Annotated in this window: 100 protein-coding genes, 1 tRNA gene and 2 pseudogenes (1 of these 103 only partly in view); 69 read left to right on the top strand and 34 right to left on the bottom strand. The window is 68.3% G+C overall.

Annotated features, from left to right (window positions below; translation table 11 throughout):
• The 4 genes in view from CHC02_RS00515 to ubiT are tightly spaced (at most 60 nt apart) and all read left to right on the top strand, a layout consistent with a single transcriptional unit that may run on beyond the window.
• Window positions 1-962 carry the 3' portion of a molybdopterin molybdotransferase MoeA gene (locus CHC02_RS00515; protein ID WP_089389566.1) on the top strand. It extends 274 nt beyond the left edge of the window, so the window shows 962 of its 1,236 coding nt (coding positions 275-1,236); its start codon lies beyond the left edge, outside the window; it ends in the stop codon at window positions 960-962.
• Window positions 963-1,022: 60 nt separating this feature from the next.
• Window positions 1,023-2,018, top strand: a complete 996-nt coding sequence (gene ubiU / locus CHC02_RS00510; protein WP_089389565.1) for a ubiquinone anaerobic biosynthesis protein UbiU — start codon at window positions 1,023-1,025, stop codon at window positions 2,016-2,018.
• Between the two features lie 11 nt (window positions 2,019-2,029).
• Window positions 2,030-2,920, top strand: a complete 891-nt coding sequence (locus tag CHC02_RS00505) for a U32 family peptidase (protein ID WP_089389564.1) — start codon at window positions 2,030-2,032, stop codon at window positions 2,918-2,920.
• Window positions 2,914-3,387 (top strand): ubiquinone anaerobic biosynthesis accessory factor UbiT, encoded by a 474-nt coding sequence (gene ubiT, locus CHC02_RS00500; protein WP_089389563.1) that lies wholly within the window; start codon window positions 2,914-2,916, stop codon window positions 3,385-3,387. Before CHC02_RS00505 ends, ubiT begins: the two co-directional genes overlap by 7 nt.
• Before the next feature lie 8 nt (window positions 3,388-3,395).
• Here the strand turns inward: ubiT and CHC02_RS00495 are convergent, their stop codons facing one another.
• From CHC02_RS00495 to CHC02_RS00485, 3 genes are all read right to left on the bottom strand, one after another.
• The gene (locus CHC02_RS00495; protein WP_089389562.1) at window positions 3,396-3,764 is read right to left on the bottom strand and encodes a putative zinc-binding protein; all 369 of its coding nucleotides are present in this window, start codon (window positions 3,762-3,764) and stop codon (window positions 3,396-3,398) included.
• A 490-nt stretch (window positions 3,765-4,254) separates the two neighbouring features.
• Entirely contained in the window at window positions 4,255-4,911 is a 657-nt protein-coding gene (gene narL, locus CHC02_RS00490; RefSeq protein ID WP_089389561.1) for a two-component system response regulator NarL, read from the bottom strand.
• On the bottom strand, window positions 4,908-6,773 hold the full coding sequence (locus tag CHC02_RS00485) for a histidine kinase (RefSeq protein ID WP_089389560.1): 1,866 nt from the start codon (window positions 6,771-6,773) through the stop codon (window positions 4,908-4,910). Before CHC02_RS00485 ends, narL begins: the two co-directional genes overlap by 4 nt.
• Window positions 6,774-6,946: 173 nt before the next feature.
• Between CHC02_RS00485 and CHC02_RS00480 the strand changes: the two genes are divergently transcribed.
• From CHC02_RS00480 to moaA, 8 genes are all read left to right on the top strand, one after another.
• A complete protein-coding gene (locus tag CHC02_RS00480) occupies window positions 6,947-8,248 on the top strand; it encodes a nitrate/nitrite transporter (protein WP_089389559.1) in 1,302 nt (433 codons plus the stop codon).
• A 12-nt stretch (window positions 8,249-8,260) separates the two neighbouring features.
• Window positions 8,261-9,667: a NarK family nitrate/nitrite MFS transporter gene (locus CHC02_RS00475; RefSeq protein WP_089389558.1), complete on the top strand. Its 1,407-nt coding sequence runs from the start codon at window positions 8,261-8,263 to the stop codon at window positions 9,665-9,667.
• 63 nt (window positions 9,668-9,730) lie between these two features.
• Window positions 9,731-13,510, top strand: a complete 3,780-nt coding sequence (locus CHC02_RS00470; protein ID WP_089389557.1) for a nitrate reductase subunit alpha — start codon at window positions 9,731-9,733, stop codon at window positions 13,508-13,510.
• Between the two features lie 11 nt (window positions 13,511-13,521).
• A complete protein-coding gene (gene narH / locus CHC02_RS00465) occupies window positions 13,522-15,057 on the top strand; it encodes a nitrate reductase subunit beta (RefSeq protein ID WP_089389556.1) in 1,536 nt (511 codons plus the stop codon).
• A gap of 5 nt (window positions 15,058-15,062) precedes the next feature.
• Window positions 15,063-15,800 carry a nitrate reductase molybdenum cofactor assembly chaperone gene (narJ, locus tag CHC02_RS00460; RefSeq protein ID WP_089389555.1) on the top strand — a complete coding sequence of 246 codons (738 nt, stop codon included), beginning with the start codon at window positions 15,063-15,065 and terminating at the stop codon, window positions 15,798-15,800.
• 2 nt (window positions 15,801-15,802) lie between these two features.
• Window positions 15,803-16,489: a respiratory nitrate reductase subunit gamma gene (gene narI, locus CHC02_RS00455; protein ID WP_089389554.1), complete on the top strand. Its 687-nt coding sequence runs from the start codon at window positions 15,803-15,805 to the stop codon at window positions 16,487-16,489.
• A gap of 66 nt (window positions 16,490-16,555) precedes the next feature.
• Window positions 16,556-17,374 carry a peptidylprolyl isomerase gene (locus CHC02_RS00450; RefSeq protein ID WP_089389553.1) on the top strand — a complete coding sequence of 273 codons (819 nt, stop codon included), beginning with the start codon at window positions 16,556-16,558 and terminating at the stop codon, window positions 17,372-17,374.
• A gap of 118 nt (window positions 17,375-17,492) precedes the next feature.
• Entirely contained in the window at window positions 17,493-18,482 is a 990-nt protein-coding gene (moaA, locus tag CHC02_RS00445; protein WP_089389552.1) for a GTP 3',8-cyclase MoaA, read from the top strand.
• A gap of 331 nt (window positions 18,483-18,813) precedes the next feature.
• On the opposite strand, the gene CHC02_RS00440 is transcribed toward moaA, so the two are convergent.
• From CHC02_RS00440 to CHC02_RS00415, 7 genes and pseudogenes are all read right to left on the bottom strand, one after another.
• Window positions 18,814-19,044, bottom strand: coding sequence for a hypothetical protein (locus CHC02_RS00440; protein WP_009616111.1), 231 nt, complete (start codon window positions 19,042-19,044; stop codon window positions 18,814-18,816).
• Window positions 19,045-19,538: 494 nt separating this feature from the next.
• On the bottom strand, window positions 19,539-20,681 hold the full coding sequence (locus tag CHC02_RS00435) for an NAD(P)/FAD-dependent oxidoreductase (protein WP_089389551.1): 1,143 nt from the start codon (window positions 20,679-20,681) through the stop codon (window positions 19,539-19,541).
• Between the two features lie 416 nt (window positions 20,682-21,097).
• Window positions 21,098-21,604 (bottom strand): annotated as a pseudogene (locus CHC02_RS30885) (methyl-accepting chemotaxis protein); the annotation flags it as partial.
• A 612-nt stretch (window positions 21,605-22,216) separates the two neighbouring features.
• Window positions 22,217-22,987: pseudogene (locus CHC02_RS30880) on the bottom strand (cache domain-containing protein); the annotation flags it as partial.
• A 391-nt stretch (window positions 22,988-23,378) separates the two neighbouring features.
• A complete protein-coding gene (gene rhlB / locus CHC02_RS00425) occupies window positions 23,379-24,932 on the bottom strand; it encodes an ATP-dependent RNA helicase RhlB (protein ID WP_089389549.1) in 1,554 nt (517 codons plus the stop codon).
• A 104-nt stretch (window positions 24,933-25,036) separates the two neighbouring features.
• Entirely contained in the window at window positions 25,037-25,975 is a 939-nt protein-coding gene (locus tag CHC02_RS00420) for a GGDEF domain-containing protein (protein ID WP_089389548.1), read from the bottom strand.
• 246 nt (window positions 25,976-26,221) lie between these two features.
• Window positions 26,222-26,875 (bottom strand): alpha/beta hydrolase, encoded by a 654-nt coding sequence (locus tag CHC02_RS00415; RefSeq protein WP_089389547.1) that lies wholly within the window; start codon window positions 26,873-26,875, stop codon window positions 26,222-26,224.
• A gap of 469 nt (window positions 26,876-27,344) precedes the next feature.
• Between CHC02_RS00415 and CHC02_RS00410 the strand changes: the two genes are divergently transcribed.
• From CHC02_RS00410 to CHC02_RS00375, 8 genes are all read left to right on the top strand, one after another.
• Window positions 27,345-28,373, top strand: a complete 1,029-nt coding sequence (locus tag CHC02_RS00410) for an amino acid ABC transporter substrate-binding protein (RefSeq protein ID WP_089389546.1) — start codon at window positions 27,345-27,347, stop codon at window positions 28,371-28,373.
• A gap of 118 nt (window positions 28,374-28,491) precedes the next feature.
• Window positions 28,492-29,676 (top strand): amino acid ABC transporter permease, encoded by a 1,185-nt coding sequence (locus CHC02_RS00405; protein ID WP_089389545.1) that lies wholly within the window; start codon window positions 28,492-28,494, stop codon window positions 29,674-29,676.
• Between the two features lie 9 nt (window positions 29,677-29,685).
• The gene (locus tag CHC02_RS00400; RefSeq protein WP_089389544.1) at window positions 29,686-30,783 is read left to right on the top strand and encodes an amino acid ABC transporter permease; all 1,098 of its coding nucleotides are present in this window, start codon (window positions 29,686-29,688) and stop codon (window positions 30,781-30,783) included.
• A 12-nt stretch (window positions 30,784-30,795) separates the two neighbouring features.
• On the top strand, window positions 30,796-31,569 hold the full coding sequence (locus CHC02_RS00395) for an amino acid ABC transporter ATP-binding protein (protein WP_089389543.1): 774 nt from the start codon (window positions 30,796-30,798) through the stop codon (window positions 31,567-31,569).
• A 261-nt stretch (window positions 31,570-31,830) separates the two neighbouring features.
• A complete protein-coding gene (pcsA, locus tag CHC02_RS00390) occupies window positions 31,831-32,547 on the top strand; it encodes a phosphatidylcholine synthase (protein WP_089389542.1) in 717 nt (238 codons plus the stop codon).
• A gap of 296 nt (window positions 32,548-32,843) precedes the next feature.
• Window positions 32,844-33,542: a glutathione S-transferase family protein gene (locus CHC02_RS00385; protein ID WP_089389541.1), complete on the top strand. Its 699-nt coding sequence runs from the start codon at window positions 32,844-32,846 to the stop codon at window positions 33,540-33,542.
• Window positions 33,539-33,838, top strand: a complete 300-nt coding sequence (locus tag CHC02_RS00380) for a GIY-YIG nuclease family protein (protein WP_089389540.1) — start codon at window positions 33,539-33,541, stop codon at window positions 33,836-33,838. The genes CHC02_RS00385 and CHC02_RS00380 overlap by 4 nt, the downstream gene beginning before the upstream one ends.
• Before the next feature lie 74 nt (window positions 33,839-33,912).
• Window positions 33,913-34,848: a glutathione S-transferase family protein gene (locus tag CHC02_RS00375; RefSeq protein ID WP_089389539.1), complete on the top strand. Its 936-nt coding sequence runs from the start codon at window positions 33,913-33,915 to the stop codon at window positions 34,846-34,848.
• Window positions 34,849-35,071: 223 nt separating this feature from the next.
• Here CHC02_RS00375 and yejK read toward each other — a convergent pair whose 3' ends face one another.
• Entirely contained in the window at window positions 35,072-36,076 is a 1,005-nt protein-coding gene (gene yejK / locus CHC02_RS00370) for a nucleoid-associated protein YejK (protein WP_058487353.1), read from the bottom strand.
• A gap of 64 nt (window positions 36,077-36,140) precedes the next feature.
• Window positions 36,141-37,508, bottom strand: a complete 1,368-nt coding sequence (locus CHC02_RS00365) for a TAXI family TRAP transporter solute-binding subunit (RefSeq protein WP_089389538.1) — start codon at window positions 37,506-37,508, stop codon at window positions 36,141-36,143.
• Window positions 37,509-37,614: 106 nt separating this feature from the next.
• Between CHC02_RS00365 and sbcD the strand changes: the two genes are divergently transcribed.
• From sbcD to CHC02_RS00345, 4 genes are all read left to right on the top strand, one after another.
• On the top strand, window positions 37,615-38,835 hold the full coding sequence (gene sbcD / locus CHC02_RS00360; protein ID WP_089389537.1) for an exonuclease subunit SbcD: 1,221 nt from the start codon (window positions 37,615-37,617) through the stop codon (window positions 38,833-38,835).
• On the top strand, window positions 38,835-42,275 hold the full coding sequence (locus CHC02_RS00355; protein WP_089389536.1) for an AAA family ATPase: 3,441 nt from the start codon (window positions 38,835-38,837) through the stop codon (window positions 42,273-42,275). The genes sbcD and CHC02_RS00355 overlap by 1 nt, the downstream gene beginning before the upstream one ends.
• A gap of 191 nt (window positions 42,276-42,466) precedes the next feature.
• Window positions 42,467-43,150, top strand: a complete 684-nt coding sequence (locus CHC02_RS00350) for a Dps family protein (protein ID WP_176450301.1) — start codon at window positions 42,467-42,469, stop codon at window positions 43,148-43,150.
• Window positions 43,151-43,397: 247 nt separating this feature from the next.
• Window positions 43,398-43,940: a hydrolase gene (locus CHC02_RS00345; protein ID WP_089389535.1), complete on the top strand. Its 543-nt coding sequence runs from the start codon at window positions 43,398-43,400 to the stop codon at window positions 43,938-43,940.
• Here CHC02_RS00345 and rlmF read toward each other — a convergent pair whose 3' ends face one another.
• From rlmF to CHC02_RS00325, 4 genes are all read right to left on the bottom strand, one after another.
• Entirely contained in the window at window positions 43,941-44,930 is a 990-nt protein-coding gene (rlmF, locus tag CHC02_RS00340; RefSeq protein WP_089389534.1) for a 23S rRNA (adenine(1618)-N(6))-methyltransferase RlmF, read from the bottom strand.
• A 431-nt stretch (window positions 44,931-45,361) separates the two neighbouring features.
• Window positions 45,362-45,658, bottom strand: a complete 297-nt coding sequence (locus tag CHC02_RS00335; protein ID WP_089389533.1) for a winged helix-turn-helix domain-containing protein — start codon at window positions 45,656-45,658, stop codon at window positions 45,362-45,364.
• 17 nt (window positions 45,659-45,675) lie between these two features.
• Window positions 45,676-47,508, bottom strand: coding sequence for an SLC13 family permease (locus CHC02_RS00330; RefSeq protein WP_089389532.1), 1,833 nt, complete (start codon window positions 47,506-47,508; stop codon window positions 45,676-45,678).
• Window positions 47,509-47,602: 94 nt separating this feature from the next.
• A complete protein-coding gene (locus tag CHC02_RS00325; RefSeq protein WP_089389531.1) occupies window positions 47,603-49,258 on the bottom strand; it encodes a thiamine pyrophosphate-binding protein in 1,656 nt (551 codons plus the stop codon).
• Window positions 49,259-49,468: 210 nt separating this feature from the next.
• Here CHC02_RS00325 and CHC02_RS00320 point away from each other — a divergent pair, with 210 nt between their 5' ends.
• A complete protein-coding gene (locus tag CHC02_RS00320) occupies window positions 49,469-51,373 on the top strand; it encodes a M14 family metallopeptidase (protein WP_089389530.1) in 1,905 nt (634 codons plus the stop codon).
• Window positions 51,374-51,512: 139 nt separating this feature from the next.
• Here the strand turns inward: CHC02_RS00320 and CHC02_RS00315 are convergent, their stop codons facing one another.
• The 6 genes from CHC02_RS00315 to CHC02_RS00290 form a co-directional block, all read right to left on the bottom strand.
• Window positions 51,513-51,785 (bottom strand): HepT-like ribonuclease domain-containing protein, encoded by a 273-nt coding sequence (locus tag CHC02_RS00315; RefSeq protein ID WP_279615526.1) that lies wholly within the window; start codon window positions 51,783-51,785, stop codon window positions 51,513-51,515.
• A 15-nt stretch (window positions 51,786-51,800) separates the two neighbouring features.
• Entirely contained in the window at window positions 51,801-52,091 is a 291-nt protein-coding gene (locus CHC02_RS00310; RefSeq protein ID WP_089389528.1) for a nucleotidyltransferase family protein, read from the bottom strand.
• A gap of 79 nt (window positions 52,092-52,170) precedes the next feature.
• On the bottom strand, window positions 52,171-55,020 hold the full coding sequence (locus CHC02_RS00305; protein ID WP_089389527.1) for a valine--tRNA ligase: 2,850 nt from the start codon (window positions 55,018-55,020) through the stop codon (window positions 52,171-52,173).
• A gap of 213 nt (window positions 55,021-55,233) precedes the next feature.
• Entirely contained in the window at window positions 55,234-55,599 is a 366-nt protein-coding gene (locus CHC02_RS00300) for a DNA polymerase III subunit chi (protein ID WP_089389526.1), read from the bottom strand.
• 15 nt (window positions 55,600-55,614) lie between these two features.
• Entirely contained in the window at window positions 55,615-56,043 is a 429-nt protein-coding gene (locus CHC02_RS00295; protein ID WP_089389525.1) for a DNA polymerase III subunit chi, read from the bottom strand.
• 34 nt (window positions 56,044-56,077) lie between these two features.
• Complete coding sequence (locus tag CHC02_RS00290) at window positions 56,078-57,565, bottom strand: leucyl aminopeptidase (protein ID WP_089389524.1); 1,488 nt, start codon at window positions 57,563-57,565, stop codon at window positions 56,078-56,080.
• A 200-nt stretch (window positions 57,566-57,765) separates the two neighbouring features.
• Here CHC02_RS00290 and lptF point away from each other — a divergent pair, with 200 nt between their 5' ends.
• Together lptF and lptG are read left to right on the top strand one after the other, a co-directional pair.
• Window positions 57,766-58,890, top strand: coding sequence for an LPS export ABC transporter permease LptF (gene lptF / locus CHC02_RS00285; protein ID WP_089389523.1), 1,125 nt, complete (start codon window positions 57,766-57,768; stop codon window positions 58,888-58,890).
• On the top strand, window positions 58,883-59,950 hold the full coding sequence (gene lptG, locus CHC02_RS00280) for an LPS export ABC transporter permease LptG (RefSeq protein WP_089389522.1): 1,068 nt from the start codon (window positions 58,883-58,885) through the stop codon (window positions 59,948-59,950). The genes lptF and lptG overlap by 8 nt, the downstream gene beginning before the upstream one ends.
• A gap of 401 nt (window positions 59,951-60,351) precedes the next feature.
• On the opposite strand, the gene CHC02_RS00275 is transcribed toward lptG, so the two are convergent.
• Window positions 60,352-60,864: an RDD family protein gene (locus CHC02_RS00275; RefSeq protein ID WP_089389521.1), complete on the bottom strand. Its 513-nt coding sequence runs from the start codon at window positions 60,862-60,864 to the stop codon at window positions 60,352-60,354.
• Window positions 60,865-61,031: 167 nt separating this feature from the next.
• On the opposite strand from CHC02_RS00275, the gene CHC02_RS00270 reads away from it, so the two are divergent.
• On the top strand, window positions 61,032-62,579 hold the full coding sequence (locus CHC02_RS00270) for an EAL domain-containing protein (RefSeq protein ID WP_089389520.1): 1,548 nt from the start codon (window positions 61,032-61,034) through the stop codon (window positions 62,577-62,579).
• A gap of 67 nt (window positions 62,580-62,646) precedes the next feature.
• On the opposite strand, the gene CHC02_RS00265 is transcribed toward CHC02_RS00270, so the two are convergent.
• From CHC02_RS00265 to CHC02_RS00255, 3 genes are all read right to left on the bottom strand, one after another.
• Entirely contained in the window at window positions 62,647-62,973 is a 327-nt protein-coding gene (locus CHC02_RS00265; RefSeq protein WP_089389519.1) for a hypothetical protein, read from the bottom strand.
• A gap of 90 nt (window positions 62,974-63,063) precedes the next feature.
• Window positions 63,064-64,509, bottom strand: a complete 1,446-nt coding sequence (locus CHC02_RS00260) for a SulP family inorganic anion transporter (RefSeq protein WP_089389518.1) — start codon at window positions 64,507-64,509, stop codon at window positions 63,064-63,066.
• Between the two features lie 123 nt (window positions 64,510-64,632).
• Window positions 64,633-64,718, bottom strand: a tRNA-Leu gene (locus CHC02_RS00255).
• Window positions 64,719-64,822: 104 nt separating this feature from the next.
• Here CHC02_RS00255 and queA point away from each other — a divergent pair.
• The 6 genes from queA to CHC02_RS00225 all read left to right on the top strand — a co-directional run bounded on the left by queA (window position 64,823) and on the right by CHC02_RS00225 (window position 70,958).
• Window positions 64,823-65,866, top strand: a complete 1,044-nt coding sequence (gene queA / locus CHC02_RS00250; RefSeq protein ID WP_089389517.1) for a tRNA preQ1(34) S-adenosylmethionine ribosyltransferase-isomerase QueA — start codon at window positions 64,823-64,825, stop codon at window positions 65,864-65,866.
• 13 nt (window positions 65,867-65,879) lie between these two features.
• The gene (tgt, locus tag CHC02_RS00245; RefSeq protein WP_089389834.1) at window positions 65,880-66,998 is read left to right on the top strand and encodes a tRNA guanosine(34) transglycosylase Tgt; all 1,119 of its coding nucleotides are present in this window, start codon (window positions 65,880-65,882) and stop codon (window positions 66,996-66,998) included.
• Between the two features lie 39 nt (window positions 66,999-67,037).
• Window positions 67,038-67,379, top strand: a complete 342-nt coding sequence (gene yajC / locus CHC02_RS00240; protein WP_089389516.1) for a preprotein translocase subunit YajC — start codon at window positions 67,038-67,040, stop codon at window positions 67,377-67,379.
• A 66-nt stretch (window positions 67,380-67,445) separates the two neighbouring features.
• Window positions 67,446-69,308 (top strand): protein translocase subunit SecD, encoded by a 1,863-nt coding sequence (gene secD, locus CHC02_RS00235; RefSeq protein ID WP_089389515.1) that lies wholly within the window; start codon window positions 67,446-67,448, stop codon window positions 69,306-69,308.
• A 13-nt stretch (window positions 69,309-69,321) separates the two neighbouring features.
• The gene (gene secF / locus CHC02_RS00230; RefSeq protein WP_089389514.1) at window positions 69,322-70,239 is read left to right on the top strand and encodes a protein translocase subunit SecF; all 918 of its coding nucleotides are present in this window, start codon (window positions 69,322-69,324) and stop codon (window positions 70,237-70,239) included.
• 182 nt (window positions 70,240-70,421) lie between these two features.
• Entirely contained in the window at window positions 70,422-70,958 is a 537-nt protein-coding gene (locus tag CHC02_RS00225; RefSeq protein ID WP_009616158.1) for a glycine zipper 2TM domain-containing protein, read from the top strand.
• 501 nt (window positions 70,959-71,459) lie between these two features.
• Here the strand turns inward: CHC02_RS00225 and suhB are convergent.
• Window positions 71,460-72,275 carry a type III secretion system regulator SuhB gene (gene suhB, locus CHC02_RS00220; protein WP_089389513.1) on the bottom strand — a complete coding sequence of 272 codons (816 nt, stop codon included), beginning with the start codon at window positions 72,273-72,275 and terminating at the stop codon, window positions 71,460-71,462.
• A 152-nt stretch (window positions 72,276-72,427) separates the two neighbouring features.
• On the opposite strand from suhB, the gene trmJ reads away from it, so the two are divergent.
• The 21 genes from trmJ to CHC02_RS00115 all read left to right on the top strand — a co-directional run bounded on the left by trmJ (window position 72,428) and on the right by CHC02_RS00115 (window position 91,181).
• The gene (gene trmJ, locus CHC02_RS00215; RefSeq protein ID WP_089389512.1) at window positions 72,428-73,207 is read left to right on the top strand and encodes a tRNA (cytosine(32)/uridine(32)-2'-O)-methyltransferase TrmJ; all 780 of its coding nucleotides are present in this window, start codon (window positions 72,428-72,430) and stop codon (window positions 73,205-73,207) included.
• Entirely contained in the window at window positions 73,200-73,976 is a 777-nt protein-coding gene (gene cysE / locus CHC02_RS00210) for a serine O-acetyltransferase (protein ID WP_009616161.1), read from the top strand. Before trmJ ends, cysE begins: the two co-directional genes overlap by 8 nt.
• A gap of 140 nt (window positions 73,977-74,116) precedes the next feature.
• Window positions 74,117-74,614 carry a Fe-S cluster assembly transcriptional regulator IscR gene (gene iscR / locus CHC02_RS00205; protein WP_089389511.1) on the top strand — a complete coding sequence of 166 codons (498 nt, stop codon included), beginning with the start codon at window positions 74,117-74,119 and terminating at the stop codon, window positions 74,612-74,614.
• A 28-nt stretch (window positions 74,615-74,642) separates the two neighbouring features.
• The gene (locus CHC02_RS00200; protein ID WP_089389510.1) at window positions 74,643-75,857 is read left to right on the top strand and encodes an IscS subfamily cysteine desulfurase; all 1,215 of its coding nucleotides are present in this window, start codon (window positions 74,643-74,645) and stop codon (window positions 75,855-75,857) included.
• Between the two features lie 26 nt (window positions 75,858-75,883).
• Entirely contained in the window at window positions 75,884-76,270 is a 387-nt protein-coding gene (gene iscU, locus CHC02_RS00195) for a Fe-S cluster assembly scaffold IscU (protein WP_074978984.1), read from the top strand.
• 26 nt (window positions 76,271-76,296) lie between these two features.
• Complete coding sequence (gene iscA, locus CHC02_RS00190; protein ID WP_009616165.1) at window positions 76,297-76,620, top strand: iron-sulfur cluster assembly protein IscA; 324 nt, start codon at window positions 76,297-76,299, stop codon at window positions 76,618-76,620.
• A gap of 7 nt (window positions 76,621-76,627) precedes the next feature.
• Window positions 76,628-77,149, top strand: a complete 522-nt coding sequence (hscB, locus tag CHC02_RS00185; RefSeq protein WP_089389509.1) for a co-chaperone HscB — start codon at window positions 76,628-76,630, stop codon at window positions 77,147-77,149.
• 45 nt (window positions 77,150-77,194) lie between these two features.
• Window positions 77,195-79,054, top strand: coding sequence for a Fe-S protein assembly chaperone HscA (gene hscA, locus CHC02_RS00180; protein ID WP_089389508.1), 1,860 nt, complete (start codon window positions 77,195-77,197; stop codon window positions 79,052-79,054).
• Between the two features lie 6 nt (window positions 79,055-79,060).
• A complete protein-coding gene (fdx, locus tag CHC02_RS00175) occupies window positions 79,061-79,399 on the top strand; it encodes an ISC system 2Fe-2S type ferredoxin (protein ID WP_089389507.1) in 339 nt (112 codons plus the stop codon).
• A gap of 13 nt (window positions 79,400-79,412) precedes the next feature.
• Window positions 79,413-79,613 (top strand): Fe-S cluster assembly protein IscX, encoded by a 201-nt coding sequence (iscX, locus tag CHC02_RS00170; protein WP_089389506.1) that lies wholly within the window; start codon window positions 79,413-79,415, stop codon window positions 79,611-79,613.
• 324 nt (window positions 79,614-79,937) lie between these two features.
• Entirely contained in the window at window positions 79,938-80,369 is a 432-nt protein-coding gene (ndk, locus tag CHC02_RS00165; protein WP_009616170.1) for a nucleoside-diphosphate kinase, read from the top strand.
• Between the two features lie 27 nt (window positions 80,370-80,396).
• Complete coding sequence (gene rlmN / locus CHC02_RS00160) at window positions 80,397-81,539, top strand: dual-specificity RNA methyltransferase RlmN (RefSeq protein ID WP_089389833.1); 1,143 nt, start codon at window positions 80,397-80,399, stop codon at window positions 81,537-81,539.
• 18 nt (window positions 81,540-81,557) lie between these two features.
• Window positions 81,558-82,313 (top strand): type IV pilus biogenesis/stability protein PilW, encoded by a 756-nt coding sequence (gene pilW / locus CHC02_RS00155; RefSeq protein ID WP_089389505.1) that lies wholly within the window; start codon window positions 81,558-81,560, stop codon window positions 82,311-82,313.
• Complete coding sequence (locus CHC02_RS00150) at window positions 82,310-83,344, top strand: helix-turn-helix domain-containing protein (protein WP_089389504.1); 1,035 nt, start codon at window positions 82,310-82,312, stop codon at window positions 83,342-83,344. Before pilW ends, CHC02_RS00150 begins: the two co-directional genes overlap by 4 nt.
• Window positions 83,345-83,346: 2 nt before the next feature.
• Window positions 83,347-84,459 (top strand): flavodoxin-dependent (E)-4-hydroxy-3-methylbut-2-enyl-diphosphate synthase, encoded by a 1,113-nt coding sequence (ispG, locus tag CHC02_RS00145; RefSeq protein WP_089389503.1) that lies wholly within the window; start codon window positions 83,347-83,349, stop codon window positions 84,457-84,459.
• 18 nt (window positions 84,460-84,477) lie between these two features.
• Window positions 84,478-85,767, top strand: a complete 1,290-nt coding sequence (gene hisS, locus CHC02_RS00140; protein ID WP_089389502.1) for a histidine--tRNA ligase — start codon at window positions 84,478-84,480, stop codon at window positions 85,765-85,767.
• Window positions 85,768-85,793: 26 nt separating this feature from the next.
• Window positions 85,794-86,438 carry a YfgM family protein gene (locus CHC02_RS00135; protein WP_089389501.1) on the top strand — a complete coding sequence of 215 codons (645 nt, stop codon included), beginning with the start codon at window positions 85,794-85,796 and terminating at the stop codon, window positions 86,436-86,438.
• A 1-nt stretch (window position 86,439) separates the two neighbouring features.
• Window positions 86,440-87,582 (top strand): outer membrane protein assembly factor BamB, encoded by a 1,143-nt coding sequence (gene bamB, locus CHC02_RS00130; RefSeq protein WP_089389500.1) that lies wholly within the window; start codon window positions 86,440-86,442, stop codon window positions 87,580-87,582.
• 86 nt (window positions 87,583-87,668) lie between these two features.
• Window positions 87,669-89,156, top strand: a complete 1,488-nt coding sequence (gene der, locus CHC02_RS00125) for a ribosome biogenesis GTPase Der (RefSeq protein ID WP_089389499.1) — start codon at window positions 87,669-87,671, stop codon at window positions 89,154-89,156.
• Between the two features lie 79 nt (window positions 89,157-89,235).
• Entirely contained in the window at window positions 89,236-90,384 is a 1,149-nt protein-coding gene (locus tag CHC02_RS00120) for a pyridoxal phosphate-dependent aminotransferase (protein WP_089389498.1), read from the top strand.
• On the top strand, window positions 90,372-91,181 hold the full coding sequence (locus tag CHC02_RS00115; RefSeq protein WP_089389497.1) for an amidohydrolase: 810 nt from the start codon (window positions 90,372-90,374) through the stop codon (window positions 91,179-91,181). Before CHC02_RS00120 ends, CHC02_RS00115 begins: the two co-directional genes overlap by 13 nt.
• A 365-nt stretch (window positions 91,182-91,546) precedes the next feature.
• Here CHC02_RS00115 and CHC02_RS00110 read toward each other — a convergent pair whose 3' ends face one another.
• Entirely contained in the window at window positions 91,547-92,476 is a 930-nt protein-coding gene (locus CHC02_RS00110; protein ID WP_089389496.1) for a sulfotransferase, read from the bottom strand.
• A 100-nt stretch (window positions 92,477-92,576) separates the two neighbouring features.
• On the bottom strand, window positions 92,577-93,530 hold the full coding sequence (locus CHC02_RS00105) for an aldo/keto reductase (protein WP_089389495.1): 954 nt from the start codon (window positions 93,528-93,530) through the stop codon (window positions 92,577-92,579).
• 342 nt (window positions 93,531-93,872) lie between these two features.
• Here CHC02_RS00105 and dapA point away from each other — a divergent pair, with 342 nt between their 5' ends.
• The 4 genes from dapA (at window position 93,873) to CHC02_RS00080 (ending at window position 95,761) form a co-directional block, all read left to right on the top strand.
• The gene (dapA, locus tag CHC02_RS00095; RefSeq protein ID WP_089389493.1) at window positions 93,873-94,739 is read left to right on the top strand and encodes a 4-hydroxy-tetrahydrodipicolinate synthase; all 867 of its coding nucleotides are present in this window, start codon (window positions 93,873-93,875) and stop codon (window positions 94,737-94,739) included.
• 65 nt (window positions 94,740-94,804) lie between these two features.
• Window positions 94,805-95,140 (top strand): DUF5629 family protein, encoded by a 336-nt coding sequence (locus CHC02_RS00090; protein ID WP_089389492.1) that lies wholly within the window; start codon window positions 94,805-94,807, stop codon window positions 95,138-95,140.
• Between the two features lie 107 nt (window positions 95,141-95,247).
• Window positions 95,248-95,487 (top strand): CopG family ribbon-helix-helix protein, encoded by a 240-nt coding sequence (locus CHC02_RS00085; protein WP_089389491.1) that lies wholly within the window; start codon window positions 95,248-95,250, stop codon window positions 95,485-95,487.
• Window positions 95,477-95,761, top strand: a complete 285-nt coding sequence (locus tag CHC02_RS00080) for a type II toxin-antitoxin system RelE/ParE family toxin (protein ID WP_089389490.1) — start codon at window positions 95,477-95,479, stop codon at window positions 95,759-95,761. The genes CHC02_RS00085 and CHC02_RS00080 overlap by 11 nt, the downstream gene beginning before the upstream one ends.
• Window positions 95,762-95,814: 53 nt before the next feature.
• Here CHC02_RS00080 and leuA read toward each other — a convergent pair whose 3' ends face one another.
• Window positions 95,815-97,485 (bottom strand): 2-isopropylmalate synthase, encoded by a 1,671-nt coding sequence (leuA, locus tag CHC02_RS00075; protein ID WP_089389489.1) that lies wholly within the window; start codon window positions 97,483-97,485, stop codon window positions 95,815-95,817.
• Window positions 97,486-97,889: 404 nt separating this feature from the next.
• Between leuA and CHC02_RS00070 the strand changes: the two genes are divergently transcribed.
• From CHC02_RS00070 to CHC02_RS00055, 4 genes are all read left to right on the top strand, one after another.
• Window positions 97,890-98,300, top strand: coding sequence for a DUF2946 domain-containing protein (locus CHC02_RS00070; protein ID WP_279615523.1), 411 nt, complete (start codon window positions 97,890-97,892; stop codon window positions 98,298-98,300).
• Window positions 98,301-98,398: 98 nt separating this feature from the next.
• Complete coding sequence (locus tag CHC02_RS00065) at window positions 98,399-100,522, top strand: TonB-dependent copper receptor (RefSeq protein ID WP_425262389.1); 2,124 nt, start codon at window positions 98,399-98,401, stop codon at window positions 100,520-100,522.
• Window positions 100,523-100,629: 107 nt separating this feature from the next.
• Window positions 100,630-101,142: a copper chaperone PCu(A)C gene (locus CHC02_RS00060; protein ID WP_089389486.1), complete on the top strand. Its 513-nt coding sequence runs from the start codon at window positions 100,630-100,632 to the stop codon at window positions 101,140-101,142.
• 101 nt (window positions 101,143-101,243) lie between these two features.
• Window positions 101,244-101,651 (top strand): DUF6491 family protein, encoded by a 408-nt coding sequence (locus CHC02_RS00055; protein ID WP_089389485.1) that lies wholly within the window; start codon window positions 101,244-101,246, stop codon window positions 101,649-101,651.
• A 3-nt stretch (window positions 101,652-101,654) separates the two neighbouring features.
• On the opposite strand, the gene CHC02_RS00050 is transcribed toward CHC02_RS00055, so the two are convergent.
• The 3 genes from CHC02_RS00050 to xseA all read right to left on the bottom strand — a co-directional run bounded on the left by CHC02_RS00050 (window position 101,655) and on the right by xseA (window position 105,167).
• Window positions 101,655-102,491 (bottom strand): M23 family metallopeptidase, encoded by an 837-nt coding sequence (locus tag CHC02_RS00050; protein ID WP_089389484.1) that lies wholly within the window; start codon window positions 102,489-102,491, stop codon window positions 101,655-101,657.
• Between the two features lie 535 nt (window positions 102,492-103,026).
• Window positions 103,027-103,782: a M15 family metallopeptidase gene (locus CHC02_RS00045; protein ID WP_176450300.1), complete on the bottom strand. Its 756-nt coding sequence runs from the start codon at window positions 103,780-103,782 to the stop codon at window positions 103,027-103,029.
• Between the two features lie 5 nt (window positions 103,783-103,787).
• The gene (gene xseA / locus CHC02_RS00040) at window positions 103,788-105,167 is read right to left on the bottom strand and encodes an exodeoxyribonuclease VII large subunit (protein WP_089389483.1); all 1,380 of its coding nucleotides are present in this window, start codon (window positions 105,165-105,167) and stop codon (window positions 103,788-103,790) included.
• 137 nt (window positions 105,168-105,304) lie between these two features.
• Here xseA and guaB point away from each other — a divergent pair, with 137 nt between their 5' ends.
• From guaB to CHC02_RS00020, 4 genes are all read left to right on the top strand, one after another.
• Window positions 105,305-106,774 carry an IMP dehydrogenase gene (gene guaB / locus CHC02_RS00035; protein ID WP_089389482.1) on the top strand — a complete coding sequence of 490 codons (1,470 nt, stop codon included), beginning with the start codon at window positions 105,305-105,307 and terminating at the stop codon, window positions 106,772-106,774.
• A gap of 118 nt (window positions 106,775-106,892) precedes the next feature.
• Window positions 106,893-108,470 (top strand): glutamine-hydrolyzing GMP synthase, encoded by a 1,578-nt coding sequence (gene guaA, locus CHC02_RS00030; protein ID WP_089389481.1) that lies wholly within the window; start codon window positions 106,893-106,895, stop codon window positions 108,468-108,470.
• 496 nt (window positions 108,471-108,966) lie between these two features.
• Window positions 108,967-109,797, top strand: a complete 831-nt coding sequence (locus CHC02_RS00025; protein ID WP_208604336.1) for a type IV toxin-antitoxin system AbiEi family antitoxin domain-containing protein — start codon at window positions 108,967-108,969, stop codon at window positions 109,795-109,797.
• Complete coding sequence (locus CHC02_RS00020) at window positions 109,781-110,728, top strand: nucleotidyl transferase AbiEii/AbiGii toxin family protein (RefSeq protein ID WP_089389480.1); 948 nt, start codon at window positions 109,781-109,783, stop codon at window positions 110,726-110,728. Before CHC02_RS00025 ends, CHC02_RS00020 begins: the two co-directional genes overlap by 17 nt.
• 252 nt (window positions 110,729-110,980) lie before the next feature.
• Here CHC02_RS00020 and CHC02_RS00015 read toward each other — a convergent pair whose 3' ends face one another.
• A complete protein-coding gene (locus tag CHC02_RS00015; RefSeq protein ID WP_089389479.1) occupies window positions 110,981-111,766 on the bottom strand; it encodes a crotonase/enoyl-CoA hydratase family protein in 786 nt (261 codons plus the stop codon).
• Window positions 111,767-111,964: 198 nt separating this feature from the next.
• Between CHC02_RS00015 and CHC02_RS00010 the strand changes: the two genes are divergently transcribed.
• Window positions 111,965-113,356, top strand: a complete 1,392-nt coding sequence (locus CHC02_RS00010; protein ID WP_089389478.1) for a multicopper oxidase family protein — start codon at window positions 111,965-111,967, stop codon at window positions 113,354-113,356.
• Window positions 113,344-113,862 (top strand): tRNA adenosine(34) deaminase TadA, encoded by a 519-nt coding sequence (gene tadA / locus CHC02_RS00005; RefSeq protein ID WP_089389477.1) that lies wholly within the window; start codon window positions 113,344-113,346, stop codon window positions 113,860-113,862. Before CHC02_RS00010 ends, tadA begins: the two co-directional genes overlap by 13 nt.
• Window positions 113,863-114,126: the final 264 nt, after the last annotated feature.

The following is a 114,126-nucleotide window of genomic DNA, read 5'->3' as shown; positions in this document are numbered from 1 at the left end:
ACCAGGCGCTGCCGGCGGGTTGCGCCGTGCGCATCTTCACCGGCGCGCCGGTGCCGCCGGGGGCCGACAGCGTGGTGGCCCAGGAAGACTGCCGCATCGAGGGCGACCGCGTGTGGCTGCCGCCGGTGACGGTGGGCAGCCACGTGCGCCGCCGTGGCGAGGAACTGCGCCAGGGCGCGCCGCTGTTGCGCGCCGGGTGCCGCCTGCGGCCCCAGGAGCTGGGCTTGCTGGCCGCCGTGGGCCTGGCCCGGGTGCCGGTGTACCGGCGCCTGCGCGTGTGCCTGCTGAGCAGCGGCGACGAGCTGCGCGAACCGGGCCAGGCGCTGGCGCCGGGGCAGATCTACAACGCCAACCGTTTCAGCCTGGGCGCCCTGCTGCGCCAGTGGGGCCTGGACGTACAGGAATACGAAGTGCTGGTCGACACCCTGGCCGCCAGCCGCGACGCCCTGGAGCTGGCCGCCGCCGAGTGCGACGTGCTGATCAGCAGCGGCGGCGTCTCGGTGGGCGAGCGCGACCACCTCAAGCAGGCGGTCGGCGCCCTCGGCGAGCTGCACCTGTGGCGCCTGGCGATGCAGCCGGGCAAGCCGCTGGCCTTCGGCAGCGTGGCCGGCAAGCCCTGGCTGGGCCTGCCGGGCAACCCGGCGGCGGCGCTGGTCACCGCCCTGGTGGCGGCGCGGCCCTTCCTGCGCCGGGCCCAGGGGCTGGCCGATACCGCGGTGACGCCGCTGAACCTGCCGGCGGCCTTCGCCTGGCCGCAGCCGAACAAGCGCCGCCAGTACCTGCGGGCGCGCCTGGCCACCGACGCCAGCGGCGCCAGCCGGGTGGAAATCCACCCGCAGCAGGGCTCGGCCATGCTGCTGGCCGCCAGCTGGGCCGACGGCCTGGCGGTGGTGGAGGCGGGGCGTACCCTCGCCGCCGGCGAGCCCGTGGCCTACCTGCCGTTCAGCGAACTGTACAGCTGACGTCAGCCCTGGCCGCCGGCCTCGCCGAGGCGCGGCGGCCGTTCCATGCAAGGGGGAAGCATGCAACTGGTATGTCCGGCGGGCAGCCTGCCCGCCCTCAAGTCGGCGCTGCGCGAAGGCGCCGACGCCATCTACGTGGGTTTCCGCGACGACACCAACGCCCGCCACTTCGCCGGGCTGAACCTCGACGACCGGCAACTGCAGGAGGGCCTGGGGCTGATCCGCGCGGCCGGCCGGCAGCTCTACCTGGCGGTCAACACCTACCCCGGCGCCACCGGCTGGCCGCGCTGGCAGCGCGCCGTGGACCACGCCGCCGAACTGGGCGTGGACGCGCTGATCGCCGCCGACTGCGCGGTGCTCGGCTATGCCGCGCGGCGCCATCCGCAACTCGCCCTGCACCTGTCGGTGCAGGGTTCGGCCACCAACGTGGCGGCGCTGGCCTTCTACCACGAACGCTACGGCATCCGCCGCGCGGTGCTGCCGCGGGTGCTGTCGCTGGCCCAGGTGCGCCAGGTGGCGGCGAACAGCCCGGTGCCGGTGGAAGTCTTCGCCTTCGGCAGCCTGTGCATCATGGCCGAGGGCCGCTGCCACCTGTCGTCCTATGTCACCGGCGAGTCGCCGAACCTCTGTGGCGTCTGCTCGCCGGCCAAGGCGGTGCGCTGGAGCGAGGAGCCCGAGGGGCTGACCTCGCGCCTGAACGACGTGCTGATCGACCGCTACGCGCCGGGGGAGCCGGCCGGCTACCCGACCCTGTGCAAGGGCCGCTTCGTGGTCGACGGCCAGCGCTTCCACGCCCTGGAAGAGCCCACCAGCCTCAACACCATCGACCTCATCCCGCAGCTGGCGCAGATCGGCGTGGCGGCGGTGAAGATCGAGGGCCGCCAGCGCAGCCCGGCCTACGTCGAGCAGGTCACCCGCGTCTGGCGCCAGGCCCTGGACAGCTGGCGCCGCGCACCGGAGCGCTACCAGCCGCAGGCGCAGTGGCAGGCCGCGCTGGAGAAACTTTCCGAAGGGCACCAGACCACCCTGGGCGCCTACCATCGTTCCTGGCAGTGAGGTAACGCCTGATGAAACTCAGCCTGGGGCCGGTGCTGTTCTACTGGGACCGCCGGACACTCCTGGACTTCTACGCGCAGATGGCCGAACAGCCGCTGGACGCCATCTATATCGGCGAGACCGTGTGCTCCAAGCGCCGCGCCCTGTCGCTGGACGACTGGCTGGGCCTGGGCCGCGAGCTGGCGCAGCAGAGCGGGGCGGAAATCCTCCTCTCGGGGCTGGCGCTGATCGAGGCGGCCTCCGAGCTGTCGGCGCTGCGCCGGCTGTGCGCCAACGGCGAGTTGCGGGTGGAGGCCAACGACATGGGCGCGGTGCAGATACTGCACGGCCTGGGCGTGGAATTCGTCGGCGGCCCGGCGCTGAACCTGTACAACGGTCACGCCCTGGCCGAATTGCACGGCTGCGGCCTGCGCCGCTGGGTGCCGCCGGTGGAGTGCTCCGGCGAGCAGGTGCTGGCGGTGCTGGAACAGGCCCGGGAGCTGGGCCTGGCGGGCCTGGAAACCGAGGTGTTCGCCTACGGCCACCTGCCCCTGGCGTACTCCGCGCGCTGCTTCACCGCCCGCGCGGAGAACCGGCCCAAGGACGACTGCCAGTTCTGTTGCCAGAACTACCCGGAGGGGATGTCGATGCTCAGCCAGGAAGGCGCGCAGCTGTTCACCCTCAACGGCATCCAGACGATGTCCGGCGAGCCTGGCAACCTGCTGGCCGACTATGCCTCGCTGCGCGCCTGCGGTGCCGACCTGCTGCGCCTGAGCCCACGGGCGAAGGGCATGGTGGAGGTCATCCAGGCCTTCGACCAGGTGCGCCGTGGCGCCGCGCCGCCGCTGGCGGTGGAAGGTTGCAACGGCTATTGGCATGGCCGCCCCGGCATGCTGCGCAGCGATGAGGTGAACCTGTGCTGAATCTCGAAACCGGCGCCCTGCGCGCCGCCGAACGCCTGCTGCCGCTGGCCGCGCGGGTGCCCGCGCCGCTGCAGCGGGCGGTGCTGCAACGCGCCGCCAACCGCCTGTTCGCCGCGCCGCTGGCGGCCGGCGACTTCGACCTGCTCGAAGGCCATTGGCTACGCCTGGAAGTCAGCGACCTGGGCCTGGGCTGGAACCTCACCCGTGGCCGCGACGGCCTGCAACTGGCGGAAGGCCCCGTGCCCAGCGTGACCATCCGCGGCGGCTGGCGCGACTTCCTGCTGCTGGCCGGGCGCCAGGAGGACCCCGACACCCTGTTCTTCCGCCGCCGCCTGGTGATCGAGGGCGACACCGAGCTGGGCCTGGCGCTGAAGAACCTGATCGACAGCCTCGACCCCGAGAGCCTCCCGGCCTGGCTGTGGAGCGGCCTGCAGCGCGCCGCGCGCAGCGTGCAGGCGCAGGCCTGAGGCGGCGCTCAGGCTTCGCTGTGGAGGAGGAACTGGAGTTCCTCGTAGAGCATCTGGAAATCGTCGAGCGAACTGCTTTCGCCGTAGCGCTTGCGCAACCCGTACTCGGTGAGGGTGAGCGCGTGCGCCGGGATCACCCCATGGCGCGCCAGGCAGCCGCGCACGCAGTGCAGGTGGCAGCCGTCCAGGGCGAGGATCGGCCGCCCGGAACAGGCCTTCTTCACCAGCGCCGGCACGTCGCCGCCGACGCCGGCGATGCAGGACATCTCGGCCAGGCCGTCACGGTCCAGGCGCAGGGCCAGGTCGTTGGCCAGCTGGGCCAGGTTGGAACAGCCGGAACAGGAATACACGAGGGGCAACTGGGACTTCGGGTGCATGGCGACCTCCGCGCGATGAATGCGCAGTGTCGGGCGGCGGCCAGGCGCGGCGACATGACCTGCGTCAATTCGTGCTGACGGCTACTCCTGTGGAGGTATAAGGGTTTTCTGTAGGGCCCTGCCCGCGATTCGCGCGCAGGGCGCGCTCCTACAGGGGCGCGGCGTATGGGCGACCTGTCGCGGGGGCAACGGCGGATAACGCCGTAGGCGTTATGCGCCCTACGGGATGGCGTGGGGCGAGTAACCGTTAGCCGGTCTGGCGTGGCCGGTGAATCCAATCGCGGACAAGGTCCGCTCCGGTTCCAGGGAGGCACATTTGTAGGAGCGGGCCCTGCCCGCGATTCGCGCGCAGGGCGCGCTCCTACAATGGCGCGGCGTGTCGCGGGGGCAACGGCGGATAACGCCGTAGGCGTTATGCGCCCTACGGGAATGGCGTAGGGCGAATAACCGTTCGCGGTTATCCGCCGTTGGCCGGGCGCGGGGGCGCGCCTCAACCCAGCCGGTTCTCCACCGCCCAGACCGCCGCTTCCACCCGCGAGCGCATGCCCAGCTTGTGCAGCACGCGCTTGACGTGGACCTTCACCGTGCCCTCGGTGATGTCCAGCTTGCGGGCGATCATCTTGTTGCTGAAGCCCTGGGCCAGTTGGCGCAGGATCTGCCGCTCGCGGTCGGTCAGGTCCTCCAGGCGCTTGGGCTGCTCGTCGCCGCCGCGCAGGGCCTGGGCCAGCACCTGGGCCAGCTGCGGGCTGATGCTGAGCTGGCCGGTGGCGGCCTGGCGGATGTGCTCCAGCAGGCGCTCGGGCTCCATGTCCTTGAGCAGGTAGCCGTCGGCGCCGGCGCGCAGCACGCTGATCACGTCGCCGCGGTCGTCGGACACGGTGAACACCACGATGCGCGCGTCCACCCCCCGCTCGCGCAGGGCGCGCAGGGTTTCCAGGCCGTTCATGCCCTTCATGTTCAGGTCCAGCAGGATCATGTCCGGGTCCAGCTCGGCGGCCAGCTGCAGGGCTTCCTCGCCGCTGCCGGCCTCGCCGACCACGCACAGGTCGTCCTCGAACTCCAGCAGCTGGATCATCCCGCGGCGCATCATCGGGTGGTCGTCCACCAGCAGGATGCGGGCTCGATCGTCGGTGGGGCTGGCGGTCATGGGGCGGATTCCTCGCGCTGGCGGTGGGACAGGGGTTGCGGCTGGAAGCTCAGGCTGACGCAGGTGCCGCGCGGCTCGCGCGGGGCGATGCGCAACTCGGCGCCGAGGGTCTGGCTGCGCTCGCGCATGATACTAAGCCCATAGTGGCCGCTGCGGTTCTGCGTTGGGTCAAGGCCCACGCCGTCGTCCTCGATGCTGACCAGCACCTGGCCGTCGTCGCGCTCGGCCAGCACCACCCGCGCGCAGTCGGCATGGGCGTGGCGGACCACGTTGGACAGCGCCTCGCGGACGATCTGCAGCAGGTGGATCTCGTCGTTGGGGTTGAGCGGGATGTGCGCCAGGCGGTTGTCCAGCTCGATGGTCAGTTCGCCGCGCTCGGCGAACTCGCTCACCGTATCCTCCAGCGCCACCGCCAGGCTGGAGCGTTCCAGGCTGAGGCGGAAGGTGGTGAGCAGCTCGCGCAACTGGCGGTAGGCGCTGTTGAGGCCCTCGCGCAGCTCGTCCAGTGTCTCGTCGATCTTCTGCGCCGGCGCCTCGCGCTTGAGCAGGGTGCCCAGGCGGCTGACCTGGATCTTCAGGTAGGACAGCGACTGCGCCAGCGAGTCGTGCAGTTCGCGGGCGATGGTGCTGCGCTCGGCGAACAGCGCCAGGCGGCTTTCCTGTTCCTGCTGCAGGGTCAGGGCGAAGGTCCGCGCGATGTTGTCGCAGAAGGCCTCGATGCACTGCGCCTGCCAGTCCTCCAGGCGCCCGGTGGCTTCCACGAACAGCTCGCCGAAGCGGTGTTCGCCGCTGGCCAGGGGGAACATCAGCAGCGGCTGCAGGCCGCCGCCCTCGCCACAGCTGTTGTCGGCCCGGGTGCGGCAGGTGCCGCAGTCGCCCTGCAGGCAGAAGTCGGCGATGGCGCCGCTGGCGGTCAGCGAGTTGTAGGCGCGCTCGACGCCGTCCTTGTTCAGGCAGAGGGTCACCTTGCCGGCCTGCAGCACCTGCTCCAGCTGGCCCAGCAGCGGCCGCAGGCTGCGCTCGTCGTAGGGGTCCTGGCCGAGGCGGCGGGCGCTGGCGTAGAGCAGCTCCAGGCGCTGGTGGCTGTGAGAGAGGGCGCGGGTCTTGTCCGCCACCCGCGCTTCCAGCTCGCCGTAGATGCCCTGCAGTTCCTCGGCCATCTGGTTGAAGCGCTCGCCCAACTGGCTCAGCTCGTCCTCGCCGCTGTAGCTGACGCGCGCTTCCAGTTGGCCGCGGCCCAGGCGGCGGGCGGTCTGCGTCAGCTCGCGCAGGGGGCCGACCACGTGGTAGCTGAGGTCGTAGAGGCTGACGAACACCACCAGCAGGCTGAGGAACAGGCACAGGCCCTGCACCGTGCTGAGCATCTGCGAGCGCTGCTCGGCGTTGCGCTGCAGGGTGCCGACGAAGGCGTCGATGTGCCCGACCAGGGTGTCCAGGGTCGCCACGGCCGGGGTCCGGGCGACGTCCAGGCCGGCCAGCTCCTGGCGCAGCAGCTGGTGCTGGTGGCGCAGCGGGTCGTCGCTGTCGGCGCGTTGCAGCAGGCGCCCGATCTCGCTGCTTTCCAGGCGTTCGCCGAGGGTGCGGCGCAGCGCCTGGCGGCCTTCGGCCGACGGCTCCAGGGCCAGGCGGTAGCTGAGCATGCGCAGCGAGCCGGCCTGGTTGATCACCGCCGCGTCCTGGTGCGAGTAGTCGGCGAACAGCAGGGCGCTGAACATGCCCGCCAGGGCCAGGGAGACCAGCAGGGTGAGGTAGCAGCCGAAGCGCAGGACGATGGACCGGCGCAGGGTCTGGCGGCCGGCAGGGGCCGTACCTCCAAAGAGCCGGTCGGCCGCGGCGGGCTCCGGCCGCATGTCTGTGTTCATTAAAAATGCCTTTTAAATCAAAAGGTTGCTCATGTTTTTCAGCGATACCTCCTTGGAGGTAGCGGCGCACATCTGCCCATGAAACGCCCTCGGGGCCATTGATCGCGATCAACGGAAGCGAAATGGGCTCTGCCTAACGTGCGGCCAACGGCATCGGCAAATGAGTGGTGGCCATGGCTTCGCATCGACAGAAACAGTACTCCGTACTCGGCATGAGCACACTGGCGTTCGCCGTGAATTTCGCGGTCTGGACGATGTTCTCGATCATCGGTATCCGCATCAAGGCGGAGCTGGGCCTGTCCGAGGCGCAGTTCGGCCTGCTGGTGGCGCTGCCGATCCTCACCGGCTCGCTGGTGCGCCTGCCCCTGGGGCTGATCACCGACCGCTTCGGCGGGCGTATCGTGTTCTTCATCCACATGCTGCTGGTGGCCATCCCCATCTACGGCCTGGCCTTCGCCGACCAGTACTGGCAGTACCTGGTGCTGGGCCTGTTCGTCGGCCTGGCCGGCGGCTCCTTCGCGGTGGGCATCGCCTACACCTCGGCCTGGTTCGAGAAGGAGCGCCAGGGCACCGCCATGGGCATCTTCGGCGCCGGCAACGCGGGCGCCGCCATCACCAACCTGGTGGCGCCGCTGATCGTGGTCGCCTTCGGCTGGCGCATGGTGCCGCAGGTGTACTCGGTGGCCATGCTGGTGACCGCGGTGCTGTTCTGGTGCTGCACCTGGAACGACCCGGCCCACGCCAGGGGCGGCGACGCCGACCCCGCCCGCGCGCGGCCGAGCCTGGCCCAGCAGCTGGCGCCGCTGGCCGAGCTGCGGGTGTGGCGCTTCGGCCTGTACTACTTCTTCGTCTTCGGCGGCTTCGTCGCCCTGGCCCTGTGGCTGCCCAAGTACTACATCGCCGAGTACGGCCTGGACCTGAAGACCGCCTCCTTCATCACCATGCTGTTCACCCTGCCGTCGGGCCTGATCCGCGCCCTGGGCGGCTGGTTCAGCGACAGCTACGGCGCCCGCGCGGTGAACTGGGGCGTGTTCTGGGTGTGCCTGGTGTGCCTGTTCTTCCTCTCCTACCCGCAGACCACCATGACCGTCCACGGCATCAACGGCGACCTGAGCCTGGGCATCGGCCTGAACGTCTGGCTGTTCACCTTCCTGGTGTTCGTGGTGGGCATCGCCCAGGGCTTCGGCAAGGCCAGCGTGTACCGCATCATCCACGACTACTACCCGCAGAACATGGGCACCGTCGGCGGCATGGTCGGCGTCATCGGCGGCCTCGGCGGCTTCTGCCTGCCCATCCTGTTCGGCTACGCCGCCGACCACGTCGGCGTGCGTTCCTCCTGCTTCATGCTGCTGTTCGGCCTGACCATCGTCTGCATGGTCTGGATGCACTACGCGATCAAGCAGCAGCGCCGCCTCGACGGCCGGGCCCAGGCGGCCGACGTCGACCTTTCCCCTCTGACTTCCAGCCAACCCTGACGGAGTGCCGACATGGGCATGATCGCCAATTCCCAACTCAAAGCCGCGCGGGGGCCCTTGCTGGTCGACTGGCGCCCCGAGGACTCGCAGTTCTGGGCGCAGTCCGGCAAGCGCATCGCCACGCGCAACCTGTGGATTTCCATCCCCGCGCTGCTGCTGGCGTTCTCCGTGTGGATGATCTGGAGCACCGTCACCGTGCGCCTGAACGCCGTGGGCTTCGCCTTCAGCAACGACCAGCTGTTCCTGCTGGCCGCGCTGCCGTCGATCTCCGGCGCCACCCTGCGGGTGTTCTACTCCTTCATGGTGCCGGTGTTCGGCGGCCGCCGCTGGACCGCGCTGTCCACCGCCTCGCTGCTGATCCCGTGCATCTGGCTGGGCTTCGCCGTGCAGGATGCGCAGACGCCCTACTGGGTGTTCGCCACCATCGCGCTGCTGTGCGGCTTCGGCGGCGGCAACTTCGCCTCCAGCATGTCCAACATCAGCTTCTTCTATCCCAAGAGCCAGCAGGGCACGGCCCTGGGACTGAACGCCGGGCTGGGCAACCTGGGCGTCTCGGTGATGCAGTTCGCCGTGCCCCTGGCGGTGGCCGGCGGGCTGTTCGGCAGCTTTGGCGGCGAGCCGCAGCCGCTCTCCGACGGCGGCCGCCTGTGGCTGCAGAACGCCGGCTGGATCTGGGTGCCGTTCATCGCCGTGGTGGCCATCGCCGCCTGGTTCGGAATGAACGACATCGCCGACGCCAAGGCCTCGTTCCGCGAGCAGTCGGTGATCTTCAAGCGCAAGCACAACTGGCTGATGTGCTGGCTGTACGTGGCCACCTTCGGCAGCTTCATCGGCTTCTCGGCCGGCTTCGCCATGCTCAGCAAGACGCAGTTCCCGGACATCAACCCGCTGCAGTACGCCTTCCTCGGCCCGCTGGTGGGCGCCCTGAGCCGGCCCCTGGGCGGCTGGCTGGCGGACAAGTTCGGCGGCGCGCGCATCACCCTGTGGAACTACGCGGCGATGATCGCCGGGGTGTTCGCGGTGATCGCCTTCCTCCCCGGCGACGGTGGCGCGGGCAGCTTCTTCGGCTTCCTCGGCGCCTTCATCGGCCTGTTCTTCTTCGCCGGCATCGGCAACGGCTCCACCTTCCGCATGATCCCGGTGATCTTCCGCAACGAGTGGGCCGCGCGCTTCAAGCGCGGCGGCTACAGCGAGGCCGAGGCGGCCCGGAACGCGAGCATGGAGTCGGCCGCGGTGATCGGCTTCTCCGCCGCCATCGGCGCCTTCGGCGGCTTCTTCATCCCCAAGGCCTTCGGCACCTCGCTGCACATGACCGGCAGCGCCGAGGGCGCCCTCTACGTCTTCGTCGCCTACTACCTCAGCTGCATAGTCGCGACCTGGTGGTGGTATGCGCGCAAGGGTGCGGAAAGCCCTTGTTGAGACCCGTTTCGCGAGCCTGATTAGCGTTTGAACGCCCGGCGTAGACCGGGTGAGGAGATACAGATGAGTTACCTGCTCGACCGCCTGCAGTTCTTCAAGAAGAAACAGGGCGAATTCGCCGACGGCCATGGCGAGGTCTCCAACGAGAGCCGCGCCTGGGAGAACGGTTACCGCCAGCGCTGGCAGCACGACAAGATCGTGCGTTCCACCCACGGGGTGAACTGCACCGGTTCCTGCTCCTGGAAGATCTACGTGAAGAACGGCCTGATCACCTGGGAGACCCAGCAGACCGACTACCCGCGCACCCGCCCGGACCTGCCCAACCACGAGCCGCGCGGCTGCCCGCGCGGGGCCAGCTACTCCTGGTACATCTACAGCGCCAACCGCCTGAAGTACCCCAAGGTGCGCAAGCCGCTGCTCAAGCTGTGGCGCGAGGCGCGCGCCGCGCACAAGGACGCGGTGGACGCCTGGGCCAGCATCGTCGAGGACGCGCAGAAGGCGAAGAGCTACAAGAGCGAGCGCGGCCTGGGCGGCTTCGTGCGCTCCAGCTGGGACGAGGTCACCGAGATCATCGCCGCGGCCAACGTCTACACGGTGAAGACCTACGGCCCCGACCGCGTCATCGGCTTCTCGCCGATCCCGGCCATGTCCATGGTCAGCTACGCCGCCGGCGCCCGCTACCTGTCGCTGATCGGCGGGGTGTGCCTGTCCTTCTACGACTGGTACTGCGACCTTCCTCCCGCGTCGCCACAAATATGGGGCGAGCAGACCGACGTGCCGGAGTCGGCCGACTGGTACAACTCCAGCTACATCATCGCCTGGGGCTCCAACGTCCCGCAGACGCGCACCCCGGATGCGCACTTCTTCACCGAGGTGCGCTACAAGGGCACCAAGACCGTGGCCGTCACCCCGGACTACTCCGAGGTGGCCAAGCTCACCGACCTCTGGCTCAACCCCAAGCAGGGCACCGACGCCGCCCTGGGCATGGCCTTCGGCCACGTCATCCTCAAGGAATTCCACCTCGACAAGCCGCGCGCCTACTTCGTCGACTACTGCCGGCAGTACACCGACATGCCCATGCTGGTGCTGCTGGAGCCGCACGGCGAGGGCGCCTTCAAGCCGACCCGCTACCTGCGCGCCGCCGACCTCGACGGCCGGCTGGGCCAGGACAACAACTCCGAGTGGAAGACCATCGCCTTCGATGAAAGCAGCGGCCAGCTGGTCTCGCCCACCGGTTCCATCGGCTACCGCTGGGGCGAGTCGGGCAAGTGGAACATCGAGGAGAAGGAAGGCGGCGAGGGCCGCGAGACGCGCCTGAGCCTGAGCCTGATCGACGGCCCGGAGCACGCCTGCGAGGTGGGCTTCCCGTACTTCGCCGGCCAGCTGCACCCACACTTCAAGGGCGTGGACAACGACGAGGTGCTGCTGCGCCGCGTGCCCTTCCGCGACATCCAGGGCGCCGACGGCAAGACCCTGCGCGTGGCCACCGTCTACGACCTGCAGATGGCCAACTACAGCGTCGACCGCGGCCTGGGCGGGGCCAACGTGGCCCGCGGCTTCGACGACGCCGACACTCCCTACACCCCGGCCTGGCAGGAACGCATCACCGGCGTGCCGGCCGCCCGCGCCATCCAGGTGGCCCGCGAGTTCGCCGACAGCGCCGACAAGACCCACGGCAAGGCCATGGTGATCATCGGCGCGGCGATGAACCACTGGTACCACATGGACATGAACTACCGCGCGGTCATCAACATGCTGATGATGTGCGGCTGCATCGGCCAGAGCGGCGGCGGCTGGGCCCACTACGTCGGCCAGGAGAAGCTGCGCCCGCAGACCGGCTGGGTGCCCCTGGCCTTCGGCACCGACTGGAGCCGCCCGCCGCGGCAGATGAACGGCACCAGCTTCTTCTACCTGCACAGCTCGCAGTGGCGGCATGAAAAGCTGTCGATGCACGAGGTGCTCTCGCCCCTGGCCGACAGCAAGCAGTTCCCCGAGCACGCCGTGGACTACAACATCCGCGCCGAGCGCATGGGCTGGCTGCCCTCCGCGCCGCAGCTGGACCGCAACCCGCTGCGCATCGCCGCCGACGCCGAGAAGGCCGGGCTGCCGGTGCAGGACTACGTGGTGCGCGAGCTCAAGGCCGGCACCCTGCGCTTCGCCAGCGAGAAGCCGGACGATGCGCAGAACTTCCCGCGCAACCTGTTCGTCTGGCGCTCCAACCTGCTGGGCAGCTCGGGCAAGGGCCACGAGTACATGCTCAAGTACCTGCTGGGCGCCAAGAACGGCGTGATGAACGAGGACCTGGGCAAGGCCGGCGGCCCGCGCCCCACCGAGGTGGACTGGGTGGAGCAGGGCGCCGAGGGCAAGCTCGACCTGGTCACCACCCTGGACTTCCGCATGTCCTCCACCTGCATGTACTCGGACATCGTCCTGCCCACCGCCACCTGGTACGAGAAGGACGACCTCAACACCTCCGACATGCACCCCTTCATCCACCCGCTGTCGGCCGCCACCGACCCGGCCTGGGAAGCGAAAAGCGACTGGGAGATCTACAAGGCCATCGCCAGGAAGTTCTCCGAGGTCTCGGTCGGCCACCTGGGCGTGGAGAAGGACCTGGTCACCGTGCCGCTGCTGCACGACACCGCCAACGAACTGGCCCAGCCCTTCGGCGGCACTGACTGGAAGAAGGGCGAGTGCGAGCCGCTGCCGGGGCGCACCATGCCCACCCTGCACCTGGTGGAGCGCGACTACCCCAACACCTACAGGAAGTTCACCTCCCTCGGCCCGCTGCTGGACAAGCTGGGCAACGGCGGCAAGGGCATCGGCTGGAACACCGAGAAGGAAATCAAGCTGATCGGCGAGCTCAACCACCGCGTGCTGGAGCCGGGCGTCAGCCAGGGCCGGCCGCGCATCGAGAGCGCCATCGACGCCGCCGAGGTGATCCTCGCCCTGGCCCCGGAAACCAACGGCCAGGTGGCGGTCAAGGCGTGGAACGCGCTGGCGAAGATCACCGGGCGCGAGCACGAGCACCTGGCGCTGCCCAAGGAAGAGGAGAAGATCCGCTTCCGCGACATCCAGGCGCAGCCGCGCAAGATCATCTCCAGCCCCACCTGGTCGGGCCTGGAAGACGAGCACGTGAGCTACAACGCCTGCTACACCAACGTCCACGAGCTGATCCCGTGGCGCACCATCACCGGCCGCCAGCAGTTCTACCAGGACCACCCGTGGATGCAGGCCTTCGGCGAGGGCTTCGTCAGCTACCGGCCGCCGGTCAACACCCGCAGCACCGACAAGCTGTTCAACAAGAAGCCCAACGGCAACACCGAGATCACCCTGAACTGGATCACCCCGCACCAGAAGTGGGGCATCCACTCCACCTACAGCGACAACCTGCTGATGCTCACCCTGTCGCGCGGCGGGCCGATCATCTGGCTCAGCGAGCATGACGCCAAGCGCGCCGGCATCGAGGACAACGACTGGGTGGAAGTCTTCAACGCCAACGGCGCCGCCACCTGCCGCGCGGTGGTCAGCCAGCGGGTGAAGGACGGCATGGTGCTGATGTACCACGCCCAGGAACGCATCGTGAACGTGCCCGGCAGCGAGACCACCAAGACCCGCGGCGGCCACCACAACTCGGTGACCCGCGTGGTGCTCAAGCCCACCCACATGATCGGCGGCTACGCCCAGCAGGCCTGGGGCTTCAACTACTACGGCACCGTGGGCTGCAACCGCGACGAGTTCGTGGTGGTGCGCAAGATGAACAAGGTCGACTGGCTCGACGAGCCGGAACACGGTGGCCTGGGCGGCGACGCCCTGCCGCAGCCGCTGCCCCGGGACATTTGAGGAGAAACGCCATGAAAATTCGTTCGCAAGTCGGCATGGTGCTGAACCTCGACAAATGCATCGGCTGCCACACCTGCTCCATCACCTGCAAGAACGTCTGGACCAGCCGCGAAGGCATGGAATACGCCTGGTTCAACAACGTCGAGACCAAGCCCGGCATCGGCTACCCCAAGGAGTGGGAGAACCAGCAGAAGTGGAAGGGCGGCTGGGTGCGCAACGCCGACGGCTCCATCGTCCCGCGCATCGGCGGCAAGTTCCGGGTGCTGGCGAACATCTTCGCCAACCCCGACCTGCCGGAGATCGACGACTACTACGAACCCTTCGACTTCGACTACCAGCACCTGCACACCGCGCCCAAGGCGCAGCACCAGCCGGTGGCGCGGCCGCGCTCGCTGATCAGCGGGCAGCGCATGCAGAAGATCGAGTGGGGCCCCAACTGGGAGGAAATCCTCGGCACCGAATTCGCCAAGCGCCGCCACGACAAGAACTTCGACCAGGTCCAGGCGGACATCTACGGCGAGTACGAAAACACCTTCATGATGTACCTGCCGCGCCTGTGCGAGCACTGCCTGAACCCGGCGTGCGTGGCTTCGTGCCCGAGCGGGGCGATCTACAAGCGCGAGGAGGACGGCATCGTCCTGATCGACCAGGACAAGTGCCGCGGCTGGCGCATGTGCATCAGCGGCTGCCCGTACAAGAAGATCTACTTCAACTGGAAGAGCGGCAAGTCCGAGAAGTGCATCTTCTGCTACCCGCGCATCGAGGCCGGCCAGCCGACCGTGTGCTCGGAAACCTGCGTGGGCCGCATCCGCTACCTGGGCGTGCTGCTCTACGACGCCGACCGCATCCATGAAGTGGCCAGCTGCGCCGACGAGCGCGAGCTGTACCAGAAGCAGCTGGAGATCTTCCTCGACCCCTTCGACCCGAAGATCATCGCCCAGGCCCGCAAGGACGGGGTGCCGGACAGCGTCATCGAGGCCGCGCAGAAGTCGCCGGTGTACAAGCTGGCCATGGACTGGCAGCTGGCCCTGCCGCTGCACCCGGAATACCGCACCCTGCCCATGGTCTGGTACGTGCCGCCGCTGTCGCCGATCCAGAACGCCGCCGCCGAGGGCCATATCGGCAGCGACGGGGTGATCCCGGACGTCGAGTCCCTGCGCATCCCCGTGCAGTACCTGGCCAACCTGCTCACCGCCGGCGACACCGCGCCGGTGCTGCGCGCCCTCAAGCGCCTGCTGGCGATGCGCGCCTACAAGCGCGCCGAACACGTGGAAGGCCGGCAGGACCTGGAGGTGCTGGCCAAGGTCGGGCTCTCGGTGCAGCAGGTGGAAGAGATGTACCGCTACCTGGCCATCGCCAACTACGAGGACCGCTTCGTCATCCCCACCGCGCACCGCGAGGAGGCGCTCTCCGACGCCTTCGCCGAGCGCAGCGGCTGCGGTTTCAGCTTCGGCAGCGGCTGCTCGGGCAACTCCGGCGTGAACCTGTTCGGCGGCAAGCCGGTGGACCGCCGCGACGTCATCCAGACCGTACAGATCCAGGAGTGACGACCATGAACAGCCACAGCCATAGCCAACTGCTCAAGCTCTGCGCACTGCTGCTGGACTACCCGCGGCCGGAAGTGCGCGAGGAAAACCTGGCGCTGCACGCGCTGATCCGCACCTGCGACCTGCCCGAGGCGCAGCGCGACGGCCTCGCCGCGCTGCTCAACGAACTGTGCCAGGGCGACCTGCTGGACGTGCAGGCGCGCTACGACGGCCTGTTCGAACGCGGCCGCTCGGTCTCGCTGCTGCTCTTCGAGCACGTCCACGGCGAGTCCCGCGACCGCGGCCAGGCCATGGTCGACCTGCTGCACCGCTACAACGCCGCGGGCCTGGCCATCCACGTCAACGAGCTGCCGGACTACCTGCCGCTGTACCTGGAGTTCCTCGCCCTGCAGGACGCCGAGGGCGCGCGCGTCGGCCTGGCCGAGGTGGCGCACATCCTCGCCCTGCTGGCGGCGCGCCTGGACGAGCGCGGCAGTGCCTACGCGGCGGTGTTCCACGGCCTGCTGGAACTCTCCGGCGAGCGCCCGGACCTGGCCGCGCTGCACCGCGACTGCGAGCAGGAGGCTCGCGACGACAGCCTGGAGGCGCTGGACAAGGCTTGGGAGGAAACCCAGGTGAGCTTCAGTGAGCCCGCCGCCGGCTGCCCGTCGAACCCGCGGCAGCCCTCCAGCGCCCTCGAACAACCCCTGCAATGGGTCGCCCAGCCGGTGCCGCCGCGCCGGGTGGCCAGCCAAGGAGCCTGATCATGTCGTTGAATACCCTGCTGTTCGGGGTCTACCCCTACGTCGCCCTGCTCATCTGCCTGGTGGGCAGCTGGGCGCGCTTCGACCTCTCGCAATACACCTGGAAGGCCGGCTCCAGCCAGATGCTGAGCAAGAAGGGCATGCGCGTGTACAGCAACCTGTTCCACGTGGGCGTGCTGTTCATCCTCGCCGGCCACTTCGTCGGCCTGCTGACCCCCCACGCCGTCTACGAGCACGTCATCAGCACCGAGCACAAGCAACTGCTGGCGATGGTCTCCGGCGGCTTCTTCGGCGTGCTCTGCTTCATCGGCCTGACCGGGCTGATCCTGCGCCGCCTGACCGATGCGCGGGTGCGCGCCACCGGCAACGCCTCGGACCTGATGATCCTGCTGGTGCTCTATGCCCAGCTGATCCTCGGCCTCTCCACCATAGTCGCCTCCACCCACCACCTGGACGGCTCGGTGATGGTCATGCTGGCCGACTGGGCGCAGTCCGTCGTCACCCTGCAGCCGCTGGCCGCGGCCGAGGCCATCGCCCCGGTGTCGCTGGTCTACAAGCTGCACGTGATGCTCGGCCTGACGCTGTTCGTGCTGTTCCCCTTCACCCGCCTGGTGCACATCGTCAGCGCCCCGGTGTGGTACCTGGGCCGCCGCTACCAGGTGGTCCGCCAGAAGCGCCGCGTGGCCTGACCGCCGCGCCAACCCTTAGGGCGGATGGCCGTTCGCGGTCATCCGCCGCCCCCGAAGGTGATCCAGATGAGTTGCTCCCACTACGAGAACCGTGTCGAACACGTCGAACTGCCGAAGCTCGCGGTCAACGGCGTCGCCATCGACGAAAGCGAACTGGCCCGCGAACTCCAGTACCACCCCGCCACCAGCCACGCCGAGGCACTGCAGGGTGCCTGCCGCGCGCTGGTGGTGCGCCAGCTGCTGCTGCAGCGCGCCGACGCGCTGGGCCTGAGCGCCGAGGCGGAGGAGGGCGAGGCGCCCGAGGAAGCCCGCATCCGCGCCCTGGTCGACCGTGAGGTCGGCACACCCGAAGCCGACGAAGCCAGCTGCCGGCAATGGTACGAGGCCAACCCCGGCCGCCTGACCAGCCCCTGGCGCATGAGCCTGCGCCACGTCCTGCTGGCCTGTGCCCCGGACGACCTGGAAGGCCGCGCCAAGGCCCGCGAACAGGCGCTGGCGCTGCTGGCCGAGCTGCGCGAACACCCCGAGCGCTTCGCCGAGAAAGCCATGCGCTTCTCCGCCTGCCCGTCGAAGGACGAAGGCGGCGACCTGGGCTGGATCGAGCCCGGCCAGACCGTGCCCGAGTTCGAGAAGCGCCTGCTGCGCGAAACCCCCGGCCTGCTGGCCCAGCCCCTGGAAAGCCGCTACGGCCTGCACGTGGTGGAACTGCTGGCGCGCGAAGGCGGCGAGCCGCTGCCCTTCGCCGAGGCCCGCCCGCGCATCGCCGCCTACCTGCGCGCCCAGGTGCTGCAGCGCGCGGTCAGCCAGTACATCGCCGTGCTGGCCGGCGAGGCGCGCATCGAGGGCTTCGCCTTCGACGGCGCGGATTCGCCGCTGGTGCAGTGATCGCCGGTTGGCAGCGGACCGTATCGCTGCAGAGGACAGCCCCCTCTCCCTTCAGGGAGAGGGCTGGGGAGAGGGGGAAATCATCCGCCTTCTCCAAGGCATCAAGCGGAGCACACCCATGTCCCCCTGGATCGACGGCCAAGGCCGCAAGATCGACTACCTGCGCCTGTCGGTGACCGACCGCTGCGACTTCCGCTGCGTCTACTGCATGGCCGAGAACATGCGCTTCCTGCCGCGCCAGCAGGTGCTGACCCTGGAGGAGATCGAGCGCGTGGCCCGGCTGTTCGTCGCCGGCGGCGTGCGCAAGCTGCGCCTCACCGGCGGCGAGCCGCTGGTGCGCCCCGGCATCGTCGGCCACTGCGAACGCCTGGCCGCGCTGCCGGGCCTGCGCGAGCTGTGCATGACCAGCAACGGCTCGCAGCTCGGCCGCTACGCCCGCGACCTGCGCGCTGCGGGCCTGGCGCGCCTGAACATCAGCCTCGACACCCTGGACGCGCAGCGCTTCCAGGCCATCACCCGCACCGGCCGCCTCGACCAGGTGCTGCGCGGCATAGATGCGGCGCAGGCGGCGGGCTTCGCCGGCATCAAGCTCAACTGCGTGGTGATGAAGGGCCGCAACGCCGACGAGGTGCCGGCCCTGGTGGACTACGCCATCGCCCACGAACTGGACATCAGCTTCATCGAGGAAATGCCCCTGGGCCAGGTCGGCCGCGACCGCGAGGAGAGCTTCTGCTCCAGCGACGAGGTGCGCGCGCTGATCGCCGAACGCCACGAACTGCTGGACAGCGCCGAGCACAGCGGCGGCCCGGCCCGCTACGTGCGCCTGGCGCAGCACCCGCGCACGCGCATCGGCTTCATCTCGCCGCACTCGCACAACTTCTGCGCCACCTGCAACCGCCTGCGCCTGACCGCCGAGGGTCGCCTGCTGCTGTGCCTGGGCCACGAGAACTCCCTGGACCTGCGCGGTCTGCTGCGCCGCCACCCGCTGCACGATGGGCCGATCCTCGACGCCCTGCACGCCGCCCTGCAGCGCAAGCCCGCCCGCCATGAGTTCAGCGCCGGCGGCGAGGTACAGGTACTGCGCTTCATGAACCTCAGCGGCGGCTGAGCCAAGGTACGACCTCTTCGTCGGATGGGTTGAGCGAAGCGATACCCATCACCCCGGCCAGATGGGTATCGCAAGCTCAACCCATCCTACGGTCGTACTTTTCCGTCCCCCAAAGAAAAGGCCCCGGCGAAATGAGCGGTTCGCTGGGGCCTGGGCGCATGTCTGCGCTGGATACCGTGGTTGGAAAGGCAGATCATCTCGTCTGGCGGTCCCTCCATATGGCTGTCGTTGCAAGTCAGACTAGGCCAGCGCCGGGGCACTGGCATCCCTCGTAGGGGGTAGTCCGCCCGGGGCGAAAGAGAGTGCGGCGGCGTTATCCGCCGCCTGGCGTTCAGCGCGGGTTGCTGGAGGAGCCGCCGCCGAACAGGCCGCCGAAGATGCTGTTGACCAGGCCGAACAGGCCACCGACGATCGGCAGGTTCTGCAGCACGTTGAACACGCCGCCCAGCAGGCCGCCGGACTGCGAGCCGGAAGTGCCGAACAGGTCGCCCAGCATGCCGAAGAGGAAGCCGCCGGCTACCTGGTCGATTTCGTTTTCGTTGAGTACTTTCAGATCATTCATGGCTGTTTCTCGCAAGCAGGAAAGGGATCGGCCCGGGATGGGCCGACCCGCATTCTCCCGGCCACCGCGCAGGCGGGCTATTCGGGATGGGCGCGCCGGACGGTGGGAAACGTCCGGTGTGCGCGGACATGGCCACGCGGAAGGGACTGTCTTCGCGTGCCCGCGTACGGTGCTTGCCGGCGGCTGTGTGTGCCAGGCTGGCTCCGCTCCCTCACCCCGGCCCTCTCCCAGAGGGAGAGGGGGCCGCCCGGCGTCGGCGGGGAGTCTGGCGTCAACCTGCAGGAGCGAGCTTGCTCGCGAATGGTGCTTGCCGGTGGCGGCTGTGTGTCAGGTTGACTCCGTCCCCTCTCCCCAGCCCTCTCCCTGAAGGGAGAGGGGGCCGTTCGGCGTGGGCGGGAAGTTCGGCGTCAACCTGTAGGAGCGGGCCCTGCCCGCGAATCGCGCGCAGGGGAATGCCACGGCTGGTGTGGCGTAGGGCGGATAACCGTTCGCGGTTATCCGCCGCTTGACCTCGGCTTGAGCCGCGCCGGAGCCAGCCCATCCGCACTCAGCCCATGGCGCACCAGCACCTCGGGCAGCTCATCAGCACGGATCAGCGCGGCGCTGGCCTGGCCCATGGCCGCCGAGGTCTGGATGCCGTAGCCGCCCTGGCCGGTGACCCAGTAGAAGCCGGGCGCCTGCGGGTCGTAGCCGGACACCAGGTCGCCGTCGGCGACGAACGAGCGCAGCCCGGCCCAGGTGTGGCTGGGGCGGCGGATGGCGAGGGTGGTGTGTTCCTCGATGCGGTGGATGCCCAGGGCGATGTCCAGCTCCTCAGGCTGCACGTCGTGGGGCTCCACCGCGTCGGCGTTGGCCGGCGAGCCGAGCAGCAGGCCGGCGTCGGGCTTGAAGTAGAAGGATTCGTCCAGGCTCACCAGCACCGGCCAGGCGTGGCTGTCCACACCCTCTGGCGGGGCGAAGAGGAAGGCCGCGCGGCGCTTGGGCTGCAGGCCCAGCGGGGCGACCCCGGCGAGTGCCGCCAGGCGGTCGCACCAGGCGCCGGCGGCGTTGACCAGCACTGGCGCGCGGTAGCGCTGCCGGGCCGTGCGCACCTCCCACTGGCCGTCGACGTAGGCCGCGGCGAGTACCTCGCTGTCGAACTGCACGCTGCCGCCGTTGCGGCGAATGCCCCGCAGGTAGCCCTGCAGCAGGGCGTCGGTGTCGATGTCGGCGGCGGTGGGGTCGAACATCGCGCCATGGACCTTCTCGCGGCGCAGCACCGGGACCATGGCGCAGGCCTCGTCGGCGTCCAGCAGGCGCGTCTCCGGCACGCTGGCGCGGGCGCTGTCGAACTGGCGGCGCAGTTCCTCGGGGGCCCCTTCGAAGTCCACGGTCAGCTCGCCGCGCGGGGTGAGGATGGGGTGCTCGGCGAAGCCCTCGGGCGGGGCGTCGAAGAAGGCCCGGCTGGCGGCGGTCAGCGCGCGCACCTGGGGCGTGCCGTAGGCCACGGTGTACAGCGCCGCCGAGCGGCCGGTGGAATGGTAGCCGGCATGGGATTCGCGTTCGAGCACGGCGACCTTGCCGTGGGGCGCGAGGAAGTAGCCGGTGGAGGCGCCGGCGATGCCGGCGCCGATGATCAGGAAGTCGACCTCGGTCATGGATGTCTCCGCGTCAGGCGGGTGGCAGCGGGTGGGGGAAGAGCGATGGGCATGCCGGGGCTCCGGGATGGATGATTTTTCCATTCTGGAGTTTTGCGTGTGGGGGCGGCAAGGATGGAGGGCTCTGGCGCTGAGGTTTGGCGTCAACTTGTAGGATCGAGCTTGCCGGTGGCTGCTGTGTTTCGGGTTGAGTCCGCTCCCTCTCCCCAGCCCTCTCCCTGAAGGGAGAGGGGGCTTGTCCGTGCCGAGAGGAGGAATGGTTTCAGCCGGAAATCACTGAGGCTGCCGGCTAACTCCAGAATACCCGGTTCTGCCCAACGGTCCCCTCTCCCTTCAGGGAGAGGGTTAGGGAGAGGGAAAGGCGCTGAACCAACCCGCCGACATTTCCGGTGAGTGCCGTTCGCGAGCAAAAGCCTTCAGAGCTGAAACTGCGCCACCAACGCCTCCTGGCTCCCAGCCACCTTGCGCAGGTGCTCGCCGCAGTCGCGGGTGTGCGCGGCGGTCTTGCGGTTTTCCGCGGTCATGTCGCTCAGGCGGTGCATGTGCTGGTTCACTTCCTGGGTGGTGGCGGCCTGCTGCTCGGCCGCCGCGGCGATCTGGAAGGCCATGGCGTGCACGCCCTGCAGGGACTGGTCGAGGGCGCCGAGGGAGTCCAGCACCGCCTGGGTGTCGTGCTCCAGGGTATGGGCCTGTTCGGTGGCGCCGCCCATGCTGGCCTGGGCCTGGCTGGAGGAGTCGCCGAGGGCGCCGACTATGGTGACGATCTCGTCGGTGGCGCTGCGGGTGCGCTGGGCCAGGCTGCGCACTTCGTCCGCCACCACGGCGAAGCCGCGGCCGGCGTCGCCGGCGCGGGCGGCCTCGATGGCGGCGTTGAGGGCCAGCAGGTTGGTCTGCTCGGCGATGGAGCGGATCACCTCCAGCACCGAGTTGATCTGCTGGCTGTCGCCGGCCAGGGCCTGCACCACCCGGTCGGCGTCGCGCAGGCCGGCGAGCAGTTGGTCCTGGCGGCCGATCATGCGCTGCAGGGTGCCCTGCATGGTCACGAAGGCCTCGCGCGCGGCAGCGCTACCGTCGGCGCTGCGGCTGGCGCTGCCAGCGATTTCCTGGACGGTGGCGGCCATCTGGTCGACGGCGCTGACCACCATCTCCAGGGCTTCCTGCTGCTGGTCCAGGTGGCTGCTGGTGCGCCCGGCGGCGTCGAGGATGTCGCCGCTGGCGTCGCCCACCGCCTCGCTGGCCTGGCGCAGGCGCTCCACCACCTGGCGCCAGGCCGCGGCCATCTCGTGCAGGGCCTGCATCAGGCCGCTGGCGGCCTCGCTGCCGCCGGCCAGGCGCAGTTCGCCGCTGGCCAGGCGCTGGGCCAGGGCCGCCATGCTCGCCGGCTCGCCGCCCAGCGGGCGCATCACGCTGCGGCTGACCAGCCAGGTGCCGGCGGCCACGCCGGCGAGGGTCAGCAGGCCCAGCACCAGCATCTGCCACATCAGCTTGCGCACCGGGGCGAAGGCCTGGCCCTGGTCCATTTCCGCCACCAGCGCCCAGTGCAGGCCGTCGAGGTTCAGCGGCACGAAGGACTTCAGCGCCGTCTCGCCGCTCAGGCCGGTCTCGGTCAGGCGCCCCTGCTCGCCGGCCAGGGCCTTCTCGCTGGCCTGGCCGGGGAGGGCGGCGGGGGTGTCGCCGGCACGGCGCACGTGGTGCTCGGCGAAGCGCACCGAATCCGAGCGCAGGCGCCCGTCGCCGCCCACCAGGTAGGTCTCGCCGGCCTCGCCCAGGCCCTGGCGGCTCTGCATCACGTCGTTGATCGCCTTCAGCGGCAGTTCCAGCACCAGCAGCAGCTGCAGCTTGTCGTGGTCCTTGATCGGCGCGGCCAGCCACTGCACCGGCTGCTTGTCGTCCAGGGCCGGCTCCAGGTCGCTGATGCTCGCCTTGCCGCTGGCCAGCGCGCCGCGGACGAAGCGGCCGAAGGGCGTGTCGCGCCATTGCGGGGCGTTCATGTCCTGCTGGTAGTCGGCGCCGCGGCCGAGGCTGAAGACCACGCTGCCGTCGCTGGCCACCAGGCGCAGCTCGCGGTAGCCGAAGGTCCTGGTGAAGTTCTCGAACACCGGGCGGTCGTAGTTGGCGGTGGTCACCAGCGCCTCGCTCTCCAGCCCCGCGTAGTTGGCGCCGAGGTTGCCGGCCAGGCTGCTGAGCTGGTCGTGGCGGGCCTGCCAGGCGTCCATCAGCTGCCGCTGCTTGATGCTGGCCACCGCCTCCAGGGCGTTCAGGCTCTGCTCTTCGAGGGCGCGGCTGGCCTGGTGGTAGACCACCATGGCCATGACCAGCACCGGGATGAGGCCGATCAGCAGGAAACTCAGGGCAAGCTTGGCGCGCAAGGGCATGGGCGGGATTCCGAAGGTCTGGAGGGCGTTGTAAAAAATTCTGCAAGAAGCGTGCAAATTTATTTACGAACGTAAACAAAATCGATCAGGTCGTTCGTTTATCTGCTCAGCCGGGCACCCGCGGCCCAGGCAGGACGATGGCCGGGTGCCATTGTTGGCGGGGCGAAGGGGGGGCGTCGTCCCGGCGGGCCCGGCAGGAAACGAGGGGCGCCATGCACCGCCCGGGTGCGTCACCGCGGGCGCCCGGCGTCACCGGGCGTAACGCCGGCGGAAACGAAAAAGGCGAAGCCTCGCGGCTTCGCCTTTCGTCATCGCGCCGGCCTCAGTGCTTGCGCGGTACCGGCTTGAGCAGCTCGGTGGGCGGCATCTCGCAGGTGATCTTGCGGCCCAGCAGTTCCTCGATCGGCGGCAGGGCGAAGGCGTCGTCCTCGCCGGCGAAGCTGATGGAGGTGCCGGTGGAGCCTGCGCGGCCGGTGCGGCCGATGCGGTGCACGTAGTCGTCCGGGTCTTCCGGCAGGGTGAAGTTGATCACGTGGCTGATGGCTTCGACGTGGATGCCGCGGCCGGCCACGTCGGTGGCCACCAGTACGCGGATCTTGCCTTCGCGGAAGCCTTCCAGGACCTTGATGCGCTTGTGCTGCGGCACGTCGCCGGACATCTGCGCGGCGCTGATGCCGTCCTTGGTCAGGCGTTCCTCGATGCGCCGGACCTCGTCCTTGCGGTTGGCGAAGACCATCACCCGGGTCCAGTCGTTCTGCGCGATGAGGTTGTACAGCAGCTTGTACTTGTCGCTGCCGGCCACGGCGTAGACGTGCTGCTCGACGGTGTCGCTGGCGACGTTCTCCGGCTCGATCTCGACGATGGCCGGGTCCACGGTCCACTGCTTGGCCAGGTTCATCACGTCGTCGGTGAAGGTGGCGGAGAACAGCAGGGTCTGGCGCTCGCCCTTGTACGGGGTCTGGCGGATGATCTGGCGGACTTGGGGGATGAAGCCCATGTCGAGCATGCGGTCGGCCTCGTCCAGCACCATCACCTCGACCATGTCCAGGTGCACCTCGCCGCGCTGGTTGAAGTCCAGCAGGCGGCCGGGGGTGGCCACGAGGATGTCGCAGTAGCGCGACTCGAGGGTCTTGAGCTGCTTGTCGAAGTCCATGCCGCCGACGAAGCTCATGACGTTCAGGCCGGTGTACTTGGCCAGGCCCACGGCGTCCTTGGCGATCTGCACCACCAGCTCGCGGGTCGGCGCGATGATCAGCGCGCGCGGCTCGCCCATGTAGCGTTCCTTGGGCGGCGGCGTCTGCAGCAGCTGGGTGATGATCGAGATGAGGAACGCGGCGGTCTTGCCGGTGCCGGTCTGGGCGCGGCCGATGGCGTCCTGGCCCCTGAGGGTGAAGCCCAGCACCTGCGCCTGGATCGGCGTGCAGTAGGGGAAGCCGAGGTCGTGGATGGCGTGCATCAGCCGCGGGTCGAGGTTGAAGTCGTGGAAGCGCGTCTTGCCTTCGGCCGGCTCGACCACGAAGTCTTCCAGCTTCCAGTTGTCCACCACGGGCGCCTTGGGCTTGCGCTCGCGGCGCGGGCGCTCGGTCTTCTCGGCCTTCTCGCGCGGCGGCTTGTCGGCGCGCTCGGCCTTGTCCGGGCGGTCGCCGCGGTCCTGGCGTTCGTTTTTGTCCTGGCGTTCGCCGCGCGGCTTGTCGGCCTTGGGCGGGCGCGGCGGCTTGTCGTTGCGCTCGCCTTCGGGGCGAGGTGCGCGCGGCTTGCGCGGGCGCTGTTCGCCGTCCTGGCTGGCGGCTGCGGGGGAGGAGGGGGCGGGGGTGGGCGTTGCGGCGGGCGCTTGGCCCTCGCCCTTGCCGAAGATTTTCTTGAGTGCCTTGAGCACGGTGATCTCGTAGTGGTTAAGGATTGAACGGCCGCCAGTGTAAAGCAAGTTGCCAGCCAGGCGAAATCCGTGCGCCGCCGGTGCCGGCCAAAGCTTGCCGTGGATCAGCCACAGAGGCGGTTGCGGCCGTGCTGCTTGGCCCGGTACAGGGCCTCGTCGGCGCGCCGCAGCAGGCCCTGCAGGCTCTCCTGCAGGTGCATCTCGGCCACGCCGAGGGACACGGTGACGCCGGGCAGGGCGCCCAGCGGGGAATAGAAGGAGTCGATCTGCTCCAGGCTCATGCGCAGGCGCTCGCCGATGGCGCGGGCCTCGTCCAGGCTCACCTCCGGCAGCAGGATGACGAATTCCTCGCCGCCGAAGCGCGCCATGCTGTCCTTGGGCCGCAGCTGGCTGCGCAGGGTGTGGGCCACCAGGCACAGGGCGTAGTCGCCAGCCAGGTGGCCGTGGCGGTCGTTGTAGTCCTTGAAGTGGTCGACATCCAGCATGAGCATCGCCAGCGGCTGCTCGTTGAATGCGCAGCGGGTGCTCTCGCGGTCGTAGACGTGCTCCAGCCAGCGCCGGTTGAACAGCCCGGTGAGGGTGTCGATGTTGGCGTTCTGCTCGGTGTTGAGGATGATCCGGTTGCCCTGGCGCACCCGCGCGCAGAGCATCTCCAGCAGGTTCTGCATCAGCTGCGGGGAGTGCTCGAACAGGCTCAGCAGCGCCTCGCGGTGCAGGCGCAGCACGCGGGTGGCCTCGGTGGCCACCACGTAGGCCGACGGGTGGTCATGGTCGATGAAGCTGATTTCCCCGGCGCAGTCGCCGCTGCCCAGGGTGGATACCGGGGAATTGTCCAGCGAGCCGAGGTAGACCTTGAGCTGGCCTTCGAGCACCAGGTAGAGGAAGTGGTTGCGGTTGAAGGGCGAAAGCAGCACCTCGCCGGCCTCCAGCTCCAGCGCGCGGAATTCGTTGAGCAGCCGCTGCAAGGCGGTTCCGGCGACGTTCTGGAACAGCCGCAGGTGGCGCAACTGCTGGATATCCTGCTGCCACTGGGTCGGCTTCATGGCTGAGGGGGCTTTCGACAGGTTCCGCTGAGGGGCACGACGACTCTCCGTAGTCTGGTTCGTCCTTCGGGAACTTCAGTATTAATGACTTTTGCGTACTGGCAATTCGCTGGCCGGCTGGACCGACCAGCGGTCGGCCCACCCGGACGAGGTCCCTTCCAAGCGCCCGGAGCGCATCACACAGAGGCCCCGGACGCGTGCCCGGGCCCTGGCGGAAGGTGCCGCGCCGGCATCGGCCGGCGGGCGTCACAGGCGCTCGCGCAGCCAGGCGCCGATGTCGGCGATCTCCTGGTTGCTCACTTCGTGGGCCATGGGGTAGTCGCGCCACTGCGCGGCCACGCCCTGGCCGTGGAGGAAGTCGTAGGCGGCGCGGCCCATGGCGGGCGCCACCACGTCGTCGTAGGTGCCGTGCAGGCACAGCGCCGGCTGCCGTTGCTTCGCCTCCGGCAGCCGCAGGTCGTCGCCGAACGTCGGGCCGTAGGTGGAGAGCGCCATCACCCCGCCCAGCTCGCCCGGCCAGCGCAGGTAGCCGGTGTGCAGCGCCACCGCGCCGCCCTGGGAGAAGCCGGCCAGGACGATGCGCTGCTGCGCGATGCCCTGGGCCAGTTGTTCCTCGATCAGCGCGATCACCGCGTCCGCCGAGGCCTCGAGCTGCGCCTCGTCGATGGCCCGGGCCGGCGCCATGGCCTTGATGTCGTACCAGCTGGGCACCGGCATGCCGTTGAACACCGTCACCGGGCGGGTGGGCGCCTGGGGCAGGATGAAGCGGGTGCGCGGCAATATCGTCTGCAGCATGCGCGCCACCGGCTCGAAGTCGTAACGGTCGGCACCCAGGCCGTGCAACCAAATGACGCACGCGTCGGCCGGCTGGGTGGGTTCGAGTAGCAGGGGTTGGCTCATCGGGGGCTCCAGGATGGGGCATGTGCGCCGCAAAGGCGCGCACACCGGAAGAAGGATCGGCGATTCTGCGAAAAGGATGTCGCTTTGCCATAACTTATCGACTTGACCTTCGCCGAAACGGGGGGCTGGACGCATTCTGGTACGGCCCTTGCTAACTCAGGCACCAGGCTGCGATCCGTCCCGCCGGCGTAACACTCTATCCGACCCCCATCCGGAAACCAGTGCCGTCGGCGGGGCGGGCAGCCCATTGAGCAGGCCGCCGAGGTGAGGGCGGCCCCCGCAATGCGTCCGGCTCGCGTCATCCGCGAGCGGGCAGCCTGGGCGGTGGCGCGGGACGTATCCGCAGAGCCGGCTAGACTGACCTAAGGTTTCCACTTCGATGCAAGGTCCGGAGCAGACCTTGCGATCGCCTCACGAGGGCGAGTGGGCCGGGACTCCAACACGAATAAAAGCAAACTGGAGGTGATCGATGAAGATGGTGAAATCCACACTGGCGGTGCTGACCGCCCTGAGCGTTCTCGGGCTCAGCGGCATGGCCCAGGCCGGCGCCACCCTGGACGCGGTGAAGAAGAAAGGCTTCGTGCAGTGCGGCATCAGCGACGGCCTGCCGGGCTTCTCCTATGCCGACTCCAAGGGCGCCTACAAGGGCATCGACGTGGACGTCTGCCATGGCATAGCCGCGGCGGTCTTCGGTGACGCCAGCAAGGTCAAGTTCACCCCGCTGACCGCCAAGGAGCGCTTCACCGCGCTGCAGTCCGGCGAGATCGACGTGCTCTCGCGCAACACCACCTGGACCAGTTCCCGCGACAGCGCCATGGGCCTGAACTTCGCCGGCGTGACCTACTACGACGGCCAGGGCTTCCTGGTGAACAAGAAACTCGGCGTGAGCAGCGCCAAGGAGCTGGACGGCGCCACCGTGTGCATCCAGGCCGGCACCACCACCGAGCTGAACCTGTCCGACTACTTCCGTTCGAACAACCTCAAGTACACCCCCATCACCTACGACACCTCCGACGAGAGCGCCAAGTCGCTGGAGTCCGGGCGTTGCGACGTGCTCACCTCCGACCAGTCGCAGCTCTACGCGCAGCGCATCAAGCTGGGCAAGCCGGACGACTACGTGGTGCTGCCGGAAGTGATCTCCAAGGAGCCCCTCGGCCCGGCTGTGCGCCAGGGTGACGAGGAATGGTTCGACATCGTCCGCTGGACGCTGTTCGCCATGCTCAACGCCGAGGAGCTGGGGATCGACTCGAAGAACGTCGAGCAGATGGCCAAGTCCTCGAAGAACCCCGACATCAACCGCCTGCTGGGCACCGAGGGCGACTACGGCAAGGACCTGAAGCTGCCGAAGGACTGGGCGGTGCAGATCGTCAAGCAGGTCGGCAACTACGCCGAGATCTTCGAGCGCAACGTCGGCGAAGGCAGCGAGCTGAAGATCAAGCGCGGCCTCAATGCCCTGTGGAACAAGGGTGGTCTGCAGTACGCACCGCCGGTGCGCTGACCTCCCACGGCCCGCGCCCGGATCCTGGGCGCGGGCGCTGTTTCGAACGACGTGAGGTCCCCCGCGCGGTCACGGGCGTAGCCCCGTGCCCGCGTGGGCGGCCTGCGAGAGGGCTTACATGCAGAACTCCGTCAAAGCCCAGCGTCCCCGCGGCCTGTCGCTCAGCGACCCGGCCGTGCGTGCCTGGGCCTTCCAGATCATCGCCGTCGTCGCCGTGGTGGCGTTCGGCTGGTTCCTCTTCGACAACACCCAGACCAACCTCGCCCACCGCGGCATCCAGTCCGGCTTCGGCTTCCTGAACAACAGCGCCGGCTTCGGCATCTCCCAGCACCTGATCGACTACACCGAGTCCGACACCTACGGGCGGGTGTTCTTCGTCGGCCTGCTCAACACCCTGCTGGTGACCGTGATCGGCATCGTCCTGGCGACCATCATCGGCTTCATCCTCGGCGTGGCCAGGCTGTCGCCGAACTGGCTGATCCGCAAGATCGCCACGGTGTACATCGAGACCTTCCGCAACATCCCGCCGCTGCTGCAGATCTTCTTCTGGTACTTCGCCGTGCTCGCGCAACTGCCCGGGCCGCGGCAGAGCCTCAGCGTCGGCGGCCTGCTGTTCTTCAACAACCGCGGCATGCAGATGCCGGCGCCGGTGGCCACCGAGGCGATGCCGGCGTTCCTCATCGCCATCCTCCTGGCCATCGTCGCCTGGGCGGTGCTCTGGCGCTGGGCCAAGGTGCGCCGGCACGCCACCGGCAAGACCTTCCCGGTGTTCCTCACGGGCCTGGCCACGCTGGTCGTGCTGCCGGCGCTGACCATCCTGGTGGCCGGCGTGCCGGTGCACTGGGACGTGCCGGTGCTGCAGGGCTTCAACTTCCGCGGCGGCTGGGTGGTGATCCCGGAGCTGGTGTCCATCGTCCTGGCGCTGTCGATCTACACCGCCGCCTTCATCGGCGAGACGGTGCGCGCCGGCATCCAGGCGGTCAGCCACGGCCAGACCGAGGCCGCCGGCTCCCTGGGCCTGCGCCCGGGGCAGACGCTGCGGCTGATCATCATCCCGCAGGCGCTGCGGGTGATAGTGCCGCCGCTGACCAGCCAGTACCTGAACCTGGCGAAGAACTCCTCGCTGGCCGCGGGCATCGGCTACCCGGACATGGTCTCGCTGTTCGCCGGCACCGTGCTCAACCAGACCGGCCAGGCCATCGAGACCATGGCCATCACCATGAGCGTGTACCTGGCCATCAGCCTCAGCATCTCGCTGCTGATGAACTGGTACAACAAGCGCATCGCGCTGATCGAACGCTAGGGGGCAGCCATGGCAAACCATACCTTCAAGCCCGATCTGCCGCCGCCGGCGCTCAGCGTCGGGGCCATCGGCTGGCTGCGCGCCAATCTGTTCTCCAGCTGGCTCAACACCCTGCTGACCCTGGCCGGGCTCTACGTCATCTGGCTGATCGTCCCGCCGCTGCTGGAATGGGCCGTGTTCAAGGCCGACTGGGTCGGCGAGAGCCGCGCCGACTGCAGCCGCGAGGGCGCCTGCTGGGTGTTCATCAGCACCCGCATCGGCCAGTACATGTACGGCTTCTACCCCGAGGCGCTGCGCTGGCGGGTGGACCTCAACGTGCTGCTGGTGGTGGTCGGCGCCGCGCCGCTGTTCCTGCGCCAGTTCCAGCACAAGCTCAAGTACGGCCTGGCCTACCTGCTGGCGCTGCCGCTGGTGTCCTACTGGCTGCTGCACGGCGGCTTCCTCGGCCTGGACAACGTGCCCACCAGCCAGTGGGGCGGCCTGATGCTGACCGTGGTGATCGCCGCGGTGGGCATCGCTGGCGCCCTGCCGCTGGGCATCCTGCTGGCCCTGGGGCGGCGTTCGAAGATGCCGGCGATCAAGGTCCTGTGCGTCACCACCATCGAGTTCTGGCGCGGCGTGCCGCTGATCACCGTGCTGTTCATGTCCTCGGTGATGCTGCCGCTGTTCCTGCCCGAGGGCATGAACCTCGACAAGCTGCTGCGGGCCATGGTGATGGTGGTGCTGTTCGAGGCCGCCTACATCGCCGAGGTGGTCCGCGGCGGCATGCAGGCCATCCCCAAGGGCCAGTACGAGGCGGCTGCGGCCATGGGCCTGGGCTACTGGCGGATGATGGGCCTGGTGATCCTGCCCCAGGCCCTGAAGCTGGTGATCCCCGGCATCGTCAACACCTTCATCGCGCTGTTCAAGGACACCAGCCTGGTGATCATCATCGGCCTGTTCGACTTCCTCAACAGCATCAAGCGCGCCACCGCGGACCCGGCCTGGCTGGGCATGTCCACCGAGGGCTACGTGTTCGCCGCGCTGGTCTACTGGATCTTCTGTTTCGGCATGTCCCGCTACTCCATGCACCTGGAGCGCAAGCTGGACACCGGCCACAAGCGTTAGGAGTTCGTCATCATGTCTGAAGCCAGCAACAAGACCGTCCCGGCCATCGGCGATCACGTGATGATCGAGATGAAGGGCGTGAACAAGTGGTACGGCCAGTTCCACGTGCTCAAGGACATCAACCTCACCGTCCGCCAGGGCGAGCGCATCGTCCTCTGCGGGCCGTCGGGCTCGGGCAAGTCCACCACCATCCGCTGCATCAACCGCCTGGAGGAGCACCAGCAGGGCAGCATCGTCGTCGACGGCACCGAGCTGACCAACGACCTCAAGCAGATCGAGGCGATCCGCAGCGAGGTCGGCATGGTGTTCCAGCACTTCAACCTGTTCCCGCACCTGACCGTGCTGCAGAACTGCATCCTGGCGCCGATGTGGGTGCGCAAGATGCCCAAGCGCGAAGCCGAGGAAGTGGCCATGCACTACCTGGAGCGGGTGCGCATCCCCGAGCAGGCCGGCAAGTTCCCCGGGCAGCTCTCCGGCGGCCAGCAGCAGCGCGTGGCCATCGCCCGCGCGCTGTGCATGAAGCCGAAGATCATGCTGTTCGACGAACCTACCTCGGCGCTCGACCCGGAGATGGTCAAGGAAGTGCTGGACACCATGATCGGCCTGGCGCAGAGCGGCATGACCATGCTCTGCGTGACCCACGAGATGGGCTTCGCCCGCACCGTGGCGAACCGGGTGATCTTCATGGACAAGGGCGAGATCGTCGAGCAGGCGCCGCCGGACCAGTTCTTCGACAACCCGCAGTCCGATCGCACCAAGCTGTTCCTCAGCCAGATCATCCACTGAGCCTGCGCGGCGCGGCCCCCGCGGGCCGCGCCGCATTCCTGGCGTCCTAAAGCCGTCGCAAAGCCCTCCTACGCTCGTCAGCGCCCTTGGCGCTGCGGGTGCGCTTCGGCGTATCCTGGCCTTTTCCGCGCCCACCAAGGCCGGCCGGCTGAACTCGGCCATCGGATCGGTGTTCCGATACCCAGGAGCACCCTGTGGAAACCCATGGATGGGCTATACGTTGAAGTAGCTCGCACTGCCGCCTGACAGAAGAGAAGCGCCGTGAACCTGACCCTCACCCCGTTGAACCTGAGCAAAGCCAAGGCCTGGAGCGCCCATGCGGTGACGGCCAGCGGCGTCATCCTGGCCCTGCTGGCGCTGCTCGCGCTGGTCGACAACCGCCCGCAGGCCTGCCTGCTGTGGCTGGGCGTGGCCCTGCTGGTGGACGGCCTGGACGGCACCCTGGCGCGCAAGTTCGACGTCAAGGCGGTGCTGCCGCACTTCGACGGCTCCACCCTGGACCTGGTGATCGACTACCTCACCTACGTGTTCATCCCGGCGATCTTCATCTACCGCTACGTGCCGCTGCCGGTGCACAGCGAGCTGGCCATCGTCGGCGTCATCCTGGTGTCCTCGCTGTTCTGCTTCTGCAACGTGAACATGAAGAGCAAGGACAACTACTTCGTCGGCTTCCCCGCGGCCTGGAACGTGGTGGCGGTGTACTTCTTCGTCCTCGGCCCCGGCCCCTGGGTGAGCCTGGTCACGGTGCTGGTGCTGGCCGCCCTGACGCTGACGCGGATGAAGTTCCTGCACCCCTTCCGGGTGCGCCAGTTCATGCCGCTGAACATCGCGGTGACCTTCGTCTGGATGTTCAGCAGCGCCCTGCTGATCCTCCAGCAGCCGGTGGACCAGACCTGGCTGCTGTGGCTGTGGTTCGCGGCCTCGGCGTATTTCATCGGGGTGTGTGTCTGGCGGACGGCGATGGAGTGGTTCAGCTGAGGCAGGACGGGTGTTCGTGTAGGAGCGAGCCGGTAACCACTGTTCGCGAGCAAGAACCAGGCGTCCCCCTCGCTCCTACGAAAGGCCATGCCCGCCCGCACCGTAGGAGCGCCCCGGCGCACGCCCACCTCCGAGCCCACCTGTAGGAGCGCGCCCTGCGCGCGATTCGCGGGCAGGGCCCGCCCCTACGGAGCCATCCCGCAAGCTCTGTCATGTCTGATAGCACTCCGACAGGGCTCGCCGCGGCGCCTGGCATGCGCTTAAATGTCAGGCGAGCCCGCGCAGGAAGCCCCGCCATGATCACCCTGTTCCAGTTCCCCCCGGCCTTCAATGTGCCCAACGTCAGCCCCTTCTGCCTGAAGCTGGAGACCTTCCTGCGCCTGTCCGGGCTGGAATACCAGGTGCAGCACGTGACGGACCCGCGCAAGGGGCCCAAGGGCAAGCTGCCCTTCGTCAAGGTCGAGGGGCAGACCGTCGCCGACAGCGAGATCATCATCCACGACCTGCAGCAGCGCTTCGCCCTGGACCTGGACGCCGGCCTCGATGCCCGCGGCCGGGGCTGGGCGGTGTCGATCACGCGGCTGTGCGACGAGCACCTGGCGCCGCTGCTGGTGTACTTCCGCTGGCTGGAGGCGGACGGCTGGCGGCAGGTCGCCCCGGTGCTGCTGCGCGGCGTGCCCGGCCCGGTGCGGCCGCTGGTGGGGGCGCTGATCCGTCGCAAGATCCGCGGCGAGATGCGCGGCCGCGGGCTGACCGCCCACAGCCGCGAGGAACTGCTGAGCTTCGCCCGCCAGGACCTCGACGCCCTCGACGGCATGCTCGGCGACCTGCCGTACTTCGGCGGCGCCCAGCCCTGCAGCGCCGATGCCGCGGCCTATGGGATACTCGCCAACCTGGTCCTCAGCACCCTGGAAACCCCCCTGAACCACATGGCGCGCGAATACGAGCGGCTGGTCGGCTACTGCGAGCGCATGCAGCAGCGGGTCTGGACATGAGCCTGGCCGAGCCCAAGCCCTGGTTCGTCTACCTGGTGCGCGCCGCCAACGGCGCGCTCTACTGCGGCATCAGCGACGACCCGCAGCGGCGCTTCGAGGCGCACTGCAGCGGGCGCGGCGCGCGCTTCTTCCATTCCAGCCCGGCGCAGGCGCTGGTCTACGTCGAGGCCTGCGCCGGCAAGGGCGAGGCGCTGCGCCGCGAGCGCGCGATCAAGGCCCTGGGCAAGCCGGCCAAGGAGCGCCTGGTGCTGGCCGGCGCGGCCCTGGCCATCAGCGCGGCGGATAGCCCGCCATAGTTTCGAACGGGTAGGACCGCGCACCGCGGCGGGGTAAGCTGGAAAGCCCTCAACGCCGGCCAACGGAGCCCCGCATGTCCGAGCTGATCCTGCACCACTACCCGACTTCCCCCTTCGCCGAGAAGGCCCGCCTGCTGCTGGGCTTCAAGCAGCTGTCGTGGCGCTCGGTGCTGATCCCGCCGATCATGCCCAAGCCGGACCTGATGGCGCTCACCGGCGGCTACCGCAAGACCCCGGTGCTGCAGGTGGGCGCCGACGTCTACTGCGACACCGCGCTGATCGCCCGCCGCCTGGAGCAGGAAAAGGCCACCCCGGCGCTGTTCCCCGAAGGCCAGGAGTTCACCGTCGCGGCCTTCGCCGCCTGGGCCGACTCGGTGCTGTTCCAGCACGGCGTGAGCCTGGTGTTCCAGCCCGAATCCATCGCCGTGCGCTTCGGCAAGCTGCCGCCGGAATTCCTCAAGGCCTTCGTCGCCGACCGCAGCCAGCTGTTCAGCGGCGGCAGCGCCGCGCGCCTGCCGGCCGAGCAGGCGCGCCAGCAGTGGCCGGTGTTCATGGCGCGGCTGGAGCAGCAGCTGGCGCGGGAGGAGGGAGACTTCCTGTTCGGCGAGCCGTCCCTGGCGGACTTCGCCGTGGCCCACGTGCTCTGGTTCGTCAAGGCCACCCCGGTGACCGCGCCGCTGGTGGACGCCTACCCCGCGGTGCAGGCCTGGCTGGGCCGGGTGCTCGGCTTCGGCCATGGCGCGTCGAGCGAGATGAGCAGCGAGGATGCCATCGCCGTGGCCCGCGACAGCCAGCCGGCGGTGCTGCCGGACGAACCCTTCGCCGATCCCGAGGGCCTGCAGGCCGGCCAGCGGGTGGCCATCGCGGCGACCGACTACGGCGTCGACCCGGTGGAAGGGGAATTGCTGCACCTGGGCAGTGAGGAGCTGATCCTGCGCCGCGAGGACCCGCGCGCCGGGGTGGTGCACGTGCATTTCCCGCGGGTGGGGTTCCGCATCGAGGCGCGTTGAGCCGCGCACGGGCCCGGCCCATCGCGGACGGAGTCCGCTCCTACGACCATGCTTCCCGGTAACGTAGGAGCGGGCCCTGCCCGCGAATCGCGCGCAGGGCGCGCTCCTACAGGTGGGACAGCGGTGGCGGGGTAGGACTCTGTCCGCGATTCGCGCGCAGGGGCAAGGGCAATCCGTAGGGCGCATAACCGTTCGCGGTTATCCGCCGTATGGGTTGGTGCGGTTACTTGCGGCGCTTGAGCTGGTCGTGCAGCTGCGTCGGCAGGCCGCGGATGATCAGCATGTCGCGCTCCTCGTCGTATTCCACCTTGCTGCCCAGCAGGTGCGCCTCGAAGCTGATCGACAGGCCCTCGGCGCGGCCGGTGAAGCGGCGGAACTGGTTGAGGGTGCGCTTGTCCGCGGGGATTTCCGGGGCCAGGCCGTAGTCCTTGTTGCGGATGTAGTCGTAGAAGGCCCGCGGCGCCTGGTCGTCCATCAGCTCGGAAAGCGCGTCCAGGGCCATCGGCTCGCCCAGGCGGGCCTGGCTGGTGGCGTAGTCGACCAGGGTGTCGGTCTTCTCGCGGGCCTGCTCTTCGGGCAGGTCCTCGCTTTCCACGTAGTCGCTGAAGGCCTTGAGCAGGGTGCGCGTCTCGCTGGGGGCGTCGACGCCTTCCTGGCAGCCGATGAAGTCGCGGAAGTAGTCCGAGACCTTCTTGCCGCCCTTGCCCTTGATGAATGAGATGTACTGCTTGGAAGCCTTGTTGTTGCGCCATTCCGAGCAGTTGATCCGCGCCGCCATGTGCAGCTGGCCGAGGTCCAGGTGGCGCGAGGGCGCCACTTCCAGGTTCTCGGTCACCGCCACGCCTTCGCTGTGGTGCAGCAGGGCGATGCTCAGGTAGTCGGTCATGCCCTGCTGGTAGTGGCAGAACAGCACGTGGCCGCCGGTGGAGAGGTTGGACTCCTCCATCAGGCTCTTCAGGTGCTCCACGGCCTGGCGGCTGAAGGCGACGAAATCCTTGCCGCCGTCCAGGTACTCGGCCAGCCAGCCGCTGAACGGGTAGGCGCCGGATTCCTCCTGGAACAGGCCCCAGGCCTTGTTCGGCTTGGCGTTGTAGCTTTCGTTGAGGTCGGCCATGAGGTTCTCGATGGCCTGGGAGTCGCCCAGTTCGGCGTCGCGCGCGTGCAGCGTGGCGGGGTTGCCGTCGGGCTTCTTGTCGATCAGGTGGACGATGGCGTGACGAATCGGCATCTCGGGCTCGGCTCTGGACGATGGTGGCAAAGCCGCCAGTTTACCCGAGCGCGGCGCGCCACGCTCACCCAGCCTTGTCCAGCGGCGCCTCGCCGTCGCGTTCGCGGCGGTTGCGGCGCAGCTGGCGCAGGCGGCGGATCACGTAGTTCAGGTGCAGGTGCAGCTCGTACAGCTCGTTGTAGTACGACAGCGGCACCTCCACCCGCGCCAGTTCGGCCTCCAGTTGCTCCAGGCGCTCGATCTCGCGGCTGAGTTCCGCGACGCCGGTGCGCTCGTCCAGGCGCCGGTCGATCTCCCGCAGGTAGCGGTACCAGCGGTAGATGCGCGCGCGGATGCGCCAGCGGTACAGCGGGCCGATGGACTTGAACAGCGGGATGAGGATGGCGATGAAGGGGATCAGCAGGATGATGTAGCGGTCCGCCAGGGAGGCGATGCGGAACGGCAGGAAGCGCTGCAGCAGCGGCAGGCCGCTCTTGTAGTAGCGCTCGGCGTCCTCGGCCAGGCGCAGGGTGCGCGGCTCGGCGGCGGGGAAGGCGCCGGGGGCGTCGAGCAGGCTGCCCTGGCGCATCACCTGGCGCGCGGCCTCGAGGACCAGCGGCGTCAACGCCGGGTGGAAGCGCTCGTTGACCACCAGGGTGGCCACCGGCGACAGGGTGGTCAGGTTGCGGTGCGGCACGTCGTGCGCCAGGTTCAGCAGGCCTTCGCCCACCTCCAGGCGCTTGAGGAAGCGCAGGCGCGCCTCGTAGGCGCCGGCGCGGCGGAAGCCGGCCAGCAGCAGTTGCTCGCTGGCGGCCAGGCGCTGGATCAGCGGGTTCTCCGCCGGGCCGACGAAGAAGGCGGCGTCCAGGCTGCCGGCCAGCAGGGCGTCGGCGGCGCTGTCGCCGCCGCTGGCCTGCCAGCCCGCCGGGTGCTGCTCCTGGCTGATGCCGTTGGCCTGCAGGATGGCCGCGGTGATCGCCTCGGTGCCGCTGCCGCGGGTGCCCAGGGCCACGCGCAGGGGCAGCAGGTCGGCGATGCGGTCGATGTGCACGTCGCGGCGCTGGAACAGCCACAGCGGTTCCTGGAACATGGCGCCGAGGGTCTGCAGGCGCTGCCGCTGCGCGGCGTCGATCTGGCGTTCCTGGCCGCTCTGCACCAGGGCGATGTCCACGCCGCTGCGCTCGTCCAGCAGCAGGTCCATGTTCTGCCGCGAGCCGGCGCTGGGCACCAGCTTCAGCTCGAAGCCCTGCTCGGCCAGTTCGGCCCGCAGCTTTTCGCCGAAGGCCGCGTAGCCGCCGTCGGCGGCGCCGGTGGCGAGGGTGGCGGTCATCGGCGGCGGCGGCGCGACGAAGTAGAAGACCGCGGCCACCAGCGCCGCCAGCACCGGCACTATCCACAGGTTGGCGCGCACCAGGATGGCGAGGTCGCGGAGCATGTTGAGCAGGCGTTGCATGGTCTGATTCCCGGCCGGGGTTCCTTCAGGATAGCCAGCCCGGCGCGGGCGCACCGCGGAAGCGGGTATCATCGCCGGCTGGATCAGACAGCGGGACAGCAGGCGCATGCGCATCCTCCACACCTCCGACTGGCACCTCGGCCAGCACTTCATGGGCAAGAGCCGCGAGGCCGAGCACCGCGCCTTCTGCCGCTGGTTGGTGGAGCGGGTGCGCGAGCACGGGGTGGACGCGGTGATCATCGCCGGCGACGTGTTCGACACCGGCGCGCCGCCCAGCTATGCCCGCGAGCAGTACAACCGCTTCATCGTCGAGCTGCGCGAAACCGGCGCCAGCCTGGTGGTGCTGGGCGGCAACCACGACTCGGTGGCCATGCTGGAGGAGTCCCGCGAGCTGCTGGCGGTGCTCGGCACGCGGGTGATCGCCGCCGCCGGCGCCGACCTCGACCGGCAGTTGCTGGTGCTGCCGCAACGCGATGGCACGCCGGGCGCGGTGCTCTGCGCCATTCCCTTCCTGCGCCCGCGCGACCTGCTGGCCAGCCAGGCCGGGCAGAGCGCCCAGGACAAGCAGCTGGCCCTGCAGCAGGCCATCCAGGCGCACTACCGCGCGCTGTTCGAACGGGCCGAGGCCAAGCGCGCCGAACTGGGCGGCGGGCTGCCCATAGTCGCCACCGGGCACCTGACCACGGTCGGCGCCAGCGCCAGCGAGTCGGTGCGGGAAATCTACGTCGGCAGCCTGGAAGCCTTCCCCACCAGCGCCTTCCCGGCGGCGGACTACATCGCCCTGGGGCACATCCACCGGCCGCAGAAGGTCGGTGGCCTGGAGCACATCCGCTACTGCGGCTCGCCCATCGCCCTGAGCTTCGACGAGGCGCGGCAGGCCAAGGAGGTGCTGCTGGTGGACCTCGACGAAAGCGGCCTGCGCGCGGTGACGCCGCTCGCCGTGCCCTGCTTCCAGCCCCTGCAGTCGCTGGCCGGCAACCTGGACAGTCTGCCCGATGCGCTGGCCGAGGCGGCGCGCCTGGGCACGCCGGAACGGCCGGTGTGGGTGGAGGTGCTGGTGCGCGCCGACGACTACCTGAACGACATCCAGCTGCGCGTCGAGAAGCTTTGCGAGGAACTGCCGGTGGAAGTGCTGCGCACCCGCCGCGAGCGCGGCAACCAGCAGGCCGGGCTGTTCGGCGAGGCGCGCGAGACCCTCGACGAACTCTCCGCCGAGGACGTCTTCGAACAACGCCTGGACGCCGAGGAGCTGGAGCCGCCGCTGCGCCAGCAACTGGCCGGGCTGTACCGCCAGGTGGTCGCCGAACTGCGGGAGGAGCAAGCCTGATGCGCATCCTCAGCCTGCGCCTGAAGAACCTCAACTCGCTCAAGGGCGAGTGGAAGATCGATTTCGCCGCCGAGCCCTTCGCCGGCAACGGCCTGTTCGCCATCACCGGGCCTACAGGTGCCGGCAAGACCACCCTGCTGGATGCCATCTGCCTGGCCCTGTACCACCGCACGCCGCGCATGAGCACGCTGTCGCAGAGCGGCAACGAACTGATGACCCGCCACACCGCCGACTGCCTCGCCGAGGTCGAGTTCGAGGTCCGGGGCCGCCGCTACCGCGCCTTCTGGAGCCAGCGCCGGGCCCGCGACAAGCTCGACGGCGCGCTGCAGGCGCCCAAGGTGGAGCTGGCGCGCATCGACGTCGCCGGCGGCGAAGGCGAGATCCTCACCGACAAGATCAACGACAAGCTGCGCCAGACCGAGCAACTCACCGGCCTCGACTTCGGCCGCTTCACCAAATCCATGCTGCTGGCCCAGGGCGGTTTCGCCGCCTTCCTCGAGGCCAGCGCCAACGACCGCGCCGCGCTGCTGGAAGAACTCACCGGCACGGAAATCTACGGGCTGATCTCCCAGCGCGTGTTCGAGCGCACCAAGGCGGCGGAGGGCGACCTGAAACTGTTGCGGAGCCGTGCCGAGGGCATGGAACTGCTCGGCGAGGAACAGCGTGGCGAACTGCAGGCCGAGGCCGAGCGCCTGCTGGCCGAGGAAGCGCCGCTGCTCCAGCGCCAGGCCGAACTGCAGGCCCAGCGCCGCTGGCGCGAGGACCTGGGCCGCGCCGAACAGCAGCACCAGCAGGCCGCCGCGCGCGAGCAGCAGGCCCGCGAGGCGTTGCTCCAGGCGGCCCCCAACCTCCAGCGCCTGGCCGCCAGCGAGCCGGCGGCGCGCCTGCAGCCGCTGCATGCGGCCTGGCAACAGGCGCGCCAAGTGCTGGAGCGGGACGAGACCGGCCTGGCGGACCTGCAGCGCCAGCAGCGGGACTGCGCGGAGCAGGTCGTGCGCAGCCTGTGGCAGGCCAGCCAGTACAGTGCGCAGTGGGCGGGGCAGCGCCAGCGCGCCATCGATGAACTCGCCACGCAGCGCCGCGAAGTGCAGGCGCAGCTCGCCGCGCACCCGCAACGCGCCCGCCTGGGCGAGCTGCTGGGCGGCTGGCGCGCGCAGTTCGCCCGGCGCGAACAGCTCGGTAGTGAACTGCAGGGCGCCTGCGCGCGCCTGGAGCAGGAGTCCGCCGCCATCCAATCCTTGCACGGCCAACTCGCCTCTCATGGCCAGGCCCTGGCCGATGCCGGGCAGGCGCTGGACGCGGCGCGCCAGGCCGAGGCGCAGCAACAGGCGCGCTTGCAGGCCCTGCTGCAAGGCGCCGGCGAAAGCGCCCTACGCGAGCGCTGGCAGCAGTTGCAGCAGCAGGGCAGGGCGCTGGACCGCCTGCAACAGCTGGCGCAGAACCGCGAACAGGCAAGTGCCCAGGCCGCCCGCCTGCAGCCGCAGCTCGATGCCCTGCAGCAACGCCAGGCGCAGAAGGAGGCCGCGATCGCCGAACTGCGCGAGCGCTACAAGGGGTTGAAGCAGCAGGTCGCCGACAAGGAGAAACTGCTGGAGCAGGAGCAGCGCATCCAGGCCCTGGAGGCCTATCGCGCGCAACTGCAGCCCGGCGAGGCTTGCCCGCTGTGCGGTTCCCACGAACACCCGGCCATCGCCAGCTACCAGGCGCTGGACGTGTCGCAGACGCGCCGTGCCCTCGACGAATGCCGCGCGGCCCTGGCCGCCCTGGAAAGCGACGGCGTGGCGCTGCGCGACGAGTTGTCCGACGTGACGGCCCAGGCTGCCCAGGCTCGGCAACAGCTGGAGCAACTGCGCGAACAACTGCACCAGCTCGATAGCGAATGGCAGCGTCAGTTGGCCGAACAGAACCTCGCCATCGAGGGTGCCGCTGGCCTGGCCGCGATCCGTCAGGCCCAGGAGCAGGCCCTGGCCGACCTGCAGGAACGCCTGGCGGCGCTCGATGCGCTCAAGGGCGAATTGCAGCAGGCCGCCAGCGCCCGCGAGAACGCCGAGCGCAGCCATGCGGCCGCGCTGCAGCAGGAGGCCCTGCTGCGTCGCGACCTGGACAACGCACAGCAGCGCCTGGCGGAACAACAGCAACGCCTGGAGCAATTGCAGGCCCAGGCCGAACGCCAGGCCGCCGAGCTGCTGGCCAGCCTCGACGGTTTCGCCGCCGCGCTGCCCGGCCAGGGCGCGGCCTGGCTGGCCGAACGCGAAGGAGAATGGCGCGCCTGGCAGCAGGCCCAGCAGCAGGACCAGCAACTGCAGGAGGCCGAGCGCGAAGCGCGGCGCCTGTTGCAGGAAGCCGAAGCGCAGGCTGGGCAATGGCGCGAACGCTGGAGCGCCAGTGGCGAGCAGGCCCTGCCGGAGCTGGCGCCTGAGCCTCAGCCGCAGCAGGCCCTGCAAGTGGCTGAGGCGGCCCTGCAGGCGGCGCAGCGCCAGGCCGACGCGCTGCTCGGCCGCGAGCAGAGCCTGGCCGCGCACCTGGAACAGGCGCGCGCTACCCTGGCTGAATGCGAGCGCACCTGGCAGCAGGCTCTGGAAGAAAGCCCGTTCGCCGACCTGGCGGCTTTCCTCGCCGCGCTGTTGGAAGACGGCGAGCGCCAGCGCCTGGGTGAACTCAAGACGCGCCTGGACACCGCGCTGACCGAAGCCGTGGCGCTGCGCGTCGCCGCCGAGGAAACCGAGCGCCAGCTACGCGCACAGCCGCTGGGCGAACTGGAGCTGCCGGCCCTCGACGAGCAGCTGCAGGCCCTCGCCACGCAACTGCGCGAACTGGGCCAGCGCCAGGGCGAGGTGCGGGCGCAGCTGCAGGGCGACGACGCGCGCCGCGCCAGCCAGCAGGCGCTGTTCGCCGAGATCGCCGCGCAGGAGGCGCACCACGACCTGTGGCAGCGCCTGAACGGCCTGATCGGCTCGTCCGATGGCGCCAAGTACCGGCGCTTCGCCCAGGGCCTGACCCTCGACCACCTGGTGCACCTGGCCAACCGGCAGCTGCAGCGCCTGCACGGCCGCTACCAGTTGGCGCGGCGCAGCGACGGCGAGCTGGAACTGGAGGTGGTGGACACCTGGCAGGGCGATGTCGCGCGGGACTGCCGCACGCTGTCCGGCGGCGAGAGCTTCCTGGTCAGCCTGGCCCTGGCCCTGGCGCTGTCGGACCTGGTCAGCCACAAGACCAGCATCGACTCGCTGTTCCTCGACGAGGGCTTCGGCACCCTCGACGGCGAGACACTGGAAGTGGCGCTGGACGCCCTCGACAGCCTCAACGCCAGCGGCAAGAGCATCGGCGTGATCAGCCACGTCGAGGCGCTCAAGGAACGCATCCCCGTGCAACTCAAGGTGCACAAGGGTGTCGGTATGGGGTACAGCCGCCTGGATGCGCGCTTCGCCGTGCAGCCCTGAGCCTTGCCCGGCGTCATTGCGCCATGCGTTGGGCGGGCCCGACGACTTGCAATCGATGCGCGGCGAGGTAGGCTCAAGAGCGCACTCGCCGCCATGAGAGGAACACGCGGGGAGTGCGCCAGGCTCGTCCCGGACCGCCAGTTTCGGCACGCACAGGGGCGGCATCCACAAGACCCCTTGAGGTGATCGAGATGAAGAAAACCGCAGCCACTGCGAAGAAACCCGCTGCACCCAAGACCGTCGCCAGCAAGCCGGCTGCGGCCAAGCCGGCCGCCGCCAAACCCGCTGCCGCCAAGCCTGCGGCAGCGAAGAAACCGGCAGCGAAGAAGCCCGCCGCCAAGCCCGCCGCCGCGAGCAAGCCGGCACCGCGCCGCGCGCCGGCCCTGGCCACGCCTTCGGACCTTTCCAAGGATGCCACCCGCGACCTCAGCGCGGCCCTCAGCCGCCTGCTCGCCGACGTCTTCGCGCTGTACCTGAAGACCAAGAACTTCCACTGGCACGTGAGCGGCCCGCACTTCCGCGACTACCACCTGCTGCTGGACGACCAGGCCACCGAAATCTTCGCCATGACCGACCCCATCGCCGAGCGCGTGCGCAAGATCGGCGGCAACACCATCCGCTCCATCGGCCACATCGGCCGCATCAAGCGCATCGCCGACAACGACGCCGAGTTCGTCCAGCCGCTGGACATGCTGGCCGAGCTGCAGGAGGACAACAAGTCGCTGACCGCCTACATGCGCGAGGTCCACGACCTGTGCGACGAGTACCACGACATCGCCACCGCCAGCCTCATCGAGAACTGGATCGACGAGACCGAGCAGCGCACCTGGTTCCTCTTCGAGACCAGCCGCCGCGGGGACGTGACGGGGCATTGAGGGTGCATGGCTGAAGAGAGGAGGGCCCCTTGTTCAGGGGCCTTTTTCTTGGGTGTGGAGGTGGGCGACAGTGTGTGCTGTGACCCCGCTTGCCCTCTCCCTGAAGGGAGAGGGAGCGGACTTCGACGCAGCTCCAGCGCTTCACCTTTGCTCATTCTCTTCCCTGCGTTTGTGTCGACCTGCTTTCCCGGTTGACACCCCCACACAGCAAGCCGAAAAAGAAGAACCACCCCCAGGAGACACCCCCATGCTGCTCCACGCCCCCACCTCGACCCTCCTCATCATCGACATCCAGGAGCGCCTGTTCCCGGCCATCCACGACGCCGAGGCGGTATTGCAGCACAGCGCCTGGCTGCTGGCCGTGGCCCGGCGCCTGGGCGTGCCGGCGCTGGCCACCGAGCAGTACAGCAAGGGCCTGGGCCAGACCCTGGCGCAGTTGCGCGAGCAGCTGCCGGCCGAGGCCATCCTGGAGAAGATCGCCTTCTCCGCGGTGGCCGACCCGGGCCTGCTGCAGTTGCCCGGCGGCGAGCGCCGGCAGTTCGTGGTGTGCGGCACCGAGGCCCACGTCTGCGTGCTGCAGACCGTGCTCGGCCTGCTGGCCGAGGACCGCGAGGTCTACGTGGTGGCCGAGGCGGTCGGCTCGCGGCGCCCGGAGGACAAGGCCCTGGCCCTGGAGCGCATGCGCCAGGCCGGCGCGGTGATCGTCAACCGCGAGATGGTCGCCTTCGAATGGCTGGAGCGCGCCGGCAGCGAGACCTTCCGCGCCGTCAGCCGCGAGTTCATCCGCTAGTCAGCCGTACCAGGCGCGGCGCGCCTCGGCGTCGAGGAAGGTCCAGGCGACGAAGCGGCTCTGCTTCTGCCCCTGGGCCATGTCCACGGTGCGCACCTGCAGCGCGCCGGCCTTCTTCAGGGCGCGGCGGAAGTCGTCGAGGTTGCCGGCCTTGGACACCAGCGAGCTGAACCAGCGCACCTGCTGCGCCACCTCCCGGCTTTCGCTGGCCATGCGCCTGAGGAAGGCGATCTCGCCGCCCTCGCACCACAGCTCGTTGCTCTGCCCGCCGAAGTTCAGCACCGGCAGCTTGCGCGAGGGGTCGAGCTTGCCGAGGTTCTTCCACTTGCGCCGGCTGCCGGCGCGGGCCTCGTCGGGCGAGGCGTGGAAGGGCGGGTTGCACAGGCTGGCGTGGAAGCGTTCGTCGCTGTGCAGCAGGCCGTGGAAGATGTGCCGCGGCTCGGGTTGCTGGCGCAGTTCGATGGCCTCGGCCAGGCCCGGGTTGCCCAGCACTATGTTGCGCGCCGAGGCCAGGGCGGCGGGCTCGATGTCGGCGCCGAGGAAGCGCCAGCCGTAGTCGCGGTGGCCGATCAGCGGGTAGATGCAGTTGGCCCCCACGCCGATGTCCAGCACGCGCACGCCGGGGCCGCGCGGCACGCTGCCGGCGTTGTCCTCGGCCAGCAGGTCGGCCAGGTAGTGCAGGTAGTCGGCGCGGCCGGGAATCGGCGGGCAGAGGAAGTCGGCGGGGATCTCCCAGTGGCCGATGCCGTACTGCGCCTTGAGCAGCGCGCGGTTGAACACCCGTACCGCCTGCGGGTCGGCGAAGTCGATGCTGGGCTTGCCGTAGGGGTTGGTGATCACGTAGTCGCCCAGCTCGGGGCTGGCGGCGATCAGGCTGGGAAAGTCGTAGCGCCCCTGGTGGCGGTTGCGCGGGTGCAGCAGGTCGGGCTTCTTCGCGGCGGGGTCGCGCAGCGGTTGCGGCTTGGCGGGGCGTTTCGGCGGCTTGGGCATGGCAGGCGGCGGGGCAGGGGAGCGGAGGGGGATTTTCCCACAGATGCCCCTCGTCTGGCGCGTCCCGCGCGGTGGTTGCCTGGGCGTAGGGCGAATAACCGTTCGCGGTTATCCGCCGCTACACCCATGCCCTCGTCGGCTCCGCGTTCCAACCGGGCGGCTCGTCCAGTTCGACTCCGAGCGGCCTGGGGCCATGGTCAAGCGGCGGATAACGCGGAGCGTTATTCGCCCTACGTTCTTGCGGACCACGGTGCCGGCGTAGGGCGAATAACCGTTCGCGGTTATCCGCCGCTACACCCATGCCCTGGTTGGCTCCGCGTTCCAACTGGGCGGCTCGTCCAGTTCGACTCCGAGCGGCCTGGGGCCATGGTCAAGCGGCGGATAACGCGGAGCGTTATTCGCCCTACGTTCTTGCGGACTACGGTGCGGTGTCAGGGATAGCCCAGCAGCGCCTTGATCTTCGAAAGGTTCGCCGCGATCCAGCGCGGGTCGATGGCGCCCCAGTCGCGGATGCGGTAGTGCCCGGCGTTGTTGCGCTCGCCGGCGTGTTGCTCGAACACGCAGTCGATGTCCAGGTCGGCCAGCGCCGCCAGGGTGTCCTGGGCGGTGCGGCGGGGCATGCCGGTGGCTTCCATCAGCGCCGGCACGCTGCTGGCCGTGCCGCTGTCCACCAGCCAGGCGACGTACAGGCGGCGGTAGAAACTGCTCTTGGTCTTGCTCGCTTCCATGGGGCGTCCTTGTTCGTTCAGTACAACGGCAGCAGCCAGGGTACCAGTAACACGCTGACGATCATCACCAGCAGGGTGAAGGGCACCCCGACCCTCACGAAGTCGCCGAAGCGGTAGTGCCCCGGGCCCAGCACCAGGGTGTTCACCGGCGAGGAGATGGGCGTCATGAAGGCCGCCGAGGCGGCCAGCGCGACTATCATCGCGAAGGGCGCCGGCTGCGCGCCCAGGGCCTTGGCCGTGGCGATGGCCACCGGCGCCATCAGCACCGCGGTGGCGGTGTTGGAGATGAACAGGCCGATCAGCGCGGTGAGCAGGAACAGGCTGGCGAGGATCAGGTAGGGCCCGGCGCCGCCCAGCGCGCCGACCAGCGCCTGCACCGCCAGGGCGATGCCGCCGGTCTTCTGCAGGGCCAGGGCGAAGGGCAGCATGCCGACGATCAGCACCAGGCTCTGCCAGTGGATGGCGCGGTAGGCGCTGTCCATGTCGATGCAGCGGAACAGGCCCATGAGCAGGCAGGCGATGAGCGCGGCGAGCACGTTGGGCACCAGGCCGCTGACCATCAGCAGCACCATCAGCCCCAGGGCCAGCAGCGCGTGGGGCGCCTGGCTGGCCGCCGGCGCGGCCTCGTCCACCTCCGCCGGCAGGCTCAGCACCAGGAAGTCGCGGCCCTGGCCCTGGAGCTGGCGGATGTCCTTCCAGGCGCCCACCACCAGCAGGGTGTCGCCGACCTTCAGCTTGGCCTCCAGCAGGCCGTCCACCACGGCCTCGCGGTTGCGCCGCAGGCCCACCACGTTGAGCCCGTACTGGCTGCGGAAGCCCAGCTCCAGCACGCTCTTGCCCAGCAGGGCGGATTCCGGCGGCAGGGTCACCTCGGCCATGCCCACCTCGTGGGCGCGTTCGGTGAAGTAGTCGCCGTGCAGGCTCAGCGGCTCCAGGCCGTACTCGTGGTAGAGCTGCAGCAGGTCGATGCCCGGCTGGAAGATGTCCACCAGCAGCACGTCGCCGGCCTGCAGCACCACCTCGGCGCCGGGGCTGAGGATCTTCAGGCGGAAGCGCGCCAGGCGCTCGATGGCGATGACGTTGGTGCCGCGCTCGGTGCGCAGCTGCACGTCGCCCAGGGTCATGCCCGCCAGCCGGGAGTCGGCGCGGATGCGCAGCCGGCGCTCGCGCCCGGCCAGCTGGTAGTCGCGGATCAGGTCGCGCAGCGAGCGGCGTTGCGCGGCGTTGCCGGCGCTGTCGTCGCCGTGGCCGAGCCAGCGCCGGGCCACCAGCATGTAGGCCACGCCCAGGGCCAGGATCACCAGGCCGATGGGGGTGAAGCTGAAGAAGCCGAAGCCCGCCTCGCCCTCGCGCACCAGTTCGCTGTGCACCACCATGTTCGGCGGCGTGGCCACCAGGGTGAGCATGCCGCTGATCAGCCCGGCGAAGCTCAGCGGCATCATCAGCCGCGCCGGCGCCACGTTCATGCGCGCGGCGACGGTGAGCACCACCGGGATGAAGATCGCCACCACGCCGGTGGAACTCATCACCGAGCCGAGGCCGGCCACCGCCAGCATCAGCAGCACCAGCAGGCGCGTCTCGTCGCTGTCGGCCTTGTGCGTCAGCCATTCGCCGATGCGGTAGGCCACGCCAGTGCGCACCAGGCCCTCGCCGATCACGAAGAGCGCGGCGATCAGCACCACGCTGGGGTCGGCGAAGCCGGCCAGCGCTTCCTGCACGCTGAGCACGCCGGTCAGCGGCAGCGCCACCATGGCCAGCAGGGCGACCACGTCCATGCGCGGCCGGTTGAGGACGAACAGCGCCACCACGGTGGCGAGCAGGAACAGGACCCAGAGCAGTTGCGGATTCATGCGCTTCCTTAGCCGGCGAATCGGCAGGCATTGTTCCCGGTCGCGGGGAACAATGCCTTGACCCGATGCAGCTTAGCGAAGCCTTTGGCGCTTTTCAGGGAAGCCGCGCCACCGGGGTGATCTGCCGTGGGTCGGTGCGCAGCTCGATCAGCGCCGGCTTGCCGCAGGCCCGGGCGCGCTGGAAGGCGGCGGCGAAGTCCTCGGTGCGCTCCACCCGCTCGCCGTGGGCGCCGAAGGCCTGGGCCAGGGCGACGAAGTCGGGGTTGTGCAGTTCGGTGGCGCAGATGCGCCCGGGGTATTCGCGTTCCTGGTGCATGCGGATGGTGCCGAGCATGCCGTTGTTGACCACGATGACGATCAGCGCGGCGCCGAACTGCACGGCGGTGGCCAGCTCCTGCGGGTACATCATGAAGCAGCCGTCGCCGGCGAAGCACACCACCTCGCGCTGCGGCTCGCGCAGCTTGGCGGCGATGGCGGCGGGGAAGCCGTAGCCCATGGCGCCGTTGGTGGGCGCCAGCTGGCTGCGGGCGGCGCGGTAGCGGTAGAAGCGGTGCACCCAGACCGCGTAGTTGCCGGCGCCGTTGCTGATGACCGCGTCCTCGGGGAGGGTTTCGGCGAGGTGGCCGACCACCGCGGCCAGGTCCACGCCCTGCAGCTCGGCCGGGCTGGCCGGCGGGGTGGCGTAGGCCAGGTAGTCGGCGCGGGCCTCTGCCGTCCATTCGGTCCAGGGGCGTTCGGCCAATGGCGGCAGGGCGTCCAGGGCGGCGGCGATGGCCGGCAGGCTGGCCTGGATCGGCAGGTCGGCCTGGTAGACGCGGCCCAGTTCGCTGGCGTCGGGGTGGACGTGGACCAGCGTCTGGACGGGGTTCGGGCTTTGCACCAGGGTGTAGCCGGCGCTGGGCGTCTCGCTCAGGCGCGAGCCGAGCACCAGCAGCAGGTCGGCCTCCTGCAGCCGTGCGGTGAGCCTGGGCGAGGCGCCGAAGCCGAGCTGGCCGACGTACTGTGCGTCGTCGTTGTCGTACAGGTCCTGGCGGCGGAACGAGGCCACCACCGGCAATTCGTTGGCCCGGGCGAAACGCTGCAGGGCGCGGCGCGCGGATTCGTCCCAGCCGGTGCCGCCAACTATCAGCAGCGGCTTGCGCGCACGGGCGAGCAGGCTGCGCAGCTCTTCCAGCGCGGCCAGCGGCGGGGCGACCTGCGGGATGCGCGGGGCGGGCGCGTCCGTCACCTGCGCGGTGCCGAACAGCACTTCCTCCGGCAGCCCCACCACCACCGGGCCGGGGCGCCCGGACTGGGCCACGGCGAAGGCCTGGGCGACCACCTCGGGGATGCGGCGGATGTCGTCGATCTCCGTGACCCACTTGGCCAGGCCGCCGAACATCTGCCGGTAGTCCACCTCCTGGAACGCCTCGCGGCCCTTGAAGGCGCTTTCCACCTGGCCGACGAAGAGGATCATCGGCGTCGAGTCCTGCCGGGCCGTGTGCACGCCGTTGGCCGCATGGGTGGCGCCCGGCCCGCGGGTGACGAAGCAGATGCCCGGGCGCCCGGTGAGCTTGCCGTAGGCGTCGGCCATGTTCGAGGCGGCGCCTTCGTGGCGGGTGACTATGGTGCGGATCGCGCGCGCGTCGTGCAGGGCGTCGAGCACCGGCAGGTAGCTTTCGCCGGGGATGCAGTAGACGGTGTCCACCGCGTTGCGCAGCAGGGCTTCGACGAGGATCTGGCCGCCATTGCGGGCGGGGAGGTCGGACATGGTGCGGGCTCCTGTGGAAGTCGGGACGGCGGCTTTCCAGGCCGCGCTGGCGCGTCGATCTTCGGCCCAAAGCCTGCGCCGCGCCAAGCGAGCTTTCTTCGGGTAGTCATTCCACCCCGGAATGACGCCTGCGACAACCGGCCCCTTCGGCCGTGTGGATCATGGTCTAAGGTTCTCCGGGCCGTGGCTCACCGCGAAAGGAGGCCCCCCATGCGCCATCGAGGATTTCACCCGCTGTACGCCGCGCTGCTGCTGGCCGGCAGCCTGCCGGCCCTGGCGGCGTTGCCCCAGGCGCCCGGCTACGTCGACGACAGCGGCTACCCGGCGGCGGCGAAGCAGCGCATCCTGCCGCCGATGTTCGAGCAGAAGCTGGCCAGCACCCGCTACCTGGCCAGGCCCGACGACCCGCTGATCACCCTGGCCGAGTCCAGCGGCTTCCGGCAGACCAGCGACTACCAGCAGAGCCGCGACTACCTGAAGAAGCTGGCCGATGCCTCCGGCGGCAGGCTGCTGCTGAGCGAGCTGCCGGAGAAGAGCGCCAGCGGCGAGCCGATGCTGCTGGTGACCGCCTCGACCGAGGCCGACAAATCGCCGGCCGGGCTGAACGGCTCGGGCAAGCCGACGCTCTTCGTCGAGGCCGAGATCCACCCCGGCGAGGCCAACGGCAAGGATGCGATGTTCATGCTGCTGCGCGACATGACCGCCGGGAGCAAGCCGCTGGCCGGGTTGCTGGAGAAGGTCAACATCCTCTTCATCCCCACCGTGAACGTCGATGGCGACCTGCGCCGCAGCCCCTACGGGCGCATCAACCAGAACGGCCCGGAGGTCACCGGCTGGCGCGTCAACGGCCTGAACCTGAACCTCAACCGCGACTTCACCAAGCTCGACAGCGCGGAAATCCGCAACGTCGCCTGGGTGTTCAACCAGTACGACCTGAGCTTCTTCGCCGACACCCACTCCACCGACGGCGCCATGTACCCCTACGACAGCTCCTACTGCCACAACGGCAACGGCTGGTCGCCGGCATCCAGCCAGTGGATGGACGAGGTCATGCGCGGCCCGGTGTACAAGGAACTGGAAGGCGACGGCCACGTGGTTCACGAGTGCATCAGCCTCAACGACAACCAGGACCCGGCCAAGGGCTACTACCCCTACCGCACCGATCTTGCGCGCTTCTCCAACCAGTACGGCGACATCCGCAACGTGCCCTCGATCCTCATCGAGCAGCACGCGCTGCACCCGTATGAAACCCAGGTGCTGGGCAACTACGTGATGCTCAAGGCGATGTTCCGGGTGATCGGCGACAACGCCGGGTCGCTCAAGGCCGCCATCGCCAAGGACCGCGAGCGCCTGGAGGCGCAGAAGGAGGTGATCCTGACCTGGAAGCCGGGCAAGGAGCAGCACACGCCCTTCGTCGTCGGCGACTACCACTACGAGCAGTCGCCCATCACCGGCGCCAGGACCATTGTCTGGAGCAACAAGCCGAAGACCTTGCAGGTACCGATCAGCGACAACTCGGTGCCCGACCTGGTGGTCAGGCGGCCGAAGCAGTACGTGGTGCCGGTGCAGTGGCGCGAGGTCATCGCCCGGCTCAAGGCCCACGGCATCCGCATGCAGACCCTGGAGCAGCCGACCGCCATCGAGGTCACCCTGTACCGCATGGACGACATCAAGCTGGCCGGCGGCTTCGAGCCGGACCGCGCCGCGGCCAACGAAATCCCCGGCTACGAGGGGCACCTGCTGGTCAGCGGCACCGGCAAGCCGTTCCAGCGCCTGCAGACCTTCCCGGCCGGCTCGGTGGTGATCGACACCGACCAGCCGCTGGGCGTGCTGGCGATCAACCTGCTGACCGCCGAGAGCCCGGATTCCTTCTGGTCCTGGGGCTTCTTCAACGCCACCCTGGTGTCCGCCGAGGAGCCGGAGGAATACGTGATGGAGCCCATGGCGCGCAAGATGCTCGCCGAGGACCCGCAGCTGAAGGCCGAGTTCGAGAAGAAGCTGAAGGACGACAAGGCCTTCGCCAAGGACCCGCATGCGCGGCTGGAATGGTTCTACCAGCGCACGCCCTTCCATGACGTGAATGCCTACGTCTACCCGGTTGGCACGGTGTTCTGACTGGTTGTAGGAGCGGGCCCTGCCCGCGATTCGCGCGCAGGGCCCGCTCCTACATGGGAATGGCGCAGGTGGGGCAGCGGAGCGGATCTCATCCGCGAATCGCGCCGGTGGCTTGGGTTATCGCGGATGAAATCCGCTCCTACGACCGTGCTTTTCTGGAACGGAACATCGGTGGCCGAGGGCAACGGCGGATAACGCCGTAGGCGTTATGCGCCCTACGCCGCCGCCGGTGTCCTGCGTAGGGCGCATAACCGTTCGCGGTTATCCGCCGCCGGCCGGAACATCGGAGTTCGGGAACAACGGCGCAGCTACGCTTGTCGCGGACGATGCTCCACAGCGTATCGTCGTCGATGCCGAGATAGCCGTGGATCAGCCGGTTGCGCGTGGCGACGAGCATGCGCCAGGGTACCAGACGCGCCCGGACGCCTCAGACATTCACCGCCTCCGCCTCGATGAAGGGCCGCAGTTCGGGGCGCAGGGCCTTTTCGGTGACCAGGTCGACGCTGCTGCCCAGCAGGTCCTCCAGGTAGAACTGCACACCGAAGTAGCGTTCCGAGGTGGCGGGGCCGTCGAAGGCCACCAGGATGTCCACATCGCTGTCCGGCCTGGCAGCATCGCGCACGGTGGAGCCGAACAGGGCGAGCCGGACCACGCCGAAGCGCTCGGCCAGCTCGGGCTTGCAGCTTTGCAGCAGGTTCAGGGCGTTGGTGCGCTTCATGGCGTCCTCCGGGGGATACGCCAGAAGGTAGCACAAGCGAAAAGCACAAGGCCCGCATCGCGGGCCTTGTGGATAACGCTTACAGGCTGGCGATCTTCTCGCGCTGCTGGATCAGGTTGGTCACCGCCTGCTCGGCCTCGGCCAGCTTGGCGCGTTCTTTCTCGATCACTTCGGCCGGGGCCTTGGCGACGAAGCCTTCGTTGGCCAGCTTGCCGCCGACGCGCTTGACCTCGCCTTCCAGGCGCTGGATTTCCTTGTCCAGGCGCGCCAGTTCCGCGGCCTTGTCGATCAGCCCGGCCATGGGCACCAGCACCTGCAGCTCGCCGACCAGCGCGGTGGCCGACATCGGCGGTTCCTCGCCTTCGTCGAGCACGCGCACCGATTCCAGCTTGGCCAGTTTCATCAGCAGCGGCTCGTTGTCGGCCAGGCGGCGATGGTCCTCGGGGGAGGCGTTGTTCAGCACCAGGTCGATGCGCTTGGCCATGGAGATGTTCATCTCGCCGCGGATCTGGCGGATGCCCAGCATCAGCGCCTTGACCCACTCGATGTCGCCTTCGGCGGCGGCGTCGATCTTCGCTTCGTCGGCCACCGGCCAGGGCTGCAGCATCAGGGTGTCGCCGCTCTTGCCGGCGGAAGCCTTGATGCGCTGCCAGATTTCCTCGGTGATGAACGGCATGAACGGGTGCGCCAGGCGCAGCGCGGTCTCCAGCACGCGCACCAGGGTGCGGCGGGTGCCGCGCTGGCGCTCGATGGGCGCGTTCTCGTCCCACAGCACCGGCTTGACCAGTTCCAGGTACCAGGCGCAGTACTCGTCCCAGATGAACTCGTAGAGGGCCTGGGTGGCCAGGTCGAAGCGGAAGGCGTCGAGCTGGCGGGCGACTTCCTGCTCGGTGCGCTGCAGCGCCGAGATGATCCAGCGGTCCACCGCGGACAGCTCGACCGGCTCGCCGTTCACGCCGGTGTCCTGGCCATCGGTGTTCTCGATGACGAAGTTGGCGGCGTTCCACAGCTTGTTGCAGAAGTTGCGGTAGCCCTCGACGCGGCCCATGTCGAACTTGATGTCGCGGCCGGTGGAGGCCAGCGAGCAGAAGGTGAAGCGCAGGGCGTCGGTGCCGTAGCTGGCGATGCCTTCGGGGAATTCGGCCCTGGTCTGCTTGGCGATCTTCTCGGCCAGCTTGGGCTGCATCATGCCGCTGGTGCGCTTCTCCAGCAGGGCGTCGAGGCTGATGCCGTCGACGATGTCCAGCGGGTCGAGCACGTTGCCCTTGGACTTGGACATCTTCTGGCCCTGGCCATCGCGCACCAGGCCGTGGACGTACACGGTCTTGAACGGGACCTGCGGGGTGCCGTCCTGGTTCTTGATGAGGTGCATGGTCAGCATGATCATGCGCGCCACCCAGAAGAAGATGATGTCGAAGCCGGTCACCAGCACGTCGGTGGGGTGGAAGGTCTTCAGGTACTCGGTCTGTTCCGGCCAGCCGAGGGTGGAGAAGGTCCACAGGCCCGAGCTGAACCAGGTGTCCAGCACGTCCTCGTCCTGGCGCAGCTTGGCCTCGCCCAGGTTGTGCTTGGCGCGTACCTCGGCCTCGTTGCGGCCGACGTAGACGTTGCCGGCTTCGTCGTACCAGGCCGGGATGCGGTGGCCCCACCACAGCTGGCGGCTGATGCACCAGTCCTGGATGTCGCGCATCCAGCTGAAGTACATGTTCTCGTACTGCTTGGGCACGAACTGGATGCGGCCGTCTTCCACGGCGGCGATGGCCGGTTCGGCCAGCGGCTTGGTGGAGACGTACCACTGGTCGGTCAGCCAGGGCTCGATGACGGTGCCGGAGCGGTCGCCCTTGGGGACCTTCAGCGCGTGGTCGTCGATCTTCTCCAGCAGGCCGGCGGCTTCGAAGTCGGCGACTATCTGCTTGCGCGCGACGAAGCGGTCGAGGCCGGCGTAGGCGGCCGGCAGGCTGGCGTCCAGTTCGGCGTTGACGCTGCCGTCGAGGTGGAAGACCTGGGCCGTGGCGAGGATCGCCGCGTCCTTGTCGAAGATGTTGATCAGCGGCAGGTCGTGGCGCTTGCCGACTTCGTAGTCGTTGAAGTCGTGGGCCGGGGTGATCTTCACGCAGCCGGTGCCGAACTCGCGGTCGACGTAGTCGTCGGCGATGATCGGGATGCGCCGGCCCACCAGCGGCAGCTCGACGAAGGTGCCGATCAGCGCCTGGTAGCGCTCGTCTTCCGGGTGCACGGCGACCGCGCTGTCACCGAGCATGGTTTCCGGGCGGGTGGTGGCGACGATCAGGTGGTCCTTGCCGTCGGCGGTCTTGTGGCCGTCGGCCAGCGGGTAGCGCAGGTGCCAGAGGTGGCCCTTCTCGTCGTGGTTCTCCACTTCCAGGTCGGAAATGGCGGTGTGGAACTTGGTGTCCCAGTTGACCAGGCGCTTGCCGCGGTAGATCAGGCCGTCGTCGAACAGGCGGACGAAGGCTTCCTTCACCGCGTTGGACAGGCCGTCGTCCATGGTGAAGCGTTCGCGCGACCAGTCCACCGAGGAGCCCAGGCGGCGGATCTGCCGGGTGATGGTGCCGCCGGACTGCTCCTTCCACTCCCAGACCTTGTCCAGGAACTTCTCGCGGCCGAGGTCGTGGCGCGCCACGCCCTGGGCGGCCAGCTGGCGCTCCACCACCATCTGGGTGGCGATGCCGGCGTGGTCGGTGCCCGGCTGCCACAGGGTGTTGCGGCCCTGCATGCGGCGGTAGCGGATCAGCGCGTCCATGATGGCGTTGTTGAAGCCGTGGCCCATGTGCAGGCTGCCGGTGACGTTCGGCGGCGGGATCATGATGGTGTACGGCTCGCCGGAACCCTGCGGGGCGAAGTAGTTGTTCTGCTCCCAGGTGGGGTACCAGTGGGATTCGATGGCGTGGGGCTGGTAGGTCTTGTCCATGAGCGCGGCGGGACCCTGTAGGCGGCTAAACGGAAAACCGTCAAATATAAACAAGCTGCAGGCCACAAGCTACAAGCGGCAAGCAAAAGCCCGCCGGGGCCTCCACGGGACCGTAGGGCGAATAACGCCGCAGGCGTTATCCGCCGTTGTTCCTGGCATCGGTGTTTCCGGCCGGCGGCGGATAACCGCGAACGGTCATGCGCCCTGCGCCGGTCAGGGCTTGCGCTGTGCCAGCAGCCTTTGCAGGCGCGCTTCCAGGCGGCGTTGCAGCTCGGCTTCGATCTGCGGCACGAAGTCGTCGATGACGTCCTGCAGGATCAGCTGCGCGGCGGCGCGCAGTTCGCTGTCCAGGCGGGCCTGCTCGCGGCTGGGCGCGGGCAGGTCGTCGTCGGCCTGTTCCTCGGCCGGGGACGGCCGTGGCGAGGCCTGCACCACGTCGGAGAGCAGCGGGATGTTGTCCGGCTCGAAGGATTCGGTGAGCAGGGGCGGTTCGCCATCCGGCTCGCCGAGCAGGTCGTGGATCGACTCCAGGTCGTCGAGCAGGTGGTCGGGGTCTTGCGGTGGCTTGCGGCTGTCCATTTTTCCGGTAAAGCGTCAGAGGCGCGGCAGGCGATGGTCCTGCAAAGGATAGCCCTGCTCGCGGTAGTAGCGGAAATTCTCCCGCGCCGCCTGGCGGATGGCCGGTTCTTCCACCACCAGTTCGGCGATGCGCGAGAACTCGCCGGCGAAGGCCGGCACCGCCAGCGTCAGGTTGACCAGCAGGTCGCGGCGGCCCGCCGGGGGCTCGCCCAGGCCCAGGGTGACCGGGGCCTGGGCGTCTTCCTCGGCGGCGTTGTGCGGCACGAAGGCTTCCTTGCGGAAGCTCCACAGGCGCGCGTCCAGGGCCTCGCGCTGGGCTTCGTCGGCGCACAGCAGGTACACCCGCATGCCCTGCCGCCAGGCCTTGTCGGCCAGGCGGCAGGCGATGGTCAGGCGCGCGTCGGGATCGGCGCTGGGGATGACGTAGAAGTCGACCCGCGTCATGCCGGCGATCCCCTCGAACGATTGCGCTTTGCCATTACTTCACGCGGTCCAGCAGGTACTGGGTGAGCAGCGGCACCGGGCGGCCGGTGGCGCCCTTGTCCTTGCCGCCGCTGATCCAGGCGGTGCCGGCGATGTCCAGGTGCGCCCAGTGGTACTTCTTGGCGAAGCGCGAGAGGAAGCAGCCGGCGGTGATGGTGCCGGCCTTCGGCCCGCCGATGTTGGCGATGTCGGCGAAGGGGCTGTCCAGCTGCTCCTGGTACTCGTCGAACAGCGGCAGCTGCCAGGCGCGGTCGTCGGCCTGCTCGCCGGCCTTGAGCAACTGGCGGATCAGCGCGTCGTTGTTGCCCATCAGGCCCGAGGTGTTGGCGCCCAGGGCGACGATGCAGGCGCCGGTGAGGGTGGCGATGTCCACCACCGACTGCGGCTTGAAGCGCTCGGCGTAGGTCAGGGTGTCGCACAGCACCAGGCGGCCTTCGGCGTCGGTGTTGAGGATCTCGACGGTCTGCCCGCTCATGGTGGTGACGATGTCGCCGGGGCGGGTGGCACCGCCGCTGGGCATGTTCTCGGCGCAGGCCATCAGGCCCACCAGGTTGATCGGCAACTGCAGTTCGAGCACCGCGCGGAAGGTGCCGAAGACGCTGGCGGCGCCGCACATGTCGAACTTCATTTCGTCCATGCCCAGGCCGGGCTTGAGGCTGATGCCGCCGGTGTCGAAGGTGATGCCCTTGCCGACCAGCACGTGCGGCGCCTCGTCCTTCTTGCCGCCGTTGTAGTGCAGCACGATCAGCCGCGGCGGCTGGTCGCTGCCCTGGGCCACGGCGAGGAACGAGCCCATGCCCAGGTCGCGCAGTTTCTTCTCGTCGAGAATCTCGACCTTCAGGCCCTTGTGCTCCTTGGCCAGGGTCTTCGCCTGCTCGGCGAGGAAGCTGGGGTGGCAGACGTTCGGCGGCAGGTTGCCGAGGTCGCGGGTCAGGGCCATGCCGTTGGCGATGGCCCGGGCTTCCCTGGCGCCCTGCTCGACGGCGGGGGCGTCGGCCTTGTCGGCCAGCAGGGTGAGTTTCTTCAGCTTGGGCGCTTCGGCCTTCTGGCTCTTGTAGCGGTCGAACACGTACAGGCCATCGGCCAGCGTCTCCACCAGCAGGCGCGCCTTGCCGTGGGCGTTGCGGCCCTTGACCGCCAGGTCGCCCAGGGCGAGCACGGCGTCGCTGCCGCCCAGGTTCTTCAGGCTGGCCAGCACCGAGGAAACCAGTTTGCGGTATTGGCGGTCGGAGAGTTCGCGCTCCTTGCCCGCGCCCACCAGCAGCACGCGCTCGGCCTTGAGGTTGGGCAAGGCTTGCAGGAGCAAGGTCTGGCCGACCTTGCCGGCCAGGTCGCCGCGCTTGAGCAGGGCGGCGATGGCGCCGCCGCTGGCGGCGTCCACGGCCTGGGCCGCGGTGCCGAGCTTGCGGCCTTCGCCGACGGCGAGCACCAGGGTGGCGGTCTTCAGGGTTTGCGGACTGACGCTTTTTACAAGGAATTCCATGGCAAGGTGTCCCCGGGACGAAGGGTCGAAGTGGCGGGTGGTCGGCGACCCGGCTTGGCTTCTGCGCAGTGACAGGCCCGGCGAATCGCAGGATAATGCCGCGTATTTTTCACCGGCCCCGTGCTATACGGGCCGGCAGTGCCTCACGGCGGCTAGTTTGAGCGTAGCCGCCCGAGCGTGACAACCCTGGAGTGCCCGGTTTGATTGTCTTCCGTTACCTGTCCCGTGAAGTGCTGATCACCATGAGCGCGGTGAGCGCCGTGCTGCTGGTGATCATCATGAGCGGCCGTTTCATCAAGTACCTGGCGCAGGCCGCCCAGGGCATGCTGGACCCCGGCTCGCTGTTCATGATCATGGGCGTGCGCCTGCCCGGCTTCCTCCAACTGATCCTGCCCCTGGGCCTGTTCCTCGGCATCCTGCTGGCCTATGGCCGGCTGTACCTGGAAAGCGAGATGACCGTGCTCACCGCCACCGGCATGAGCCAGCAGCGCCTGCTGGCCTACAGCATGGCGCCGGCGGCGCTGGTGGCGCTGCTGGTGGCCTGGCTGAGCCTGTCGCTGGCGCCCCAGGGCATCGCCCAGATGCAGCTGATCCTGAACAAGCAGGACGCCATGACCGAGTTCGACACCCTGGCGCCGGGCCGCTTCCAGTCGATGCGCGACGGCTCGCGGGTGACCTACACCGAGCAGCTGACCAACGACCGCACCCAGCTCGGCGGCATCTTCATCTCCGACAAGAACCCGCCGCGCAACGGCCAGGACCGTGGCCTCTCGGTGCTGGTGGCGAGCACCGGCGAACAGCAGATCCACCCCGACGGCAGCCGCTACCTGATCCTCAAGGACGGCTACCGCTACGACGGCACCCCGGGCCAGGCCGACTACCGCGCCATCAAGTACGACACCTACGGCGTGCTGCTGCCCAAGCCGGAGGTGAGCAGCGAGATCGACGACCGCGACGCCATCCCCACCAGCGACCTGTTCGCCAGCAAGGAGCCGCGCATGCGCTCGGAGCTGCAGTGGCGCTTCTCCATCCCGCTGCTGGTGTTCATCGTCACCCTGCTGGCGGTGCCGCTGTCCAAGGTCAACCCGCGCCAGGGGCGCTTCCTCAAGCTGCTGCCGGCGGTGCTGCTGTACATGGCCTACCTGGCCCTGCTGATCGCCGCCCGCGGCATGCTCGACAAGGGCAAGATCCCCATGGCCCTGGGGCTGTGGTGGGTGCATGCGGTCTTCCTGGCCATCGGCCTGCTGCTGGCCTTCTGGGAACCGCTGAGTCTGAAATGGGCGGCCTCGCGCGCACGCTCCGTGAAGGAGCGCAAGCATGCGTAAGCTCGACCGCTACATCGGCACCACCGTCTTCGTCGCCATCCTCGCGGTGCTGGGGGTGATCCTCGGCCTGGCCCTGCTGTTCGCCTTCATCGACCAATTGGGTGCCCTGGACGAGAACTACACCCTGGGCGTGGCCCTGAAATACGTGCTGCTCACCGCCCCCAGCCGCGCCTACGACATGCTCCCGATGGCCGCGCTGATCGGCTGCCTGGTGGGCCTGGGCACCCTGGCCAGCAACAGCGAGCTGACCATCATGCGCGCCGCCGGGGTGTCGCTGCAGCGCATCGTCTGGGCGGTGATGAAGCCCATGCTGGTGCTGATGTTCGCCGGCATCCTGGTGGGCGAGTACGTGGTGCCCTACACCGAGACCCAGGCCCAGAGCGACCGCGCCCTGGCGCAGAGCAGCGGCGGGGCGGTCAGTTCGCGCAACGGCCTGTGGCACCGCCAGGGGCAGGAGTTCATCCACATCAACGTGGTGCAGGCCGACGGCACCCTGCTGGGCGTGACCCGCTACGATTTCGCCGAAGGCCACGTGCTCAAGAGCGCCAGCTTCGCCAGGCGCGCGGTGTTCCGCGACGGCCAGTGGACGCTGGAAGAGGTGACCACCACCCTGCTGCACCCGCAGGAGAAGCGCAGCGAAGTGGTCAGCTCGCCTGCGCAGGCCTGGAGCATCCAGCTCAGCCCGCAGCTGCTCAGCACCGTGGTGATGGAGCCCGAGGCCCTGTCCATCAGCGGCCTGTGGGAGTACATCCACTACCTCAAGGACCAGGGCCTGAGCACCAACCGCTACTGGCTGGCGTTCTGGACCAAGGTGCTGCAACCGGCGGTGACCGCGGCCCTGGTGCTGATGGCCATTTCCTTCATCTTCGGCCCGCTGCGCAGCGTGACCCTCGGCCAGCGGGTGTTCACCGGCGTGCTGGTGGGCTTCACCTTCCGCATCGCCCAGGACCTGCTGGGCCCGTCGAGCCAGGTGTTCAACTTCCCGCCGCTGCTGGCGGTGCTGCTGCCGGCGGCGATCTGTGCGCTGCTGGGGGCGTGGTTGCTCAAGCGGGCGGGGTGATGTCCCGGACGGTTCGGTGCGGCCGGCGGGCCTGATCGCGGACGGAGTCCGCTCCTACGGTTCCAGGAAGCACGGCTTTTCGTAGGATGGCGTTGAGCGAAGCGATACCCATCCTACGAAGAGCACCTCGGCGCAAGACAGGTTCAGGGAAGCACGGGCGTAGGAGCAACTGTCTTCTGGGCTCCCTCGTTCGCGGGGGTGACTGGATCAAAATTCGCGTCTCCCATGTCGCCCCATTGTAGGAGCGGGCCCTGCCCGCGATTCGCGCGCAGGGCGCGCTCCTACAGGGGAATGGCATGGCTCGGCCCGCGTAGGAGCGGACTCTGTCCGCGATTGGATTCCCAGGCCACGCCGGACGCCCCGGCGGCACGAACGGCACCCTCTCCCTTCACGCCCCAGCCTCAGCCCCGCCCCTGCGCCGCCTTGCGCACCGCCTTGGGAATCTGGATCACCACGCTCTCCGAGTAGCGGTCGTGCCAGGTGCGCCTGTCCTTGTCCCAGAGCATCCACAGGAAGCCCAGCCCGCCGCAGGCCCAGGAGCCGATGGCGATCATGAAGCGCAGCAGCGCCTGCATCAGGCTGATCGGGGTGCCGTCGGCGTTCTGCACGCGCACGCCCCAGACCTGCATGCCGAGGGTCTGGCCCTTGTGCGTCCAGAACTTGGCGAAGAAGGCGAACAGGCTGACGAACAGCAGGCTGGACAGCAGCGGGTCGCCGACCAGCCCGCCCTGGTCGGCGAGCTGGCGGAGCTTCTCGCCACCCAGCAGCAGGCGCAGCAGCACCTGCTGGTAGAGCAGGGTGACCACCATCAGCAGGGCCACGCACAGCAGGAAGTCGTAGAACATGGCCGCGAAGCGGCGCAGCAGGGGCGCGGGGGGGAAATTCCCCTCCGGCTGGAGTCGGGCTTTGGGCATGGCGTCGTTCGGCGCTCGGGGCAGGGACGAGGCGGGGATTATACGTCCTTTGGCGGATCGCCACCGAGGCCAGGGTGCCGCAGGCGGAATGATCTACGCTGGTTTCAGGTGCCCGCTCAGGCTGCTCGCCGAGCCCGATGACAGCGGCGGCGCCGGGGATGACACGGATGCCTGGATCGAGCAAAGTCCGGCGCCTGCTCTGGCGCCTGTGCATTTCCCTGCTGGTCGCCCTGCTGCCGCTGCTGCTGGGCGGCGTGATCATCTATTGGCAGACCCAGGCCGGCCTCCGGCGCGAGGCGGGGCACGCCGCCAGCGAGGCGCTGCACCTGATCGACGTGATGCTCGCCAATGCCGCCGGCTCGGCGCGGGCCACACTCGCCTACGCCGAGGGGCCCTGCTCCGCGGCCGAGCTGGTGCTGCGCGAACAGGTCGCCACCGTACCCTTCGTGCGCTCGGTCAACCTGGTTCGGAACGGCCGGGTGTTCTGCACCTCGCTGTTCGGCGCCTTCGACGAGCCGGTGGACGCCGCCGCTTTCGTCGACGGGCGCCTCAACCTGCTGCCCGGCAATGCGGTGACGCCGGACTTCGCGCTGATCGTGTACCGCCTGGCCGAGGGCCGCGATGGCGTGCTGGCGACGGTGGACGGGCGCTACCTGAGCAACGTGCTGCAACTGGTGGACCAGCGCAGCGACCTGGTGATCCAGGTCGGCCCGCGCTGGATGGACGAGGCGGGCGAGGTGCACGAGGGCACGCCCGACGCCTTCCCCCTGGCCGAGACGCGCCAGGCCTCGACGCGCTTTCCCTACCAGGTGGTCGGCGGCTTCCCGGCCGGTGCCCAGTGGCGGACCATGGGGGCCGACTACTGGCCGCTGTTCGCCATGCTGGCGGTGCTCGGCGGGCTGTTCGGCATTGGCTGCTACTGGCTGCTGGGGCGCGCGGCGACGCCCACCCGCGAGATCGAGCGGGCGATGTACGCCGGCGAGTTCGTGCCCTTCCTCCAGCCGCTGGTGGAGGCCACCGGCGGCCGCTGGATCGGCGCCGAGGTGCTGATGCGCTGGCGCCACCCGCGCGCGGGGCTGGTCAGCCCGGACATCTTCATTCCCCTGGCGGAGCAGAGCGGCCTGATCGTGCCCATGACCCGTTCCCTGCTGCAGCAGCTGGCGGCCGTGCTGCCGAAACATTCGCAGCTGCTGGGCGAGGGCTTCCACCTCGGCGTCAACGTCAGCGCCGTGAACCTGCGCAGCGGCAGCCTGTTCGGCGATTGCCTGGATTTCCTCGGCGCCTTTCCGGTGGGCTCGGTGACCCTGATGCTGGAGCTGACCGAGCGCGAGCTGATCGGCAGCGATGCGCACACCGACGAGCTGCTCGGGCGCCTGCGCGAACTGGGGGTGAGCCTGGCGATAGACGACTTCGGCACCGGCCATTCCAGCCTCGCCTACCTGCGCCGCTTCCACGTGGACGCGTTGAAGATCGACAAGAGCTTCGTCGCCACCGTCGACGACGACAGCCGTTCCCGGCACATCCTCGACAGCATCCTCGACCTTTGTGGCCGCCTGGACCTGCAGGTCATCGCCGAGGGCATAGAGACGTCGGCGCAGCGCGACTACCTGGCGGCCCGCGGCGTGCCCTGCCTGCAGGGCTACCTGTTCGGCCGGCCGATGCCGCTGGCGGAGTTCGTCGCCGAGCTGGAGCGGCGTGCCCGCGCGGGCGCCTAGCGGACGCCGGCCGGCTTCCGTCGGACGACGGCGCCCGCAGGGGGCGCCGTCGCCAGCACATGGGCGATCAGACGTAGGCCTGGGCGCGGCGCTTGCCGCGGGGCAGGCGGGCCTTGCCGGAGAGGGCGCTCAGGCGGGCCTGCCAGGCTTGCCAGGCGGCGCCGGCGGCGGGCTGTGCCGCTGCGCGGGCGGGCTGCCGGCTCTTCTGCACCGCAGCCGGGGCGGGCTTCGCGACGGCCGGGGCGGCGCCCGCGGCATCCTGCGCCTGGGTGAAGGCGTTGGTGCGGCGGCAGGTCTTGCAGCTGACCTGCGCGACGTCCTGCGAGCCCGCCACGTTCGGGTCGCTGCGCCCGCAAGCGGCCTGGCTGGTGCCAATCAGGAAGTGAGTGACCATGTGGACCTCCTAGTCAGAAAAGGGGCGGCATTATTCCACAGGGTTCCCGGCGTACCAGCGCGGCCGGTCGTTTTCGGATGAACGTCCGAATCAGCCGTGCTGCACCCCGGCACGCTTGAGCAGCTGCCGGCAGCGCTCGGACAGGTGCACCACGCGCAGGTGCTTGCCGGCCCTGGCGTAGCGTTCGCGCAGGGTCTTCAGCGCGGCGATGGCCGAGTAGTCGACGAAGCTCAGGTGGCGGCAGTCCAGGGTGACCTGCGGCGGGTCGCCGGCCGGGTCGAACTGCTCCAGGAAGGGCGTGGTGGAGGCGAAGAACAGCGTGCCGTGGATGCGGTAGAGCTTGCTGCCGTCGGCCTCCAGGTGGCTGTCGGCGTACAGCTCGCGGGCGTGCTTCCAGGCGAAATCCAGGGCGGCCACGACTATGCCGCAGAGCACGGCGGTGGCCAGGTCGGTGAAGACGGTGATGACGGTCACCACGGCGATCACCAGCACGTCGCTCGCCGGCACCTTGCCCAGCACCCGCAGCGAGGCCCAGGCGAAGGTCTGCTGGGCCACCACGAACATCACCCCCACCAGCGCCGCCAGCGGGATGCGCTCGATCAGCGGGGAGAGGAACAGCACGAAGAGCAGGATCATCACCCCGGCGACCACCCCGGACAGCCGGCCGCGGCCGTCGGAGCCCAGGTTGATCACGGTCTGGCCGATCATGGCGCAGCCGCCCATGCCGCCGAACGCCCCGGAGAGCATGTTGGCCGCGCCCAGGGCCACGCACTCGCGGTCCGGGTAACCGCGGCTCTGGGTGATCTCGTCGGTGAGGTTGAGCGTCAGCAGGGTTTCCAGCAGGCCGACCAGCGCCATGAGGATGGCGTAGGGCGCGATGATCCGCAGCGTCTCCAGGTTCCACGGCACCTGCGGCAGGGCGAGGGCGGGCAGGCCGCCGGCGATGTGCGCCATGTCGCCGAGGGTGCGCGTGGGCAGCCCGAGCAGGTACACCAGCAGGCCGACGCCGAGGATCGCCACCAGCGCCGGCGGCACCGCGCGGGTCAGCTTCGGCAGCAGGTAGACGATGGCCATGGTCAGCGCCACCAGGCCCAGCATCAGGTACAGCGGCGCCCCGCCGAGCCAGGCCCCGCCGCTCTTGAAGTGCTCCAGCTGGGCCAGGGCGATGATGATCGCCAGGCCGTTGACGAAGCCCAGCATCACCGGGTGCGGCACCATGCGCACCAGCTTGCCCAGGCGCAGCAGGCCGAAGGCGATCATCACCAGCCCGCCGAGCAGCACCGTGGCCAGCAGGTACTGCACGCCGTGCTGCACCACCAGCGCCACTATCACCACCGCCATGGAGCCGGCCGCACCGGACACCATGCCCGGCCGGCCGCCGAACAGCGCGGTGAGGGTGCAGATGAAGAAGGCGCCGTACAGGCCCATCAGCGGGTTGAGGTGCGCCACCAGGGCGAAGGCGATGCACTCGGGCACCAGGGCGAAGGACGTGGTGAGGCCGGCCAGGATGTCGGCGCGCAGACGGGCGGGTTTCATGGCGTTCCTGAAGTTGGACCGGCGTGGGCGGTCGCGGGTGGTGCGGAAAAGGATGCGCAGGCAACAAAAAACCGGCGCGAAGGCCGGTTTTTCTGGTATTCCGAGATTCGCTGGGAATCTGGATGGTGCCCCGGGAGAGACTCGAACTCTCACTCTGTCGCCAGAAACGGATTTTGAATCCGCCGCGTCTACCATTCCGCCACCGAGGCAATGGCGCGGCAGTATAGGGAGGCCCTCGGTACCGGTCAATCCACTTACGTGGCGATGCCAGTGCAATTCCAGTAATATAGCCGGCCCTTCGAGATATACCCCCATGCGCGTCGCCGACTTCCATTTCGATCTGCCCGAGGCCCTGATCGCCCGCCATCCGCTCGCCGAACGTCGCGCCAGCCGCCTGCTGGTGCTGGACGGACCGACGGGCGAGCTCAGCCACCGTCATTTCACCGACCTGCTGGAATACCTGCGGCCGGGCGACCTGATGGTGTTCAACAACACCCGGGTGATCCCGGCGCGGCTGTTCGGCCAGAAGGCCTCCGGCGGCAAGCTGGAGATCCTCGTCGAGCGCGTGCTGGACAGCCGCCGCGTGCTGGCCCACGTGCGCTCGAGCAAGTCGCCCAAGCCGGGTTCGAAGATCCTCATAGACGGTGGCGCCGAGGCGCAGATGCTGCAGCGGCACGACGCGCTGTTCGAGCTGGGCTTCGCCGAGGACGTGCTGCCGTTGCTGGAGCGGGTGGGGCACATGCCGCTGCCGCCCTATATCGACCGCCCCGACGAGGACGCCGACCGCGAGCGTTACCAGACCGTCTACGCCGAGCGCGCCGGCGCCGTGGCTGCGCCCACCGCCGGACTGCACTTCGATGAAGGGCTGCTGGCGGCTATCCGCGAGAAGGGCGTGGACACCGCCTTCGTCACCCTGCACGTGGGCGCCGGCACCTTCCAGCCGGTGCGCGTGGAGAAAATCGAAGACCACCACATGCACAGCGAGTGGCTGGAGGTCGGCCAGGACGTGGTCGATGCCGTGGCCGCCTGCCGTGCCCGTGGCGGCCGGGTGATCGCCGTCGGCACCACCAGCGTGCGTTCCCTGGAGAGCGCGGCCCGCGACGGCCAGCTCAAGCCCTTCAGCGGCGACACCGACATCTTCCTCTACCCGGGCCGGCCCTTCCACGTGGTCGATGCCCTGGTGACCAACTTCCACCTGCCCGAGTCGACCCTGCTGATGCTGGTCTCGGCCTTCGCCGGCTACCCGCAGACCATGGCCGCCTATGCCGCGGCGGTGGCGCACGAGTACCGCTTCTTCAGCTACGGCGATGCCATGTTCATCACCCGCAACCCCGCGCCGCGCGGGCCCGAGGACTGATCCCATGAGTTTCATGAAGTTCGAACTGCTGGCCACCGACGGCAAGGCCCGGCGCGGCCGCCTGAGCTTCCCCCGTGGGGTGGTCGAGACCCCGGCGTTCATGCCGGTGGGTACCTACGGCACGGTCAAGGGCATGCTGCCGCGGGACATCGAGGGCATTGGCGCGCAGATCATCCTCGGCAACACCTTCCACCTGTGGCTGCGCCCGGGCACCGAGGTGATCCGCAGGCACGGCGACCTGCACGACTTCATGCAGTGGCAGGGGCCGATCCTCACCGATTCCGGCGGCTTCCAGGTGTTCAGCCTGGGCGCCCTGCGCAAGATCAAGGAAGAGGGCGTGTACTTCGCCTCGCCGGTGGACGGCGCCAAGGTCTTCATGGGCCCCGAGGAGTCCATGGCGGTGCAGCGCGCGCTGGGTTCGGACATCGTGATGATCTTCGACGAGTGCACCCCGTACCCGGCCGAGTTCGACGTGGCCAAGCGCTCCATGGAGCTGTCGCTGCGCTGGGCGAAGCGCTCGAAGGTTGCCCATGGCGAAAGCCCCTCGGCGCTGTTCGGCATCGTCCAGGGCGGCATGCACGAAGAGCTGCGCATGCGCTCGCTGGAGGGCCTGCAGGAAATCGGCTTCGACGGCCTGGCCATCGGCGGCCTGTCGGTGGGCGAGCCGAAGGAGGAGATGATCCGCGTGCTGGACTTCCTGCCGCCGCGCATGCCGGCCGACAAACCCCGTTACCTGATGGGGGTGGGCAAACCCGAGGACCTCGTGGAAGGTGTGCGCCGCGGCGTCGACATGTTCGACTGCGTGATGCCCACGCGCAACGCGCGCAACGGCCATCTGTTCGTCGACACCGGGGTGATCAAGATCCGCAACGCCGTGCACAAGCACGACGAATCGCCGCTGGACCCGACCTGCGACTGCTACACCTGCAAGCACTTCTCCCGCGCCTACCTCTACCACCTGGACAAGTGTGGGGAAATGCTCGGCAGCATGCTCAATACCATCCATAACTTGCGGCATTATCAGCGGCTTATGGCTGGTTTGCGCGAGGCAATCCAACAGGGTACATTGGCCGCCTTTGTCGACGCCTTCTATGCCAAACGCGGCCTTCCGACGCCGCCGCTGGGCGATTGATCCCGATTTTCCAAAAGAATATAGAGACAGGAGTATCCGATGAGCTTTCTGATTCCCGCCGCCTACGCCGACGCCGCTGCTCCCGCGGCCGCCGCAGGCCCGATGGGCACTGGTTTTGAGTGGGTCTTCCTGGTCGGCTTCCTGGTCATCTTCTACCTGATGATCTGGCGCCCGCAGGCCAAGCGTAACAAGGAGCACAAGAACCTCCTGTCCAACCTGCAGAAAGGTGACGAAGTCGTCACTTCCGCGGGTATCGCCGGCAAGGTGCTGAAAGTCGCCGAGGACTTCGTGGTCGTCGAGGTCGCCGACAACGTCGAGCTGAAGTTCCAGAAGGGCGCCATCGCCGCGACCCTGCCGAAAGGCACGCTCAAGGCCATCTGAGTTCCAGGCAAAGAAAACCAATAGACGGGGCGCATGAAGCGCCCCGCGTCATAACGGGCGGTATCAATGCTCAACAAATATCCCCTGTGGAAATACCTGCTGATCCTGGCGGTGCTTGCCGTCGGCTTCATCTATTCCGCACCCAACCTCTACCCGGACGATCCGGCCGTGCAGGTCAGCGGCGCCAGCAGCGCGCTGCAGATCACCCAGGCCGACATCGACAAGGCCAGCAAGGCGCTGACCGACGCGGGCATCGCCGTCAAGGCGGGCAGCCTCGGCAAGAACAGCGGCCTGATCCGCCTGGTCAGGCAGGAAGACCAGCTTCCCGCCAAGGACATCGTGCGTCGCGCCCTGGGCGACGACTACGTGGTCGCGCTGAACCTGGCGCAGACCACCCCGAACTGGCTGCGCAACATCGCCGCCCACCCGATGAAGCTGGGCCTGGACCTGTCCGGTGGCGTGCACTTCCTCCTCGAAGTGGACATGGACAAGGCCGTGGACGCCCGCCTGAACGTCTACGAGAGCGAGATCAAGAGCGCCCTGCGCAAGGAGCGCCTGCGCTACCGCAGCCTGCCGGTGCAGGACCGCGCCATCCAGCTGGGCTTCACCGACGAGGAATCGCTGGGCAAGGCCAAGGCGCTGATCGCCAAGGACTACCGCGACTTCGAAGTGACCCAGGACCAGCGCAACGACATGCAGGTGCTGCGCCTGGCCATGACCGCGGCCAAGCTCGCCGAGATCCGCGAGTACTCGATCAAGCAGAACCTCACCACCGTGCGCAACCGCGTCAACGAGCTGGGCGTGTCCGAGCCGCTGGTGCAGCGCCAGGGGGCCAACCGCATCGTGGTCGAGCTGCCGGGCGTGCAGGACACCGCCGAAGCCAAGCGCATCCTCGGCAAGACCGCCAACCTGGAGTTCCGCCTGGCCGCCGAGCCCGACGCCATCAAGTCGGCCACCGAGACCTTCGAGTTCCGCGAGCCGCGCCGCCCGCCGGTGGCCCTGGAGCGCAGCGTGATCATCACCGGTGACCAGGTCACCGACGCCAGCGCCAGCTTCGACGAGAATGGCCGCCCGCAGGTGAACATCCGCCTCGACGGCCACGGCGGCGAGCTGATGAACCGCGCCACCCGCAACAATGTCGGCCGCAGCATGGCGGTGGTGTTCATCGAGCAGAAGCCGATCACCCGCTATGCCAAGCAGGTGGTCGACGGCGTCGAGCAGGAAGTCGCGGTCCCGGCCTTCAAGGAAGAGAAGAAGATCATCAGCCTGGCGACCATCCAGTCGGCCCTGGGCAACCAGTTCCGCATCACCGGCCTCGACGGCCCGGGCGAATCCTCGGAACTGGCCCTGCTGCTGCGCGCCGGCGGCCTGGCCGCGCCGATGTACTTCGCCGAGGAACGCACCATCGGCCCGAGCCTGGGCGCGGACAACATCGCCAAGGGCATCGACGCCTCCCTGTGGGGCATGGTGTTCGTGTCGCTGTTCATCATCGTCATCTACCGCTTCTTCGGCTTGATCGCCACCGTTGCCCTGGGCTTCAACATGGTCCTGCTGGTGGCGCTGATGTCGATCCTCGGCGCGACCCTGACGCTGCCGGGCATCGCCGGTATCGTGCTGACCATGGGCATGGCGGTGGACGCCAACGTGCTGATCTTCTCGCGGATACGCGAGGAACTGGCCGGCGGCATGTCGGTGCAGCGCGCCATCCACGAAGGCTTCAACCGCGCCTTCACCGCCATCGTCGACGCCAACCTGACCTCGCTGCTGGTCGGCGGCATCCTCTACGCCATGGGCACCGGCCCGGTGAAGGGCTTCGCCGTGACCATGTCGCTCGGTATTCTCACCTCGATGTTCACGGCCATCATGGTCACCCGCGCAATGGTCAACCTGATCTTCGGCGGGCGTGACTTCAAGAAGCTGTGGATCTAAGGGGGATCATGAGATGAATATCAAGATCGGTACCATCAACTTCATGGGTGTGCGCAACATCGCGTTCGCCGCCACCCTGGTCCTCACCCTGATCGCCCTCGGCAGCTGGATCACCAAGGGCATCAACTTCGGCCTGGACTTCACCGGTGGCACCCTCATCGAGCTGAACTACCAGCAGCCGGCGGACCTGGGCAAGGTCCGCGACGAGCTGGTCAAGGCCGGCTACGCCGAGGCCGTGGTGCAGAGCTTCGGCGACACCAAGGACGTGCTGGTGCGCATGCCCAGCGAGGATCCGGAGCTGGGCAAGAAGGTCGCCGCGGCGCTGCAGGCCGCCGACACCAGCAACCCGGCCAGCCTCAAGCGCGTGGAATACGTCGGCCCGCAGGTCGGCGAGGAACTGCGCGACCAGGGCGGCCTGGGCATGCTCCTGGCCCTGGGCGGCATCCTCATCTACGTCGGCTTCCGCTTCCAGTGGAAGTTCGCCCTGGGCGCCATCCTCTCGCTGATCCACGACGCCATCATCGTGATGGGCGTGCTGTCGTTCTTCCAGATCACCTTCGACCTCACCGTGCTCGCCGCGGTGCTGGCGGTGGTGGGCTACTCGCTGAACGACACCATCGTGATCTTCGACCGGGTGCGCGAGAACTTCCGCGTGCTGCGCAAGGCCAGTCTTATCGAGAACATCAACATCTCGACCAGCCAGACCCTGCTGCGGACCATGGCGACCTCGATCTCCACCCTGCTGGCCATCGCCGCGCTGCTGTTCTTCGCCGGCGACAACCTGTTCGGCTTCTCCATCGCCCTGTTCGTCGGCGTGCTGGCCGGTACCTATTCGTCGATCTACATCGCCGACGTGGTGCTGATCTGGCTGAAGCTGTCGGCCGAGGACCTGATCCCGCCGCAGGCCAAGGAAGTCGACGACCGCCCCTGAGGCTGTCCCGCGCTCCCTCGAAACTCCCGCCCCGGCGGGAGTTTTTCTTTGTGCGCGATGTGGCCGTGCGTCGGTATCGGGTGGCGCATCGCCAAGGAATGTCGGAACTTTCTTAAGGATTCCCTGCTCCAAGGCAAGGACAAGGGCAAGTGCCCGTATGAAAGGAAAGCCAGGAGGTCTATGTGAACAAGTCGTTGCTCATCGGTACCGTGTTGGGCGCAGTCGGCGTTACGGCAGGTGGAGCGGTGGCCACGTACAGCCTGGTGGACCGCGGCCCGGAATATGCCGAGGTCGTCGCCGTCCAGCCGGTCAAGGAAACCATCAAGACCCCGCGCCAGGTGTGCAAGGACGTGGCGGTCACCCACCAGCGCCCGGTCAAGGACCAGCACCAGATCGTCGGCACCGCCATCGGCGCCATCGCCGGCGGCCTGCTGGGCAACCAGATCGGCGGCGGCAATGGCAAGAAGATCGCCACCGTGGCCGGTGCGGTCGGCGGCGGCTATGCCGGCAACAAGGTGCAGGAAGGCATGCAGGAGCGTGACACCTACACCACCACCGAAACCCGCTGCAGCACCGTGAACGACACCAGCGAGAAAGTGGTGGGCTACGACGTCAAGTACATGCTCGACGGCAAGGCCGGCCAGGTGCGCATGGACCGCGACCCGGGCAGCCAGATCCCGGTGGACAAGAGCGGCCGGCTGATCCTCAGCCAGCAGTAAGCATCGAAGCACGAGAAGGCGCCCCGCGGGGCGCCTTCTTCGTTTCCGGCAGGTAGGAGCGAGCCGTGCTCACCCGCAGCGTAGGAGCGGATCTCATCCGCGAATCGCGCCGACACCTCCGGCTATCGCGGACAAGGTCCGCTCCTACAGTGGAACACCGTGCTTCCCGATGGGTTGTAGGAGCGGGCCCTGCCCGCGATTTCGCGCGCAGGGCGCGCTCCTACAGGGGAATGGTGCGGTGGGGTGGCGTAGGATCTTATCCGCGAAACGCGCCGGAACCGCCGGCTATCGCGGACAAAGTCCGCTCCTACAGGGGGATACCGTGCCTCACGGCGAACTGTAGGAGCGGGCCCTGCCCGCGATTCGCGCGCAGGGCGCGTCCAGCATGGGAATGCTGTAGGGGCGGACTCCGTCCGCGATCGGGCTCGCCAGCGGCTCCGACGTCCCCATCACCCAACAAAAAACCCGGCACAAGGCCGGGCTTTTTCATTCCATCCGCGCTCAGCGCTTGAGCGACGGCGGCAGGTGCGGCTGGATGCTGGTCAGCAGCGCCTTGAAGCACTTGGTGTTGCCGGCGACGATGTGGCCTTTCTCGAGGAACTCGTGGCTGCCGGTGAAATCGCTCACCAGGCCGCCGGCTTCCTGCACCAGCAGGGCGCCCGCGGCCATGTCCCACTCGGACAGGCCGAACTCCCAGAAGGCATCGAAGCGGCCGGCCGCGACGTAGGCCAGGTCCAGGCTGGCGGCGCCGGCGCGGCGGATGCCGGCGGTCTGGCCGACCAGGCTGCGGAACATGCCCAGGTAGGCGTCGAGGTTATCCAGCTGGCTGTCGCGGAACGGGAAGCCGGTGCCCAGCAGGGCGCCTTCCAGGCTCTTGCGGTTGCTCACCCGCAGGCGGCGGCCGTTCAGCGCGGCGCCGCGGCCGCGGCTGGCGGTGAACTCTTCCTGGCGCACCGGGTCGAGGACCACGGCGTGCTCCAGGCGGCCCTTGTACTTGCAGGCGATGCTGACGGCGAAGTGCGGGACGCCGTGGATGAAGTTGGTGGTGCCATCCAGCGGGTCGATGATCCACAGGTAGTCGGCGCCTTCGCCGCTGCCCTCGAGATAGCCGCCTTCCTCGCCCATGATGCCGTGGTTCGGGTAGGCCTTGCGCAGGGCGGTGACGATGCTGAGCTCGGCGGCGCGATCGACTTCGGTGACGTAGTCCTTGGCGTCTTTTTCGTTGACCGAGAGGGTGTCCAGGCGTTCGATGGAGCGGAAGATCAGTTCACCGGCGCTGCGGGCCGCGCGCAGGGCGATGTTCAGCATGGGCTGCATGGAGAGGTCACCTGGATGATGTTAAAGAAAGCCGAACATTGTACCAGAAAACCGTGGCGCTCATAGGGCGGCCTGTCGCTTGCGTGGCGCAAGACCGAGCGCTGCGGTAGGATTCCGTTCCTTTTCGTATCTGCTTGTGTGGAGAGCTCCGGTTGCTCGACAGAATTCGCGTGGTGCTGGTCAACACCAGTCATCCCGGCAATATCGGCGGTACCGCCCGGGCCATGAAGAACATGGGCCTGTCGCGCCTGGTGCTGGTCGACCCCATGGACTTCCCCAGCGGCGAGGCGGTGGCCCGCGCCTCCGGGGCGACCGACATCCTCGACGCCGCCCAGGTGGTGCCGACCCTGGAGGACGCCCTGGTGGGCTGCAGCCTGGTGCTCGGCACCAGCGCCCGTGACCGGCGCATCCCCTGGCCGCTGCTCGACCCCCGCGAGTGCGCCACCACCAGCCTGCAGCACGCCCAGCAGGGCGGCGAGGTGGCCCTGGTGTTCGGCCGCGAGTACGCGGGTCTGACCAACGAGGAACTGCAGCGATGTCAGTTCCACGTGCACATTCCCGCCAACCCCGAGTTCAGCTCGCTGAACCTGGCGACGGCGGTCCAGGTGCTCGCCTACGAAGTGCGCATGGCCTGGCTGGCCGCCGAAGGCCGGCCGACCAAGCAGGAGAAGCTGGAGACCACGGCCATGCTCAACAGCCTGCCGGTCACCGCCGACGAGTTGGAGCGCTTCTATTCGCACCTGGAATCGACCCTCGTGGATATCGGCTTCCTCGACCCGCAGAAGCCGCGGCACCTGATGTCGCGCCTGCGCCGCCTGTACGGCCGCGCCGGGGTCAGCAAGCTGGAGATGAATATCCTCCGGGGTATCCTCACCGAAACACAGAAGACCGCGCAGGGCGCGGCCTGCAAGCGGAGTGACGATGATGTTTGAGCGTGTGCGCGAAGATATCCAGAGCGTATTCCACCGCGACCCGGCAGCGCGCAATGCCTTCGAGGTGCTCACCTGCTACCCGGGCCTGCATGCCGTGTGGCTGCACCGCTTGGCGCACCTGCTGTGGACCTCCGGCTGGAAATGGCTGGCGCGCCTGGTGTCCAACTTTGGCCGCTGGATGACCGGCATCGAGATCCATCCGGGCGCCAGGATCGGCCGGCGCTTCTTCATCGACCACGGCATGGGCATCGTGATCGGCGAGACCGCCGAGATCGGTGACGACGTGACCCTCTACCAGGGCGTGACCCTCGGCGGCACCAGCTGGAACAAGGGCAAGCGCCACCCGACCCTGGCCGATGGCGTGGTGGTCGGCGCCGGCGCCAAGGTGCTCGGCCCGTTCACCGTCGGCGCCGGGGCGAAAGTGGGCTCCAACGCCGTGGTCACCAAGGAAGTGCCGCCGGGCGCCACCGTGGTCGGCATCCCGGGGCGCATCATCATGAAGGATGATGCCGAGCAGCAGGCCAAGCGCCAGGCCATGGCCGAGAAGCTCGGCTTCGACGCCTACGGCGTCAGCCAGGACATGCCCGACCCGGTGGCGCGCGCCATCGGCCAGTTGCTCGACCACCTGCAGGCGGTCGACGGCCGGTTGGAGGGCATGTGCCAGGCGCTGACGGCCCTGGGTAGCGACTATTGTGCGAAAAAGCTGCCCGAGCTGCGTGAAGAGGACTTCGCCGGCGTGAAGGACGAAGAGGGCAAGGCGGCGCATTGATGTGCCGCTAACGATTTTCTGCTACATTATGCCGCCCTTCGCTGGCTAATCCCGAGTAATTTGATAGGTCTTATAGTTGACTTAAATACTCGGAAAATGGCATCCTTGCGCCAGTCCAGTGATTCATTCGGGAATGTTCCATGCGCTTGACCACCAAAGGCCGCTATGCCGTAACCGCCATGCTCGACCTGGCGTTGCATGCCCAGCGTGGTCCGGTTTCCCTGGCGGATATTTCCGAACGCCAGGGCATTTCCCTGTCCTACCTCGAACAACTGTTCGCCAAGTTGCGCCGTGGCAACCTGGTGACCAGCGTGCGCGGTCCCGGCGGCGGCTACCAGCTGTCCCGCGACATGACCGGCATCCACGTCGCCCAGGTGATCGACGCGGTCAACGAGTCGGTCGACGCCACGCGCTGCCAGGGGCAGGGGGATTGCCACTCCGGCGACACCTGCCTGACCCACCACCTTTGGTGCGACCTCAGCCAGCAGATTCACGAATTCCTCAGCGGCATCAGCCTCGCCGACCTGGTCGAGCGCCGCGAAGTCCAGGAAGTCGCGCAGCGCCAGGATGAGCGTCGTTGCGGAGGCACCGGCAAACGGCCGAGCCTCGATAAGATTGAAGCGTCCGCCATCGATTGAGCGCGCGCCAGCCTGTAGGAGTTACCTGATGAAATTGCCGATCTACCTCGACTACTCCGCTACCACCCCGGTGGACCCGCGCGTCGCTCAGAAGATGGCTGACTGCCTGCTGGTGGACGGCAACTTCGGCAACCCGGCCTCGCGCTCCCACGTGTTCGGCTGGAAGGCCGAGGAAGCCGTGGAGAACGCCCGCCGCCAGGTCGCCGAACTGGTCAATGCCGACCCCCGCGAGATCGTCTGGACCTCCGGCGCCACCGAGTCCGACAACCTCGCCATCAAGGGCGTGGCGCACTTCTACGGCAGCAAGGGCAAGCACATCGTCACCTCGAAGATCGAGCACAAGGCGGTGCTGGACACCACCCGCCAGCTGGAGCGCGAAGGCTTCGAAGTGACCTACCTCGACCCCACCGAGGAAGGCCTGATCACCCCGGCCATGGTCGAGGCGGCGCTGCGTGACGACACCATCCTGGTCTCGATCATGCACGTGAACAACGAGATCGGCACCATCAACGACATCGCCGCCATCGGCGAGCTGACCCGCTCCCGCGGCATCCTGTTCCATGTCGACGCCGCGCAGTCCACCGGCAAGGTCGACATCGACCTGGACAAGCTGAAGGTCGACCTGATGTCCTTCTCCGCCCACAAGACCTACGGTCCCAAGGGCATCGGCGCCCTGTACGTGCGCCGCAAGCCGCGCGTGCGCCTGGAAGCCCAGATGCACGGCGGCGGCCACGAGCGCGGCATGCGCTCGGGCACCCTGGCCACCCACCAGATCGTCGGTATGGGCGAGGCCTTCCGCATCGCCAGGGAAGAGATGCACGCCGAGAACGAGCGCATCCGCGCCCTGCGCGACCGCTTCTTCGCCAAGCTCGACGGCCTGGAAGAGCTCTACGTCAACGGCAGCCTGACCCAGCGCGTGCCGCACAACCTGAACCTGAGCTTCAACTACGTCGAGGGCGAGTCGCTGATCATGGCCCTGAAGGACCTCGCGGTCTCTTCCGGTTCGGCCTGCACCTCCGCCTCCCTGGAGCCGTCCTACGTGCTGCGCGCCCTGGGTCGCAACGACGAGCTGGCGCACAGTTCCATCCGTTTCACCTTCGGCCGCTTCACCACCGAGGAAGAGGTCGACTACGCCGCCGGTATCGTGGGGCAAGCCGTTTCCAAGCTGCGCGAGCTCTCGCCGCTGTGGGACATGTTCAAAGAGGGCGTCGACCTGTCCAAGGTCGAATGGCAGGCCCACTGACCCGCCCCATAGAGTGAGGATTAGCCATGGCATACAGTGACAAGGTCATCGACCACTACGAAAACCCCCGTAACGTCGGCAAGCTCGACGCCGAGGATCCCGATGTCGGCACCGGCATGGTCGGCGCGCCGGCCTGCGGCGACGTGATGCGCCTGCAGATCAAGGTCAACGAGCAGGGCGTGATCGAAGACGCCAAGTTCAAGACCTACGGCTGCGGTTCGGCCATCGCCTCCAGCTCCCTCGCCACCGAGTGGATGAAGGGCAAGACCCTGGACGAGGCCGAGGCCATCAAGAACACCACCATCGCCGAAGAGCTGGCCCTGCCGCCGGTGAAGATCCACTGCTCGGTGCTCGCCGAGGACGCCATCAAGGCGGCCGTGCGCGACTACAAGCAGAAGAAGGGTCTGCTCTAACCGCTTCCGTTGAGTAAGGAGTTCCCATGGCCATCAGCATGACCGAAGCCGCCGCCAAGCATGTCCAGCGCTCCCTCGAGGGGCGCGGCAAGGGCGAGGGCATTCGTCTTGGCGTGCGCACCACCGGGTGTTCCGGCCTGGCCTACGTGCTCGAGTTCGTCGATGAGCTGGCGCCCGAGGACCTGGTCTACGAGAGCCACGGCGTGAAGGTCATCATCGACCCGAAGAGCCTGGTCTACCTCGACGGCACCGAGTTGGACTTCACCAAGGAAGGCCTCAACGAGGGCTTCAAGTTCAACAACCCGAACGTTCGTGGCGAGTGCGGCTGCGGCGAAAGCTTCAACGTCTGAGGCCGGCGTGGGTAGTCCCTGTCACTTCGCCCTCTTCGACCTGCAGCCGGCTTTCCGCCTCGACCTGGATGCCCTCGGCCAGCGTTACCGCGAGCTGGCCCGCAGCGTCCACCCGGACCGCTTCGCCGACGCCACCGAGCGCGAGCAGCGCGTGGCGCTGGAGCGCGCCGCCGAGCTCAACGACGCCTACCAGACGCTGAAGAGCGCGCCGCGCCGGGCGCTGTACCTGCTGTCCCTGCGGGGCCAGGCGCTGCCGCTGGAAGCCACGGTGCAGGACCCGGAGTTCCTCCTGCAGCAGATGCAGCTGCGCGAGGAGCTGGAAGACTTGCAGGAAAGCGCCGACCTGGATGGGGTGGCCGCCTTCAAGCGCCGCCTGAAAGAGGCTCAGCAGCAGCTGGAGGACAGCTTCGCCGATTGCTGGGACGACGCCGAGCGCCGCCCGCAAGCCGAGCGCCTGGTGCGCCGCATGCAGTTTCTCGACAAGCTGGCGCAGGAAGTGCGCCAGCTCGAAGAGCGACTCGACGATTAATCCGCGCGGCCCGCGCCGCGCCCGTTACGCCTGATTAGAAGCCGCATGGTCCTATTGCAGATCGCCGAGCCCGGACAAACCCCCCAGCCGCACCAGCGCCGGCTGGCCGTGGGCATCGACCTGGGCACCACCAATTCCCTGGTCGCCGCCGTGCGCAGCGGCGTCGCCGCACCCCTGGCCGATGCCGAGGGGCGCCTGATCCTGCCGTCGGCGGTGCGTTACCTGGCCGACCGCGTCGAGGTCGGCGAGTCGGTCAAGCGGGGCGCCTCCGCCGATCCGCTGAACTCCATCATCTCGGTCAAGCGCCTGATGGGCCGTGGCCTGGAAGACGTTAAGCAGCTCGGTGGCCAGTTGCCCTACCGCTTCACCCAGGGCGAATCGCACATGCCCTTCATCGAGACCGTGCAGGGCCCGAAGAGCCCGGTCGAGGTCTCCGCGGAAATCCTCCGCAGCCTGCGCCAGCGCGCCGAAGCCACCCTGGGCGGCGAGCTGGTCGGCGCGGTGATCACGGTGCCGGCGTATTTCGACGACGCCCAGCGCCAGGCCACCAAGGACGCCGCGCGCCTGGCCGGCCTGCACGTGCTGCGCCTGCTCAACGAGCCCACCGCCGCGGCGGTCGCCTATGGCCTGGACAAGAACGCCGAAGGCGTGGTGGCCATCTATGACCTGGGTGGCGGCACCTTCGACATTTCCATCCTGCGCCTGACCCGTGGCGTCTTCGAGGTCCTGGCCACCGGCGGCGACAGCGCCCTGGGCGGCGACGACTTCGACCATGCCATCGCCGGCTGGATCATCCAGCAGGCCGGCGCCTCCGACGACCTCGACCCGGGCAGCCAGCGCCAGTTGCTGCAGGCCGCCTGCGCGGCGAAGGAAGCCCTGACCCTCAATGAAAGCGTCGAGGTCGCCTATGGCGACTGGCGCGGCAAGCTGGACCGCAGCCAACTGGACGCCCTGATCGAACCCTTCGTCGCCCGCAGCCTCAAGGCCTGCCGTCGCGCCGTGCGCGATTCCGGCATCGAGCTGGAAGACATTGGCGCCGTGGTCATGGTCGGCGGCTCCACCCGCGTGCCGCGCGTGCGCCAGGCGGTGGGCGAGCTGTTCGGCCGCGAACCGCTGGTGGACATCGACCCCGACCAGGTGGTGGCCATCGGCGCCGCCATCCAGGCCGATGCCCTGGCCGGCAACAAGCGCGGCGAAGAGCTGCTGCTGCTGGACGTCATCCCGCTGTCCCTGGGCCTCGAGACCATGGGCGGGCTGATGGAGAAGGTGATCCCGCGCAACACCACCATCCCGGTGGCTCGCGCCCAGGAATTCACCACCTACAAGGATGGCCAGACGGCCATGATGATCCACGTGCTGCAGGGCGAGCGCGAACTGGTCAAGGACTGCCGCTCCCTGGCGCGCTTCGAGCTGCGCGGCATCCCGCCGATGGTGGCCGGCGCGGCGAAGATCCGCGTCAGCTTCCAGGTGGACGCCGACGGCCTGCTGGCGGTGTCCGCCCGCGAGATGAGCTCCGGCGTCGAGGCCAGCATCCAGGTCAAGCCGTCCTACGGCCTGACCGACGGCGAGATCGCCCGCATGCTGCAGGACTCCTTCCAGTACGCCGGCGACGACATGAACGCCCGCGCCCTGCGCGAGCAGCAGGTCGAGGCGCAGCGCCTGCTCGAAGCCGTGCGTTCGGCGCTGGATGCCGACGGCGAACGCCTGCTGGACGCCGACGAGCGGCTGGCCATCGAGGCCGGCATGGATACCCTGCGCGAACTGGCCGCCGGTACCGATACCGCCGCCATCGAGCAACAGATCAAGCGTCTGTCCCAGGTGACCGACGCCTTCGCCGCGCGACGGATGGACGCTTCCGTCAAGGCCGCCCTGGCCGGTCGCCGGCTCAACGAAATCGAGGAATAAGCGAAGATGCCGCAGATCGTATTTCTGCCCCACCCCGAGCATTGCCCGGAGGGCGCGGTGGTCGAGGCCCAGCCCGGCGAGACCATCCTCAAGGCTGCGCTGCGTAACGGCATCGATATCGAGCACGCCTGCGAGATGTCCTGCGCCTGCACCACCTGCCACGTGATCGTGCGCGAGGGCTTCGGCTCCATGGAGCCGTCCGACGAGCTGGAAGACGACATGCTGGACAAGGCCTGGGGCCTGGAGCCGGATTCGCGCCTGTCCTGCCAGGCGGTGGTGGCGGACGAGGACCTGGTGGTGGAAATTCCGAAATACACCATCAACCAGGTTTCCGAAGGCCATTGAGGGGAGTGCGCGCATGAGCCTGAAATGGACCGATGTGCTGGAAATCGCCATCCAGCTGGCCGATAGCCACCCCGACGTGGATCCGCGCTACGTCAACTTCGTCGACCTGCACAACTGGGTGGTCAGCCTGCCGGAGTTTTCCGACGACCCGTCGCGCGGCGGCGAGAAGGTCCTGGAAGCCATCCAGGGCGCCTGGATAGAAGAAGCGGACTGAAAGCGGCGGCAGGCGACAGGCGAAGAGCAAGCTCGCTCCTACAGGGCTTTCGCTCTTGCCTGCAGCCTGTAGCCTGCCGCTTGCAACCGCCCTTATGCTTTTCCCCGAACCCGCGTATAATTCGCGGGTTTTATCTTTAGGTGATCGGCCAGGTTCCCCCGCGGTACCTGCCGATGCCCGCCGGAGCGCCGCGTGCGTGCCGGCTCCGCGCGTGCCAGCCCCGTGGCTGCAGCCGTCGCGCGGCACACCCTGAATCACAGGAGCTCCTGGGTCCGCCCAGGGGCTTCTCAGCATTACCAACCTTGCTTTTCGGAGTTATCCCAAATGGCCCTGCAACGTACCTTCTCCATCATCAAGCCCGACGCCGTCGCCAAGAACGTCATCGGCGAAATCCTGACCCGCTTCGAGAAGGCCGGTCTGCGCGTCGTCGCTTCCAAGATGGTCCAGCTGTCCGAGCGCGAAGCCGGTGGCTTCTACGCCGAGCACAAAGAGCGTCCCTTCTTCAAGGACCTGGTCGCCTTCATGACCTCCGGCCCGGTCGTCCTGCAGGTTCTGGAAGGCGAAGACGCCATCGCCAAGAACCGTGAGCTGATGGGCGCCACCGATCCGAAGAAAGCCGACGCCGGCACCATCCGCGCCGATTTCGCCGTTTCCATCGACGAAAACGCCGTCCACGGTTCCGACTCGGAAGCTTCCGCTGCCCGCGAAATCGCCTACTTCTTCTCCAGCACCGAGGTGTGCGAGCGCATTCGCTGATCCAGGCGAATGGGCGAGGGTGAATCCATGACTGATACCGCTGCAAAGGCCAACCTGCTGGGCATGACCAAGCCCCAGCTCGAGGAATTCTTCGAGTCCATCGGTGAAAAGCGCTTCCGCGCCGGCCAGGTGATGCAATGGATTCACCACTTTGGCGCCGAGGATTTCGACGCCATGACCAATGTCGGCAAGGCCTTGCGCGAAAAGCTCAAGGCCTGTGCCGAGATCCGCGGCCCCGAAGTGGTCAGCCAGGACATCTCCAGCGACGGCACCCGCAAGTGGGTGGTGCGCGTGGCGTCCGGCAGCTGCGTCGAGACCGTGTACATCCCGCAGAACGGCCGCGGCACCCTGTGCGTGTCGTCCCAGGCCGGCTGCGCCCTGGACTGCAGCTTCTGCTCCACCGGCAAGCAGGGCTTCAACAGCGACCTGACCTCCGCCGAGATCATCGGCCAGGTGTGGCTCGCCAACAAATCCTTCGGCACCGTGCCCGGCAAGATCGACCGCGCCATCACCAACGTGGTGATGATGGGCATGGGCGAGCCGCTGCTGAACTTCGACAACGTCGTCACCGCCATGAGCATCATGATGGAGGACTTCGGCTACGGTATCTCCAAGCGCAAGGTGACCCTGTCCACCTCCGGCGTGGTGCCGATGATCGACAAGCTCGGCGAAGTCACCGACGTGTCCCTGGCGCTGTCGCTGCACGCGCCCAACGACGAGCTGCGCAACCAACTGGTGCCGATCAACAAGAAGTACCCCCTGGCGGTGCTGCTGGATGCCTGCCAGCGCTACATCGGCCGCCTGGGCAAGGAACGCGTGCTGACCGTCGAGTACACCCTGCTCAAGGATGTCAACGACCAGCCCGAGCACGCCGAGCAGATGATCGCATTGCTCAAGGAAATTCCTTGCAAGATCAACCTGATTCCGTTTAATCCGTTCCCCCATTCCGGCTACGAGCGGCCGAGCAACAACTCGATCCGCCGTTTCCAGGACATGCTGCACAAGGGCGGCTTCAACGTCACCGTACGCACCACCCGCGGCGACGACATCGACGCCGCCTGCGGCCAACTGGTCGGCCAGGTGATGGACCGTACCCGCCGCAGCGAACGCTACATCGCCGTGCGCCAGCTGTCGGCCGACGCCGAGAAGGCGCCCGCCAATCGAAACTGATCTCGAGGGAGGATTCCGATGACCTTGCGCGCCGCGCTGTTCGTATTCCTGGCCAGCCTGCTGGCGGGTTGCGTGACGTCTGGGAAGCAGGACCCCCTCCGCACCGCCAAGGGCCGTGAAGAGGCCCGCGACGCCTACATCCAGCTGGCCATCGGCTACCTGCAGAACGGCAATACCGAGCAGGCCAAGGTGCCGCTGCGCCAGGCCCTGGAGCTGGACTCCTCGAGCGCCGACGCCCACGCCGCGCTGGCCCTGGTCTACCAGCAGGAGATGGAGCCCAAGCTCTCCGAGCAGGAATACCGCAAGGCGCTGTCCTCGCGTTCGGATGCGCGCATCTGGAACAACTACGGCAGCTTCCTGTACGAGCAGAAGCGCTACGACGAGGCCGTCGACGCCTTCCAGAAGGCCGCCGACGACCCCCTCTACCCGGAGCGCTCGCGGGTCTTCGAGAACCTCGGCCTGGCCAGCCTCAAGCTGAAGCAGCGCGAGCAGGCCAAGCAGTACTTCGAGAAGGCCCTGCGCCTGAACCGCCGGCAGCCCAGCGCCTTGCTGGAAATGTCGCAGCTGTCCTACGACGACCGCCAGTACGTGCCGGCGCGCGACTACTACAACGAATACCTGAAGCAGGGACAGCAGAACGCCAAGAGCCTGCTGCTGGGCGTGCGGCTGGCGCGGGTCTTTGACGACAAGGACACCGCCGCCAGCTACGGCCTGCAGCTCAAGCGCCTGTATCCCGCATCCCCCGAATACCAGGCATACCAGGCAGAGAAATGATGAAGACGTCGCAGCCAGAAGTCGCCAGCGCGACCCGCGCCAATCCGGGTGAGGCCTTGCGCCAGGCGCGCGAGAGCCGGGGCTGGTCGACCTCGCAGGTGGCCGGTCAACTGAACCTCACCGAGAATTCCCTGCGCCAGCTGGAGCTGGGCAACTTCGACAAGCTGCCGGGCCACACCTTCGCCCGCGGCTACGTGCGCGCCTATGCCAAGCTGCTGGGCATGGACCAGGCGCAGATGGTCAGCGCCTTCGACCAGTACACCGGCACCGATGCCACCGGCAGCAACGTGCAGAGCCTCGGCCGGGTGGCCGAGCCGATGCGCCTGTCGCGCAACCTGCTGCGCCTGTTCAGCCTGCTGCTGCTGGCGATCCTGGTGGGCTTCGGCTACTTCTGGTGGCAGGAGCGCGCCGGGCGCAACCTCGCCGAGAACAGTGGCCTGAACCTGGAGCACGTCGAGGTCGAGAGCGCCGACGGCACCACCGAAGTGCACAGCCTCGACGAGCCCGAGGACCAGGCCGTCGCCGAGGACAAGGCCGCCGCGCCGGGCGAGCCGGCCGGCGATACCGCCGCCGCCGAGCCCGAGCAGGCCGCCGAGGCCCCGGCCAACCCGGCCGAGACCGCGCCCCAGGTGGCCGCTCCTGCAGCGCCGACTGCTCCGGCCGCGCCGGCCGCCGACACCGCCGCCGTGCCCGCTACTCCGGCCGCTCCGGTTGCCCCGGCGGTTCCGGCCGCGCCCGCTGCCGAACCTGCTGCTCCGGCTGCCGCTCCGGTGGTGGCTGCGGCCGGCCAGGGCGTGGTCAAGGTGCAGTTCATCGCCGACTGCTGGACCCAGGTCACCGACGCCGACGGCAAGGTCCTGGTCAGCGCGCTCAAGCGCAAGGGCGACTCCATGGAAGTCGCCGCCAAGGTTCCCCTGGAGCTGCGCCTGGGCTTCGCCCGCGGCGCCCAGGTCAGCTACAACGGCCAGCCGGTCGACGTTTCGCCCTATTCCCGCGGCGAGACGGCACGCATGAAGTTGGGTGGTAACTAAAGATGCATTGCGCTTCCCCGATCAAACGCCGCCAGTCCCGCAAGATCTGGGTCGGCTCGGTGCCGGTGGGCGGTGACGCGCCCATCGCCGTGCAGAGCATGACCAACACCGATACGCTGGACGTGGCCGCCACCGTCGCGCAGATCCGCCGTCTGGAAGACGCCGGCGCGGACATCGTGCGCGTCTCGGTGCCGGACATGGACGCGGCGGAGGCCTTCGGCAAGATCAAGCAGCAGGTCCGCGTACCGCTGGTGGCCGATATCCACTTCGACTACAAGATCGCCCTGCGCGTGGCGGAGCTTGGCGTCGACTGCCTGCGCATCAACCCGGGCAACATCGGCCGCGAGGACCGCGTCAAGGCGGTGGTGGACGCGGCCCGCGACAAGAACATCCCGATCCGCATCGGCGTCAACGCCGGTTCCCTGGAGAAGGACCTGCAGAAGAAATACGGCGAGCCGACTCCCGAGGCCCTGCTGGAATCGGCCATGCGCCACGTCGAGCATCTCCAGCGCCTGGACTTCCAGAACTTCAAGGTCAGCGTGAAGGCCTCCGACGTGTTCATGGCCGTGGCCGCCTACCGCCTGCTGGCCAGGGAAATCGAGCAGCCGCTGCACCTGGGCATCACCGAGGCCGGCGGCCTGCGTTCGGGCACCGTGAAGTCCGCGGTGGGCCTGGGCATGCTGCTGGCCGAGGGCATCGGCGACACCATCCGCATCTCCCTGGCCGCCGACCCGGTGGAGGAGATCAAGGTCGGGTTCGACATCCTCAAGTCCCTGCACCTGCGTTCGCGCGGCATCAACTTCATCGCCTGCCCGAGCTGCTCGCGGCAGAACTTCGACGTGGTCAAGACCATGAACGAGCTCGAAGGCCGCCTGGAGGACCTGCTGGTGCCCATGGACGTGGCCGTGATCGGCTGCGTGGTCAACGGCCCGGGCGAAGCCAAGGAGGCCCACATCGGCCTCACCGGCGGCACGCCGAACAACCTCGTCTACATCGACGGCAAGCCGGCGCAGAAGCTGCAGAACGAAAACCTGGTGGATGAGCTGGAACGGCTGATCCGCGAAAAAGCGGCCGCCAAGGCCGAAGCCGACGCCGCCCTGATCGTGCGCGGCTGACCGCAACAAGGACAACATGTGAGCAAGTCCCTGCAAGCCATTCGTGGCATGAACGACATCCTGCCGGAACAGACCCCGGTATGGCGCTACCTGGAAAACACCTTCGCCGGCCTGCTGGAAGAATACGGCTACAGCGAGATCCGCCTGCCGATCATGGAGTTCACCGAACTCTTCGCCCGCGGCATCGGCGAAGGCACCGACGTGGTCGACAAGGAGATGTACACCTTCCTCGACCGCAACGAGGAGTCGCTGACGCTGCGCCCCGAAGGCACCGCGGGCACCGTGCGGGCCATGCTCGAACATGGCCTGACCGGCGGCGGCCAGGTGCAGAAGCTCTGGTACGCCGGGCCCATGTTCCGCTACGAGAAGCCGCAGAAGGGCCGCTACCGCCAGTTCCACCAGATCGGCGTGGAAGTCTTCAACCTGCCGGGGCCGGACATCGACGCCGAGCTGATCATCCTCACCTGGCGCCTGTGGCAGAAGCTGGGCATGGCCGACGCCGTGACCCTGCAGCTCAACACCCTGGGCTCCAGCGAGGCCCGCGCGCGCTACCGCGAGGCGCTGGTGGCCTACCTGCAGGAGCGCTTCGAGCAACTCGACGAGGACAGCCAGCGGCGCATGACCACCAACCCGCTGCGCATCCTCGACAGCAAGGTGGAAAGCACCCAGGCCCTGCTGGTCGGCGCGCCGACCCTGCACGACTACCTGGACGAAGAGTCGATCGCCCACTTCGAGGGCCTGAAGGCCCGCCTGGACGCGGTCGGCCTGCGCTACGAGATCAACCAGAAGCTGGTGCGCGGCCTGGACTACTACTGCCGCACCGCCTTCGAATGGGTCACCGACAGGCTCGGCGCCCAGGGCACCGTCTGCGGCGGGGGCCGCTACGACGGCCTGGTCAGCCAGTTTGGCGGCAAGCCGACGCCGGGCGTGGGCTTCGCCATGGGCGTGGAACGCCTGGTGCTGCTGCTGGAGACCCTGGGCGTGGTGCCCGCCGAGCTGAAGCGCCCGGCCGACGTCTACGTCTGCGCCTTCGGCGAGCCGGCCGAGCTGGCCGCCCTGGCCCTGGCGGAGAAGCTGCGCAGTGCCGTCCCCGGCATCCGCCTGCTGCTCAACGCCGGCGCCGGCAGCTTCAAGAGCCAGTTCAAGAAGGCCGACAAGAGCGGCGCCCAGTTCGCGCTGATCCTGGGTGACGACGAACTGGCCGCGCGCGTGGTAGGTTTCAAGCCCCTGCGTGGCGAGGGTGAGCAACAGAACATAGCCTGGGAGGCTCTGCCCGAGCACCTGGCAGCCTGCATCCAGCGGGCCTGAGAATCGAGCGGATTAGGAGTATTGGGGTGACCACGCGTACCGAAGAAGAACAACTGGCGGATCTCAAGGACTGGTGGCAGCGCAACGGCATGCCCCTGCTCACCGGTGCCGCGCTGGCGCTGGTGGTGGTGTTCGGCTGGCAGGCCTGGAAGAAGTACCAGGCCAACCAGGCGCAGAACGCCTCCATCCTCTACCAGCAACTGGTCGAAGCCTCGCTGACGCCCTCCGGCCAGCCGGACACCGCGCGCGTCGCCGAGCTGGCCAACAAGCTCACCAGCGAATACGGCGGTACCCACTACGCCCAGTACGGCCGCCTGTTCGTCGCCAAGGTGGCGGTGGACGCCGGCAAGCTGGACGATGCCGCCGGTGAACTGAAGGCGGTGGTCGACAAGCCGGTGGACGCCACCCTCGGCGAGCTGGCCCGCCAGCGCCTGGCCCGTGTCCTGGCCGCCCAGGGCAAGGCCGAGGAAGGCCTGAAGCTGCTGGAAGGCGACGCCGACAAGGCCTACGTCTCCAGCCGCGAGGAACTCAAGGGCGACCTGCTGGTGCAGCTCAAGCGCACCGACGACGCCCGCAGCGCCTACGAGAAGGCCAAGGCCGCACTGCCTGAGGAGGCCGCCGCCGGCGCCCTGCAGGTGAAGCTCGACGACCTGGCCAAGGGAGGTGCCTGAGATGCTGCGCTGGAAACATGCGGCGCTGCTGGCGCTGACCCTGCTCGCGGTCGGTTGCAGCAGCAACAGCAAGAAGGAACTGCCGCCGGCGGAACTCACCGACTTCAAGGAAGAGGTGCGCCTGGACAAGCAGTGGAGCCGCTCGGTCGGTGACGGCCAGGGCGACCTCTACGAACTGCTGCAGCCGGCCGTGGACGGCTCCAGCATCTATGCCGCTTCCGCCGAAGGCCGCGTCATGGCCATGCAGCGCGAGAACGGCGATGTGATCTGGAAGCAGGACCTCGACCTGCCGGTCTCCGGCGGTGTCGGCGTCGGTGGCGGCCTGGTGCTGGTCGGCACCCTGAAGGGCGACGTCATCGCCCTGAACGCCGCCAACGGCGAGCAGAAGTGGCGTACCCGGGTGCCCAGCGAAGTGCTGGCGGCGCCGGTCACCGACGGCGACGTGGTGATCGTGCAGACCCAGGACGACAAGCTGATCGCCCTCGACGCCAGCACCGGCAACCAGCGCTGGGTGTACGAGAACACCGTGCCCGTGCTGACCCTGCGCGGCACCGGCGCGCCCATCATCGCCGGGCGCATGGCCATCGCCGGCCTCGCCAGCGGCAAGGTGGTGGCGGTGGACGTGCAGCGTGGCCTGCCGATCTGGGAAACCCGCGTCGCCGTGCCCCAGGGCCGTTCCGAACTGGACCGCGTGGTGGACATCGATGGCGGCCTGACCCTGGTCGACAACGTGATCTACGTGGCCAGCTACCAGGGCCGCGCCGCCGCCCTCGACCTGGCCAGCGGCCGGGTGATCTGGCAGCGCGAGGCCTCCAGCTACGCCGGCGTCGCCGAAGGCATCGGCAGCGTCTACGTCAGTGATGCCAGCGGCACCGTGGAAGCCCTGGACGGGCGCAGCTCGTCCTCGCTGTGGAGCAACGACGCCCTGGCGCGCCGCCAGCTGTCGGCCCCGGCGGTGTTCTCCAGCAACGTGGTGGTGGGCGACCTGGAAGGCTACATTCACCTGCTGAGCCAGGTGGACGGCCGCTTCGTCGGCCGCGAGAAGGTCGACGGCGACGGCGTGCGCGTGCGCCCGCTGGTGGTCGACCGGTGGATGTACGTGTACGGCAACAGCGGCAAGCTGGTCGCCTACACCATTCGCTAAGCTATGTTCTACCTGCCGGCCGCTGTTGGATGACGACAGCGGCCGGCGTGTTTTTTACGAATTCCTGAAATTTCCTGGAGAGCCGCATGGTTCCCGTAATCGCCCTGGTGGGCCGCCCCAACGTCGGCAAGTCCACCCTGTTCAACCGCCTGACCAAGACGCGCGACGCCATCGTCGCCGAGTACGCCGGCCTGACCCGCGACCGCCAGTACGGCGAGGCCAAGTGGCAGGGCAAGAAATTCATCGTCATCGATACCGGCGGTATCACCGGTGACGAGGAAGGCATCGACGCCAAGATGGCCGAGCAGTCGATGCAGGCGATCGAGGAAGCCGATGCGGTGCTGTTCATGGTCGACGCCCGCGCGGGCCTGACCGCGGCCGACGAAATGATCGCCGAACACCTGCGCAAGCGGAACAAGCGCTGCTACCTGGTGGCCAACAAGATCGACACCGTCGACCCGGACATCGCCCGCGCCGAGTTCAGCCCGCTGGGCCTGGGCGACGCCCTGACCATCGCCGCCGCCCACGGCCGTGGCATTACCCACATGCTGCAGACGGCCCTGGGCGAGATGTTCCAGCCCGAGCCCGAGGCGCCGGAAGACAACGACCTGCCGGACGAGCTGGAAGAGGTCGCCGAGGGCGAGGAAGCCAAGCGCATCCCCGGCCCGAGCGAGAAGGACGGCATCAAGATCGCCATCATCGGCCGCCCCAACGTCGGCAAGTCGACCCTGGTCAACCGCATGCTCGGCGAGGAGCGGGTGATCGTCTACGACCAGGCCGGCACCACCCGCGACAGCATCTACATCCCCTTCGAGCGCAACGAAGAGAAGTACACCCTGATCGACACCGCCGGCGTGCGCCGCCGCGGCAAGATCTTCGAGGCGGTGGAGAAGTTCTCGGTGGTGAAGACCCTGCAGGCCATCCAGGACGCCAACGTGGTGATCTTCGTGATGGACGCCCGCGAAGGCGTGGTCGAGCACGACCTCAACCTGCTCGGCTTCGTGCTGGAGACCGGCCGTGCGCTGGTCATCGCGCTGAACAAGTGGGACGGCATGGAGTCCGCCGAGCGCGACTACGTGAAGACCGAGCTGGAGCGCCGCCTGCTGTTCGTCGACTTCGCCGACATCCACTTCATCTCGGCGCTGCACGGCACCGGCGTCGGCCACCTGTACAAGTCGGTGCAGGAGTCGTTCCGCTCCGCCGTGACCCGCTGGCCGACCAGCAAGCTGACGCAGATCCTCGAGGACGCGGTGCAGACGCACCAGCCGCCGATGGTCAACGGCCGCCGCATCAAGCTGCGCTACGCCCACCTGGGGGGCGCCAACCCGCCGCTGATCGTGGTCCACGGCAACCAGACCGAGGCGGTGCCCAAGGCCTATACCCGCTACCTGGAGAAGACCTACAGGCGCGTGCTCAAGCTGGTCGGCACGCCGATCCGCATCGAGTACAAGGGCGGCGACAACCCCTTCGAGGGCAAGAAGACCCAGCTCACCGAGCGCCAGGTCAACAAGAAGCGCCGGCTGATGTCGCACCACAAGAAGGCCGAGAAGAAGAAGAAGGACAAAAAACGCTAGCGGCAGGCTTCAGGCCGCGGGCTGCAGGCTATAAGCTTGGTTGCACCTCCCCGCAGCCTGAAGCCTGTCGCCTGTAGCCATGATCACCAGCAAACTGCCCAACGTCGGCACCACCATCTTCACCCGCATGTCGCAGCTCGCCGCCGAATGCGGCGCGCTCAACCTGTCCCAGGGGTTCCCCGACTTCGACGGCCCCGTCGCCCTGCGTGAGGCCGTGGCCCGCCACGTCATGGCCGGGCACAACCAGTACTGCCCGATGACCGGCCTGCCGGCGCTGCGCGAGGAGGTGGCGGCCAAGGTCGCGGCCTTCTACGGGCGCAACGTCAGCGCCGACGCCGAGGTGACCATCACCCCCGGCGCCACCGAGGCGATCTTCTGCGCCGTGCAGGCGCTGATCCGCCCGGGCGACGAGGCCATCGTCCTCGATCCCTGCTACGACAGCTACGAACCCTCGGTGGAGCTGGCCGGCGGCCGCTGCGTCCACGTCGCCCTGAGCCTGCCGGACTTCCGCATCGACTGGCAGCGCCTGGCCGACGCCATCACCCCGCGTACCCGCCTGATTTTCCTCAACAGCCCGCACAACCCCAGTGGCGCGCTGATCGACCGCGCCGACCTGGACCGCCTGGCGGCGCTGATCCGCGAGCGCGAGATCTACGTCATCAGCGACGAGGTCTACGAGCACCTGATCTACGACGGCGTGCAGCACGCCAGCGTGCTGGCCCACGACGAACTCTACGCCCGCGCCTTCGTGGTCAGCTCCTTCGGCAAGACCTACCACGTCACCGGCTGGAAGACCGGCTACGTGGTGGCGCCGCCGGCGCTGTCGGCGGAAATGCGCAAGATCCACCAGTACGTGAACTTCTGCGGCGTCACCCCGCTGCAGTGGGCGCTGGCCGACTTCATGGCCGCGCACCCGGAGCACCTGCGCGAGCTGCCGGGCTTCTACCAGGCCAAGCGCGACCTGTTCTGCGACCTGCTGGGGCGCTCGCGCTTCAGCTTCCAGCGCGCCGCCGGTACCTACTTCCAGGTGGTCGACTACTCGGCGATCCGCCCGGACCTCGACGACGTCGCCATGGCCGAGTGGCTGACCCGCGAGCACGGCGTGGCGGCCATCCCGGTGTCGGTGTTCTACCAGCAGGCCCCGGCGGACATGCGCCTGGTGCGCTTCTGCTTCGCCAAGAAAGAGGAGACGCTGCGCCAGGCGGCGGACAAGCTATGCGCGATCTGAGCCAACTACCCGACCTCAAGCTGGCCCTGGTGCAGACCACCCTGGCCTGGCACGACGCGCCGGCCAACCGCGCGCACTTCGACGCGCTGCTGGAGCAGGCCCGCGGCGCCGACATCGTCATCCTCCCGGAGATGTTCACCACCGGCTTCTCCATGGACTCCGAGGCCCTGGCCGAGGCGGAGGAGGGCGAGACCTACGCCTGGCTGCGCCACCAGGCCGCGCGCCTGGACGCGGTGGTGACCGGCAGCGTCATCATCCGCACCGCCGACGGCAGCCATCGCAACCGCCTGCTCTGGGCTCGCCCGGACGGCGAAATCCTCCACTACGACAAGCGCCACCTGTTCCGCATGGCCGGCGAGCACAAGCACTACACCCCGGGCGAGCGCCAGGTGCTACTGGAATGGAAGGGCTGGCGGGTGCGTCCGCTGGTCTGCTACGACCTGCGCTTCCCGGCCTGGAGCCGCGATGCCCAGGACACCGACCTGCTGCTCTACACCGCCAACTGGCCGGCCGCCCGGCGCCTGCACTGGAACCGCCTGCTGCCGGCCCGGGCCATCGAGAACCTGTGCTACGTGGCGGCGGTGAACCGCGTCGGCGAGGACGGCAAGGGCCACGCCTATGCCGGCGACAGCCAGGTGCTGGACTTCCAGGGCGAAGCGCTGCTGGAAGCGGCCAACGGCGACGGCGTGTTCCACGCCAGCCTCTCTGCCCAGGCGCTGGCCGCCTACCGCGAGCGCTTCCCGGCCTACCTCGACGCCGACCGCTTCGTCATCGAGCCCTGGATGGGACGCCTGTAGGCGCGGGCAGCGCAGGGCGAATATATCCGCAGCCGACCAGAGCGCCCTGGGACCAACGGCGGATAACGCCGTAGGCGTTATGCGCCCTACGGGCGGAATGGCGCAGGGGTAGGGCGAATAACCGTTCGCGGTTATCCGCCGCCGGCCGGAACACCGGTGCCGGGGACGACGGCGGATAACGCCGTAGGCGTTATGCGCCCTACGGGTGGAATGGCGCGGGGTAGGGCGAATAACCGTTCGCGGTTATCCGCCGCCGGCCGGAACACCGATACCGGGGCCAATGGCGGATAACGCCAGGGGATGGCATGGCGTAGGAGCGGATCTTATCCGCGAATCGCGCCTTAACCTCCGGCCGCGCTGGACTGTCAGGACGCCGCCAGCAACCCCGCGATACGCCGGTGCAGGTTGCCCAGCGGGGTGAAGTGCGCCGGATCGATATGGTTGGAATTCTGCTCCAGTTGCACCAGGCGCATGCCGCCGGCGACCTGCCCGCGCAATTCCTCGTAGGCGGCGATCACTTCCTCCGCCAGGGCCCGGGCGTGCTCCGGCACCTGGTCCAGGCTGTAGCGCCGGACGCGGGCGTTGTCGTAGTAGCCGGCGGCCTCGCCCAGGTCGACGCCCAGCCAGGCGCCGGTGTCGCGCAGCACCGCCTCGCCGAGGTCCTCGTGGAACACCGCCCGGACCAAGGGCAGGTTACGCAGGAAGCGGATGTACAGCGCCATCACCTGCAGGAAGCTCTTGAGCACCGTGTCGTGGCCGGCCGCCTCGTCGCCGTTCAGCTCGGCCAGGCCGCGGGTCGACATGAGCACGTCGATGGGGTTGCGGAAGGTGAAGACGTAGTGCGAGCGGTAGAAGTGCCGGCAATGGAACTCGAACAGCTGCTGGCAGGTGCGCGCGGCCTCGTGGGGGTTGACCACGATCTTGCTGCCGACGTAGCGGTAGTGCCGGGCGAGGCGGGCCAGGTAGTGCTGCCAGGGGGCGTCCTGCCCGAACAGCGGCGGGCAGAAGCTGCTCTTGTTCTCCTGGTTGCCCCAGGACCTGTGCATGGCGTTGTAGCGCGCGGCGAAGTCCGGGGTGCCCGGGTCGTCCTGCAGCGCCGGTTCGCCGAGGAGGAAGATGTCCGGCGAGCTGTTCAGGGCGTTCTGGAAGACGGTGGTGCCGCTGCGCGCCGCGCCGATGACGAACAGGCCGCGGTCGTCCGGCGGCGCGATTCCGGAGGCCTCTGCCGTGGGGGATTCCTCGCGCTGTGGGTTGGGCTTGAGCACCTGCCAGAGGCGTTGCGGCGTGGACAGCATTCTCTGCTCCGTTTTTCTTCTTGTCGGGGACCCGCGCAGCAGAGAGTAAGGGCCCATGGGCGGCCGCGGCAAGCCTCCGCAGCCATCCCGGCGGGCGCCCTCAGTAGGCGCTCGCCGCATCCAGCCGGTGGATGTCCTCCTGGCTCAGCTGCAGCCGCGTCGCCGCGACCAGGTCCGGCAACTGCTCCAGGCTGGAGGCGCTGGCGATGGGCGCGGTGATGCCGGGGCGGGCGATCAGCCAGGCCAGGGCCACCTGGGCCGGGGTGGCGTCGTATTCCTCGGCCACCTCGTCCAGGGCTACCAGGATGGTCACGCCGCGCTCGTTCAGGTAGCCCTTGACCTTGTCCGCCCGCGCCGGGCTCTTGTCCAGGTCGGCCTCGCTGCGGTACTTGCCGCTGAGGAAGCCGCCGGCCAGGCCGTAGTAGGGGATGACGCCGATGCCCAGCTCGCGCACCGTCGGTTCCAGGCGCGTCTCGTAGTCGGCGCGGTCGTAGAGGTTGTAGTTCGGCTGCAGGCTCTGGTAGCTGGGCAGGTGCAGGCGCTCGGCCACCTCGCGGGCCTCGCGCAGGCGCCGGCCGTCGTAGTTGGAGGCGCCTATGACGCGCACCTTGCCCTTCGCCACCAGTTCGGCGTAGGCGCCCAGGGTTTCCTCCAGGGAGGTGTGGGTGTCGTCGCAGTGGGACTGGTAGAGGTCGATGTAGTCGGTTTGCAGGCGCTGCAGCGAGCGCTCCACGGCCTGTTCGATGTAGGCCGCGGAAAGGCCCTTGTGGCCGTTGCCCATGTCCATGCCGACCTTGGTGGCGATGATCACCCTGCCGCGGTTGCCGCGCTGCTTCATCCACTTGCCGATGATGGCCTCGGATTCGCCGCCCTTGTGCCCGGGCACCCAGCGCGAGTACACGTCGGCGGTGTCGATGCAGTTCAGCCCGGCGTCCAGCAGGGCGTCGAGCAGGCGGAAGGAGGTCGCCTCGTCGGCGCTCCAGCCGAAGACGTTGCCGCCGAACACCAGCGGCGCAATGGCCAGCCCGGAGTGGCCCAGTTCGCGAGAGTTCACCTGTCACTTCTCCATACTGCGGTGTGGTTGAACCAGCATAGACCCTAGGAGACTGTTGACAGCCAAGTCCGACGTTGAGCATATTCGGTGTCTGATTCGCGCAACGGACTTCCCATGTTCGCCAACTTCGACCACTCGCTGCCGCTCCCGGGCTCCTTCGCCCCGGCCTGCGCGTGCGTCGCCGTTGCCAAGAAATCCAAGAAACAGTCGCTCATTTGACCGGGGCGCGCTGTCCCGTCAGATGGGCTGACAGGACAACCAGGCGCCAGGTCGATCTCCCCCCGCTTGCATCCCGCACCCTCCCTGACGGCGACCAGACGGTCAGCCACAAGGAGTTTTCGCATGTCTACGTTTCGTGGGATCTGGGTGGCCCTGGCCACGCCCTTCCGTGCCGGGGAAATCGACTTCGCCGCCCTGCAAGGCCTGGTGGGCCGGCTGCTGGAGGACGGCGTCGCCGGCTTCGCGGTCTGCGGCACCACCGGCGAGGCCGCCGCGCTCAGCCATGAGGAGCAGCTGGCGGTGCTCGACGCCGTGCTCCAGTGGGTGCCGCCGCAGCAGGTGATCATGGGCCTGGCCGGCAACAACCTGCGCGAGCTGCTGGCCTTCCAGCAGGACGTCCAGCGCCGCCCCGTGGCCGGCCTGCTGGTGCCGTCGCCTTACTACATCCGCCCGTCGCAGCAGGGCCTGGAAGCGTTCTTCCAGGCGGTCGCCGACGCCGCCAGCGTGCCGCTGGTGCTCTACGACATTCCCTACCGCACCGGCGTGCGCATCGAGCGCGAGACCCTGCGGCGCATCGTCCGCCACCCGCGCATCGCGGCGGTCAAGGATTGTGGCGGCGACCTCGAGAGCACCCTGGCGCTAATCGCCGACGGCAACGTCGAGGTGCTGGCCGGCGAGGACCTGCAGATCTTCGCCAACCTGTGCCTGGGTGGCGCCGGGGCCATCTCCGCCTCCGCCCACGTGCGCGCCGACCTCTACGTGCGGATGCAGCGCCAGGCGGAGGTGGGCGACCTGGCCGGGGCGCGGGCGACCTTCCAGCGCCTGCTGCCGTGGATGCAGGCCGCCTTCGCCGAGCCCAACCCGGCGCCCGTGAAGGCCGCCCTGGCCTTGCAGGGGCTGATCGCCGACGAACTGCGCGAGCCCATGCAGCCTTGCTCGGCGGCCACGGTGGAACGCCTGCGCGGCGTGCTGGCGGCACTGGCCGACTAGGCGGGGGAGGGCCGCCGGTGGCGCTTTGCTCTATGATGGCGGCCTGTCTCACCGGGAATACCAAGATGTCCGACGAAACCCTCTACCTGCTGGACCAGCTCGAACTGACCGACATGCTCGAACTGGACGGCCTGCACGCCTGGGAATTCAGCCTCGACGAGGACCTGCTGGACCGCGCCGAGATCGCCGCCGAAGCCGGCCAGGCCTTCGCCAGCGAAGACGTGGTGCTGCGCGTGGAAGCGGTCGACGGCCGCGACAAGCGGCGCTGGCAGTTCACCTACAACGAGGTGATGGAAGCGCAGTACGAGGCCAGCGACGACAGCTGGACGCTGCAGTCCGAGGGCAGCGAGCACCGCCTGCGCTGCCTGGGCGCGCTGAGCGCCAGCGGCGACGACGAATAGCATTCCCCTGGCTGGCCCGTTGGGCACTTCCGGGCGATCGGTACCGCGCATGACCTGTAGTGTGTTGTAGTATGTTGCAGTGATACACACTACAGCCGAGGTGTTCCATGCCCGTAATGTCCCTGCGCCTGTCGGATGATCAGTCCGATACCCTCGCTAGGCTTGCCCAGGCGACCGGCCGCAGCAAGAACTTCCTTGCCGCCCAGGCACTGGACGAATACCTTGCCCGGGAGGCCTGGCAGATCGGCGAAATCCAGCAGGCCATCGTAGAAGCCGATGCCGGCGACTTCGCCAGTGAGGCAGAAGTCGAAGCGGTCCTGAACAAGTGGACGCGCAATGCAGGTTGAGTGGCTGCGCAAAGCGCTGCAGAACCTCGACGACGAAGCCGCCCATCTCGCTCAGCACAATCCGGCCGCCGCACGTGACTTCGTCGCTGCGGTGTTCGACGACATCGAACAACTGGCTCTCCATCCTGCGATAGGGCGCGAGGGCCGGGTGCCCGGTACCCGCGAATGGCCCATGCCCGGCCACCCCTACCTGATCCCCTATCGCGTTCGCGGCGGACGATTGCAGATCCTGCGCATCTTCCACACCCGGCGCCTGCCTCCCGAGCGCTGGTAGCCTTCGGCACGAAAAAGGGGCCCGAAGGCCCCTTTTTCACATCACCGGCGAACTCAGGCGGCTTTCGCCTGGCCCAGGGTCACGGCGCGGTTCAGCGCGCTGAACAGGGCGCGGAAGCTGGCGGTGGTGATGTTCTCGTCGATGCCGATGCCGTGCAGCGAGCGGCCGCCTTCCACGCGCAGCTCGATGTAGGCCGCCGCGCGGGCGTTGGTGCCGGCGCCGATGGCGTGCTCGTTGTAGTCCATGATCTCGACCGCCACCGGCAGCGCGGCGACCAGGGCTTCCAGGGTGCCCTTGCCCTTGCCGTGCCAGCGGTGCTGCTCGCCCTTGTGCACCACGTCGATGTCGATGGCGCAGATGCCGTTCTCTTCCTGCAGACGGTAGTTCTTCAGGGCGAACGGCGACACCGCTTGCAGGTACTCGCTCTGCAGCAGGCCGTAGATCTGCTCGGCGGTCATTTCCAGGCCGAGACGGTCGGTCTCGTTCTGCACCACCTGGCTGAACTCGATCTGCATGCGGCGCGGCAGGCTGATGCCGTACTCCTGCTCGAGCAGGAAGGTGATGCCGCCCTTGCCCGACTGGCTGTTGACGCGGATGACCGCCTCGTAGCTGCGGCCGATGTCGGCCGGGTCGATCGGCAGGTAGGGCACTTCCCACACGGCGTCGTCCTTCTGCTGGGCGAAGCCCTTGCGGATGGCGTCCTGGTGGGAGCCGGAGAAGGCGGTGTGGACCAGGTCGCCGACGTACGGGTGGCGCGGGTGCACCGGGATCTGGTTGCACTCTTCCACCACCTTGCGCACGGCGTCGATGTCGGAGAAGTCCAGCCCCGGGTTGACGCCCTGGGTGTACATGTTCAGCGCCATGGTCACCAGGCAGAGGTTGCCGGTGCGCTCGCCGTTGCCGAACAGGCAGCCTTCCACGCGGTCGGCGCCGGCCATCAGCGCCAGCTCCGAGGCGGCCACGCCGGTGCCGCGGTCGTTGTGGGTGTGCAGGCTGATGATGACGCTGTCGCGCTTGTCGATGTGACGGCCGAACCACTCGATCTGGTCGGCGTAGTTGTTCGGCGTGGCGCACTCGATGGTGGCCGGCAGGTTGAGGATCAGGCGGTTGGCCGGGGTCGGCTGGAACACCTCGATCACCGCGTTGCACACCTCGACGGCGAAGTCGGTCTCGGTGGAGCTGAAGACTTCCGGCGAGTACTCGAAGCCCCACTGGGTCTCGGGCGCGGCGGCGGCCAGGCGCTTGATGGTCTTGCCGGCGGCGATGGCGATCTGCTTGACGCCTTCCTTGTCCTGGTTGAAGACGATCTTGCGGAAGCTCGGCGCGCAGGCGTTGTAGTAGTGCACGATGGCGCGCCTGGCGCCCTTCAGCGACTCGAAGGTGCGCTCGATGAGGTCGTCGCGGGCCTGGGTCAGCACCTGGATGGTGACGTCGTCGGGAATGTGGCCACCCTCGATCAGCTCGCGGACGAAGTCGAAGTCGGTCTGCGAGGCGGACGGGAAGCCCACCTCGATTTCCTTCAGGCCCACCTGCACCAGGCACTTGAAGAAGCGCATCTTCTTCTCGGCGTCCATCGGCTCGATCAGCGACTGGTTGCCGTCGCGCAGGTCGGTGCTCAGCCAGATCGGCGCCTTGTCGATGATCTTGTCCGGCCAGGTGCGGTCGGGCAGGGTGATCGGGGTGAAGGGGCGGTATTTCTTCGACGGGTCTTTGAGCATGGTCATGGGCGGAATCCTTGTTCTTCCGGGCCAGCGGCGGCCCTGCGCGGTAGAAAGATGAAGAGGTGAAGCCGGGAAACGGATTCAGCCACGCAGTCGCGGGCTGACCAGGCGCAGGCAGGCGTGTTGGCGAAGCAGGATGAGGGTGTGTGCGGTTTTCATAGCGCCCACCCTAGTGCGCTTTGGGGGTGGATGGCAAGCATTGTGGAAAAATTGGTAGTCGTCGCTTGATTATATGGATAAGCGAGATTTTCTGCTTCTGTTCAGGCTTTATTGCGCAAGGAATTGCGAGGCGGTTTTTCTGCTTTACTCCCTGATGCGTCTCCATGCCGCACAGCATTGAGCCATCGGCGAATTGCGCCCGTCGGCCCGGCAGGGTAAAACGCCGCCAATCGATTCGGGGACTTCCAGTGACAGGTCGCAGACGGCGAGGCACAGGACAAGGCACGGGCATCTGGCTGGCGCTGTTCGCCATGCTGATGATCCACCTCGGCCCGCTGCTGTCGCAGTCCATGCCCATGGACCACCCCATGCCGGCCATGGCCGGCATGGGCGACATGGCCTGCTCCGACCAGATGCGCGACGGCCACCACGGGGCCGGCGCCGCGCAGCAGGGCTTCTCCGCCGACCACTTCATGGAGAAGTGCGGCTACTGTGGCCTGCTGCTCCACAGCCCGGCGCTGCAAACCCCGCGCCTGGCGCTCTCCGCCGACCTGCCCGGGGCCGCCCCGGCGCCCCAGGTCGTCATCGAACAAGCCATCCCGCCTTCGCCGATCTTCCCCGGCGCCCGTTCGCGCGCGCCGCCGTCCCTGACCGCCTGACCTTTCTTTCGCCGTAGCCAGCGCAAGCGCCATCGCGCAGGGGAACCTTCCTCCGCGCGCGTCCGCCGTGCCTGGCCAGAAGAACATCGTCATCGATCATGGAATTTCGCATGTCCAGACTCTTCCTGCGCGGGCGCGTTCGCCCGGCACGCCTGCGCACCCTTTGCGCACTCACCGCCCTCGGCGGCATCGTCGGCCTGACCCCGTCCGTACGCGCCGACGAGGCCGAGGACCCGCACGCCGGCCATCAAGCCATCGAACTGCAACCCAGCGTCATCACCGCGGTGGCGCAGAGTTCGCCGCTGACCGTGGTCACCGACCCGAAGCAGGCGCGCCAGCCGATCCCGGCCAGCGACGGCGCCGATTACCTGAAGACCATCCCCGGCTTCTCCGCCATCCGCAACGGCGGCAGCAATGGCGACCCGGTGCTGCGCGGCATGTTCGGCTCGCGCTTGAACATCCTCACCAACGGCGGCGTGATGCTCGGCGCCTGCCCGGCGCGGATGGACGCGCCCACTTCCTATATATCCCCGGAGACCTACGACCGGCTCACCGTGGTCAAGGGCCCGGAAACGGTGATCTGGGGCCCTGGCGCCTCGGCCGGGACCATCCGCTTCGACCGCGATCCGGAGCGCTTCGGCGAGCTGGGCACGCGGATAAACGGCAGCCTGGTGGCCGGCTCCAACGGCCGCTTCGACCGCGTGCTGGACGCCGCCGCCGGTGGCCCCGAAGGCTACCTGCGCTTCACCGGCAACCGCTCGCAGTCCGACGACTACGAGGACGGCGGCGGCAACACCGTGCCCTCGCGCTGGAACAAGTGGAACGGCGACGTCGCCCTGGGCTGGACGCCGGACGCCGACACCCTGGTCGAGCTGACCGCCGGCAAGGGCGATGGCGAGGCGCGCTACGCCGGGCGCGGCATGGATGGCTCGCAGTTCAAGCGCGAGAGCCTGGGCCTGCGCTTCGAGAAGTCCAACCTCGGCGGCGTGCTCGACAAGCTGGAGGCGCAGGTCTACTACAACTACGCCGACCACGTGATGGACAACTACAGCCTGCGCAACCCCTCGGGCACCGGCATGATGGCCGGGCCCATGGCCTCCAACGTCGATCGCCGCACCCTCGGCGGGCGCCTGGCGGCCACCTGGCGCTGGGACGACTTCAAGCTGATCTCCGGCGTCGACGCCCAGAGCAGCGAGCACCGCCAGCGCAGCGCCATGGGCATCGGCGCCTACGACGAGGTGCCGTGGAACAAGGATGCGGCCTTCCACAACTACGGCGCCTTCGGCGAGCTGACCTGGTACGCCGCCGAGCGCGACCGGGTGATCGGCGGCGCGCGCCTGGACCGCGCTTCGGCCAAGGACTACCGGCAGACCCTCGGCTCGGGGATGATGACGCGGCCCAACCCGACCGCCGATGACACCCGCGCCGATACCTTGCCCAGCGGCTTCCTGCGCTACGAGCACGACCTGGCCGACTCGCCCACCACGCTCTACGCCGGCCTCGGCCACGCGCAACGCTTCCCCGACTACTGGGAGCTGTTTTCCCCGAACATGGGCCCGGCCGGCTCGGCCAATGCCTTCGACGCCATCAAGCCGGAGAAGACCACCCAGCTCGACTTCGGCGCCCAGTACGAGGGCGAGAAGCTCAAGGCCTGGGCTTCGGGCTACGTCGGCGAGATCCGCGACTACATCCTCTTCACCTACCGCAGCGGCGGCATGATGGGTTCAACGTCCCAGGCGACCAACGTCGACGCACGCATCATGGGCGGTGAGCTGGGCGCGGCCTACCAGCTGGCGCCGAACTGGAAGACCGATGCGACCCTGGCCTACGCCTGGGGCAAGAACACCACGGACGACCGCGCGCTGCCGCAGATGCCGCCGCTGGAAAGCCGCCTGGGCCTGACCTACGAGCAGGGCGACTGGAGTGCCGGGGCGCTGTGGCGCCTGGTGGCGAAGCAGGGGCGGGTGGCCGAGGGGCAGGGCAACGTGGTCGGCAAGGACTTCGACGAGAGCGCCGGCTTCGGCGTCTTCTCGCTCAACGCCGCGTACCGCGTGAACAAGCACTTCAAGGTCAGCACCGGCGTCGACAACCTGTTCGACAAGGACTACGCCGAGCACCTCAACCTCGCCGGCAACGCCGGCTTCGGCTACCCGGCGGACGATCCCCAGGCTATCCGCGAGCCGGGCCGTACGCTCTGGACCAAGGTGGACTTCAGCTTCTGAGCCCCGCCGGCTTGAGTGGGGGCGCGAAGCAGCTATGCTGCCGGTGCCCTCGACCTTGCCGCCCGGCGCTGTGCCGGGCGGCCCATGAGATCGTTAGGAGTTCCAACATGCGCAAGACCCTCCTGGCCCTGGCGGCCATGCTGTCCCTCTCCACCCCGCTGCTGGCCCACGAATACAAGGCCGGCGACCTCGACGTCGAGCACCCCTGGTCGCTGCTGCTGCCGGCCAACTCGGAGAACGGCGCGGCCTATTTCGTCGTGCACAACCACGGCAAGGCGGCCGACCGCCTGCTCGGCGCCGACACCGAGCGCGCGGCCAGCGCCGAGGTCCACGAGCACCAGATGAAGGACGGCATGATGAAGATGCAGAAGGTCGAGGGCGTGGACATCCCCGCCGGCGGCACCGTCACCTTCGCCCCCGGCCACTACCACCTGATGCTGCTTGGCCTGAAGAAGCCGCTGGCCGACGGCGAGCGCTTCCCGCTGACCCTGCACTTCCAGCAGGCCGGCGACCTCAAGGTGGAGGTCGAGGTGCAGAAGCAGGCACCCGAGGGCGGTGACCACGGCATGTCCGGCCACGATATGTCGGGCCATGACATGCCCGGGATGAAGATGAACTGACCGTCTGGCCGGCCGTGTGCCGGCCTTTCCCCAGGGTGGGAAAATGGAACGGGGCCGATTCCGCCCCGAACAGCGGCCACCCGCGTGGCCGGGAGGTGAGCATGGGCACTGTCCGCAGCGCCGCCATGGTGGCGGCTGCCGTTCTGCTGGCCGCCTGCAGCCAGTCCGGGGTGCGCAACGACCAGTTGCCCCTCGACCAGCACCTGGAACGTCTCGGCTACCGGCAGGGCGAGGCGGTGAAGTCGATCCCGGTGTGGGAAACCCAGGGCTGGGAATACCTCGACAAGGGCCACATCGTCCTCGGCCAGGCGCCCGGCCGGCGCTACCTGGTGGCCTTCTCCTCGCCCTGCGACAACCTGTCGTTCAGCAACCGCCTGAACATCAGCAGCACGGTGGGGGCGGTAACCAAGCTCGACCGCATTCTCTCGTACGACTCGACCGGCATCCCCGAGCCTTGCCTGATCGGCGAGCTCTACCGCCTGGAGCGTGTTTCCACCCGCGCGGAATGAGCCTCAGGGCTTGAAGGCGCCGATGAATATCGCCGGGTCGACGCGGGCGTCGTTGAGGCTGACGTTCCAGTGCATGTGCGGCCCGGTGGCCCGGCCGGTGGCGCCCACGCGGCCGACTACACCGCCGCGCGGCACCTGGTCGCCGAGCTTCACGTCGATCTTCGACATGTGGCAGAACATGCTGATGAAGCCCTGGCCATGGTCGACGAACACGGTGTTGCCGTTGAAGAAGTAGTTGCCGATCAGGATCACCTTGCCCGCCGCCGGGGCCTTGATCGGCGTGCCGGCGGGCACCGCGAAGTCCAGCCCGGAATGCGGGTTGCGCTCCTCGCCATTGAAGAAGCGGCGCAGGCCGAAGGGGCTGGACAGCGGGCCGTTCACCGGCTTGTCCAGCACCAGGTTGCTCGGCGTGCCGGGGCTGAAGCTGCGGTAGGCGGCGGTCTGTTCGGCCAGCTCGCGGTTGATGCGCTTGAGGTCCTCGGGCAGCGGGTTGACCTGGCGGGTGTTCTTCAGGGTGATGCGCTGTTCGCGGTAGTGCTTGGCGCCGACCTGGAAGGCCAGGCTGCGGCTGGCGCCGGCCTGCTTCACCTGGATCTGCTGCGTACCCGGCTTGACGCTCAGCGGGATGCCGACCACGGCGATCCAGTCGCGGCCTTCCTCGCGCACCACCAGCACCGGCTTGCCCTGGTAGCTGGCGCTCGGCGCCGGCCCCGCGCTGCCCAGCTGGACCACGGCGACGCCGCCGGGCACCGGCTTGTTCAGGGTACGGCTGATGAAGCCCTCGGCATGGGCTGGCAGGGCGAGCAGGGTGGCGAACAGCAGGCAGAAGACGCGGAACATGGGCTTTCCGTATATCCGGTAAAGCCGGCAGTCTACATGGCGCGAACCTGGGGCGTATAACCGTTCGCGGTGATTCATCCGGTGTGCCAGCGCCTGTAGGAACAATGTCCATTGGGTTCCCGCATTCGCGGGAATGGCGAGGATGGTGGTTCGTAGGGCGGATAACGCCTACGGCGTTATCCGCCAAATCGCGGACAGAGTCCGCTCGCTGCCCGAGCCATGCCATTCCCCTGTAGGAGCGCGCCCTGCGCGCGAATCGCGGGCAGGGCCCGCTCCTACAATGGGGCGACATGGGAGGCGCGAATTTCGATCCAGTCACCCCCACGAACGAGGGAGCCCAGAAGACAGTTGCTCCTACGGTTCCAGGAGGCACGGACGTAGGACTCCGTCCGCGATTCCGCCGGCAGGACCGGCGCCCGGTCTGGCATGGCGATAGGTGCGTGGTTTGCACGTGGAGCCGCCTGGGCGTGAGGTCAGGCGGCGGATAACGCCTGGGGCGTTATGCGCCCTACGCCCTGATTAGCCAGGCTCGCGCCTACGAAGAGCCAGGGAGGCTGTGCAACTGCTGGCGCCACAGCGCTTCCAGCGGCTGCACCTGGGCCGGGCCGTAGAGCGCCGCTTGCTCGCCGCGGTGCCAGGCCCACAGCTGGTCGCCGTAGTCGTAGTGCCACCATTCGCTGGACAGGTTGCTGAAGCCGGCCTCGCGCATCACGTTGAACAGCAGCCGGCGGCGGTCGCGGATGGCGCGGCCGTGGTCGTCGCTCGCGTCTTCGTAATGGCGGGTGTAGGAACGCGGGGTGGCCTCGTCGAACAGGCTGCCCATGTCCAGCCAGCGGCCGTCGCGGTCGCACAGGGTGATGTCGACGGCGCCGCCGGTCAGGTGCGGGCTCGGCGCTTCGGCGCGGGTGCTGGGCGGGGCGACGAACTCGCGGGTGCGCCGCGTCAGCTCCTCGGGCGCAGCGTCCGGTTCATGCTGGCGGAGGATTTCGTAGAGGGTGTCATAAAGATGCTGCTGCACCGCGAACGGCCGCCAGGCGTCCAGCACCACCAGGCGCAGGCCGTCGGGCAGTTGCCGCGCGGCCCGCAGCAGGCGCTCGAACACCCCGGCGCGGGCGTGGCATTCGGCCGGGGCGTTGGGGACGCCCAGGCGGTGGTAGGCCGGCCAGACCAGGAAGCCCTGGCTGGTGCCGAGGGCCTCCAGGGGCTCGCCGCATTCGACGATGGGCATGCGGAAGGCCGCGGCCCAATCCGGTTCCGGCGCTTCGGGGATGGCGGCGAGCAGGTCGGTCACGGCGGTCAGTCCAGCAGCGAGAGGGTTACCGGGGCCTGGTGGTTGTCTTCCACGCGCACCTCCAGCTGGCCTTCGCCCAGTTTCGCGGTCAGGCGCTGGCCGGGCTGGGCCTGGGCGGCGCGGCGGATGGCCTGGCCGCGCTCGTCGAGGAGGATGCTGTAGCCGCGCCCGAGGGTGGCCAGCGGGCTGACGATGTGCAGGCTCTGGGCCAGGCCGTCGAGGCGCTGGCGGCGCTCGCGGAGGATCGCCCGGGTGGCGTGGGGCAGGCGCGTGGCCAGGCTGTCGAGCTTCTGCCGCAGCAGCGCCAGGGCGCGGCCCGGGTGCTGCGCCTGCAGGCGCGTCTGCAGGCGGCCGATGCGCTCCTGGCGCACCTGCAGCTGGCGCTCGAAGGCGCGGCGCAGGCGCATGTCCAGGTCGTCCAGGCGCTGGGCCTGCTGGCGCAGGCGCTCGCCGGGGTGGCGCAGGCGCCGGGCGCTGCCTTCCAGGCGCAGGCGCTCGCGGGTCAGGCGGTCCTGGATGCGCAGGATCAGCCGCCGGCGCAGGCTGTCCAGGCGCTGCTGCAGGTCGCCGGCGTGGGGCGCCAGCAGCTCTGCGGCGGCCGAGGGCGTGGGGGCGCGGACGTCGGCGACGAAATCGCTGATGGACACGTCGGTCTCGTGGCCCACGGCGCTCACCACCGGGGTGGCGCAGGCGGCGATGGCGCGGGCCACGGCTTCCTCGTTGAAGCACCAGAGGTCTTCCAGCGAGCCGCCGCCGCGGGCCAGGATGATGGCGTCGAAACCGCGCGCGTCTGCCAGCTGCAGGGCGCGGACGATCTGCGCGGTGGCCTCGCGGCCCTGCACCGCGGTGGGCACCAGGGTCAGCCGGACCTGGGGCGCGCGGCGGCGGAACACGCTGATGATGTCGCGGATCACCGCGCCGGTGGGCGAGCTGACGATGCCGATGCGCTGCGGGTGGGCCGGCAGCGGCCGCTTGCGTTCGGCGGCGAACAGGCCCTCGGCGGCGAGTTTCTGCTTCAGCGCCTCGAAGGCCAGGCGCAGGGCGCCGTCACCGGCCGGCTCGACCGCGTCGGCGATCAACTGGTAGTCGCCGCGGCCCTCGAACAGCGAGACCTTGCCGCGCACCTTGACCGCCAGGCCGTCGCGCAGGGCCTGGCGCACCCGCAGGGCGTGCTGGCGGAACAGCGCGCAGCGCACCTGGGCGTTGCCGTCCTTGAGGGTGAAATAGATGTGCCCGGAGGCGGGGCGGGCGAGGTTGGAGATCTCGCCTTCCACCCACACCTGCGGGAACACGTCCTCCAGGAGCTGGCGGGCGCGCTGGTTGAGCTGGCTGACGGTCAGCACCTCGCGGTCGAGGCCCAGCCGTTGGAAAGGGTCGTTGAACATGGCGCTGGATGATAAGCCCGGGGCCTTGCCGAGGGCCAGCGCGAAACCCGCGAATCCAGCGGTCGGGCGCGTTGAGCCGGAGCGTGAAGCTGGGGTATAATGCCGCGCTTCCATTTTCCCGTGTGGGAGCCCTCGCCATGCTGCGCATCAGCCAAGAAGCCCTGACGTTCGACGACGTCCTCCTCATCCCCGGTTACTCCGAGGTCCTGCCCAAGGACGTGAGTCTGAAGACTCGCCTGACCCGGGGCATCGAACTGAACATCCCGCTGGTGTCCGCCGCCATGGATACCGTGACCGAATCCCGCCTGGCCATCGCCATGGCGCAGGAAGGCGGTATCGGCATCATCCACAAGAACATGGGCATCGAGCAGCAGGCTGCCGAAGTGCGCAAGGTCAAGAAGCACGAGACCGCCATCGTTCGCGACCCGGTCACCGTGACCCCCTCGACCAAGATCATCGAGCTGCTGCAGATCGCCCGCGAGTACGGCTTCTCCGGCTTCCCGGTGGTGGAAGAGGGCGAGCTGGTGGGCATCGTCACCGGCCGCGACCTGCGCGTGAAGCCGAACGTCGGCGACAGCGTGGCGGCGATCATGACGCCCAAGGACAAGCTGATCACCGCCCGCGAAGGCACCGCCCTGGAAGAGATCAAGGCCAAGCTGTACGAGAACCGCATCGAGAAGATGCTGGTGGTCGACGAGCATTTCCGCCTCACCGGCCTGGTCACCTTCCGTGACATCGAGAAGGCCAAGACCTACCCGCTGGCGTCCAAGGACGAGCAGGGCCGCCTGCGCGTCGGCGCCGCCGTCGGCACCGGTGCCGATACCGCCGAGCGCGTCGCCGCGCTGGTCGCCGCCGGCGTCGACGTAGTGGTGGTGGACACCGCCCACGGTCACTCCAAGGGTGTGATCGACCGCGTGCGCTGGGTGAAGGAAACCTTCCCGCAGGTCCAGGTGATCGGCGGCAACATCGCCACCGGCGAAGCCGCCAAGGCCCTGGCCGACGCCGGCGCCGACGCGGTCAAGGTCGGCATCGGCCCGGGCTCCATCTGCACCACCCGCATCGTCGCCGGTGTCGGCGTACCGCAGATCTCGGCCATCGCCAACGTCGCCGCCGCCCTCGAAGGCACCGGCGTCCCGCTGATCGCCGACGGCGGCATCCGCTTCTCCGGCGACCTGGCCAAGGCCATGGTGGCTGGCGCCTACTGCGTGATGATGGGCTCCATGTTCGCCGGCACCGAAGAGGCCCCGGGCGAGATCGAGCTGTTCCAGGGCCGCTCCTACAAGTCCTACCGCGGCATGGGCTCCCTGGGCGCCATGGCCGGCGCCACCGGTTCCTCCGACCGCTACTTCCAGGACGCCTCCGCCGGCGCCGAGAAGCTGGTCCCCGAGGGCATCGAAGGCCGCGTCCCCTACAAGGGCCAGCTGACCGCCATCGTCCACCAGTTGATGGGTGGCCTGCGCGCCGCCATGGGTTACACCGGCAGCGCCGACATCCAGGACATGCGCACCCGGCCGCAGTTCGTGCGCATCACCGGCGCCGGCATGGCCGAGTCCCACGTGCACGACGTGCAGATCACCAAGGAAGCGCCGAACTATAGGGTGGGCTGAAGCCCACGCTACAAGCTACAGGCGGCAAGCTACAAGCTAGAGCGATGTGGCTGCCGCCTTGCTCCTTTTTACTTGCAGCTTGCGGCTTGCGGCTTGCAGCTGCCTCGCAGAGGCCCCCATGTCCCAAGACATTCACGCTCACCGGATCCTGATCCTCGACTTCGGCTCCCAGTACACCCAACTGATCGCCCGCCGCGTGCGCGAGATCGGCGTGTACTGCGAAATCCACCCGTTCGACATGAGCGACGACGACATCCGCGCCTTCGCCCCGCGCGGCATCATCCTGGCCGGCGGCCCGGAGTCGGTGCACGAGCTGGACAGCCCGCGCGCGCCCAAGGCGGTGTTCGACCTGAACGTGCCGCTGTTCGGCATCTGCTACGGCATGCAGACCATGGCCGAGCAGCTGGGCGGCAAGGTGCAGGGTTCGGACCTGCGCGAGTTCGGCTACGCCCGCGTCGACGTGGTCGGCAAGGCGCGCCTGCTGGACGGCATCGAGGACCACGTGGATGAAGATGGCGTGCTCGGCCTCGACGTGTGGATGAGCCACGGCGACAAGGTCACCGACATTCCCGAGGGCTTCCATATCCTCGCCAGCACCCCGAGCTGCCCGATCGCCGCCATGGCCGACGACGCCCGCGGCTACTACGGCGTGCAGTTCCACCCGGAAGTGACCCACACCAAGCAGGGCGGCCGCATCCTCTCGCGCTTCGTGCTGGACATCTGCGGCTGCGCGGCCCTGTGGACGCCGTCGAACATCGTCAACGACGCCATCGCCACCGTGCGCGCCCAGGTGGGCAACGCCAAGGTGCTGCTGGGCCTGTCCGGCGGCGTCGATTCCTCGGTGGTCGCGGCCCTGCTGCACAAGGCCATCGGCGACCAGCTGACCTGCGTGTTCGTCGACAACGGCCTGCTGCGCCTGCACGAGGGCGACCAGGTGATGGCCATGTTCGCCGAGAACATGGGCGTCAAGGTGATCCGCGCCAACGCCGAAGACAAGTTCCTCGGCCGCCTGGCCGGCGTCGCCGACCCGGAAGAGAAGCGCAAGATCATCGGCCGCACCTTCATCGAGGTCTTCGACGAGGAAGCCACCAAGCTGCAGGACGTGAAGTTCCTCGCCCAGGGCACCATCTACCCCGACGTGATCGAGTCGGCCGGCGCCAAGACCGGCAAGGCCCACGTGATCAAGTCGCACCACAACGTCGGCGGCCTGCCCGAAGACATGCAGTTCGAACTGGTCGAGCCGCTGCGCGAGCTGTTCAAGGACGAAGTGCGCAAGATCGGCCTGGAGCTGGGCCTGCCCTACGACATGGTCTACCGCCACCCGTTCCCCGGCCCGGGCCTGGGCGTGCGCATCCTCGGCGAAGTGAAGAAGGAATACGCCGACCTGCTGCGCCGCGCCGACCACATCTTCATCGAAGAGCTGCGCAACTTCGACTGGTACCACAAGACCAGCCAGGCCTTCGTGGTGTTCCAGCCGGTGAAATCCGTCGGCGTGGTCGGCGACGGCCGCCGCTACGCCTGGGTTGTGGCCCTGCGCGCGGTGGAGACCATTGACTTCATGACCGCCCGCTGGGCGCACCTGCCCTACGAGCTGCTGGAGAAGGTCAGCAACCGCATCATCAACGAGATCGAAGGCATCTCCCGCGTCACCTACGACGTGTCGAGCAAGCCGCCGGCGACCATCGAGTGGGAGTGAGTTAGCCTCCCTTCGGGCTATCACTCATGCTTGAAAGCCTGCCGTGACATATTGATCCATAGGGAGATATGTTGCGGCGGCTGTCGGTGGCCGCCACCTGCCAGCGGAACGGGCTGGTGGTTGGCGCGGTCATTCGGGATCCTCCCGTACACTCCCCCCTCTCGACGGTAAAGTCTTCTTGGAAAGCATGGCTGGATACAGCTTTCCTTGCATCGGCAGGCCCCTGGCCCCTGACGGCAGAAGCCGTTACTAACCGTCATCCTCCTTTACGATTATCGTCTCAACGAGCACCGCGAACCCTGGCTGTCGGCATCAGGGCCAGCCGCTCTTTCTCTGGCCCTGGCCCGCGTAAAGTCGATGGCACGGTGTTCTCCTGGGCATCGGTTGCAGTTGGGCAGCGTTGGGTTTACCGTTTCAATGAAAAGATCAATATCAGTGATCTTTTTTGCCTTTTGTTAAACCGCTTCGATCTTGGAAGGTTTATAAAAACTGCATTTTGAACACTTTAAGTGATCAAAAATCAGGAAAGCTGAACCTGCTGCTGACCGAACTAAGTGACACACGGCTGATCTCGAGTCGCTGGCTGCGGGCCCACGGCTATTCCAATAGCCTCGTTGCGCGCTATGTGAGCAGCGGCTGGCTGGTGTCGCCTGCCCGCGGCGTGTACATGCGCAAGGGCGGCCGACTGCAATGGGAGGGCGTGGTTCGCAGCATGCAGCTTGGGGAAGGCATGCCGTTGCATGTCGGCGGCCGTTTTGCGCTGAGCCTGCTGGGGCATGAGCACTACCTGCGCCTGGGGGATGCCGGAACCATCACGCTATATGGGCCGGAACGGCCACCGGGCTGGCTCGACAAGCTGCCATTGGCGCAGCGTTTCGAGTTCCTGGGCAGGGGAGCCTTCGATCTGTCGCCCTTGTCGTTCACCGCTGCGGTGCCCGAGAAGACGCTGTCCGAGCAAGGGCTGACCTGGTACCGGGCCGCGCCGGGCGCCGATGCCCTGGTCTGCTCCACGCCGGAGCGGGCCATGCTGGAACTGTGCGATGGCGTCATGGATGCAGCGTTGGTCTACGAGGCCGATGCGCTGATGCAGGCCATGACTACCCTGCGGCCGCAGCGGGTCGGCCTGCTGTTGCGCCATTGCCGCAGCATCAAGGCCAAACGGGTGTTCCTGGCGTTGGCCGAGCGCCATCGACACGCGTGGTTGTCGCGCGTATCGCTGGATGGTGTGGACCTGGGGCGGGGAAAGCGTGCGCTGGTGCCCGGCGGGCGATTGCATCCGACCTACCAGATCACCTTGCCGGAAGACCTCGATGAACACTTGGCTTGAGTGTTGGGACCGGCGCTATACCGACCGCGTGCGGCTCCTGGTCGAGATCCTGCCGCTGCTGGAGCGGGAGCCATGCTTTGCGCTCAAGGGCGGTACGGCCATCAACCTGTTCGAGCACGACCTGCCGCGCTTGTCGGTGGACATCGATCTGGCCTGGTTACCGGTACATGACTACAGCGAAGATGCAAGGCTGATCGCGCAAGCGCTCGGGCGACTGGCCGATAGGCTGCGTGCCCATCCCTTGCGCCTGCAGGTGCAGGAGGCGGCAGGAGAGGGCGCCGGCGTTACGCGGCTGGTGGCCAGTCGCGGCCGGGCGCGTGTGCAGATCGAGACGACCCCGGTCATGCGTGGCACGGTGCATCCGCCGCGGAAAATGGTGGTGCGCCCGAGTGTCGAGGAGGCATTCGGCTTCGCCTCGGCGCAGGTCCTGGACTTTGCAGACCTTTATGCCGGCAAGCTGGCTGCCGCGTTGTCGAGGCAGCATCCTCGTGATCTTTTCGATGTCGGCCTGTTGCTGGAAGATGAACGAGCGGACCAATTGCTCTGGCGGACTTTTCTCGTCTACCTGACCTGTAGCCCCAAACCTGCCTGGGAGATGCTGGCGCCTCGGGTGCCCGCGGACTTCTCGGCGACCTTCGACGCGCACTTCAGGGGCATGACGGCCGAGCCTGTCGAGGCCAAAGCCTTGCTGGACATCCACGAGCGCCTGCTGACGCGCGTGGCCGGTTGGCTGGACGAGCCGTCATGTGCATTCCTGCGCTCCATCGAGGACCAGAAGCCGGACTTCGACCTGATCGGGCTTGCGCATGCCGCCGATCTGCCGGCCGTGCGGCGCAAGCTGCACAACCTGGCCCAGCGCACCGACGCCAAGCGGCTGGCGGATCGGAGGCTGCTGGAGGAAACGCTGGCCGGGATCGTCGCCGCCAGATGAGGTGCTTACCCTCGCCTGCTGTGGCCTTGGAACTGCTCGACCACAAGGGGTGCTGGATCGAATGTTTGGCTTCACCCATGCTCGCCGCGTGGGTGAGCCCGGTGATCCGCAGGCGGGGAACCTTGCGTACGACGGTTGAGAGAGTAGGCGGGTATGGGCCCGCCTCCTTCTCGTTTCAGGCTGGTTGATACTGTTACGCCTCCTGTAGTCGCACGGAAGGCACCCCTGGGACTCGATGTTCCCGTCGTCGTTTCAGCGGCCGACGAAGTTCGCCTCGCGGCGCTCCAGGAAGGAGGCCACGCCTTCCTTGACGTCCTCGCTGCCCATCAGCGGCTGCAGGTCCGGCAGCAGGCGGCGGGCGGCTTCCGCCTCGCCTTCGGCCAGGGCCAGGCGCGCGCTGGCCAGGGTGGCGCGCACGCCCAGCGGGGCCTGGCGGGCGATGCGTTCGGCGATGGCCAGGGCCGCGGCGAATTCTTCGCCAGGGGCCGTGACCTCTTGCACCAGGCCCATGCGGTGGGCTTCCCGGGCGTCGAACTCGTCGCCGGTGAGCAGGTAGCGCATCGTGTTGCCCCAGCCGATGTTCTGCACGAAGCGGATGGTCGCGCCGCCCACGGCATAGATGCCACGCTTGACCTCGATCTGGCCGAAGCGCGCACCTTCCGCGGCGACGCGCACGTCGGCGGCCAGCATCAGCTCCAGGGCGGCGGTGAAGCAGACGCCGCGGGCGGCGACCACGATCGGCTTGGCCACCCGCCGCGCCGGGTCGAGGCCGAAGGGGTCGCAGGCGCCAGGGGGAAGGTCGGGGAAGCGGCCGCTGGCGAACTGCGGGCCCCACTTGTCCAGCTCCAGGCCTGCGCAGAAGTGCTGGCCCTCGCCATAGAGCAGGCCGCAGCGCAGTTCGTCGTCGCGCTGCAGTTCGCCGTAGGCCTCGGCCAGCGCCAGGTACAGCTCCACGTCCATGGCGTTGTACTTCTCCGGGCGGTTCAGCCCGATGCAGAGCACATGGCCCTTGCGCTCCACTTTCAGTTTCTGGCTCATGCCGGCTCTCTCTCGTCGTGAATGGCGGTACAGCGAAGTTATCCAGATAGCCTCCTGCGGCGCCGCTGTCCATGTCTGTCAGGCATTTGCTGAGGCTACCCGGGATGCGACATCGCGCGCCGTCTTCGCGCTCGCCTTGCCACCGGGAAAATGAGAAAATATTGCATTTGCGAGATACCCGCAGGGGTTGGGGGAGACATGAGCTTTACCCGCAGACAGGTACTGGGCGGCATCGCCGGCCTCGCCGTGGTCGGCCTCGGCGCCGGCGGCGCGCGCCTCTGGCTGGCGCGCCCGCAGGTGACCGCGGAGCACGACTATGAACTGATCGCCGCGCCCATGGACCTGGAGCTGGTGCCCGGGCACAAGACGCCGGCGCTGCTCTACGGCAACCGCTTCCCCGGCTTCGAGATCCGCGCCCGCCAGGGCGACTGGCTGCGCGTGCGCTTCACCAACAAGCTGGACGAGCCGACCACCATCCACTGGCACGGCATCCGCCTGCCGATCGAGATGGACGGCGTGCCCTACATCTCGCAACCGCCGGTGCAGCCGGGGCAGAGCTTCGTCTACCTGTTCAAGACCCCCGACGCCGGCAGCTACTGGTACCACCCGCACCTGATGAGCAGCGAGCAGCTGGGCCGCGGCCTGGTCGGCCCGCTGATCATCGACGAGCGCGAGCCCACCGGCTTCACCCGGGAGAAGATCCTCTGCCTGAAGACCTGGCACGTGGACGAGCAGGGCGCCTTCACCGCCTTCAGCGTGCCGCGCGAGGCCGCCCGCGAGGGCACCCGCGGCAGCCTGTCGACCATCAACGGCGAGCACGTGCCGGTGATCGAGCTGCCCGCCGGCCAGGTGACCCGCGTGCGCATCCTCAACATCGACAACACCGTGACCTACCGCCTCAACCTGCCGGGCAGCGAGGCGAAGATCTACGCCATCGACGGCCACCCGGTGGAGCCGCGGGACCTCGACGGGCAATACTGGATCGGCCCGGGCATGCGCCTGGAGCTGGCGATCCGCGGCCCGGCGCAGGGCCAGGAGCTGTCCCTGCGCGATGGCGTGGTGCGCCTGGGCACGGTGCGCGGCGTGGCGCCGCTGCAGGGCGGTTCCGCCGAGTGGCCGCCGGCGCTGCCGCACAACCCGGTGAGCGAGCCGGACCTGGACAAGGCCGAGACCATCGACTTCAAGTTCGAGTGGGTGGGCGCCATGACCGACTACTCCAAGGGCCAGAGCACCCCCTCGCTGTGGCAGATCAACGGCGTGGCCTGGCAGGGCGGCGAGGAGCACAAGCACAACGCGCCGCCGCTGGCCAAGCTGGAGCTGGGCAAGAGCTACATCTTCACCCTGCGCAACCTGACGCAGTACCAGCACCCCATCCACCTGCACGGCATGACCTTCAAGGTGCTGGCGTCCAACCGCCGCAAGATCATCCCGTACTACAGTGATACCTACCTGCTGGGCAAGAACGAGAGCGCGAAGGTGGCGCTGGTGGCGGACAACCCCGGCCTGTGGATGTTCCACTGCCACGTCATCGACCATATGGAGACCGGCCTGATGGGCACCATCGCCGTGGGTGACGCCTGGTGCGGCTGACCAACAGCAAGGGCCACCCGACGGTGAAGGGGCTGGCCCCGGTGATCGACCGCAGCCGCGACCGCGAATTCATGCGCGAGGCCATGGCCCTGGCCGAGCAGGGCGCGGCCCTGGGCGAGGTGCCGGTGGGCGCGGTGCTGGTGCTGGAAGGGCAAATTATTGGGCGCGGCTTCAACCAGCCGATCACCGCCCATGATCCCAGCGCCCACGCCGAGATGGTCGCCATTCGCGAGGCCGCGGCGGCGGCCGGCAACTACCGCCTGCCCGGCAGCACCCTCTACGTCACCCTGGAACCCTGCAGCATGTGCGCCGGCCTGCTGGTGCACGCGCGCATCCAGCGCCTGGTCTACGCCGCCACCGAGCCCAAGTCGGGGGTGGTGGTCAGCCGCGGCGAGTTCTTCGCCCAGGACTTCCTCAACCACAAGGTGCTGGTGGAAGGCGGGGTGCTGGCGGAGGAGTGCAGTGCGATGCTCTCGGCCTTCTTCAAGGCAAGGCGCAAGGGGTAGGGCGCGGCGTCCGTGAATACGGCGGATAACCGCGAACGGTTATTCGCCCTACGCCATTCCCGTAGGGCGCATAACGCCTACGGCGTTATCCGCCGTTGCCCCGCGACAGGTTGCCCATACGCCGTGCCCTTGTAGGAGCGCGCCCTGCGCGCGATTCGCGGGCAGGGCCCGCTCCTATGTATGGACTCACCCCCACCGTCAACCCGCTTTTGAACAGAGGAACCCGATTGCATCTATGTATTAGGCCTGTTCGAGGAAGCCACG

The organism is Pseudomonas delhiensis, assembly GCF_900187975.1.
Classification (GTDB): Bacteria; Pseudomonadota; Gammaproteobacteria; order Pseudomonadales; family Pseudomonadaceae; genus Pseudomonas; species Pseudomonas delhiensis.
The sequence above is the reverse complement of the archived record's forward strand: the minus strand, read 5'-3'. Positions and strand labels throughout refer to the sequence as shown.

Coding starts and splice junctions, on each gene's coding strand:
- guaA (WP_089389481.1), top strand. CDS start 106,893: ATGTCCCAAGACATTCACGCTCACCGGATCCTGATCCTCGACTTCGGC.
- lptG (WP_089389522.1), top strand. CDS start 58,883: ATGCGTAAGCTCGACCGCTACATCGGCACCACCGTCTTCGTCGCCATC.
- bamB (WP_089389500.1), top strand. CDS start 86,440: ATGCTGCGCTGGAAACATGCGGCGCTGCTGGCGCTGACCCTGCTCGCG.
- CHC02_RS00260 (WP_089389518.1), bottom strand. CDS start 64,509: ATGAAACCCGCCCGTCTGCGCGCCGACATCCTGGCCGGCCTCACCACG.
- CHC02_RS00150 (WP_089389504.1), top strand. CDS start 82,310: ATGATGAAGACGTCGCAGCCAGAAGTCGCCAGCGCGACCCGCGCCAAT.
- fdx (WP_089389507.1), top strand. CDS start 79,061: ATGCCGCAGATCGTATTTCTGCCCCACCCCGAGCATTGCCCGGAGGGC.
- CHC02_RS00350 (WP_176450301.1), top strand. CDS start 42,467: ATGAAGAAAACCGCAGCCACTGCGAAGAAACCCGCTGCACCCAAGACC.
- CHC02_RS00325 (WP_089389531.1), bottom strand. CDS start 49,258: ATGTCCGACCTCCCCGCCCGCAATGGCGGCCAGATCCTCGTCGAAGCC.
- CHC02_RS00355 (WP_089389536.1), top strand. CDS start 38,835: ATGCGCATCCTCAGCCTGCGCCTGAAGAACCTCAACTCGCTCAAGGGC.
- leuA (WP_089389489.1), bottom strand. CDS start 97,485: ATGACCATGCTCAAAGACCCGTCGAAGAAATACCGCCCCTTCACCCCG.
- CHC02_RS00320 (WP_089389530.1), top strand. CDS start 49,469: ATGCGCCATCGAGGATTTCACCCGCTGTACGCCGCGCTGCTGCTGGCC.
- CHC02_RS00020 (WP_089389480.1), top strand. CDS start 109,781: ATGAACACTTGGCTTGAGTGTTGGGACCGGCGCTATACCGACCGCGTG.
- hscA (WP_089389508.1), top strand. CDS start 77,195: ATGGTCCTATTGCAGATCGCCGAGCCCGGACAAACCCCCCAGCCGCAC.
- guaB (WP_089389482.1), top strand. CDS start 105,305: ATGCTGCGCATCAGCCAAGAAGCCCTGACGTTCGACGACGTCCTCCTC.
- CHC02_RS00010 (WP_089389478.1), top strand. CDS start 111,965: ATGAGCTTTACCCGCAGACAGGTACTGGGCGGCATCGCCGGCCTCGCC.
- CHC02_RS00395 (WP_089389543.1), top strand. CDS start 30,796: ATGTCTGAAGCCAGCAACAAGACCGTCCCGGCCATCGGCGATCACGTG.
- CHC02_RS00420 (WP_089389548.1), bottom strand. CDS start 25,975: ATGAAGCCGACCCAGTGGCAGCAGGATATCCAGCAGTTGCGCCACCTG.
- CHC02_RS00485 (WP_089389560.1), bottom strand. CDS start 6,773: ATGAACACAGACATGCGGCCGGAGCCCGCCGCGGCCGACCGGCTCTTT.
- iscR (WP_089389511.1), top strand. CDS start 74,117: ATGCGCTTGACCACCAAAGGCCGCTATGCCGTAACCGCCATGCTCGAC.
- CHC02_RS00295 (WP_089389525.1), bottom strand. CDS start 56,043: ATGACGCGGGTCGACTTCTACGTCATCCCCAGCGCCGATCCCGACGCG.
- CHC02_RS00200 (WP_089389510.1), top strand. CDS start 74,643: ATGAAATTGCCGATCTACCTCGACTACTCCGCTACCACCCCGGTGGAC.
- CHC02_RS00495 (WP_089389562.1), bottom strand. CDS start 3,764: ATGCACCCGAAGTCCCAGTTGCCCCTCGTGTATTCCTGTTCCGGCTGT.
- CHC02_RS00440 (WP_009616111.1), bottom strand. CDS start 19,044: ATGAATGATCTGAAAGTACTCAACGAAAACGAAATCGACCAGGTAGCC.
- dapA (WP_089389493.1), top strand. CDS start 93,873: ATGTCTACGTTTCGTGGGATCTGGGTGGCCCTGGCCACGCCCTTCCGT.
- iscX (WP_089389506.1), top strand. CDS start 79,413: ATGAGCCTGAAATGGACCGATGTGCTGGAAATCGCCATCCAGCTGGCC.
- CHC02_RS00120 (WP_089389498.1), top strand. CDS start 89,236: ATGATCACCAGCAAACTGCCCAACGTCGGCACCACCATCTTCACCCGC.
- CHC02_RS00085 (WP_089389491.1), top strand. CDS start 95,248: ATGCCCGTAATGTCCCTGCGCCTGTCGGATGATCAGTCCGATACCCTC.
- rlmN (WP_089389833.1), top strand. CDS start 80,397: ATGACTGATACCGCTGCAAAGGCCAACCTGCTGGGCATGACCAAGCCC.
- ispG (WP_089389503.1), top strand. CDS start 83,347: ATGCATTGCGCTTCCCCGATCAAACGCCGCCAGTCCCGCAAGATCTGG.
- CHC02_RS00475 (WP_089389558.1), top strand. CDS start 8,261: ATGGGCATGATCGCCAATTCCCAACTCAAAGCCGCGCGGGGGCCCTTG.
- CHC02_RS00270 (WP_089389520.1), top strand. CDS start 61,032: ATGCCTGGATCGAGCAAAGTCCGGCGCCTGCTCTGGCGCCTGTGCATT.
- CHC02_RS00055 (WP_089389485.1), top strand. CDS start 101,244: ATGGGCACTGTCCGCAGCGCCGCCATGGTGGCGGCTGCCGTTCTGCTG.
- CHC02_RS00480 (WP_089389559.1), top strand. CDS start 6,947: ATGGCTTCGCATCGACAGAAACAGTACTCCGTACTCGGCATGAGCACA.
- CHC02_RS00505 (WP_089389564.1), top strand. CDS start 2,030: ATGAAACTCAGCCTGGGGCCGGTGCTGTTCTACTGGGACCGCCGGACA.
- CHC02_RS00090 (WP_089389492.1), top strand. CDS start 94,805: ATGTCCGACGAAACCCTCTACCTGCTGGACCAGCTCGAACTGACCGAC.
- CHC02_RS00015 (WP_089389479.1), bottom strand. CDS start 111,766: ATGAGCCAGAAACTGAAAGTGGAGCGCAAGGGCCATGTGCTCTGCATC.
- CHC02_RS00415 (WP_089389547.1), bottom strand. CDS start 26,875: ATGAGCCAACCCCTGCTACTCGAACCCACCCAGCCGGCCGACGCGTGC.
- narL (WP_089389561.1), bottom strand. CDS start 4,911: ATGACCGCCAGCCCCACCGACGATCGAGCCCGCATCCTGCTGGTGGAC.
- CHC02_RS00290 (WP_089389524.1), bottom strand. CDS start 57,565: ATGGAATTCCTTGTAAAAAGCGTCAGTCCGCAAACCCTGAAGACCGCC.
- CHC02_RS00410 (WP_089389546.1), top strand. CDS start 27,345: ATGAAGATGGTGAAATCCACACTGGCGGTGCTGACCGCCCTGAGCGTT.
- sbcD (WP_089389537.1), top strand. CDS start 37,615: ATGCGCATCCTCCACACCTCCGACTGGCACCTCGGCCAGCACTTCATG.
- secD (WP_089389515.1), top strand. CDS start 67,446: ATGCTCAACAAATATCCCCTGTGGAAATACCTGCTGATCCTGGCGGTG.
- CHC02_RS00375 (WP_089389539.1), top strand. CDS start 33,913: ATGTCCGAGCTGATCCTGCACCACTACCCGACTTCCCCCTTCGCCGAG.
- CHC02_RS00305 (WP_089389527.1), bottom strand. CDS start 55,020: ATGGACAAGACCTACCAGCCCCACGCCATCGAATCCCACTGGTACCCC.
- secF (WP_089389514.1), top strand. CDS start 69,322: ATGAATATCAAGATCGGTACCATCAACTTCATGGGTGTGCGCAACATC.
- CHC02_RS00115 (WP_089389497.1), top strand. CDS start 90,372: ATGCGCGATCTGAGCCAACTACCCGACCTCAAGCTGGCCCTGGTGCAG.
- tgt (WP_089389834.1), top strand. CDS start 65,880: ATGAAGTTCGAACTGCTGGCCACCGACGGCAAGGCCCGGCGCGGCCGC.
- CHC02_RS00300 (WP_089389526.1), bottom strand. CDS start 55,599: ATGGACAGCCGCAAGCCACCGCAAGACCCCGACCACCTGCTCGACGAC.
- CHC02_RS00450 (WP_089389553.1), top strand. CDS start 16,556: ATGAGTTGCTCCCACTACGAGAACCGTGTCGAACACGTCGAACTGCCG.
- ubiU (WP_089389565.1), top strand. CDS start 1,023: ATGCAACTGGTATGTCCGGCGGGCAGCCTGCCCGCCCTCAAGTCGGCG.
- CHC02_RS00050 (WP_089389484.1), bottom strand. CDS start 102,491: ATGTTCCGCGTCTTCTGCCTGCTGTTCGCCACCCTGCTCGCCCTGCCA.
- narJ (WP_089389555.1), top strand. CDS start 15,063: ATGAACAGCCACAGCCATAGCCAACTGCTCAAGCTCTGCGCACTGCTG.
- pilW (WP_089389505.1), top strand. CDS start 81,558: ATGACCTTGCGCGCCGCGCTGTTCGTATTCCTGGCCAGCCTGCTGGCG.
- iscA (WP_009616165.1), top strand. CDS start 76,297: ATGGCCATCAGCATGACCGAAGCCGCCGCCAAGCATGTCCAGCGCTCC.
- narH (WP_089389556.1), top strand. CDS start 13,522: ATGAAAATTCGTTCGCAAGTCGGCATGGTGCTGAACCTCGACAAATGC.
- suhB (WP_089389513.1), bottom strand. CDS start 72,275: ATGCAGCCCATGCTGAACATCGCCCTGCGCGCGGCCCGCAGCGCCGGT.
- CHC02_RS00345 (WP_089389535.1), top strand. CDS start 43,398: ATGCTGCTCCACGCCCCCACCTCGACCCTCCTCATCATCGACATCCAG.
- rlmF (WP_089389534.1), bottom strand. CDS start 44,930: ATGCCCAAGCCGCCGAAACGCCCCGCCAAGCCGCAACCGCTGCGCGAC.
- CHC02_RS00400 (WP_089389544.1), top strand. CDS start 29,686: ATGGCAAACCATACCTTCAAGCCCGATCTGCCGCCGCCGGCGCTCAGC.
- CHC02_RS00310 (WP_089389528.1), bottom strand. CDS start 52,091: ATGAAGCGCACCAACGCCCTGAACCTGCTGCAAAGCTGCAAGCCCGAG.
- CHC02_RS00265 (WP_089389519.1), bottom strand. CDS start 62,973: ATGGTCACTCACTTCCTGATTGGCACCAGCCAGGCCGCTTGCGGGCGC.
- CHC02_RS00365 (WP_089389538.1), bottom strand. CDS start 37,508: ATGCAACGCCTGCTCAACATGCTCCGCGACCTCGCCATCCTGGTGCGC.
- CHC02_RS00080 (WP_089389490.1), top strand. CDS start 95,477: ATGCAGGTTGAGTGGCTGCGCAAAGCGCTGCAGAACCTCGACGACGAA.
- queA (WP_089389517.1), top strand. CDS start 64,823: ATGCGCGTCGCCGACTTCCATTTCGATCTGCCCGAGGCCCTGATCGCC.
- CHC02_RS00110 (WP_089389496.1), bottom strand. CDS start 92,476: ATGCTGTCCACGCCGCAACGCCTCTGGCAGGTGCTCAAGCCCAACCCA.
- CHC02_RS00435 (WP_089389551.1), bottom strand. CDS start 20,681: ATGACCGAGGTCGACTTCCTGATCATCGGCGCCGGCATCGCCGGCGCC.
- narI (WP_089389554.1), top strand. CDS start 15,803: ATGTCGTTGAATACCCTGCTGTTCGGGGTCTACCCCTACGTCGCCCTG.
- CHC02_RS00470 (WP_089389557.1), top strand. CDS start 9,731: ATGAGTTACCTGCTCGACCGCCTGCAGTTCTTCAAGAAGAAACAGGGC.
- xseA (WP_089389483.1), bottom strand. CDS start 105,167: ATGTTCAACGACCCTTTCCAACGGCTGGGCCTCGACCGCGAGGTGCTG.
- CHC02_RS00060 (WP_089389486.1), top strand. CDS start 100,630: ATGCGCAAGACCCTCCTGGCCCTGGCGGCCATGCTGTCCCTCTCCACC.
- yajC (WP_089389516.1), top strand. CDS start 67,038: ATGAGCTTTCTGATTCCCGCCGCCTACGCCGACGCCGCTGCTCCCGCG.
- CHC02_RS00275 (WP_089389521.1), bottom strand. CDS start 60,864: ATGCCCAAAGCCCGACTCCAGCCGGAGGGGAATTTCCCCCCCGCGCCC.
- iscU (WP_074978984.1), top strand. CDS start 75,884: ATGGCATACAGTGACAAGGTCATCGACCACTACGAAAACCCCCGTAAC.
- moaA (WP_089389552.1), top strand. CDS start 17,493: ATGTCCCCCTGGATCGACGGCCAAGGCCGCAAGATCGACTACCTGCGC.
- der (WP_089389499.1), top strand. CDS start 87,669: ATGGTTCCCGTAATCGCCCTGGTGGGCCGCCCCAACGTCGGCAAGTCC.
- CHC02_RS00385 (WP_089389541.1), top strand. CDS start 32,844: ATGATCACCCTGTTCCAGTTCCCCCCGGCCTTCAATGTGCCCAACGTC.
- CHC02_RS00065 (WP_425262389.1), top strand. CDS start 98,399: ATGGAATTTCGCATGTCCAGACTCTTCCTGCGCGGGCGCGTTCGCCCG.
- CHC02_RS00330 (WP_089389532.1), bottom strand. CDS start 47,508: ATGAATCCGCAACTGCTCTGGGTCCTGTTCCTGCTCGCCACCGTGGTG.
- ndk (WP_009616170.1), top strand. CDS start 79,938: ATGGCCCTGCAACGTACCTTCTCCATCATCAAGCCCGACGCCGTCGCC.
- CHC02_RS00405 (WP_089389545.1), top strand. CDS start 28,492: ATGCAGAACTCCGTCAAAGCCCAGCGTCCCCGCGGCCTGTCGCTCAGC.
- CHC02_RS00335 (WP_089389533.1), bottom strand. CDS start 45,658: ATGGAAGCGAGCAAGACCAAGAGCAGTTTCTACCGCCGCCTGTACGTC.
- CHC02_RS00380 (WP_089389540.1), top strand. CDS start 33,539: ATGAGCCTGGCCGAGCCCAAGCCCTGGTTCGTCTACCTGGTGCGCGCC.
- yejK (WP_058487353.1), bottom strand. CDS start 36,076: ATGCCGATTCGTCACGCCATCGTCCACCTGATCGACAAGAAGCCCGAC.
- cysE (WP_009616161.1), top strand. CDS start 73,200: ATGTTTGAGCGTGTGCGCGAAGATATCCAGAGCGTATTCCACCGCGAC.